Consider the following 115,343-nt stretch of genomic DNA (forward strand, 5'->3'; position numbering starts at 1 on the left):
GCGACTGCGAATCAGAGCTGCTTCGAAGGCCGGTCATTATCGTCATTTTCTTATGAAAATCAATAACTTGTTTCCAACCTTCCCGCTGGTCCCGACTGCCGTTTCCGGCTGTCTCCCCAAGCGAGGAGGCGAATTCTACAGCCATGAGCGGGAGAGTCAACAGCCATTGTAATAAAAACTCAAAAAAACCGTAAAACCGATATTTATGATCAAAAAACAACCAGCTCGATGCTGTTCCGCTCGCCTTGAGCAACTTAGCGGTAAATAAACTACAAAGGCAGGGTACAACGTAAAAGGGCACCACTGCGGGTGCCCTTCGGGGAAGCCATGCGGGAACGACTACCCGCCCTGGCCGGTATCCGGTTCACCTGAGTCATCGGCCTCCTCGCCTTCAGGATCCCGACGCACCAGCAGCCGCCCCAGCACTATGCCGAGTTCGAACAGCAACCACATCGGCAGCGCCAGCAGACTCTGCGAAATGACATCCGGCGGTGTCAGCAGCATACCGACAACGAAGCAGCCGACGATCACGTAGGCACGTTTGCTGCTGAGACTTTCGACGGTGGAGATGCCGCTCCAGATCAGCAGAAGCGTCGCGATCGGAATCTCGAACACGATGCCGAATGCAAAGAACAGCTTCAGCACAAAGTTGAGATAGCTGCTGATATCGGTCATCACAGCGACGTTTTCCGGACCGACGCTGGTAAAGAAGCCGAAGATCAGCGGAAACACCACGAAATACGCGAAGGCGATCCCGCTATAGAAGAGAAAGATGCTCGAGACCAGCAATGGCACCGCGATACGCTTCTCATGCCTGTACAGTCCCGGAGAAATGAACCCCCAGATCTGGTGCAGGATGAAAGGCATTGCCGCGAAAATGGAAACCATCATCGTCAGCTTGAACGGCGCGAAAAACGGCGACGTCACATCCGTGGCGATCATGCTGGTCCCTTCCGGGAGCAGCGCGGTCAACGGCGCGGAGATGTACTCGTAGAGATCGTTGGAGAAGTAAAACAGCGCAAGAAACACGGCCAGGATGATCAGCATGGACCACATCAGCCGCTGGCGCAGTTCCACCAGGTGAGAAATAAGGGGCTGCTCCTGATCCTGCTCAGGCGCGTCCCCGCTCGGTATGCTCATCAGGAATCCGCTTTATTACGATGGCTGTCGTTGCCGCCCGCATCAGAGTGCCCGGCGGATGACGCCGGTTCCGCCTGCGTAGCCCCTGCGGAGGCTGCATCGGTTGACTGCTGCTCCGGCTTGAACGGCGTCTGCATCTCCGCCAGCTCGCGATCCAGCCGTTCCTTTTCGATGGCCGCATTGCGGCGCATCTCATCCAGGCGAAGCTCCTCGGAGATCTCGGCCTGGATGCCGCTGACGGTGCGGCGAAACTTGCCGACCCAGAGCCCCAGGGTACGGATCGCCGTCGGCAGTTTGTCCGGCCCCAGAACCAGCAACGCCACCACGCCGATGATCAGCAGTTCGGCAAAACCTATATCGAACATTCAGGCGCCCGCTCGGCTTACTGGCCGGACTTCTTGTCGTCGCTGACGGTGTCTTTCTTCACCGCGTCGGACTGCTCGGAGAACTGGGCATCTTCAGCCTTGTCCTTTTCCAGCTTTTTCGCCTCGCTGTCGGACTTGTCGCTGCCGTCATCCGACATCGCCTTTTTGAACCCTTTGACCGCCCCACCTAGGTCGCCGCCGATATTGCGCAGCTTCTTGGTGCCGAAAAGCAGCAGCAGAATCGCCAGTACGATCAGAAGCTGCCAGATACTGATTCCACCAAAACCCATAATGTGCCTCCAGTGTTACAGGGCCGGCAGGCGCCGGCCTCCGAGAATATGAAAATGCAGGTGATAGACTTCCTGATGCCCGCCCGGACCGGTATTGGTAATGGTTCGGAACCCATTGTCGAGACCGGCCGTGTGCGCGATATCGGACAATGACAGCATCAGGTGGGCAATCAGCCCCTCATCTTCCAAATGTAAATCGGCCAGATTACGAATGTGCTGTTTCGGCACAACCAGCAAGTGCGTCGGCGCCTTGGGGGCTATGTCGTGGAACGCGATGATCCTGTCATCCTCATAGACCACCCGGGCATCTGCTTCATGCCTGGCGATGCGGCAGAAGATGCAGTCCCGCACTCCTCAGCCTTTGCTCCGGCTGGCTTTCTCTTCCAGTCCGGACAGACCGAACCGGCGGGCCAGCTCATCCAGGACGGCTTCATGAGACGACCCCAGATGCGACAGCATCACGAGACTGTGAAACCAGAGGTCCGCAGTTTCACCGATCAACTCGCCAAGCTCGCCGCTGCGCTCTGCATCCTTCGCCGCCAGAATCACTTCTGTCGACTCTTCGCCGACCTTTTCCAGAATCTTGTTCAGCCCCTTGGCGTGCAGGCTGGCAACATAGGAGCTGTCGGGTTGCGCCTGCTTTCGGCTCTCCAGCACGGCGGCGAGCTGCTGCAGAATATCATTGCTCATCGGCGGCCCCGTTCGGCTTGTAGATGGCGTCCGGTGCTTTCAGTACCGGGTCCACCGGCTTCCAGTGGTCACCCTCCAGCACGCTGTAGAAACAGCTCTCCCTGCCTGTATGACAAGCAATACCGCCCAGCTGTTCGACCTGCAGCAAAACGACGTCACCATCGCAGTCGAGACGCAACTCGTGCAGCTTCTGTACGTGACCGGACTCCTCGCCCTTGCGCCAGAGCTTCTGACGGGAACGCGACCAGTAAATTCCCCGGCCTTCCTGCACCGTCAGCGCAAGCGCCTCCCGGTTCATCCAGGCAACCATCAGAACGTGGCCACTTTTATAGTCCTGCGCGATGGCCGGCACCAGACCATCGTTATTCCATTTCACCTGATCGAGCCAGAGTTCCGACATGACTTCTTCTTGAACCTTAAGCTGACTTTAACCCGGAAGAATAACCGAAGCCCCAGGCCAGGCCAAGCAACGTCACTCGTGAATGGATCACAGGCCTAGCGCAGCAGTAGATAGAACCCCACCGCGGCCAGCCCCCAGCCGGTCGCGGACAGTTGCGAGATTGCCTGCTGCAGCTCCCCCCGGCTGCCGGCCAGCGCCAGCAGCAGCAGCGCAAGCCCCGCGGCCCTGGACCAGTGCCGTTGCCGCAGCCTGCGCTCATGCTCCTGTCTCAGCAGTTGCTGATGCTCCTGCTGGGCCGCCTCCAGCCGCTTCAGCTGCTGCAGCGAGTCGAACACCAGCTGCGGCATCAGCGGCAGCTTCTCCAGCCAGTCGGGGGCCTGGCTCTTGATCGAGCGGGTCACGGCCTTGGGCCCCATGCGCTGATGCATCCAGTTTTCCAGGAACGGCTTGGCGGTCTTCCAGAGGTCAAGGTCCGGATAGAGCTGGCGCCCCAGCCCCTCGATATTCAGCAGGGTCTTCTGCAGCAGCACCAGCTGCGGCTGCACTTCCATATTGAAGCGCCGGGCGGTCTGAAACAGCCCCAGCAGCAGCTGGCCGAACGAGATGTCTTTCAGCGGCTTCTCGAATATCGGTTCGCAAACACTGCGAATCGAGGTTTCGAAGGCATACAGGTTGGTATCGGCCGGCACCCAGCCGGAATCGATATGCAACTGGGCCACCTGGCGATAATCACGCTTGAAGAACGCCAGGATATTGCGCGCCAGATAACTCTGATCCTCGGGCGTCAGCGAGCCGACGATGCCGAAGTCGACTGCGATATAGCGCGGATTGGTGGGGTCGTCCGGCGACACGAAGATATTGCCGGGGTGCATGTCGGCATGGAAGAAGCTGTCCCTGAACACCTGGGTGAAGAAGATTTCCACGCCACGCTCGGCCAGCAGCTTGAGGTCGGTATTGTTGGCCCTGAGGCGATCCACATCCGCCACCGGAATACCGTGGATCCGCTCCATCACCAGCACGTTGCGCCGGGTCAGATCCCAGTTGATTTCCGGAATATAAAGGATCTCGGAATGCTCGAAGTTGCGTCGCAGCTGCGAGCCGTTGGCGGCCTCCTTGCGCAGATCGAGCTCGTCGAAGATGGTTTGCTCGTACTCGGACACTACCTCCACCGGACGCAGACGACGCCCTTCCGGCCAGGCCCACTGCAGCAGGCGGGCAAAGGTATAGAGCAGATCGACGTCCTTGCGGATGGTGCGCTCGATCCCCGGGCGAACCACCTTGACCACCACTTCGCGGCCATCACGCAATGTCGCCAGGTGCACCTGGGCGACAGACGCCGACGCCAGCGGCTCGACATCGAAGCGCTGGAACAGTTCGGTAATGCTCTGCCCCAGTGACCGCTCGATCAGCATCCGCGCCTCGACGCCCGGGAACGGGGGAACCCGGTCCTGCAGCTTCTGCAGTTCGAGGGCGATATCGTCCGGCAGCAGGTCGCGCCGTGTCGACAGCATCTGGCCGAACTTGATGTACACCGGGCCCAGCGCCTCGAGCGCAAGACGCAGCCGCTCGCCGCCGGGCTTGTCGGCCGGCACCAGGTAACGCCAGGGCAGCAACCGCAACCAGAACATGACATACCAGGGGAGCGGCACCTGCTCGAAGAAGGTATCCAGCCGGTAACGCGCCATTACCCTGGCGATCTTGAGTATGCGGAGGAGTCGACGCACCTGAACGAAATCCTGTCTGACAGCAAAAGAAGCGTAAGTGTGCCCTTTGACCCGGGGCAGGTAAAGCGCACCTCAGAGCGAGGGAGGCCGGCACGGCCCCCTGAAACGACAAAGCCGCCGGAGTGCGGCGGCTTGGATGCGGAGAACCGCGGGCTTACATTGCCGCGCGTTCCTTCTCGACCAGGAAGTCCACGACTTCCAGCATCTGCCGATGGCCGCCGGCCGACGACGCAGTTATCCGGTACTTGCCGTTGACGACCATGGTCGGCACGCCGGTGATCTCGTAGCCACGGGCCTTGGACTCCCCCTGGTTGAGCTTGGTATTGACGGCAAAGGAGTCGTACAGCTTGGCGAACTTGTCGCTGTCCACCCCCAGACTGCCGTAAAAATCGACCAGATCGTCCTTGTCGGTGAAGCGTTTCTTCTGCAGATGAATGGCATCGAAGACGGCCTGGTGGGTCTGGTCGACGACATCCATCAGGTCGGCGACGTAGTAGGCGCGCGCCAGCGGCTCCCAGCTGCGGCCGAACACGACCGGAATACGCACGAACTCGACGTCGTCCGCCTGCTTCTCGCTCCAGCTGTGCACCAGCGGCTCGAATGCGTTGCAGTGCGGGCAGAGGTAGCCGAACATTTCCACGACTTCGATCTTGCTTTCATCAACGGTTTTCACCGGGAACGGCAACGTCACGTATTCCTTGCCATCCTGGAAGCGGTCGCCTTGCGCAGCAACAGCCGTCAGCGACATGAACAGGGCCATCAGGCCAACGCACAGTTTTTTCAGCATTATCTTGCTCTCCGACAAATCCTTGAAGTTGGGCTTCCTAGCGGACCCCGCACAGAGGCCAAAGTTCATCCCGAACCCGGTCCCTGCGGTCACTAAAAAGGCAGCCTAAGCTGCCTTTTCCAAACCATGACTGAACACCGGCCGGTCAGTGCAGACCCTGCACGTAGTTGGCGACCGCTTCGATGTCCTTGTCGCTCAGTTTGGCGGCAATATCGCGCATCATGCGGTTGGGATCGTTGTCGCGGGCTTCGGTGCGGAATGCCATCAGCTGCTTCTTGACGTAGTCCGCGTGCTGGCCGCTCAGGGCCGGGTAGCCCGCCGAAGCGATACCGGTGCCGTTCGGCGAATGGCAGGCGGTGCAGGCAGCGACGCCCTTGTCGGCGATGCCGGCGCGGAAGATTTTCTGACCCGCTTCCAGGTGATCCGGGGATACCTGGCCGAGCTGTACCTTCTTGCTGGCGAAATAGGCGGCGATGTCCTCGAGGTCCTGATCGCTGAGGCTGTCGAGCAGGCCGGTCATTTCGACCACCGGGCGGGAGCCGTCCTTGATATCCTTCAGCTGCTTGAGCAGGTATGCCTCGTTCTGGCCCGCCAGTTTCGGGAAGTTGGCGATGGCACTGTTGCCGTCGGCGCCGTGACACGCCGCGCATACCGCGGTTTTTGCCTGCCCTGCGGCTGCATCGCCGGCCGCCTGCGCCAATCCCGAGATTCCCAGGGTCAACAGTAAGCTGATCAGTAATTTGTTCATCGACTAACCCAGACTCTTTCGTGATTTGAAGTTGTGAGTCCACTCCGGCGCACCGGCGCAAACTTTAGGTTCTTGCGACGCCACGACTGGAGCTCAGGCGCGGCCGCGGTTAAAATTTTGCGGCATTATAGCCAATACCCACATAAACTGGAACGGATAATAGCTCCTGCAGCCAACCGCGCCAGCACACGGACCTTCCATGCCGATCACCGAAAACCCCATCAAATTCAACAGCGCCGCCTTCAACACCAGCGCCGCGCGCCTGAGCCAGTGCCCTGATGACATAGGCGCGGAGGTCGCTTTTGCCGGCCGCTCCAACGCCGGCAAATCCAGCGCCATCAACACCCTGACCAACAACTCGCGGCTGGCGCGCACCTCCAAGACCCCCGGGCGCACCCAGCTGATCAACTTCTTCGACCTCAACCTGCCGGGCCTCCGTATCGTCGACCTGCCGGGTTACGGCTACGCCAAAGTACCCATCGCCATGAAGGAGCACTGGCAAAAGCACCTGGACGCCTATCTGCAGAAACGCCAGTGCCTGCGCGGCGTGGTGCTGGTGATGGACATCCGCCACCCGATGAAGGAGTTCGACGAAATGATGGTGGGCTGGTGCGAATCCACCGGCATGCCGCTGCATGTCCTGCTGACCAAGGCGGACAAGCTCAAGAAGGGGCCCATGCAGAGCACAGTGCTGCAGGTCCGCAGGCAGCTGCGCGAGCGCCTGGGCGATCTGGTGTCGGTACAGGCGTTCTCGGCCCTGAAGAAAAGCGGTGTCGAGCAGCTGCAGGAACGTATCAGCGAGTGGCTGCTCGCCGAAGACAACAGCGAAGCGGAAGACGCGAGCGAAGCGGACGAAGCGTAGGATGGGCTGAGCGATGCATCGGACCGATGCTTTACGGTTTCTATGATGATCGGGCATCGCGAACCCCATCATATCGATCGCAGTACAGATCGATTGGTGTCCGGCTGCACGAAGCGCCAAAAAGAAGCCCTACAAGAGCCTGGAAGGGGAATACAGGCAGGTGTAGGGCTTCAACGCATGCTTCTTATGTACAGCAGCCACCACCATGGCACAGATGAATGTGAAATGTGACTCTGCAATAATTCGGAACCTTCGCTGAGGCGAAAGTTCCGGCTGGCAACACAAATTCGTACAAAAATTTTCCGCCCTAGTGCGCCTCGTCCCAGTGGGCGCCGACGCCGGCATCGACGATCAGCGGCACATCCAGCTGCGCGGCGCCGGCCATCCGCTCTGTGACCTCCTTCACAAACGCCTCGACCTGATCCTCCCGCACCTCGAATACCAGTTCATCGTGCACCTGCAGGATGATGCGGGCATCGAAGCCGCAAGCGCTCAGCCAGTCATCCACCTGCACCATCGCCCGCTTGATGATATCCGCCGCAGTGCCCTGCATCGGCGCATTGATCGCGGTGCGCTCGGCCGCCTGGCGGCGCATGGCATTGCGCGAGTTGATCTCGGGCAGATACAGACGACGGCCGAACAGGGTTTCGACATAGCCTCTCTCCCGCGCCTGCTCGCGGATATCATCCATGTACCGCTGCACGCCCGGATAGGTCTCGAAGTAGTGATCGATATATTTCTGCGCTTCGTTGCGGCCGATGCCAAGCTGCCTGCCGAGACCGAACGCCGACATGCCGTAGATCAGGCCGAAGTTGATCGCCTTGGCGCTGCGCCGCTGCTCAGCGGAGACCTCATCCAGGTCAACCTTGAAGACCTCCGCCGCAGTGGCACGATGGATATCCTCGCCCTTGGAGAAGGCGTTAAGCAAGCCCTGGTCCTGGGACAGGTGCGCCATGATGCGCAGCTCGATCTGGGAGTAGTCCGCCGCCACCAGCTTGCAGCCCTCGGGCGCCACGAATGCCTGGCGAATGCGCCGGCCCTCGGCATTGCGCACCGGAATATTCTGCAGGTTCGGGTCGGTCGACGACAGCCGACCGGTGGCGGTCACCGCCTGGTGGTAGGAGGTGTGGATACGGCCGGTTTGCGGGTTGATCATCTGTGGCAGCTTGTCGGTGTAGGTCGACTTGAGCTTGCTCAACCCCCGGTGCTCGAGGATCAGCTTCGGCAGCGGGTAGTCGAGTGCCAGTTCCTGCAGCACTTCCTCGGCGGTCGAGGGCGCGCCCTTCGGTGTCTTCTTCAGCACCGGCAGCTGCTGTTCCTCGTAGAAAATCTGCTGCAGCTGTTTGGGCGAGCCGAGGTTGAACTCCTTGCCGGCCAGCTCGAAGGCTTCGCGTTCGAGTTCGGTCAGTCGCTTTGCCAGTTCCTGACTGTGCCTGCCCAGCAGGTTGGCATCGACCAGCGCTCCGTTGCGCTCGATGCGCGAGAGCACCGGAATCAGCGGACGTTCGATCTCCTCGAACACTTTCAGCAGCTTGCCCTCGCGGCTGAGCTTTTCATGCAGCACCCGGTGCAGGCGCAGGGTGATATCGGCATCCTCGGCGGCGTAGGGGGCGGCCTGCTCGAGGTCGATCTGGTTGAAGGTCAGCTGCTTCTTGCCTTTGCCGGCGATATCTTCGAAATGGACGGTTTTTACGCCCAGGTAATAATCTGCCAGGCTGTCCATGTCATGGCGGCTGGCGGTGGAGTTGAGCACGTAGGACTCCAGCATGGTGTCGAACGCCACGCCCTGGAGCTCGATACCGTAGCGCGCCAGCACATTCATGTCGTACTTGATATGCTGCCCGACCTTGGGCCGCGCAGGGTCCTGCAGCAGCGGCTTGAGCTGCGCCAGCACCTCGGCGCGGTCGAGCTGCTGCGGTGCGCCGACATAGTCGTGCGCCAGCGGTACATAGGCAGCCTTGCCCGGCTCGACGGCGAAGGAAACGCCGACGATCTCGGCCTGCATGTAGTCGAGACTGGTGGTTTCGGTGTCGAAGGCGATCAGCTCGGCGCCCTGCAGCACCCCGAGCCAGCGCTCCAGGTCCGCCTGCTCCAGCACCGTTTCGTATTCCACATTCTCCGGCACCAGCACCTCGTCCGGGCTGTCTTCGTCACTGGCCCCGGCACTGCCGCCGCCTTCCTCCAGCTCACGTACCCAGGTGCGGAACTCGAAGCGCTTGAACAGCTCAAGCAGCTTGTCGTTATCCGGGGCCGGCAGACCGAACTCGCCGACGCCGATATCCAGCTCGACATCGGTCTTGATGGTCGCAAGCTGGTAGGAAAGCTCCGCCATCTCGCGATTTTCCTCGAGCTTTTTCGGCATCGACTTGGCGCCGCGAAAGCCCAGCTCCGGAATCCGGTCGAGATTCCGGTAGAGGTCGGCGATGCTGCCGATACCCTGCAGCAGCGCCAGCGCGGTCTTCTCGCCGATCCCCGGTACCCCGGGAATGTTATCGACCTTGTCGCCCATCAGTGCCAGGAAATCGATCACCAGGTGCGGCGGAATACCGTACTTCTCCTGCACACCGGCCACATCGAGGCGGCTGTCGTTCATGGTATTGATCAGGGTGACATGCTCGTCCACCAGCTGCGCCATGTCCTTGTCGCCGGTGGAGATCAGCGTCGCCATGCCGGCGGCGCTGGCCTGGCGCGCCAGGGTGCCGATAACGTCATCGGCCTCGACGCCGTCCACCACCAGCAGCGGCAATCCCATCGCCCGGATAATTTCATGGATCGGCTCCACCTGCTGGCGCAGGTCGTCCGGCATCGGCGGACGGTGCGACTTGTACTCCTCGAACAGCTCGTCGCGGAAGGTCTTGCCCTTGGCGTCGAACACCACCACCACGGGGCTTTGCGGGTGCTGCTTGATCAGGCTGCGCAGCATCGAGGTGACGACCCGCACCGCGCCGGTCGGAAAACCTTCCGAGGTGCGCAGATCCGCCTGCTGGGAGGCGAAAAAGGCACGGTATAAATAGGAAGAACCGTCGACTAGAATGAGGGATGGGTGCTGATCGGGCATAGTCTGTCCATTGTGCTGGTGACCTGGCCTGCCATAAATCCTGACCAGGGATAGTGTTCAAGCGCCCAATCATATTAAATTACCGCCAGCCAAACCAACGACCAAGGGACTACGATGAAGAAACTGCTGTTGCTCGCCAGCCTGCTGGTGCTGCCACCGGCACAGGCCGAAACCCTGCCGGAGCCGGGCGCGGAGGCGCCGCAGATCACCATCCGGCACGCCGAGGAAAAAACCATCTACGAATACCGGGTCGGCGGCAAGCTCAGGGAAATCAAGGTCGTCCCTCCGGTCGGCAAGCCCTACTATCTGGTGCCCGTCGAGGGCAGCCATGACGAGTTCACCCGTTTCGAAAACTCTTCCCTCCTGATCCCGAAATGGGTCATTTTCAGCTGGTAATATCGTGGCGGTATATACAGAAGTAACCGAACAGGACCTCAACCGTCTGCTGGCCGACTTCGAACTCGGCTCGCTGGTCACCCACAAGGGCATCGAAGGCGGCATCGAAAACACCAATTATTTCGTTACTCTGCAGGGCGACGACGGCGGGCAGCAGGAGTACGTGCTGACGCTGTTCGAAGAGTTCGGGATGGACGAAATGCCCTATTTCGTCGAGCTCACCGGCTGGCTGGCAGAGCGTGGCTGCCCGGTACCGGCACCGTTCAAGGACCGCGACGGCATCGCGCTGAAGCAACTCAATGGCCGCCCGGCGCTGCTGCTGCCGCGCTTTCGCGGCCACCATGTGGCGCAGCAGGAGCTGACCGCGGATCACTGCGCCGCCGCCGGCAAGGCGCTGGCCCAGCTGCACAAAGCGGGGCTCGACTTCTACATGCGCCGCCAGGCCCACCGCGGCGTCTTCTGGTGGCGGCGGGAAAGCCAGCGCGTGGCACAGCTGCTGGAAGCCGACGAGGCCGAGCTGCTGCTGCGCGAGGTGCGCCTGTTCGACGAGCTGCGCGAAGCCGAACCCGATCTGCCGATGGGCGCCATCCACGGTGATCTGTTCCATGACAACGCCCTGTTCGACGGCACCGAACTGACCGCGATCCTCGACGTCTACAACGCCGCGACCGCCTATCTGATGTACGACCTGGCCATCGTCGCCAACGACTGGTGCGTCAACCCGGACGGCACCATAGACGCAGGCCGGGAGCAGGCTCTGCTGGCCGCCTACGCCGCCGAACGCCCGTTCACCGACGGCGAGCGCCAGGCCTGGCCGCAGCTGACACGCGCCGCAGCGATGCGTTTCTGGCTGTCGCGCCTGATTCCCTGGCTCGGGCTCGAGCAGGCCGGGCGTCAGAGCGGCGAGATGAAACTCAAGGATCCGGTCGAGCTAAAACGTATCCTGCAATTCCGCATCGACCACACAGCCCCGCTGCCCTAGCGGAGTGCTGAAAAGCGTTTTCGAGACCGTCTTCGCTATCGGGATGCACCTGGTTTGATGCCGCGTAACCGCCACGGACGGCGGAAATCCTGATATTGCAGGAGCAAATATCAGAAACCCATCAACAGCGTCCGATGCTCTGGTGATGTTCTGAGAGCACAGGATGAATCTGCCGGTGCATCAGGTTAAAATACTGGACACCCATACAGCCATCGATACCCGGTCGCGGACCTGCGCCGCCCCGGCCCAACCCGAGCACAATGCCGCCGCTATGGATGTTACCCCGATTCTCGACTCCCTAAACGACGCCCAGCGCGAAGCCGTTTCGGCGCCGATGCAGAACCTGCTGGTACTGGCCGGCGCCGGCTCCGGCAAGACCCGGGTGCTGGTGCACCGCATCGCCTGGCTGATCCAGGCCGAGGGCCTGTCGCCCTACTCCATCATGGCGGTGACCTTCACCAACAAGGCCGCCCGCGAGATGCGCGGCCGTATCGAGGAACTGCTCGGGCTCAATCCCCATGGCATGTGGGTCGGCACCTTCCACGGCCTGGCGCACCGGCTGCTGCGCGCCCACTGGCGCGACGCCGGTCTGCCGGACAACTTCCAGATCATGGACAGCGACGACCAGCTGCGGCTGATCAAGCGCCTGGCCAAGGAGATGGGCCTGGACGACCAGCGCTGGCCGGCGCGCCAGTTCCAGTGGTACATCAACGCACAGAAGGACGAGGGCCTGCGCAGCGCCCATATCGAGCCGTCCCACGACCTGTTCCAGCGCACCATGCTGAATCTGTACATCGCCTACGAGCAGGCCTGCGAGCGCGGCGGCATGATCGACTTCGGCGAGCTGCTGCTGCGCAGCCTCGAGCTGCTGCGCGACCGTTCGCCGGCGCTGCTGCGACACTACCAGGAGCGCTTTCGCTACGTCCTGGTCGACGAGTTCCAGGACACCAACGCCATCCAGTACGCCTGGCTGCGGCTGCTGTGCGGCGACGAACGCAAGCTGATGGCGGTCGGCGACGACGACCAGTCGATCTACGGCTGGCGCGGCGCCCGTATCGAGAATATCCAGAACCTGCCGGATCACTTCCCCGGCACCGAGACCATCCGGCTGGAACAGAACTACCGTTCCACCAACAGCATTCTCAAGGCCGCCAACGCGGTGATCGGCAACAACCTCGGACGCCTCGGCAAACAGCTCTGGACCGAGGGCGCCGACGGCGAGCCGCTGTCGCTCTATGCCGCCTTCAACGAGCAGGACGAGGCGCGCTTTATCGTCGACCGCATCCAGCAGTGGGTGCACGAAGGCAACCTGCGCGCAGACTGCGCGGTGCTGTACCGCTCCAATGCCCAGTCGCGCATCATCGAGGAAATGCTGATCCGCGCCGGCGTGCCCTATCGCATCTACGGCGGCCAGCGCTTCTACGACCGCCTCGAGATCAAGAATGCCCTCGCCTATCTGCGCCTGATCGCTAGCCGTCACGACGACACCGCGATGGAGCGCGTGATCAACGTGCCGACCCGCGGTATCGGCACCCGCACCATCGAAATCGTGCGCGAGCGCGCCCGGGCCGAAGGCCACAGCATGTGGCGCGCCGCCAGCGAGATCGTCGAGCAGAAACTGCTGCCGGCGCGGGCGGCCAACGCACTGCGCGCCTTCCTCGACCTGATCGAGGCGCTGGATGCCGGCACCGTCGGCACCGCGCTGCACGAGCAGACCGAACACGTGATCCAGAAATCCGGGCTGATCGAGCACCACGAGAAGGAAAAGGGCGAAAAGGCGCAGTCGCGCATCGAGAACCTCGAGGAGCTGGTCACCGCCGCACGCCAGTTCGCCGGTAGCTGGCAGGAGGATGCCGATACCGAGGACGCTGTGGCGCGCACGCCGCTGACCGCTTTCCTCGACCAGGCCGCGCTCGACGCCGGCGAGGCCCAGGCCGACGACTACCAGGACAGCGTACAGATGATGACGCTGCACTCGGCCAAGGGCCTGGAGTTTCCGCTGGTGTTCCTGGCCGGCATGGAAGAAGGCCTGTTCCCGCACAAGATGTCGATCGAGGAAGGCGGACGTCTCGAGGAGGAACGCCGCCTGTGCTACGTCGGTATCACCCGTGCGATGCAGAAGCTCTACCTGACCTTCGCCGAATCACGCCGGCTGCATGGCCAGGAAAACTTCAATCGCCCGTCGCGCTTCATCCACGAAGTGCCCGCCGAGCTGATCGAGGAGGTCCGCCTCAACGCCCAGGTGCGCCGCCCTCTGACGGCCCGCCCCGACAGCGGTCAGGGCCTGTTTCACAGCGGTTCGGACTCGCTTTCCAGCGCCGAGGTGCCCGCCAGCGAAATACGTCTCGGCCAGCGCGTGCGCCACGCCAAGTTCGGTGAGGGTATCGTCGTCAACTACGAGGGTTCCGGCGCCAAGGCCCGGCTGCAGGTCAACTTCGACGACGAAGGCGCCAAGTGGCTGGTACTCGGCTACGCCAAGCTCGAGCCGCTGTGACGGGTGACGGGTGACGGGTGACGGGTGACGGGTGACGGGTGACGGGTGACGGGTGACGGGGAAATTGTAGGAGCCCGGTCCCCGGGGCGAACACCCACATGGACAAGATTCGCCCACGGAGTGGGCTCCTACAAAAACCCCGTTGCGGCACCCGTCCACCGCGAACCATTCCGGGTACAGCGTAAACCCCATTCGCTGCGGGGGCGCAGCTCCTGCGCCACCCCAATATGGCACTCGACCGAAGGAGCGGCGCCCCGCCGCGACCAAGATCACCAGGGTACCAGCCCCCATTCGCCGCGGGGAAGTGCCCGCGGGCTCCCACCGAGACCAAGCAACGGCAGGCGTACCGGGCCCCGTCACACTGCCGGTGTGGTCTTTCGCAGCCAGAGGCTGGTTTCGATCGCTTCGTCCGGCATCGGCAATGCCGCCAGCGGGCTGCGGGACAGCGCGTCCCCCATACGGGTCACGACATAGTGACTCGCCCACAGAGGCTCCGCCGCACCGCCGAGCAGCGGCGCCACGCCCTGCTGCTCGTTGTAGCCGCGCCAGCGCCAGGTGGCGGGATAGTCGTCCGGCAGCAGAATATCGTGAAAATGCACCAACACGCCTTCGGCCAGCGCCGGCCAGACGCGATTGAGCAGCCAGTCGACGTCGGAACCCGGCAGCAGAAGGTGGCTGGAGTCGACAAAGAGTATGTCGCCAGACTCGAGTGTGTCGAACAGCGACAGGTCGCAGCGCTGCAGCGGACGGCGCAGCAGCTCGATCGGCAGCTGCTCGAGGTCGGCGCGGGGGGCGGGGTCGATGGCGGTCAGGCGGCAGTCCAACCCGCCGTCGCGCAGGGCCCGGTAAAAGAATCGGCTGGAGTGACCGGAGCCGACCTCGATGATGCGGGCAGGCTTCAGCAGTCGCGTAAGGCCGTAGGCGACGGCGCCGTCGAGGCGCGGAAACCAGCTCTGCTGCCAGCGCGGGTCCGGAGGACTGGCCCCCGACAGCGCCTGCAGCTGAGGCGCAAACACCGCCAGCGATTCCAGCAGGCGCTCGAACTCCGGCCGGTGCCGCCCGAGCAACCGCTCGATCGCCGGGTAGCCAGCGCCACCCGCTTCGACCTGGTCGGCGTAGCGATAGGGAATGAAATAGCCCTGGCGCCGCCATCCCAACAGCGTCGACAGGCCCATTTTCAGCACCCGAGCCTTCATATCCGACCTCCTCGCTGCCTCGTTTCCCCGGTACGCATACCTTAGGGTGCCCTGAGCGCAGCGGACGGCACCGCCCATACGGCCGGTTTCGCTACACTCAAGGTGCCCTACGCACTGTCAGGGCGTCGTGTAACCCATCACGCAAATTCCGCAGACCCCGACAACAAGTAAAGCAGAAGGCAGCGGGGGTATCAGTCGTCCTGCTGCGGCAGGCGACGAATGCGCCCCTGCTCGTCGATGGCGACCTGCACGCACTCGACTTCGGACACCTTGCGCGGATCACGGCCGTCCGGGCAGCGCCCCCAGACCTCCACGGCGATGCGCATCGAGCTACGTCCCTGCTCGACGATGCGGGTAAAGAAGCTGAGGATGGTGCCGACCAGCACCGGCGCCATGAAATCCATACTGCCGACCGAGACAGTGGCGATGCGCCCCTCGGCGATGGTGGCGGCGCGGATCTCGGCGGCTTCGACCGCGCGCGCGGCGACCCAGCCGCCGTAGACATCGCCGAACATGTTGGTGGCTTCACTGCTGGCCGGCAACTTGAGACTGAGCTCGCCTTCCGGCACCAGGAGTTGATCTTCGGCTTTTGGCATTGTTGAACATCCGATCTGAAATTCGAGAATGGGCGAATTTTACCTCTTCGCGCCTGCACAAATCACTACTGCAAAGAGGCAATTGCGCCGCAGAAGTCGCAGAAAAACGACGCCGGCCTACACTGTCACAATCCTGTCACAGTCCAACCCTATAGTGGGCGCCACTTCGAACTTGAACGCTACCGGTTCAACCAATCAGGAGCTAACGATGAAACCGATGAAGAAGCTGTTCGCCGCTGTCGCCATGACTGCGACCTGCATGACCGCAAGCGCATCCGACCTGCTCGATCCGAATCTGCCGACCTACGAAAAGGCTTCCGGTGTCTCCGGTAACCTGTCCAGCGTCGGTTCCGACACCCTGGCCAACCTGATGACCCTGTGGGCCGAAGAGTTCAAGCGCGCCTACCCGAACGTCAACATCCAGATCCAGGCCGCCGGTTCTTCTACCGCTCCGCCCGCACTGACCGAAGGCACCTCCAACCTGGGCCCGATGTCGCGCATGATGAAGGACAAGGAAATCGAAGCCTTCGAACAGAAGTTCGGTTACAAGCCGACCCCGGTCGCTGTTGCCATCGACGCCCTGGCCGTATTCGCACACAAGGACAACCCGATCGCAGGCATGAGCATCGATCAGGTCGACGCCGTCTTCTCCTCGACCCGCAAGTGCGGCGCCGCTGACGACGTCACCACCTGGGGTCAGCTGGGCGTGACCGGAGCCCTGGCCGACAAGAGCATCCAGCTGTTCGGCCGCAACTCGGTATCCGGCACCTACGGATACTTCAAGGAAAAAGCGCTGTGCAAGGGTGACTTCCGCAACAACGTCAACGAGCAGCCGGGTTCCGCATCCGTCGTTCAGTCCGTTTCCACCTCGCTGAACAGCCTGGGCTACTCCGGTATCGGTTACAAGACCGCTTCCGTCCGCGCCCTGCCGCTATCCAAGAAAGAAGGTGGCGAGTTCGTCGAAGCAACTCCGGAAAACGCCGTTACCGGCAAGTACCCGCTGGCCCGCTCCCTGTACGTCTACGTCAACAAGAAGCCTGGCGAAGACATGCAGCCGATCGAGCGTGAATTCCTGAAGCTGGTAATGTCCAAAGTCGGTCAGGAAGTTGTCGTCAAGGACGGCTACATCCCGCTGCCGGCTGCCGTTGTCGAAAAGCAGATGGCTGACCTGGGCCTGTAACAGCCCCGGCAAAGCAAGAAAGCGCAGGGGGAGTTGGCAACGACTTCCCCTGCTTCTTTTTGTCCGCCGACTGTAACAATTTCGTCATATACCTGCACTATCGTAGCGCCATCATTTACAGAAGCCTTTCCGGGACCCTGCGCCATGAGCCAAGAAGCCACAGCCACCGTACCCGATCTTGATTTCGATACGCCGTCCGCCCGGCGCAAGCGCAAGGTGCGCGCGCTGAAGGATCGTATCGCCAGTCTCGGTATCGGTATCGGCGGTATCAGCGTGATCATCGCGATACTGCTGATCTTTTTCTATCTCCTGTACGAAGTACTGCCCCTGTTCCAGTCGGCCGAGGTCGAGCCCTGGCAGCAGAACGGCGCCGTAGTCGAACCGTACGCGCTGCCCGGTGGCGGTCAAACGCTGTACCTCGCGATGGAGGAGCAGGCCGAGATTGGATTGCGTCTGACCGACACCCCCGCACTGGTGTTCTTCGATACCCGCAGCGGCGACATCGTCAGCGAGCAGCCGGTGGCACTGGCCGAAGGCGTCAGTATCCGCAGCGTGGTCGACATTTCCCCTGCCCGCCGCCTGTTCGCGCTGGGCCTGAGCGACGGCACCGCCCTGGTGCTGCGCCACGACTACAAGTCGTCCTACCCGGACGGCAAGCGCGTCATCACCCCGGAAATCGCCTACCCGCTCGGCGAGGCGCCGATTGCCGTTGGTGAACGTCCACTAGACCTGCTGGCGGTCAACGGTGACGGTGACGACTGGCGCCTGGTCGGCGGCAGCGACGGCGTGCTGACCCGGACCGACGTCAGCCTGACCGAAAACTTTCTCACCGGCGAAGTTCAGGCCGATGTCGACAGCCAGCTGCTGCCGAGCCAGGACGTCAAACCCAACAAGTTGCTGCTGATGCCGGACCGGCGCTGGCTGCTGGTCGCCGCACCGGGCGGCAAGCTGGTGGTCAAGGACCTGCAGTCCAGCGATGCCGTGCCCCAGGTGCTGCCCGCGACCACCGGCGAGATCCGCCAGTTCGAGCTGCTGCTCGGCGGCACCTCGCTGATGCTGGCCGACGACAAGGGTCTGGTATCGCAGTGGTTCCTGGTGCGCAACGACCAGGGCGGCTGGGATATGACCCGCATTCGCGATTTCGACAACGGCGGCAAGCCGCTCAGCGGTTTCGTCACCGAACACCGCCGCAAGGGTTTTGCCACCGTCGACAGCGACGGCACCCTGCGCCTGTTCAGCACCACCGCCGAGCGCAATGTATTGAACGAAGAAGTCGTCGACGGCGACATCGACGGTATCGCCTATGCCCCCCGCTCCAACGCGCTGCTGTTCGAAAAGGACGGCAAGCTGCAGTTCTGGGCGGTGCACAACGAGCACCCGGAAATCTCCTGGTCCGCACTCTGGAGCCAGGTCTGGTACGAGGGCTACGAAGAGCCGAGCTACGTCTGGCAGTCCTCCGCCGCCAACAACGACTTCGAGCCCAAGTACAGCCTGATGCCGCTGGCGTTCGGCACCCTCAAGGCCGCCTTCTACGCCATGCTGCTGGCCACGCCGCTGGCGATCTGCGGCGCCATCTATACCGCCTACTTCATGGCACCCGGGCTGCGCCGCAAGGTCAAGCCGATGATCGAGCTGATGGAGGCGCTGCCAACCGTCATCCTCGGTTTCCTGGCCGGTCTCTGGCTGGCGCCGTTCATGGAACTGAACCTGGCCGCGGTGTTTATCACCCTGCTGGTGGTACCGCTGTCGGTCATCGCCTTCGCCTTCGTCTGGGCACAGATGCCGAACCGTATCCGCTTCCTGCTGCCGGAGGGCTGGGACGTAACCCTGCTGGTGCCGGTGGTGATACTGGCGACGATGTTCAGCTTCGCCATCGCCGGCCCGATCGAGAACGCCCTTTTCAGCGGTGACATGCGCTTCTGGGTCAGCCAGGAACTGGGGATCAGCTACGACCAGCGCAACGCCCTGGTGGTCGGTATCGCCATGGGCTTCGCGGTGATTCCGACCATCTTCTCGATCACCGAGGACGCCATTTTTGCCGTGCCGAAAAACCTCAGCTACGGCTCGCTGGCCCTCGGCGCGACCCCCTGGCAGACGCTGGTACGGGTGGTCCTGCCGACCGCCAGCCCCGGCATCTTCTCGGCGGTGATGATCGGCATGGGCCGCGCCGTCGGCGAGACCATGATCGTGCTGATGGCCACCGGCAACACGCCGATCATGGACATCAACATTTTCGAGGGCATGCGAACCCTGGCCGCCAACATTGCCGTTGAGATGCCGGAGTCCGAGGTTGGCAGCACCCACTTCCGGATCCTGTTCCTGGCCGCATTTGTGCTGTTCATGTTCACCTTTATCGTGAACACCCTGGCGGAAAGCATTCGCCAGCACCTGCGCCAGAAATACGGCTCCCTGTAACCGGGACTCACAAGGAACCAGAACATGCGAATTTCCTTTTCCGAATGGACCCGCTCCGGCTCCCCCTGGGTCTGGCTCAACGCCGGTGCGGTCGCCATCAGCGTCATCATGGTGATCGGCCTGCTGGGTCTGATCGCGGTCCGCGGCCTGGGCCACTTCTGGCCCGCCGACGTGCTGCAGGCAACCTACAGCCACGCCGGCCAGGAGTCCGTGCTGGTCGGCGAGCTGGTCGAATCCGAAATGGTGCCGGCCGCGCAGCTGCGCGACTCCGGCATCGAGGTGCCGGAAGGCGTCGATCACATGCAGCGCGACCTGTTCAAGGTCGGTAACCGCGACGTCACCGGTGCCGACTTCGTCTGGGCCATCGACGATCACGTCACCGCGCGCAGCTACCCGGAAACCCTGTTCGTCGCCGAACGCGAGGAGTGGGGCAACCTCTACGGCTACCTGCGCTCGATCAAACAGAACGGCGAGCTGGTCGGCCAGTACGACGGCTACGACGCCGGCCCCGAAGCCGCAGCACTCTGGGATGAGCTGCAGCGCCGCATCGAGCGCGCCCGCGACCTGCACGCGCAGATCGAGAGCATCCAGAAAGGCGAGATCGGCGCGATCAACTACGAGATCGAACGCCTGCGCCTGAAGGAGCGCTCGCTGGAACTCAAGAACGTTTCCGATCCGGCGCCTTACGCCGATATCGAAGCACGTCGAGCCGAGCTCAACACCGAGTACGAAGCACTGCAGGGCGAACTGCTGGAGCTGAACCAGGCGATGAACCGTGACAGCTTCACCGCCGAAGTCGCCAACGGCAGTACCGTCGAAGTCCAGCTGTCCAAGGTGGTGCGTGCCTTCCAGCCCAATGCCATGGGCCTGTTCGACAAGATCGGCCACTACATGGCCAAGATCTGGGAGTTCGTCGCCGACGATCCGCGCGAAGCCAACACCGAGGGCGGTATCTTCCCGGCCATCTACGGCACGGTGCTGATGGTGATCCTGATGTCGGTGATGGTCACGCCGTTCGGCGTCGTCGCCGCGGTCTATCTGCGCGAATACGCCAAGCAGGGCTTCCTGACCCGCGTCATCCGCATCGCCGTGAACAACCTCGCCGGCGTACCGTCGATCGTCTACGGCGTGTTCGGCCTCGGCTTCTTCGTCTACTTCCTCGGCGGTCACATCGACGACCTCTTCTTCCCGGAAGCCAAGCCGTCGCCGACCTTCGGTACCGGCGGCCTGATGTGGGCCTCGCTGACACTGGCGCTGCTGACCGTACCGGTGGTCATCGTCGCCACCGAAGAGGGCCTGTCCCGGATTCCGCGGGCGGTGCGCGAGGGTTCGCTGGCACTGGGCGCGACCAAGGCCGAAACGCTGTGGAAGGTGGTGCTGCCGATGGCGAGCCCGGCTATCATGACCGGTGTCATCCTGGCGATCGCCCGCGCCGCCGGCGAAGTGGCGCCGCTGATGCTGGTCGGCGTGGTCAAGCTGGCACCGAGCCTGCCGCTGGACATGAACTACCCCTACCTGCACCTGGATCAGAAATTCATGCATCTGGGCTTCCACATCTACGATGTGGGCTTCCAGAGTCCGAACGTCGAAGCGGCTCGTCCGCTGGTGTACGCCACGGCACTGCTGCTGGTCGTGGTCATCGCGCTGCTGAACTTCTCGGCCATCGCGATCCGCAACCACCTGCGCGAAAAGTACAAAGCGCTGGAAATGTAATGCCGCTAAGCGGGCTGACTTAACAAAGGTTTCGAGACATGACCACCGATATCAAGACCCACGCCATCGACATCTCCGCCATGCAGCGCGATCAGCGCGAGCTGCGCCTGGAGGACGAGGAAATCACGCTGCAGGTGAAGGACCTGCGCCTCTCCTACGGCGAAAAGGAAGCGCTGCACGGCATCGACATGCTGATCCCGAAAAACCGCGTGACCGCCTTCATCGGCCCGTCCGGCTGTGGCAAGTCGACGCTGCTGCGCTGCTTCAACCGCATGAACGACCTGGTCGACAGCTGCCATATCACCGGCGAGATCCTGCTCGACGGCGACAACATCTACGGCCGCGCGGTCGACGTCGCCGAGCTGCGCCGTCGCGTCGGCATGGTGTTCCAGAAGCCCAACCCCTTCCCCAAGTCGATCTACGAAAACGTCGCCTACGGGCTGCGCATCCAGGGTGTGAAGAAGAAGCGCCTGATCGACGAGACCGTGGAGTGGGCGTTGCGCTCGGCGGCACTGTGGGACGAGGTCAAGGACCGTCTGCACGAAAGCGCGCTGGGCATGTCCGGCGGTCAGCAGCAGCGTCTGGTCATCGCCCGCACCATCGCGGTGAAGCCCGAAGTGCTGCTGCTCGACGAGCCGGCGTCGGCACTCGACCCGATCTCGACGCTGAAGATCGAAGAGCTGATCCACGAGCTGAAAAAGGACTTCACCATCGCCATCGTCACCCACAACATGCAGCAGGCGGCGCGCGTCTCCGACTACACCGCCTTCATGTACATGGGTGACCTGATCGAGTTCGGGGTGACCGATACGCTGTTCACCAACCCCGTGAAGAAGCAGACCGAAGACTACATCACCGGCCGCTACGGCTAAGCATCAGCCGCACCACGCCCAGACCGGCCCCCGCGGCCGGTTTGACAGCAACAGATAAATGGAGACGACACCGTGGTCGAATTCGAAAAGGACGGTTACAACGCCCATATTTCCCAGCAGTTCAACGATGAGCTGGAGCAGATCCGCACCGAGTTGCTGACCATGGGTGGCCTGGTCGAGCGCCAGGTACACGACAGCATCGAGTCGCTGCTCAACGGCGATGCCGAGCTGGCGGAGCAGTCGCTCAGGGTCGACAAGCAGACCAATGACATGGAGCTGCAGATCGACGAACACTGCACCCGCACCATCGCCCGGCGCCAGCCGGCGGCCAGCGACCTGCGCATGATCATGGCGATCACCCGCGCCGCCTCGGACCTGGAGCGGATCGGCGACGAGGCGACCCGTATCAGCCGCCAGGCCATCGAGCTGGTCAACGCCGGCGAATCGCCGCGCGGCTACCAGGAAGTGCGCCATATCGGCACCCTGGTACGTGCGATGGTCCGCGACGTGCTGACCGCCTTCGCCCGCAGCGACATCCAGCTCGCTTACCAGGTCGCCAAGCAGGACAAGGCGGTGGACCGCGAATATCGCACCGCAATGCGCTCGCTGGCGACCTACATGATGGAAGATCCGCGCTCGATCAGCAGCGTGCTCAACGTCATCTGGGTGCTGCGCGCGCTGGAGCGCATCGGCGATCACTCCTGCAACCTGGCCGAGCACCTGGTGTACCTGGTCAGCGGCACCGACGTGCGTCACGCCAGTCTGCAGGAAATGAAGCAGACCGTCCGTGACGAGACCGAAGAGCCGATCGACGACGAAAACTGACCGCAGGAGCCCCGTGGGAGCGGCGCCTCGCCGCGAATGTGACGGCACACTGCCGAGTGTGTTCGCCCGGGGACCGGGCGCCTACAGGCAGATCGCCCATCGCACGCCTAATACGGGCGTAGGAGCCCACTCCGTGGGCGAATCGGGTATGGCACACTGCCGAGAGGGTTCGCCCGGGGACCGGGCTCCTACGGGCAGATCGCCCATCGCGCGCCTAATACGGGCGTAGGAGCCCACTCCGTGGGCGAATCGGGTATGGCACACTGCCGAGTGTGTTCGCCCGGGGACCGGGCTCCTACAGGCAGATCGCCCATCGCGCGCCTGATACGGGCGTAGGAGCCCACTCCGTGGGCGAATCGGGTATGGCACACTGCCGAGAGGGTTCGCCCGGGGACCGGGCTCCTATAGGCAAATAGGCCGCAGCAGCACCATCAGTCGCAGTAATCGGCGAACGGCGGGAACAGCTCGATCAGGCGCTCCCGCCCCAGTTCCCGCAGGTGGGCGATGTTGCGTTCGGGGATGGCATCCGGATCCGGGTGGTGCATCAGCACCCGGCTCATCTGCCCTTCGCGTATCAGATGCAGCGTCGGGAAAGGCGCCCGGTTGCTCCAGTGACTGAGGTCATCCTCCGGCACACCCTCGAACAGGTAACCGGGATGAAAGCTGGCGAGCTGGAAGACACCGTCGAGGCCGGCTTCCGCCAGCAGATCCTCGCAAAACGCCAGCATATCCAGATAATCGTCGAAATGGTCCAGCAGGTGCGGCACCACCAGCAGCGTGGTGGCGATCTCGGATTCCGGCGTACGCTGGATCAGGTCCAGCTCCGCAAGGAACTCGCGTACCAGAGAACCGGGCAGGCGCGCATCGCTGATGGCGTAACGCACCCGGTCGTGGCGCACGTCCGGCGCGGCGAACGGACACAGGTTCTCCCCCACCACCATCACCTCGACCCAGCGCTTCATCAGCGCCAGGATTTCATCGTTGCTGTACTCGTGCTGTCTTTTCTTCATGGACGCTTCGTTTCGAATGTTTGCCGTGAAGTGTACACCGAGCAAGCCGCTCTTCGCCCGGCGACCGGGCTCCTACGCATTACGACCTTACTCTATACACTTTACGCCTCATTCCTCACCGAATTTCGGTTGCAACGGCTCGCTCTGCTAAGATAGCCCACCTTTAGGTTTTGGACTTCGATCGTGACACCCGCCCAGGCCCTGATCCGCAATCACTTCTCGACCCGCTGGCGTGCGCTCAGGCGACCGTCCCGCCTGGCTGCGCCCGCGCCCTGGCGCAACTGGCTGCTGGATCGCGGCTCACTGACCCAGCGCCTGATCAGCGCCAGCCGCGGTCGCTTTCACGTCGAGGTGCTGCGCCAGGGCGTCTATCGCCCGTCCCGCTCGGAGGCGCGAGCCCTTGGCCTGCCGCCACGCCGCCTGGCCCTGATCCGCGAAGTGCAGCTGTGCGGCGCCGGCGAACCCTGGGTCTATGCCCGTTCGGTCTTTCCGGTATCGACTCTGTCCGGCGCGGAACGACGACTGACCCGGGTCGGCAACCGCTCGCTCGGCACCTTGCTGTTCAGCGACCCGACAATGCGGCGCGAACCGCTCCAAATCGGCGAACTGCAACTGCGCGACGGCACCCGTCTCTGGGCCCGGCGCTCGGTTTTCCGTCTCGGCGGCAAGCCACTGCTGGTGTGCGAGGTTTTTCTGCCCGCGCTCGAGCCGGTAGAATACCCGCTTCGCCGCAACAGCCTCGGATAATCCCATGCAGATGCAGCCCACCTCCGGATTTCTTCGCGACCGCTTTGACGCCTACGTGCAGCTGTCCCGCGTCAACCGCCCGATCGGCATCTACCTGCTGCTCTGGCCGACCCTCTGGGCGCTCTGGATCGCCGCCGAGGGGTTGCCGCCACTCGACATCCTGTTCATTTTCTGTGCCGGTGTGGCGCTCACCCGGGCCGGCGGCTGCGTCATCAACGACTTCGCCGACCGCAATGTCGACGGACACGTCAAGCGCACCGCAGCCCGACCGCTGCCGTCGGGCCGCGTCAGCGCGCGCGAGGCGCTGTACCTGTTCGCGGTGCTGATGCTGCTGGCATTCATTCTGGTGCTGTACACCAACACCACCACGGTGCTGATGTCGTTCGGCGGTCTGGCGCTGGCGTCGACCTATCCGTTCATGAAGCGCTACACCCACCTGCCCCAGGTCGTGCTGGGCGCGGCCTTCTCCTGGGCCATTCCGATGGCCTTCACCGCGCTCGACGCCAAGCTCGTGCCCATCGCCTGGCTGCTGTTCACCGCCAACCTGTTGTGGACCGTGGCCTACGATACCTACTATGCCATGGTCGATCGCGACGACGACCTGGTGGTCGGCATCAAGTCGACGGCGATCCTGTTCGGTGATGCCGACCGGTTCATGATCGGCCTGCTGCAGGCACTGGCGCTGCTGTGCCTGGTCCTGGTCGCGCGCCAGCTCGGCCTCTCGATCTGGTTCTATGCCGGTCTGCTGGTTGCCTCGGGCTTTTTCGTATACCAGTCGTGGATCACCCGCTTTCGCGAGCGCGATCCCTGCTTCCGAGCCTTTCTCAACAACCACTACGCGGGGCTGGCAATTTTCCTGGGCCTGGTGGCGCACTATGCGCTGGACGCCTGATCGCGGCCTTTTTACTGCCGATCAGCGCTCTATCGGGCAACTCGTCATATCTCTGTCATAATTTACGTTTGTAATAATGCGGACTTAATTGCATCTACACCCGGGGCCAGCTGCAAGCCACCGGGGTAGCGTGAAGTGCCGCCGGCCAGGGAAGAGAGCCGGTCACTGATCCCGACCTATTCGTACAGAGGCAAGCCATGTCTGCAACAAAACGTGTATTGATCGTCGACGATGAAGCTCCGATTCGGGAGATGATCGCGGTGGCCCTGGAAATGGCCGGTTACGAGTGCCTGGAAGCTGACAACGCCCGCGACGCCCATGAGCTCGTCGTCGACAGCACGCCTGACCTGGTGCTGCTGGACTGGATGATGCCGGGCATGAGCGGTATCGATTTCGCACGGCGCCTGCGCAAGGATGAGATGACCGCCGAAATCCCGATTATCATGCTCACCGCCAAGGGCGAAGAAGACAGCAAGGTCAAGGGTCTGGAGTCCGGCGTAGACGACTACATCACCAAGCCGTTTTCGCCGCGCGAGCTGGTGGCACGGCTTAAGACCGTTCTGCGCCGCACCACGCCCAAGGGCGTCGAGGAGCCGGTCAGCGTGGACGGCCTGACGCTGGACCCGATCTCGCACCGCGTCACCTCGGACGACAAGCCGGTGGAACTGGGGCCGACCGAGTTCCGCCTGCTGCAGTTTTTCATGACCCATCAGGACCGCGCCTACTCCCGCGGACAGCTGCTGGACATGGTCTGGGGCGGCAACGTTTATGTCGAGGAACGCACCGTCGACGTGCATATTCGTCGCCTGCGCAAGGCGCTGGGCGAGCGTCATGACTACCTGGTGCAGACGGTACGCGGCACCGGCTATCGCTTCTCGGCGAAGGTCGCCTGAGAGAGCCGTAAAGTGAGAGGACGGGGCAAGGATGCATAGAACCCAGCACGCAATGCTCGCAAACCTGATCCTGTGCACCGGCGCCGGCGCACTGATCGGGTTGATGTTCGGGTTTGCCGGCTGGGGCGCCGTCGTTGCCCTGCTGGGCTGGGGAATGGTCCAGATTCGCCACTTCAACCGGCTCAGCGAATGGATCTACCGCGAGGATGGCAGCCAACCGCCGGAAGCCCCCGGCCACTGGGGCGAACTGTTCGACCAGCTGGCAAGGCTGCAGCGCCGTTCCAGCAAACGGGAACAGGACCTGATGGCCGCAATCCAGCGCTTCCAGCAGTCCTCCGGGGCGCTGCAGGACGGACTGGTCATCATCGACCAGGACAACAACCTCGAATGGTGGAACCGCGCCGCAGACCGGCTGCTCGGTTTCAAGGCGTCGTCGGACCGTGGCAAGCCGGTCATGAACCTGCTGCGCGATCCACGCTTTGTCCGCTACTTCCGCCGCGGCAAGTACGGCGAGCCGCTGGAGCTGGCCAGCCCGATCGATGCCGACATGCGTCTGCAGTACCAGATCACCAAGTTCGGCGAGGGCGACCGCTTGCTGGTGGTCCGCGATATCACCCGCCTGGTGCGCCTGGAACAGACCCGTCAGGACTTCGTCGCCAACGCCTCGCACGAGCTGCGTACGCCGCTGACGGTAATCTGCGGTTACCTCGAAACCTTTCTCGATCAGGACCTGCCACGACCGCTGGCGCGCGCACTGAGCCAGATGCAGGCCCAGGCCAAGCGCATGGAGAGCCTGGTCAGCGACCTGCTGATGCTGTCTCGCCTCGACGCCAGCAAACATATCGCCGACGAGCACCCGGTCGCCGTGCAAAGAATGCTGGAGCAAATCCTGCGTGACGCCCAGGCGCTGGCGCGGGACAAGCGCCACCGGATCAGCCTCGAGCTCAACAGCGGACTGGATCTGCTGGGACAGGAGCTGGAACTGCACAGTGCCTTCTCGAACCTGGTGTTCAACGCCGTGCGCTACACCCCTGACGAGGGCCACATAAGCCTGCGCTGGTGGGTCGACGACGCCGGCGGACATTTCTCGGTTCGGGACGATGGCATCGGTATCGACCCTGTCCATCTCCCGCGCCTGACCGAGCGCTTCTATCGTGTGGACGAGAGCCGCTCGTCGGCCAGCGGCGGCACCGGCCTCGGACTTGCGATCGTCAAGCATGTGCTGGTGCGCCACGGCGCCCGCCTCACGATCGACAGCACACCGGGCGAAGGCAGCACCTTCAGCTGCCACTTCCCGCCGGAAATGCTGATCAGGACAGTCCGTCAGGACCCGGCCTGACGGGTCACCGCCAGGGACGGCGGGTGTGCTGGCAACGCAGGAGCAGTTGTCGGTAGACGGGTTACGGGTTACGGGTTACGGGTTACGGGTTACGAAGATTGTAGGAGCCCGGTCCCCAAGCGGCGGATTAACGGGCGATCACCGCGCCGGACGTATCTGCGTACCGCCCCCCACAACAGGCGCATGCTCCTCGACCCAGTACAGGGTGGCGCCAACCACCGCAGCGGGCATCAGCACCAGGTTCAGCAAGGGAATCATCATGCCAACCTGCACCAATCCGCCAAATCCCACCGCGGTCAGGCGCTCGGACTTGAGCAGCTGCTTCATCTGGCCGAAGCTGACCTTGTTGTTGTCCATCGGGTAGTCGCAGTACTGAATGGACATCATCCAGGCACCGAACAGAAACCACAGCAGCGGCGAAACCAGCCCCACCACCGGCACGAACGTCAGCACCAGCAGCAACAGCACCCGCGGCAGATAGTACGCGAGCTTCGCCAGTTCGCGCTGCAGCGTGCGCGGAATCATCGCCAGCAGCTCGCCCCAGCCTTCGTCGGCGCTCACCTCGCCGCGCAGCTGACGCTCGACCTTCTCCGACAGAAAGCCGTTGAACGGCGCGGCGATGAAGTTGGCCACGAGGGTAAAGCTGTAATAGACGATCACCAGCACCACCAGCGCCAGCAGCGGCCACAGCAGATAGCGCAGAAATTCGAGCCAGTCCCAGTCGGGCAGCATCTGGTTGATCAGGTAGTCGACCCAGACCTCGAACTCGGAGATCAGCAGCCAGATCGCCCCGCCGAACAGCAGAATATTGACCAGCAGCGGGATGATGACGAAGTGTCGGATCGAAGGGTCGGGCAGCATCTGCAGACCCCGAAGCAGATAGCTTGCGCCGCGCAGCGGATTTCCTTTCATAGCGTATAGCCTGGCCTTAACTGATTAACTGATATAGAAGAGGTAGAACCTGAGGGCCACGCCGAGAATCATCATCAGCAGCCCCGCCCGGTTGAGCGTGTTCTCGAAGGGATTGAAACGGATGGTTGGCTGCCAGAACACCAGCAGCGACCTGTAGTCGCCGGTGCGAAAGGCGTAGAGGCCCAGCGACACCAGGAACAGGATCAGGCCCCCCCAGAACAACAGCAGTTCCAATATCGCCAAATAGATCATACTCTTTCCATCCATAAGAAAAGTGGACCGCGCCGCCGGTACGACGGTGCGACTGCGACCATCAAGCCTATCAAATTCAGGCGACAGCGGCTGCATGTCGCACGCCTTCGGAGATGACGATGAAAGCGAGCCGTATACATGCCTTTGGCGGACCCGATGCGCTGACCTGCGAGGAAGTGCCGACACCGGTGATCGGCGACCACGAAGTGCTGGTGCGCAACCGTGCGGCGGGGATCAATCCCATCGACTGGAAAACCTGCAGCGGCGGTGGCGCTGCCGCCTTCATCGGCAAACTGCCATTCATTCCGGGCTGGGAATTCGCCGGCATTATCGAAATGGTCGGAACCAAGGTCGAAAGCTTTGCTCCCGGTGACGAGGTGTTCGGCTTTATCCGCTTCCCGGAAGCCGCCGGCTGCTACGCCGAGTACGTGGCAGCGCCGGTGGCCCAGATCGCCCGCAAACCGTCTTCCCTGAGCTTCAGCGAGGCGGCCGGACTGGGTCTGGCCGGACTGACCGCCTGGCAGGCGCTGCACGACAAGGGGCAGCTACAGGCCGGCGAGACGGTGCTGGTGCTGGCGGCTGCCGGGGGGGTGGGCCACCTGGCGGTGCAGCTGGCCCGAGCCGCCGGCGCCGAGGTGATCGGTTCGGCATCGGCCACGAACCACGACTACCTGCGCAGCCTTGGCTGCTCGCGCCTGATCGACTACCACACCCAGGACCTCGCCACCGAGGTTCAGGGTGCCGACCTGGTGATCGACGGTATCGGCGGTGAAGTGGGCATCAGCGCCCTGAGCTGCCTGAAAGAAGGCGGCCGTCTGGTCACCCTGCCCTCGGTCACCGCCGACGCCGTCATCCGCGCCGCCGAAGGCGAAGGCAAGCAGGCACTGGGCATCAGGGTGGAACCCAACGGTCAGCAGCTGGCGGAACTGGCCCGTCTTTGCAGCGATGGCCAGCTGAAGCTCACCCTGGCCGGCGAAGTACCGCTGGAGAATGCCCGCGAGGCCCACCAGCAGAGCGCCGGCGGCCATGTGCGCGGCAAGCTGGTGCTGACGATCTGAGGAGGTGACGGGTGACGGGTGACGGGTGAGCGAAAATTGTAGGAGCCCGGTCTCCGGGCGAACACCTGCGGATCCAATAAGTTCGCCCGGGGAGCGGACTCCTACGGCGCTATCTGCGTAGCCGCGCCTCGCGGCGAAGCTTTTATCCTTTGGTGACTCATTCGCGGCGGGGCGCCGCTCCTACGGGTGTGCGGCGCTCGGTCGCTTTCGTGGGCCACGTACCCAAACGTACGGGCACTCCCCGCGGCGAACCGAAGTCGGCGTCGTGGCGAATCAGTTCGCAGCGAGGAAATACCCTCGGGGTGCGCCGCTCCCAGGCGCTATGGAGGCTCCCGCAGCTATGCTTTTAGCCATCGCTTGGAGCCTCACGCGCCTGTAGATGCCGGCTTAAAGCATGGATTCGATAAATTCGCAGGTCGCCTGAAGATTGCCCCGCTCGAGCACATTGGCCAGGCCGGCACGCGGCTCGTCCGCGGTACCGGGTCCATGGCCATCACCGCTCGGATCAGAGGAGTGGCCGCCCTGATCGAAGTCCAAGTCCAGAATGGACTCCATCGTGAGTGTACCCCAGTTGCACTCGATCGTAACCGAGCTTACCGGTGGTCCCGCATGCTCCGGCGGCCCCGCCAGCACGCCGCCAGAGATAAGCATGGCGGCAGCAACAATCGTTGTTCCGATTTTCATATCCGGTCCCCTTTTTCTGCGTATCGGTATGTATACGAATCGAACCCGTCCCACGGCCGGCGCCGAACAGCCGGACAGGCCCTGTTGGTCACGCAGTATTCAGGTATAGGCAAAATGGCGGGTTTTAGCGACTCTGATTGCCGCTGACCGGGGCCCGGAAGAGCCCCGGTGCCGGCTGTAAACCTGCCGTCCCGGCCGTGCGAGCGACCGGCGGCCATGTGCGGCAAGCTGGTGCTGACGATCTGAGGAGGTGACGGGTGACGGGTGACGGGTGACGGGTGACGGGTGACGGGTGAGCGAATATTGTAGGAGCCCGGTCTCCGGGCGAACACCTGCGGATCCAAAAAGTTCGCCCGGGGAGCGGACTCCTACGGCGCTATCTGCGTAGCCGCGCCTCGCGGCGAAGCTTTTATCCTTTGGTGGCTCATTCGCGGCGGGGCGCCGCTCCTACGGGTGTGCGGCGCTCGGTCGCTTTCGTGGGCCAGGTACCCAAACGTACGGGCACCTGCCCGCAGCGAACCACGGCTGGCTAGTCGCCGGCCGCGGCATCCGGCGCTACCGCGCCACTGCACCAGTATTGCTGCTGGCGCAGCAGCAGCCGGCAGCCTTCATGGCGAATATCCATATCCCAGCAACTGTGCCGGGCCCAGGTTTTGTCATCCTCGGTGGGCGCTTCCCGGAAAGCGGGTACGCCATCGCAGAACCCCTCGGTCGGCGCAGCGATCTCCAGACAGGCTTTCAGGAAGTAGTCGTGCCTGAGGGTACAGTCGTAGCCGCCACATTGATCGAACTCACTGAGCGTGCGGTCAAGACAGGCCTGCACATCCGAGCGCTGCCCGAACTCGCGCCCCTGCTGCGTGAACTGCCGTTTCATTGCCTGCTGGTCGGCATTGAAGCCGGCAAGCCAGGCGGGACCGAACAGCCAGGCCCAGAGCAGCGCGGCCAGCATCAGCAACAGCAGCGCGATCATGATTTTCCAGCGTAAGCGCATCTTCACCTCAGGTGCGCCGGCGATAGAGACCGGCCAGGCAGAAAAGCAGACCGACGACGGACAGCAGCATGCCGCCGTTCACCAGCAGCGGGTGGCGGGCGCTGAACGGCACGAAGGGATGATTGCCGGTACTGTCGCAGGCACCGGCGTCGTAATTCCAGGAGCCGCCGCCATCGAGGCAGGCGTCGACCGCCGACTGCTCGAACATGTACGCCCCCATCATCACCAGTCCCGGCAGGACCAGCAGTAAAAGACCGATTCTCAGCATCAGTCGTCGTCGCTGATACCGATATTGCTGACACCCTCGTTCTGTGCCAGGGTACGCAGTTCACGCAGTCTGGCGGCATTGAGCGTCTTGCCGGCTTCGAGCAGGTCCAGTACATCCTGCTGGAAAGCCTCCTCCTGCTGCATCATCTCGTGGGTATTGATAAAGCGCACCAGCTCCTCGTCGGACATCTGGTCGTCACCCTCGGTGACCTCGATGAAGTGAGCCACGCACTCGCGGGACAGGTTGGATACCGACACGGCCTCCTCGGCCTCACCCTCGAGGATGCTGGTGACGGTGGAAAACAGCGCCAGAACCGCATCCAGTGCCGGCGAGGCGCCGTACATATCGAACTCGTCCAGATCCGGCAGATTGGCCTCGACCTTGTCGAGCTGGACCTCGAAGTTCATCTTCGCGCCGGTGTTGCCGAGGTGATCCCAGACCCCGTTGAGGATCTGACGCATTTGCGGCGCATCGCCGAACTCGACCAGTCGCGAGAACAACGCAAAGTTCGGGAACAGGCGCTCGGTCAGGGCGGCGCAGAAAGCCGCCAACCGCGGCGGGTCCAGTCGCTGCAGGCGTGCTTCGATATCCAGTGGGTCCGTCATTGATCTCTCCGCAGTCGGCGATTCAGGCTGATCCGGCCGGTCGGCTCCGGCGGGGTGGGCCTATTGTAAGGGAACAGGCGGGCAAGTCCCAGCGCTGCGCGGCTTTGGCTGCGAGCGGCTTTTGACCAGATTTGCCGCATGGCGCCTGACGCTGGCGGACGTTAGCGTTATATTTAAAGCCTTGTTTCCGAAACGGATCGCGGTAATAACAACAATGCTCGCAATGTCTCCCCTCAACCGCCTTGTCAGAGTGCTGGACGGTTTCAGCGAATGGAGCGGACGGCTCATATCCTGGCTGACGCTGTTCATGGTGCTGGTCACCTTCGTGATCGTGGTCATGCGCTACCTGTTCAATGTCGGCAATATCGCGCTGCAGGAGTCGATCATCTACATGCACAGCTTCGTGTTCCTGCTTGGCGCGGCCTATACCCTCAAGCACGACGGGCACGTCCGGGTCGATATCTTTTATCGCCCGCTGTCGGAACGCGGCAAGGCCTGGATCAACCTGTTTGGCACCCTGCTGCTGCTGCTGCCAGTGTCAATCTTCATACTGGTCGTTTCCTGGGAGTACGTCGCGACCTCCTGGAGCCTGCTGGAAGGCTCGCAGGAAGCGGGCGGCATTCCCTACCGCTATGTTCTCAAGTCCACGCTGATCGCAATGCCGGTGATGATGATCCTGCAGGGCATTGCCGACCTCGCGCGCTGCCTGCTGGTGATCGCCGGCAAAGCCCACTTCAATCCGGAAGAAGAGGAGCACGGGCTATGAGCGAACTGCTGCCGCTACTGCTGTTCGTCGGTGCCGTCATGGTACTGTTGCTGGGCTATTCCGTCGCCTTCTCGCTGGCCGGTACCGGCCTGATCTTCGCCGCCATCGGCACCATGACCGGCCACTTCGACCCGGTGTTCCTCGAAGCCGTGCCGAACCGGCTGTTCGGCATCATGAACAATGAAACGCTGATCGCGGTGCCGTTGTTCGTGTTCATGGGCGTGATGCTGGAAAAATCACGCATCGCCGAGGAACTGCTGGACGCGATGGCGCTGCTGTTCGGCCCGCTGCGCGGCGGACTCGGCATCTCGGTGACACTGGTCGGCATGCTGCTGGCCGCCAGCACCGGCATTGTCGGCGCCACCGTGGTCACCATGGGCCTGCTGTCGCTGCCAACCATGCTGCGCCGCGGCTACGACCCCCGGGTAGCGGCCGGCACCATCTGCGCCTCCGGCACCCTGGGTCAGATCATCCCGCCGTCGATCGTGCTGGTCCTGCTGGGTGATGTCATTTCGTCCGCCTACCAGCAGGCGCAGATCGATCAGGGTATCTTCTCGCCGGAAACGGTTACTGTCGGCGACCTCTTCCTCGGCGCGCTGCTGCCGGGACTGATGCTGGTCGGCGCCTACATCCTCTATCTGATCTTCAAGTCGATCACCAGCCCCGAATCGGTCCCGGCTATCCCGAAGGAGGAGCGCGACGCGGTGGAAAACCTCGGCGCCCGGGTGCTTAAGGCTCTGGTACCGCCGATTCTGCTGATCGGACTGGTGCTGGGCTCGATTCTGGGCGGTCTGGCGACGCCAACCGAAGCCGCCTCCGTGGGCGCGGTCGGCGCCATCCTGCTGGCCATCGTGCGCCGCAGCTTCAGCCTGACCATTCTCAAGCAGGTGATGAAATCCACGACCGAGGTCAGTTCGATGGTGTTCATCATCCTGGTCGGCGCGTCGATCTTCTCGCTGGTGTTCCGCGGTTACGGCGGCGACGACCTGGTGCGCGACTTCCTGACCGACCTGCCCGGCGGTGTGGTCGGCGCGATGATCATGGTGATGCTGGTCATCTTCCTGCTCGGCTTCTTCCTCGACTTCATCGAGATCACTTTCGTGGTGGTGCCGATCGTCGCGCCGATACTGCTGACCATGGGCCTGGATCCGGTCTGGCTCGGCATCATGTTCGCACTGAACCTGCAGACCTCCTTCCTGACACCGCCGTTCGGCTTCGCCCTGTTCTACCTGCGCGGCGTGGCGCCGGCCAGTGTCTCGACGATGCAGATCTACCGCGGCGTGATCCCGTTCATTCTGATTCAGCTGGCGATGCTGGCGCTGCTGGCGGGATGGCCGTCGCTGGCCACCTGGCTGCCGGAAGTGGTTTATGGCTGATGCCGATGCATCCTTTCACCCATCCTACGAAAAAGGCCGGCACTGAGTGCCGGCCTTTTTGCTTACCGTTGGCTTATCGTTACAGCGTACGGGCGTTGAGGTAGGCCTGCTCGGAAACGGCGTGCCACTTCTTCGCCTGGTCGCGGAACTTGACGAAGGAGTCGAACACCTTCTTGGTGATCTCGTCCTGCGCCGCCTCTTCGGCAACGACTTCGTCGGACAGCTCGCGCAGCTTGATCAGCACATCGTCCGGGAAGCGGCGCAGCTCGACGTTCTGCTCGTTGACCAGCTGTTCCAGCGCATGATTGTTCTTGGCGGTGAAGTCCGCCAGCATGTCCTGGTTGGCGATACGGATTGCATTGCGAACGATCAGCTGCAGTTCCTCCGGCAGACCCTCGAGCGCTTCCTTGTTGATGAAGCACTCCAGAGTGGTGCCCGGCTCGTGCCAGCCCGGGTAGTAGTAGAACTTGGCCGCCTTGTGCAGGCCGAATGCCAGGTCGTTGTAGGGACCGACCCATTCGGTGGCGTCAATGGCGCCGGACTGCAGCGACGGGAAAATCTCGCCGCCCGGCAGCAGCACCGGGGTACCGCCCGCGCGCTTGAGCACTTCACCGCCGAGGCCCGGAATACGCATTTTCAGGCCTTCGAGGTCGGAGACGCTGTTGATCTCCTTGTTGAACCAGCCGCCCATCTGGACGCCGGTGTTGCCGGCCGCGCCCGGCACCAGACCGAAGGGGGCATAGACCTCCTCCCATAGCTCCATGCCGCCGCCGTGGTACAGCCAGGAGTTCATCTCCTGGGCCGTCAGCCCGAAGGGCACCGCGGCGAAGAACTGGGCAGCGCGGCTCTTGCCCTTCCAGTAGTAGCCTGCGCCGTGGCCCAGCTCGGCGGTGCCGCGGGAAACGGCATCGAAGCACTCCAGCGCACCGACCAGCTCACCGGCACCGTATACCTTGACCTCGATGCGGCCGTTGCTGAGCTTGCCGATCATCTCGGCGAGATAGTTGGCACCGGTTCCGAGCCCGGGGAAGTTCTTCGGCCAGGTGGTAACCATCTTCCATTTGTGTTCCGGTGCCGCCTTGGCGGTCGCCGATACCAGGGTTCCCGCTGCCAGAGTGGCCGCGCCCGCTCCTTGTAAAAATTGACGACGTTTCACTGTCCGTTCCCCGCTCTTTTAGGTGTTTTTATTGCGACTAAAAAAGGTAGCATGCGCCTTGCATGGCTGCAATCGGGCCGGGATAGGCTCGCCACGGCTTTCATTGCTATAATCGGACACCGGCCAAGTCGTTGTTAGAACAGGGAAATGCTTTGAACTCCTTTAATCTGCTCAAATCTATCGCAGATGCACGCCCCAAGCTGCGCAAGTCCGAGCAGAAGGTGGCGGATTTCGTCCTGGCCAAGCCCAACGAGGTGATCCACATGCGCATCGTCGACCTGGCATCGGAAGCCAGCGTCAGCGAGCCCACGGTGGTACGCTTTTGCCGCGCCCTCAACTACGACGGCTTCCAGGACTTCAAGCTGACCCTGGCTCAGGGGCTGGCCAGCAGTCCGAGTTTCGAGCAGTTCTCGCTCGATTCCACCGACACCGTCGGCGAGTTCAAGCAAAAGATCTTCGACTCGATGATCGGCAACCTTATCAGCATTCGCGAAGAACTCGACTCCGAAACCCTCGAGGCCGCCATCGACGCTCTGGCCAAGGCACCGCGGGTCGAAATCTACGGTTTTGGCGCCTCGGCACCGGTGTGCATGGATGCCCAGCACAAGTTCTATCGCCTCAAGATTCTCGCGGCCGCCTATTCCGACCCCCACATGCAGACCATTTCCGCGGTCACCCTGACCGAAGGCGACGTGGTCATCGCTGTCTCGCAGACCGGTCGCACCAAGGACCTTCTGCACAGCGTCCGCCTGGTACGCGAAACCGGCGCCACCGTCATCACACTGTGCCCCAGCAACACGCCGCTGGCGGAGCTGGCGACCATTGCCATCCATACCGACCTGGAGGAAGACAAGGACCTGAGCGCCCTGATGTCGTCCCGGGTCGTGCATCTGGTGGTGATCGACGTACTGGCGGTCGGCGTCGCGATGAAACTCGGCCCCGCCCTGCTCGACCACCTCAAGACCATCAAGCGCAGTCTGCGCAACCTGCGACTGAACGACAAACGCCCCACCCTGCGGCGCCCCGGAAACTGAATAACCCGATTTTGTCAGGCTCGGGCATGCCTTCGAGGTGGCCCCTCGATACGGCATGCGCTGCAGCGTCTCAGCGGGATCTAACACCCTTCGCCGCCCCTGCTAAAACGTCTTGAAACTGCAATATTGCCGGCATAAAGCTGCAATACGCCGGATTTATTCTCTTCGCACTGTTTGAAATATGGGCAGAATTGCGATAAAACGGAATTCCGCGATTCTTTTATTGCATTGCAACAAAGCGCTGAGAACGGCGCTTAAGTAGAGTGGAGCCTCCGCCACGGCAACAGGCTCACCCCGTTGCCGAACCGCGTGGAGCTCCCTAGGTCGAGGAGCTGGTTATTATGCTGATACGGAAAAATCAGGATCTAAACCCCATTCAGACCGAAGTTTTCAATGTCCTGGTCGGGTTCGAGGAAGAAACTAAACAGGAACAGAAAAAGCGTGCCTCCCGCCGGGCACTGGAAGCCCGACGGGCGATCGAGCGTCACAGGGAAGAGCTTGAACTGTCCCGGGATATCGACGACGAGGCTTGGTTCGACGATAACGACTGAAGCGGCTCACCCATGCCGCCGGGCACTGGAAGCCCGACGGGCGATCGAGCGCCACAGGGAGGAACTCGAACTGTCACGCGATATCGATGAGGAAGCCTGGTTCGACGACTGAGCCGCTTCCCCCAGCTTGAAACGGGACCCGTGGAAAACGGGTCCCGTTTGGTCGCTTCGGGGCTTCCAGGCCTCAGGGGGCCTTTTGCCGCTTAGCTGCTTCAGGCGCCGGGCTGATGCGGAGCCTGCCTGAGGTCGGGGTACAGCACGCTCAGCGGTACCGAGCGGCCGCCTTCCACCACCATCGCCGCATGTTCCCGCCGCAGCAGCCTCGGCTCCGCGACTCCGCATGAGTGCGCGATCAGCTCCACCTCATGCACCAGGTTGTCGTGATAGTGGCGCACCCTTTCCGCCTTGTCTTCCGGTACCAGCCCCTGCTGCAGCGCGGGATTGTGCGTGGTCACGCCGGTCGGGCAGGTATTGCGGTTGCACTGCATCGCCTGGACACAGCCGAGCGAAAACATGAAGCCCCGGGCGTTGTTGATGAAGTCGGCCCCGATGCAGATGGCAGCGGCAACATCGGTCGGATTGATCAGCTTGCCCGAGGCGATCACCCGGACCCTTTCGCGCAGGCCGTGTTCGATCAGCTTGTTGACCAGAATCGGCAGGCTCTCCCGCAACGGCAGTCCGACGCTATCCATCAGCGGCATCGGTGCCGCACCGGTACCGCCGTCGGAGCTGTCCAGTGTGATGAAGTCCGGCGCCGACTCGATTCCCCGCGACAGAATCGCCTGGCAGAAATCCTCGAGCCAGGCGCTCGCCCCCATCACCAGCTTGATACCGCAGGGTTTGCCGGTCACCTCGCGCACATGCGCAATCATGTCCAGCAGATCCTCGGCGGAATCGATTTCCGGATGCCGGTTGGGGCTGATCGATGCCTTGCCTTCGGCGATACCGCGGATAGCGCTGACTTCGGCGGTCACCTTTTCCGCTGGCAGAATGCCGCCCTTACCGGGCTTCGCCCCCTGACTGAGCTTGATTTCGAACATACGCAGCTGACGAATCGCCGCCTTCTCCTGCAGTTTGGCGTCGGACAGCCGGCCGTGGTCGTCACGCACGCCGTATTTGGCGGTACCGATCTGGTACACCAGGTCGCAGCCGCCTTCCAGGTGGTAGGGCGTCAGACCGCCTTCGCCGGTATTCATCCAGCAGCCCGCCAGCTGCGCGCCCCGGGACAGCGCGCGTACCGCCGGTCGAGACAGCGCGCCGTAGCTCATGCCCGAAATATTGAAGAACGACGGCGCATCATAGGGCTCGCGGCAATAGGGTCCGATGCGCATCGGCTGGCTCTTGCTGCGTTCCTCGGACAGCCGCGGAAAGGCACAGTTGAGAAAATAGTAGGTTCCGGGCAGACGCAGGTCCCGGGTGGATCCGAAGGCGGTGGTGTTATCGATGTTCTTGGCGGCGCGGTAGACCCAGGAACGCTGCGCCCGGTTGAACGGCATCTCCTCGCGGTCCATGGCGAAAAAGTACTGGCGAAAGAACTCGCCCAGATGCTCGAACAGGTAGCGAAAGCGCCCCACCAGCGGGTAGTTCCGCCGGATGCTATGGTGCGTCTGGCGCTTGTCGATCTGATACAGCACCAGAGCCACTATCGCCAGCCCGGCCAACGCCAGCAAAAACAGCACGCCGACGATGGCCGTGAAGTGAATCGCGAAAGAGGTAACCGCGTCTGTCATGGCAATAAGTCCCTGGAAGCCTTGAGGGCCCCTATGCTATCGCAAAGAGTTGAAGACGCGTAGGAGCCCGGTCTCCGGGCGAATCTTTTCGGCCAGGTGCCGATTCGCTCGGGTGGCTGGTCTATCTCCAGACTGTCGCAGAAAGTACCTATAACATTTTGCTCATCACGTACCCATTAACCACCCGGAAAATTATACCCTGGTTAGATATTACAGGGTCAGTGACGCCAATTCGCCCGGGGACCGGGCGCCTACGACCAACCACTTACCAGCAAAACGACAACGCCCACCATTGGGTGGGCGTCGCGATCACGAATTACCCGCTCAGACCAGCTGCTTCAGCGCGATCTCGAACGCCGTGCTGGCAATCCCGGTCTTGTCACGGGATTCGCCGTGGGTCCTGGCGAGCGCATCGCGTACCACCGCCGAGACGTCATCGAATACCGCCTCGTCGGAGATCTCCACCTTGTCCTGCATCAGGAAGGCGAATGCCCGGGCCATGCCGCAGTTGGCGATGAAATCGGGCAGTACGCTGACCCTGGAGTCGGCATACTCGTAGATAGGACCGTAAAAGATCTCCGGATCGTTGAACGGCACGTTGGCACCGCAGGAAACGACCTCGAGGCCGGCATCGATCATGCGGTCGACCTGCTCGCGGGTCACCAGACGCGATGCCGCGCAGGGCAGGAAAATATCGGCGCCCATATCCCAGACACGGGCGTTGACCTCTTCGAACGACAGCAGATTGGCGGCCTCGATCTGGTTGCCGTTCTTGTTCAGGAACAGCTCTCGCACCTGCTCGAACGACAGACCTTCCGGCTCGATCAGGCCACCGGCGCGGTCGATGATACCGACCACGCGCGCACCCTGCTGCGCCAGATAGTAGGCCGCCGCCGAGCCGACGTTACCCCAGCCCTGGACGATGACGCGTTTGTTGCGTACGTCGCCGCCGTAGATGTTGTAGTAGTGGTGCACCGCTTCGGCCACGCCCCAGCCGGTGATCAGGTCGGCCACCACATACTTGCGGCTGTAATCCGGCGTGAAGCGGCTGTCCTCGACCACCTTGGCGACGCCCAGGCGCAGCTGACCGACCTTCTGGATACGCTCGCTGGTGGTGGGGTCGAAGTGGCCGTTGACAACACCTTCCTGCGGGTGCCAGAGGCCGTAGCTTTCGGTAATCGGGATCACCTCGTGCACCTCGTCGACGTTGAGGTCACCGCCGGTACCGTAGTAGGTCTTGAGCAACGGCGCGACCGCCTTGTACCAGCGCTGCAGCACTTCGTGCTTGCGCGGGTCGGCCGGGTCGAAGTCGATGCCGGACTTGGCGCCGCCGATGGCCGGGCCCGATACCGAGAACTTCACTTCCATGGTCTTGGCCAGGGACTCGACTTCATGACGGTCGAGACCTTTGCGCATGCGTGTACCGCCGCCAGCCGCACCGCCTCGCAGCGAGTTGATCACCACCCAGCCCCTGGCTTCGGTTTCGGCATCGTGCCACTCAAAGACGATCTCAGGGGCCTTGTTTTCGAATTTCTGTAAAAGTTCTTTCATGGTCGTAAACCTGTATTCGCGGGGCCCCGCGGGGCCCGGATCAATTCAATCAGAGGTTGTAGAGGAACAGCACCAGCACGCCGACCGGCGTCAGGTAGCGCAGCACGAACAGCCACAGCCGGTGACCGGTACCCGCACCCAGTTCCTCCTGACTGGAAGCCTTTTTCATGACCCAACCGACAAAGACGGCGGTCAGCAGCGCCACAATCGGCATCATCACGTTGGCGGTGAGGAAGTCGTAGAGATCGAACAGCGTCTTGCCCTCGAAGCGCTCGAAGGCATCGAGCGGCGTGAATCCGGACCAGACGTTGAGTGACAGCACGGTGGTCAGACCGACCATCCAGGCCGCAATGCCACCGAAAACCGCCGACTTGGCGCGCTTGATGCCATGCTCCTCAAGCCACTTGACCACCGACTCCAGCATCGACAGCGACGAAGTCCAGGCCGCGAACAGCAGCAGGACGAAAAACAGCGTGGCGAAAAAGCTGCCACCCGGCATCTGGCCGAAGGCCACCGGCAGGGTGTTGAAGATGAGCCCCGGACCGGCGCCGGGTTCCAGGCCGTTGGCGAACACGATCGGGAAGATCGCCAGGCCCGCCATCAGCGCCACGCCGGTATCCATCACGGCCACGGTCAGGGAGGTACGGGCGATCGACACACCTTTCGGCAGATAGGCGCCGTAGGCCATCATCGAGCCGCTGGCCAGACTCAGTGTGAAGAAGGCATGACCCAGCGCCACCAGCACCGCTTCGGCGGTGAGGCTGGAGAAGTCCGGCTTGAACAGGAAGTCGACGGCAGCGCCGAAGTGAGTGGTGGTCATGCCATATCCCACCAGCATGATCAGCAGCACCAGCAGTGCCGGCATCAGCCAGGTCACGGCACGCTCGAGCCCGTGACGCACACCGCCGACCGACACCAGCACCGCCAGCGCCATGAACAGGGTATGCCATAGGGTAAGCTCGACCGGTGACGCCAGCAGATTGCCGAACATCTGACCGGCCTGATCGGCATCGACACCCGCCAGATCCCCCTGAACGGCATGGAAAATGTACGGGATGGTCCAGCCGGCAATGACACTGTAGAACGACAGAATCAGGAAGGCGGCCAGGGTCGCCAGCCAGCCGATCACCTTCCAGTTGGACGATACACCCTCCTGGCGTGCCACCTCGCGCATGCTGTTGATCGGACTGTGGCGACCACGGCGGCCGAGCATGACTTCGGCCATCATGATCGGGATGCCGATCACGGCGATGCAGACCAGATACACCAGCACGAAGGCGCCGCCGCCGTTCTCACCGGTGATATAGGGAAATTTCCAGATATTGCCAAGGCCGACCGCCGAGCCGGCGGCCGCGAGAATAAAAGCCAGACGCGACGACCAGAGCGCGGGAGCCGGCGCCGTACCCGCGCTGGCGCGGGCACTCAGGGTAGTAGTGGAAGACACGGTTGGAGTCCTGTTTTTAGCATTATTATTGATATCCGTCAGACCCGATCAGGACCTGGCGGAGCGGCGATCCCTGGTTGGGGACCGCCGACAGCACAGAAAAAGCCGTTCAATCGCGGATTATTGACGAACATACCGCAGGGTGCTGCTGAGCGAAGCGCAACGATACAGGCGCTGCGGTTCGTTTCACTCACCGGCACCCTACAAGTCCTGAGTCAGCACGCCGCGGCGGATCTGGTCCTCTTCTATCGACTCGAACAGCGCCTGGAAATTGCCTTCGCCGAAGCCTTCGTTGCCCTTGCGCTGGATGATCTCGAAGAAGATCGGGCCGATGACGGTATCGGTGAAGATCTGCAGCAGCAGGCCCTGTCCCTGGGTCGGGGCACCGTCGATCAGAATGTTTTCGCGCTGCAGACGTGCCACGTCCTCGCCATGGCCCGGCAGGCGCGTATCGACCTTCTCGTAGTAGGTATCCGGGGTCGACAGGAAAGCCACGCCCCGGGCACGCAGCGCCTCGACGGTGCCGTAGATGTCGCCGGTGCCCAGAGCGATATGCTGGATACCCTCACCGTTGTACTCCCGCAGGAATTCCTCGATCTGGCTCTTGTCGTCGGACGACTCGTTGATCGGGATACGGATCTTGCCGCACGGGCTGGTCATGGCGCGGGACTTGAGGCCGGTCAGCTTGCCCTCGATGTCGAAATAGCGCACTTCCTTGAAGTTGAAGTGCTTCTCGTAGAAGCCGGCCCACAGGTCCATGTTGCCCTGGGCAACGTTGTGGGTGAGGTGATCGATGTAGGTCAGACCGGCACCCTGCGGATGCTGTTCGACGCCAGGGATCGCGACGAAGTCGACATCGTAGATGTTCTTTTCACCGTAGCGGTCCACCAGGTAGACCAGCGAGCCACCGATCCCCTCGACTGCCGGGATGTGCAATTCCATGGGACCTGCGCCGGACTCGACCGGCGTCGCGCCGGCAGCCACCAGCGCTTTGAACGCCGCCGCGGCATCGGCGACACGGAATGCCATCGCATTGACGCAGGGGCCATGTTCCCCGGCGAAAGCTTCGGCGTGACTGTTGGGTTCGGCGTTGAGAATGAAGTTGATATCGCCCTGACGGTACAGGGTCACGTTCTTGCTGCGGTGACGGGCGATGGCGGCGAAGCCCATCTTCTCGAAAAGTTCGGCCAGCTTCTCCGGCTCCCGGGAGGCATACTCGACGAACTCGAAGCCGTCGGTACCCAGCGGGTTGTCCCAGAGGTCGGTGGTGCTCTCGGCGATCTGTGGCAGAGCCATTATTGTTATCTCCATCAAGTCCGGTGAATACGGCAGCGTCATTGACGCCGGTCAACTTGCTGGGAAATAGCTTACGGCAAGCGGTATGCGTTTTTTTTGCAATCAGCGCTCGCTGCGCTTAACTTTCACAGGATTCCCGCATAAAAGAGAGTAAAAACGTGAGATCAACGCATTCAGTGGCACTGGACCGTCTCGACATGCGAATTCTCGAGGCACTGCAGCAGAACGGACGGCTCAGCAACGTCGAGTTGTCGGAGCTGGTGCACCTGTCGCCATCGCAATGCCAGCGGCGGCGTCAGAAGCTGGAGGAAAGCGGCGTCGTGAAGCGCTACGTCGCCCAGCTCGACCCGGAGCGGGTCGGGCTCGGCGTCATGGCGCTGGTCAGCGTGTCACTGGACAAGCACAGCGAAAAGATCGCCGAGGAGTTCCGCAGCGCCATCATCGAGTATCCGGAAGTGCTCGAGTGCTGGGGGGTGGCCGGGGATGCCGACTACATGCTCAAAGTGATCGCGCCGGACCTGAAAGCCTTTGCCGATATAACGCTGCACCGGCTGCTGAACCTGCCGATGGTATCGAACGTGAAATCGAACCTGTTGCTGCAGACACTCAAATCCACCACCGAGCTGCCGGTACGGTGGTAAGTGGTAAGTGGTAAGTGGTAAGTAGGGTGCCCCTGAGCGAAGCGAACGGCACCACAAGCCACGGCACGCTTCGCTCCGCTCAGGGATGCCCTACGGTCGACCGCGGATCGCCAGCGAGCCCCTGAGCGCAGCAACCGTCATGGATGGCGGGAAGATCGGTATTGCAGGAGCAAAATAGCGACGAACGGCACCGCGCTCCCGACACGCAATCCCCCCTTCCTCCACATCATACCCGCAACAGCAGATACTCCCGCTCCCAGGAACTGATCACCTTGTTGAAGGCCTCGTACTCGGCGAGCTTGACGGCGATATAGGCACGCACGAAGCGCTCGCCGAGCAGCGCCTGCAGCGGCTCGCACCCCGCCAGCAGCCGCAACCCCTCCTCCAGCGTCCGGGCAATCTCGATACGGCTGTTGGCAGCGTAGGCGCTGCCGGTGGCAGGCGAGGATGGCTGCAGCTGCTCCTTCATTCCGAGGTAGCCGCAGGCCAGGGACAGGGCGATGGCGAGATAAGGGTTGGCGTCGGCACCGGCAAAGCGGTTTTCGATGCGGGTTGCCGCAGGCTCCGCATCCGGCACCCGAAGCCCGGTGGTGCGGTTGTCCAGCCCCCACTGCAGATTGATGGGCGCGGCGATATCCGGCACGAAGCGGCGGTAGGAGTTGACGTTGGGCGCGAAAAAGGCGATCGCCGCCGGCACGTATTTCTGCAACCCGCCGAGATAGTGGTAGAAGGCTTCGCTGAAGCGCTCGCGTTTACCGACGAAGACATTGCAGCCGCTTTTGCGATCGAGCAGGCTCTGATGAACATGCATGGAACTGCCGGGTTCCCGCTCCATCGGCTTGGCCATGAAGGTGGCGTAGATATCGTGCACCAGCGCGGTTTCCCGCAACGTCCGCTTGAAGGCGAAAACCTGATCGGCCAGCGCCAGCGGGTCGCCGTGCTTGAAGTTGATCTCCATCTGCCCGGCGCCGGATTCGTGAATCAGCGTATCGACATCGAGCTGCTGCGCCTCGCAATAGCGATAGAGGGTGTCGATCAGCGGATCGAACTCGTTGACGGCATCGATGCTGTACGACTGACGCGCCACCTCGGCGCGGCCCGACCGCCCCACCGGCGCCTTGAGCTCGTAATCCGGGTCGAGGTTCTTCTGCACCAGATAAAACTCCACCTCCGGCGCGATGACCGGCTGCAGCCCCTCGTCCTCGTAGAGCTGCAACACCCGCCGCAGCACGTTGCGCGTCGACAGCGGGTGCGGATTGCCATCGCTGCCGTGACAGTCGAATATCAGCTGTGCCGTCGGCTCCTTGGCCCAGGGCGCCAGCCGCAGCGTGGTGGGATCCGGTGCCAGCACCATGTCGCGATCGGCAGGATCCACCAGTTCGTAGTAGTCGTCCGACCAGTCGCCGGTCACGGTCTGGACCAGGATGCCCTCGGGCAGGCGCACATGCTGCTCGGCCATGAACTTGCGCGTGGGCAGAAACTTGCCCCGGGCGTTGCCGGTCATGTCCGGAACCAGGCACTCGATTTCGATGATGCTGTGCTGCTGCAGGAATTTCTCGACAATATTCATAGGCATTATCCGCTGCCGGTCAAAATCGAAGAGTAGGATGGGTTGAGGCGCCTGACCACAACATCGTCAGCCCCCGCAAACGACAACGGCGCCAAAACCCATCCTATCGATCGCAATTAGCCAGAGCCGGCACACCGTACGGCAAGCGGCAAATCACCCGACCGGACAACAGAAATTCAGTCCAGCAACGCCACCGCCTTGATCAGCGCATAGACCTGCTGCCCTTCGTGCAGCTTCAGCTGCGCTGCCGAGTAGGCCGAGATCTCGGCCGACAGCTGCTGTCCGTCCGCCAGCAGGCCACAGACCAGCACCCGGCCGTCAACCGGCGGATCGATGCGCGAGATACGCAGCTCGAGCTGGTTGACGATGGAAATATCCCCAAGCGGTCGCAGCGCCAGGCTGACATCGGAGGCCAGGATGCGCAGCCGTGCCCGCGTCACCGCCCGGCGCAATGGTCGTACCAGCCACAGCCGCAGCCCCCTGCACAGGAAGGGCGTGCGGCCGTCGGCCAGAGTTGCGCCGACCTTGCCTTCGAGAATGCTGGCGGCGCCTTCGTCGACGAACAGCGGCGAATCCGCACGCCCCAGCGCCTGCTGCAGGCTCTCTGTACGCTCGATGCGCCCGTGAGCCATGAAAATAACCCGGTCGGCGAGCCGTTCAACCTCATCGGCAGCATGGGTGACATAGAACATCGGCACGCCGGACTCGGCGGACAGCTGTTCCAGATAGGGCAATATCTGCTGTCTGGCCTGACGATCCAGCGCCGACAGCGGTTCGTCCAGCAGCAGCACTTCGGGGCTGGTCAGAAGCGCCCGACCGATAGCGACGCGCTGGCGCTGGCCGCCGGACAGCTCCGTCGCCGGGCGCCGAAGCAGATCCGCAAGGCCCATCCACTCGACAACTTCGCCCGGGACGATGCGGCGGCGCTCAGCCGGCAGGCGTTTCCAGCCGTACAGCAGATTGTCCTCGACCGAGAGATGCGGGAACAGGCTGGCCTCCTGAAAAACATACCCCAGGGTGCGCCGGTGCGTCGGCAGCCGCTGTCGTCCCTGCTGCCAGACCCGCTCCCCGAGACGGCAGTGTCCGTCCACCGACTCCAGTCCCGCGAGCGCCCGCAGCAGTGTGGTCTTGCCGCAACCGGAAGGCCCGAAAATCGCGGTTACGCCCTGCAACGGCAGGCTGAAGACAACATCGAGCTCGAAACCTCCGCGCCTGAGCCGGAATGTCGCGTCGATATTCATGGATGCACCACCGCGACGCGCCGGTTGAACAGATACACCGTCAGCAGCGTGATGAACGACAGTAAAAGCAGCAGTATCGACAGCTGATGGGCAGAGGCGTACTCGAGGGTCTCGACATGCTCGTAGATGGCGATCGACACCACCTGGGTTCTGCCCGGTATATTCCCGCCTATCATCAGCACGACCCCGAACTCGCCCAGGGTATGGGCGAAGCCCAGCACCGTCGCTGTCAGAAATCCCGGTCGCGCCAGCGGCACCGCGACCGACCGGAAGGCATCCCAGGGCGACGCCCCCAGCGTTGCCGCCACCTCCAGTGGGCGCCGGCCAACCGCGGCGAAGGCACTCTGCAGGGGTTGCACCACAAAGGGCAGCGAATAAACCGCAGACCCCATGACCAGCCCCGTGAAACTGAATGCCAGTCCGCGGTCGAACCAGCGTCCGACAGGCCCTTCCGGTCCGATCGCCAGCAGCAGATAAAACCCGAGTACCGTTGGCGGCAACACCAGAGGTAATGCCACCAGCGCCTCGATCAGCACCTTCCCGCGCCAGCGACTGCGGCTAAGCCACCAGGCCAGCGGTGTTCCCAGCACCAGCAGCACCAGCGTAGTCACCGCCGCAAGCTTGAGCGTGATCCAGAGCGCCGCCAGATCCGCTGCGCCGAACATCCTTCAGTCACCCTCCACAAAGGCGCTATAGCCGTGACGTTCGATCAGCAAGCGGGCTTCGGCGGACGCGATGTACTCGAGCAGCGCCTCTGCCGCCTCGCCCGGCTGCAGCTGCACCACCTGCTGCACAATCGGCGCGTACAGCTCTGCCGGAACCGCCCAGTGAGAGCCGGCGGCGTAATGCCCGTCGCGATAGACCTGGGACTTGGCGACGAAGCCCAGCGCCGCATTGCCGCTGTGCACGTACTGGTGCGCCTGGCCGATATTCTCACCGCGCACCAGCCGGTCCTGCAGCTGCTCCCAGAGTCCGAGCCGCGCCAGGGTTTGCTCGGCGGCACGCCCGTAGGGTGCCGTTTTCGGATTGGCGATCGCCAGGTACCCAAAGGACGCCTGGCGCAGTACCCCGGGCCCGTCTGCGATCAAATCCTGCTGCGGACTCCAGAGCACCAGTTCCCCCCGGGCATAGGTGAAGCGACTGCCCGGCAGCGCCACCCCCTCCTGCTCGAGCAGCGCAGGGCGCCTCTCGTCGGCGGCGAAAAACAGATCGAAAGGCGCACCGTTCCTGATCTGGGCATAGAGCTTGCCCGTCGCTCCGGACGACAGAATCACCTCATGGCCGCTGGCGCGCTCGAAATTCAGGACCAGCGCTTCCATCACCTCGATGAAGTTGGTCGCCACCGCCACCCTGACTTCGTCAGCCCGCCCGTTCAGCGGCAGGCACGACACTATGGCCAACAGCCCTGTTGCAACGGCTCGAATCACGCCTGGAACCCCGCAAAGCCTGGTTATATAAAATTTTATATAGCGTTTACCGGACTGTAGCGTTATATAAAAATGAATACAACCCTGGAGCAAACGGAGCCAAGACGCCACAATAGGCTTTTGCCGCAACGGAATGAACGATGGAACTGGATATCCTGCTGACCCTGCAAACAGCCGGACGGGACTTCATCAATCCGAAACGCATCCGACTGCTCGAGCAGATTCGCGAACAGGGCTCGATCAGCCGGGGTGCCAAGGCCGCCGGGGTGAGCTACAAGTTCGCCTGGGACGCCGTGGCCGACATGAACGCTCTCGCCGGCCGGCCACTGGTCAGCCGCGAAACCGGCGGCAAGGGCGGCGGCGGCGCCCGGCTCACCGGATACGGCGAGCGACTGCTGAACATCTACCGGCTGCTCAACCAGATCGAGGCGATGGCGGTCGCGGCGGTGCAGGACGAGCGCGTTTCGCTGGATAGCCTGCTGTCGGTGGTCAGTCGGATGGGGCTTCAGACCAGCGCCCGCAACCAGCTGATCGGCCGGGTCGAGCAGCTGAATCCGAATGACATCAGCCACAAGGTCAGCGTACGCCTCGAAAATGGCGACCTGATCCACGCCGATATCACCGAACGCAGCGCCCGGCGCCTGAAGCTGGAGACCGGCAAGGAGGTGCTGGCACTGGTAAAGGCCCCCTGGGTGCAACTCGCGTGCGCCAGCGAAGCGCCGTCCGAAGCACGGGACAACCGCCTGTACGGCACCCTTGTCGGTATCGACCAGGGCGCTGAGTTCGACGAATACAGAATCGCACTTGCCGGCGACGAGCCACTCTGCGCCCTGGTGAGCAGAATCGGGCCGCCGGCGACTTCGTTCCGGATTGGCGAGCCCCTTGTTGCCCGCTTCGCGCCCGATCAGGTAATCCTGGCCACTCTGGAATAAGCATGCGACGCCCGCAACCAAAAGCTCGAGACGCCAAGCCATAGTCTGGGACTATCAAAGCTATATAGACAATTTCCCGCCGCCCTTCCCTGCAGCTGCTACATTGTTTTTGCCGCCCGATGCCAGGCCGGGCCTGATTCACCGGACGCCGGCGCAACTGGCACGCAGCGCGCAAACCGTCAACGGTTTAAGGCGGGAGCTCTGAGCGGACCAACCCGGCTGCGGTGCTTCCATTCCCCCACCGAGCAAAGGACGTCGAAACATGAGCAATAACAACAGTGGCTCCTCCGGCAAGTGCCCCGTCATGCACGGCGGCAACACCTCATCCGGATCCTCCAACATGGAGTGGTGGCCGAAATCGCTAAATCTGGACATCCTCCACCAGCACGACAGCAAGACCAACCCGCTGGGCGACGCCTTCGATTATGCCGAAGAATTCAAGAAGCTGGACCTTGAGGCCGTCAAGAACGACCTCAAGGCGCTGATGACCGACAGCCAGGACTGGTGGCCCGCAGACTGGGGGCACTACGGCGGCCTGATGATCCGCATGGCCTGGCACGCCGCCGGCAGCTACCGTATCGCGGATGGTCGCGGCGGCGGCGGTACCGGCAACCAGCGCTTCGCACCGCTCAACAGCTGGCCCGACAACACCAATCTCGACAAGGCCCGCCGCCTGCTGTGGCCGATCAAGAAGAAGTACGGCAACAAGCTGTCCTGGGCCGACCTGATCATCCTGGCCGGCAACATGGCCTATGAGTCCATGGGACTGAAAGTTTTCGGTTTCGGCGGCGGCCGCGCCGACATCTGGCACCCGGAAAAGGACACCTACTGGGGCTCCGAAAAGGAGTGGCTGGCACCGACCGATAACCCAAACAGCCGCTACTCCGGCGAACGCGACCTCGACAACCCGCTCGCGGCGGTGATGATGGGCCTGATTTATGTAAACCCGGAAGGCGTCGACGGCAATCCGGACCCGCTGAAAACCGCGGCCGACGTGCGCGTCACCTTCGCCCGCATGGCCATGAACGACGAAGAAACCGTCGCCCTGACCGCAGGTGGCCATACCGTCGGCAAAACCCACGGCAACGGCAATGCCGAGAACCTCGGACCCGAACCCGAAGCGGCTGAGCTGGAAGAACAGGGTCTTGGCTGGAACAACCACAAAACCCGCGGCATCGGGCGCGACACCGTCACCAGCGGGATCGAGGGCGCCTGGACCAGCCAGCCGACCCGCTGGGACAACGGCTACTTCGAGATGCTGCTGAACCACGAATGGGAACTGAAAAAAAGCCCGGCCGGCGCCTGGCAGTGGCAGCCGGTCGACATCAAGGAAGAAGACAAGCCGGTCGATGTCGAGGACCCGTCCATCCGCTGCAACCCGATCATGACCGACGCCGACATGGCGATGAAGATGGACCCGGAATATCGCAAGATTTCCGAACGCTTCTACAAGGACCCTGCCTACTTCGACGAGGTCTTTGCCCGCGCCTGGTTCAAGCTGACTCACCGCGATCTGGGCCCGAAAAGCCGTTACCTGGGCCCGGATGTACCGGCCGAAGACCTGATCTGGCAGGATCCCGTGCCCAGTGTCGACTACAGCCTGAGCGATGCCGAAATCGCCGACCTCAAACGCAAGATCCTCACCTGCGGCCTGAGCGTCAGCGAGCTGGTCAGCACCGCCTGGGACAGCGCCCGCACCTTCCGCGGCTCGGATTACCGCGGTGGCGCCAACGGCGCCCGTATCCGCCTGGCGCCGCAGAAGGACTGGGAAGGCAACGAACCTGCACGGCTGCAGAAAGTCCTGTCCGCGCTGGAGAATATCCGCTCCGGACTGAGCAAGCCGGTGAGTCTTGCCGATCTGATCGTGCTGGGTGGCAGCGCCGCGGTGGAAAAGGCCGCGAAGGATGCCGGCTTCGATATCACCGTCCCGTTCGCACCGGGCCGCGGCGACACCACCCAGGAGATGACCGATGTCGACTCCTTCGAGCCGCTCGAGCCGCTGCATGACGGCTATCGCAACTGGCAGAAGTCGGATTACGTAGTCACGCCGGAGGAAATGCTGCTGGACCGTACCCAGCTGATGGGCCTGACCGCACCGGAAATGACGGTGCTGATTGGCGGCATGCGTGTGCTGGGCACCAACCACGGAGGCAGCAGGCATGGCGTCTTCACCGATCGGGAAGGCGTGCTGACGAACGATTTCTTCGTCAACCTGACCGACATGAAGTACAGCTGGAAACCGGCCGGTAAGAACCTTTACGAAATCGTCGATCGCAAGAGCGGTGCGACGAAGTGGACCGCCACCCGGGTCGACCTGGTGTTCGGCTCCAACTCCATCCTGCGCGCCTACGCCGAGGTCTACGCCCAGGACGACAACAAGGAGAAGTTCGTCAACGACTTCGTGGCGGCCTGGACCAAGGTGATGAACGCCGACCGCTTCGATCTTTAAAGGTGGTACAAAGCTACAGTTGGCGGTACAGCCGACTGTAGCTCCGGTGATTCGGCAAGATCGGGTCAAGGTGACGCGACACCCGTCACCCGTCACCCGTCACCCGTCACCCGTCACCCGTCACCCGTCACGAACAGTATGCGCGGACCGGATCGCGCAGCGACTCCCTATTCCACCGTTACCGACTTGGCGAGATTGCGCGGCTGGTCGACGTCGGTGCCCTTGAGCACCGCAACATGGTAGGACAACAGCTGCAGCGGCACCGTGTAGACGATCGGTTCCAGAATGCCCGGTACCGGCGGCAATTCCAGAACCTGCACGCCTTCCTCCGGCTCCACTGCCTGGGAGCTGCCCGCGAACACGAACAGTTCGCCGCCGCGGGCGCGTACTTCCTGCAGGTTCGCCTTGAGCTTGTCGAGCATCTCGTTGCGCGGCGCCACCGTGACCACCGGCATATCCTTGTCGACCAGCGCCAGCGGGCCGTGCTTGAGCTCACCGGCGGCATAGGCTTCGGCATGGATATAGGAGATTTCCTTGAGCTTCAGCGCCCCCTCCATCGCCACCGGATTCAGGGTGCCGCGACCGAGGAAAAGCGCGTGATGCTTTTCAGCAAAGGCCTCGGACATCTTCTCGATCGCCGGATCGAGGCCCAGTACCCGCTCCAGCAGACCCGGCAACTGCTTCAGCTCCTCGACGATCCTGGCTTCGGTTTCGGGCTTAAGGCCGTGACGCCGTCCCAGCACCAGGGTGGTCTGCAACAGAGCCACCAGTTGGGTGGTGAACGCCTTGGTCGAGGCGACCCCGATCTCGGGACCTGCGTTGGTCATCAGGCACAGATCCGATTCCCGAACCAGCGAGCTGCCCGGGACGTTGCAGATGGTCAGGCTCGCCAGCACCCGGTCACGAATTTCCCGCAGCGCCGCCAGCGTATCGGCGGTTTCACCGGACTGGGAAATGCTGATGAACAGGGTACCCGGTGGCAGCACCACCCTGCGATAGCGGAACTCGCTGGCGACTTCAACCATACAGGGAATCCCAGCCAGATCCTCGATCCAGTACTTCGCCACCAGTCCGGCATGATAGCTGGTGCCGCAGGCCACGATCTGTACCTGCTTCACCTGATCGAAGATCTCGCCGGCGCCGGCGCCGAAGGCCTGCTCGAGCACGCTGTCTTTGCCCAGGCGCCCTTCCATCGCGGCATGCACCACCTTCGGCTGCTCGTAGATCTCCTTGAGCATGTAGTGCTTGTACTCGCCCTTGTCGACGCTGCCGGAGCCGTGCTGGAACTGCAACACAGGACGCTCGACGGACTCGCCTGTGGCGTTCCAGATTTCGATGCCCAGACGCTTGAGGCGGGCGACGTCGCCTTCCTCCAGATAGATGAAACGGTCGGTGACCTGCAGCAGCGCCAGCGGATCGGAGCCGATGAAGTTCTCGCCGATCCCGACGCCGATGACCAGCGGGCTGCCCTTGCGCGCGGTGATCAGCTCGCCGGGATAATCCTGATGCATGACCCCCAGCGCGAAGGCGCCATCGAGCCGGGCCACCGTTTTGCGTACCGCCTCCAGGATGTTGTCACCGGCCTCAACAGCGCTGTCCAGCAGGTGTGCGATCACCTCGGTATCGGTGTCCGAGCTGAACTCGTAGCCCTGCGCCTGAAGGTCGCGCTTGAGGCTTTCGAAGTTCTCGATGATGCCGTTGTGCACCACCGCCAGCCGCTCGCCCGACATATGCGGGTGGGCGTTGTTCTCGGTGGGTTTGCCATGGGTGGCCCAGCGGGTATGGGCGATGCCGAGCTGGCCGTCGAGGGGGTGCTGTGCCAGCGCGTCCGCCAGCGCCTGCACCTTGCCGGCGCGACGCAGGCGGTTGATCTGCTCACCGTCCCAGACCGCCATGCCGGCCGAATCATAACCGCGATATTCGAGCCGGCGCAGGCCTTCGAGCAGGATTTCCGCTACCGGACGCGCCGCTATGGCACCGACGATTCCACACATGGTTTCAGTCCTTCCGCTTCACCGGCCGCTGCCAGTTGTCGAGATTTCGTTGCTTGCCACGCGCGACCGCAAGCTGCTGCGCGTCCACATCCTTGGTGATGGTCGAGCCCGCCCCGACCGTCCCGCCCGCGCCGATCCGCACCGGCGCCACCAGCGCGCTGTTGGAGCCGATAAAGGCACCATCGCCAATCCGGGTAACGGATTTGTTGACGCCATCGTAGTTGCAGGTGATGGTGCCGGCACCGACATTGACGTCGCGACCGATTTCGGCATCACCGATATAGCTCAGGTGATTAACCTTGGAGCCTTCGCCGATCCGGGCTTTCTTGGTTTCGACGAAGTTGCCGACCTTCGCGCCCCTCGCCAGCTCGGTACCCGGACGCAGTCGTGCGAAGGGGCCGATATCGCAACCGGCGTCCACCACCGCATCCTCGATCACCGAATTCGCCTTGATGACGGTTCCATTGCCGATGGAGGCATTGCGAATACTGCAGTTGGGGCCGATCTGGACACCGTCGCCAAGGCGGACTTTCCCCTCGAACACACAGTTGATATCGATTACCACGTCGCGGCCGGTATCGAGACTCCCCCGCACGTCGAGGCGGGCCGGATCCAGCAGAGTCACGCCTTCGGTCATCAGCCGCTCGGCTTCGCGGCGCTGGTACCAGCGCTCCAGTTCCGCCTGCTGCTGGCGGTTGTTGACACCCTGCACTTCCTGTTCATGCTCGGGCTGGATCGCATCGACGCGCACGCCCTCACCGGCAGCCATGGCGATGACGTCGGTCAGATAATACTCGCCCTGGGCGTTGTTGCTGGACAGTAGCGGCAGCCACTCGGACAGCAAACGGGTCGGCAAAGCCATGATGCCGGTATTGACCTCCCGTACCGCACGCTGGGCATCGGTCGCATCCTTGTGCTCGACGATCGCCGTCACCGACCCCAGGTCATCGCGAATGATGCGGCCGTAGCCGGTGGGATCCGCCAGTTCGACGGTCAGCAGACCCAGGTGCCCCTGACCTGCAATACGCACCAGATGACGCAGGGTAGCGGCCGCTGTCAGCGGCACATCGCCGTACAGCACCAGGCTGATACCGTCCCGAGCAACCCCATCCATTGCCTGGGCGACCGCATGACCGGTACCCAGCTGCTCGGCCTGCACGGCAAAGTTCAGCTCCTGCCCGGCCAGCGCCTCGCGCACCTGGTCGGCGCCATGGCCGATAACGACATGCAGCCGCGCCCCCTCCAGATCGGCCGCCGCATCGATCACATGCTGTACCATCGGCTTGCCTCCGACCGGGTGCAATACCTTGGGTTTGTCCGACTTCATACGGCTGCCCTGTCCGGCCGCCAGTATTATCACGTCCACTGACATTGTCTTGCGGGTCCCCGGCCCGGCCGAAACGCCGGACCTTTGCAGTTTTGTTTAGGCTCGATGACTCTAGATGATACAAGATCAGATTCAATACGGCTTGTCTGTAAAGCCCTGACAATCGGTATTTTGGGGGAAGTCTATGGCGCTATAGCTGTACCGTTGCTTGACGGCCACCACCAACGCGCACAGGCAGAGACTGCAATCGTAGTGTCCGCAGGTAATTGGGGCGGTTTCTGCCCCCCAGCATACGCGATACGCCGGTTGAGTGAAGCGACGTAATCCAGAACCAGAAGCTTCGGAGCCGTTCATGATATCCGTCTGACCGGTCCGACCTCCTCCACCCCATAACGAAAAAAGGCAGCCCTGGGGCTGCCTTTTCAGTCGAGTGCAGAGGGCTGAGTGATCAGCCCTTGCCGCTTTTCTTGCGGATCTGCTGCAGGGTGCGAAGCTGGGCTGCAGCTTCCGCCAGTTCTGTCGCCGCGCGCGAGTATTCGAACTCGGCGTTTTTGTCAGACATTGCCTGCTGTGCGTGCTTCTGCGCTTCGAGTGCGGAGGCTTCGCTCAGGTCGTGGGCTCGCAGCGCGGTGTCTGCCAGTACCGTGACCTTGTGCGGTTGCACCTCGATGTAGCCGCCGGAAACGTAGAAAACGTCTTCCTGGCCGCCCTGCTTGCGCAGCTCGACAGGGCCTGGTTTGAGTTCCGTCAGAAGCGGAGCGTGACCCGGGTAGACACCCAGGTCACCCAGGCTACCTGTTACCGATACGAACTCGATGAGGCCAGAGAAGACTTCGCCTTCGGCACTCACGATATCGCAATGAACAGTCATAGCCATGCTAGTTACCTCTTATAGAGTTAGCAGGGTGCGGCAAGGCTACCTCGATAGCGCTTTTCGGCACCCTGTTAGGCCAGGAAGCTTAGAATTTCTTGGCTTTCTCTACCGCTTCTTCGATACCGCCGACCATGTAGAAGGCCTGCTCCGGCAGGGAGTCGAACTCGCCTTCCAGGATGCCCTTGAAGCCACGGATGGTTTCTTTCAGCGGGACGTACTTGCCCGGTGCGCCGGTGAAGACTTCTGCCACGAAGAACGGCTGCGACAGGAAGCGCTGGATCTTACGGGCACGCGCTACGATCTGCTTGTCTTCCTCGGACAGCTCGTCCATACCCAGGATGGCGATGATGTCCTTCAGCTCCTTGTAGCGCTGCAGAACGCCCTGCACCTGACGAGCGATGTCGTAGTGCTCCTGGCCGATAACCAGCGGGTCCAGCTGACGGGAGGTGGAGTCCAGCGGATCCACGGCCGGGTAGATACCCAGCTCGGCGATCTGACGGGACAGTACCACGGTCGCGTCCAGGTGGGAGAAGGTAGTCGCCGGAGACGGGTCAGTCAGGTCGTCCGCCGGTACGTATACCGCCTGGATGGAGGTGATGGAGCCGGTCTTGGTGGAGGTGATACGCTCCTGCAGAACGCCCATCTCTTCCGCCAGGGTCGGCTGGTAACCTACTGCGGACGGCATACGGCCCAGCAGTGCGGATACCTCGGTGCCCGCCAGGGTGTAACGGTAGATGTTGTCGACGAACAACAGTACGTCACGACCTTCGTCACGGAACTTCTCGGCCATGGTCAGACCGGTCAGGGCGACGCGCAGACGGTTACCCGGCGGCTCGTTCATCTGACCGTAGACCATCGCTACCTTGGACTTGTCGAACTGCTCGACGTTGACGACGCCCGCTTCCTGCATCTCGTGGTAGAAGTCGTTACCCTCACGGGTACGCTCGCCGACACCGGCGAATACCGACAGACCGGAGTGCTGGGTCGCGATGTTGTTGATCAGCTCCATCATGTTGACGGTCTTACCAACACCCGCACCACCGAACAGACCGATCTTGCCGCCCTTGGCGAACGGGCAGACCAGGTCGATGACCTTGATGCCGGTTTCCAGCAGCTCGTTGGTCGCCGCCTGCTCGGCATAGGTCGGTGCCTTGCGGTGAATCGGCATGCGCTCGTCTTCACCGACCGGACCACATTCGTCGATCGGGTTGCCCAGCACGTCCATGATACGGCCCAGAGTGGCCTTGCCCACGGGCACCGATACCGGCGCGCCGGTGTTTTCTACATCCCAGCCACGGCTCACACCTTCGGTCTGACCCATGGCGATCGCACGGACCACACCATCGCCCAGCTGCTGCTGGACTTCCAGCGTCAGGCCGGTCTTGGTGACGGTCAGGGCGTCATATACCTTCGGCACGCTATCGCGCGGGAATTCCACGTCGACAACGGCGCCGATAATCTGAACGATTTGTCCGCTACTCATGTTCGGATCCTCTTAACTTTTTAACCCGTTCACTGCGTTAAACAGCCGCCGCACCGCCGACGATCTCGGAAATTTCCTGAGTGATCGCGGCCTGACGAGCCTTGTTGTAGACCATCTGAAGCTCGTCGATGAGGTTGCCGGCGTTGTCTGTTGCGTTCTTCATCGCCAGCATACGGGCTGCCTGTTCACAGGCGTTGTTCTCGACCACCGCCTGGTAGACCACCGACTCCACGTAACGCACGAGCAGCCCGTTGAGCAGCTCTTTCGCGTCCGGTTCGTAGAGGTAGTCCCAGTGATGGTTCAGCAGTTTGTCGTCGTCTTCCGCGCGCAGCGGCAATACCTGCTCGACCGCGGGCTTCTGCGTCATGGTGTTGACGAATTCGTTCGACACCACGAACAGGCGATCCAGCTTGCCCTCGGCGAAGGCATCGAGCATCACCTTGACCGAGCCGATCAGATCGGCCAGTGCGGGTGCGTCGCCCATATGGGATTTCGCCGCCACGACGTTGCCGCCGTAGTTCTTGAAGAAGGATACTGCCTTGGCGCCCAGCGCACAGATCTCGACCGCGACGCCTTTGTCGTGGTACTCCTTCATGCTGGCCACGGCCGACTTGAACGCGTTGACGTTCAGGCCACCGCAGAGACCGCGGTCGGATGCGACTACGATATAGCCGACACGCTTGGCCTCGCGTTCCTGCATGTAAAGGTGGCTGTATTCAGGGTTGGCCTTCGCCAGGTGCTGAATCACGCCACGGATACTGCGCGCGTACGGACGGGACGACTGCATGCGATCCTGGGCCTTGCGCATCTTGCTCGCCGCAACCATTTCCATGGCGCTGGTGATTTTGCGCGTGCTCCCGATACTCGCAATCTGCGTCTTAATCTCTTTTCCGACTGCCATAGTTCCGCCTTTTTACCTTGACCTGGTATCCGGTCTGCGGGCTACGCCTGCAGACCGGTGCCCGAGGGCTGTTACCAAGTCTGGGTTGACTTGAACTTCTCGATGCCGGCCTTGAACTGCGCAGCGATCTCGTCGTCGTAAGCGCCCTTTTCGTTGACCTTGCCCATCAGGTCCGCGTACTCGGACTTGAAGTAGGAGATCAGAGCCGCTTCGAAGTCGCCGATCTTGTTCAGCTCAACGTCGTTCAGGAAGCCTTCGTTCGCCGCGAACAGGCTCAGGCCCATTTCGGCTACGGACATCGGCGAGTACTGCTTCTGCTTCATCAGCTCGGTAACGCGCTGACCGTGCTCCAGCTGGGCGCGGGTGGCGTCGTCGAGGTCGGAAGCGAACTGGGCGAAAGCCGCCAGTTCACGATACTGCGCCAGGGCGAGACGAACACCGCCGCCCAGCTTCTTGATGATCTTGGTCTGGGCCGCGCCACCGACTCGGGATACGGACAGACCGGCGTTGATCGCCGGACGGATACCCGAGTTGAACAGGCTGGATTCCAGGAAGATCTGGCCGTCGGTGATGGAAATCACGTTGGTCGGAACGAACGCGGAAACGTCACCGCCCTGGGTTTCGATGACCGGCAGAGCAGTCAGGGAACCGGTTTTGCCTTTCACTTCACCGTTGGTGAACTTCTCGACGTATTCGGCGTTCACGCGAGCGGCACGCTCGAGCAGACGGGAATGCAGGTAGAAGACGTCACCCGGGTAAGCTTCACGGCCCGGCGGACGACGCAGCAGCAGGGAGATCTGGCGGTAAGCCCAGGCCTGCTTGGTCAGGTCGTCGTAAATGATCAGGGCGTCTTCACCGCGGTCGCGGAAGTATTCGCCCATGGCACAGCCGGCGTACGGCGCCAGGTACTGCATGGCGGCCGGGTCAGCGGCGCCGGCGGCTACGACGATGGTGTGATCCATAGCGCCGTGCTCTTCCAGCTTGCGTACCACGTTGGCAATGGTCGACTGCTTCTGACCGATGGCAACATAGATACACTTGATGCCGGTGCCTTTCTGGTTGATGATCGCGTCGACCGCAATAGCGGTCTTACCGATCTGACGGTCACCGATGATCAGCTCACGCTGACCGCGGCCGATCGGCACCATGGCGTCGATCGCTTTCAGACCGGTCTGAACCGGCTGGTCAACGGACTGACGGGCGATAACGCCCGGCGCGACCTTCTCGATAGCGTCGGTCAGCTTGGCTTCGATCGGCCCTTTGCCGTCGATGGCGTTACCCAGCGCGTCGACGACGCGGCCGAGCAGTTCCGGACCGACCGGCACTTCCAGGATGCGACCGGTGCAACGGGCAGTCATGCCCTCGACCAGACCCTGATAGTCACCCAGTACTACGGCACCTACGGAGTCACGCTCCAGGTTCAGTGCCAGGCCGTATACGCCGCCGGGGAACTCGATCATTTCCCCGTACATGACATCAGCCAGACCGTGGATCAGGATGATACCATCGGACACGCTGACGATAGTGCCCTCATTGCGGGCTTCAGAAGACACGTCGAGTTTTTCGATGCGCTTCTTGAGAATCTCGCTGATCTCAGATGGATTCAGTTGCTGCATGATAATTCCTCACCCTCAGGACGTCATCGCTTCGGCCAGCTTCGCCAGTCGGGCGCGGACCGAACCATCGATCACCAGGTCTTCGCTGCGAACGACGACGCCACCCAGAATGCTCTTGTCGACCTGGGTGGTCATCTTCACGCTGCGGCCCAGCTTGGTGCCGATTGCCTGAGATAGTTTCTGTTGCTGCTGCTCGTCCAGTTCGAAAGCCGTGGTCACGTCGATCTCGACGGACGCTTCCTGACGGGCTTTCAGCTGCTCGAACTGCGCCTGTATGGCCGGAAGCAGAAAGACACGACCGTTTTCGGCCAGCAGGCTGATAAAGTTCCTGCCGGCGTCGTCAAGGTCGTCTTCGCAGACGCTGATCAGCGCCTTCGCTTTCGCTTCGCTGGTCAGCGCGGGGCTGCCCATCGCCTGGACCATGCGCTCGTCCTGAACCACCGCTGCGGCGGTTGCGAGCATCTTGGACCAGGACCCGAGCGCGCCCTGCGACAGCGCGAATTCGAATGCTGCTTTAGTGTAAGGCCGAGCGACTGTATTGAGTTCAGCCATCTTAAACCTCGCTTAAAGCTCAGCGGACAGCTTCTCAAGCAGCTGCGCGTGGGCTTTTTCGTCAATAGAGGCTTCCAGAACCTTTTCGGCGCCGGCCATGACCAGAGCAGCGACCTGCGCACGCAGGGCTTCCTTGGCACGGTTGGCGTCCTGTTCGATTTCAGCCTGAGCGGCAGCCTTGACACGGTCGGCTTCGGCACGCGCCTGCTCTTTGGCTTCATCGATGATCTGGTTCGCCCGCTTATTGGCCTGTTCAATGATGGCGGCTGCCTGGACCTTGCTATCGTGAAGGTTTGCAGTGGCCTTTTCCTGGGCCAGATGCAGATCACGGGTCGCGCGGTCGGCAGCTTCAAGACCTTCGGCAATCTTCTTCTTGCGCTCTGCGAGGGCCCCTGTAATCGGGGGCCACACGTACTTCATGCAGAATACGACGAAGATGAAGAATGCAATGGCCTGACCAATGATGGTGAGATTGATATTCACGCCATTACCTCTCGCGGTTGTCTAAAAAGTAGATTTCGAAATGCCTACTACTTATTAGCCAGCAACAGCGAACAGGACGTACAGACCCAGACCCACGCCGATCATCGGGATAGCGTCGACCAGGCCCATGACGATGAAGAACTGGGTACGCAGCAGCGGAACCAGTTCCGGCTGACGGGCAGCGCCTTCGAGGAATTTGCCACCCAGGATACCGATGCCGATAGCAGCACCAATTGCACCCAGACCCAGCATCAGCGCAGCAGCGATATACAGCAGTTCAGCCATTTGATTTCTCCAGATTTTTCAAGGTTAAGTTCAAGGTTTAAAGCAAACTGTTTCAATGATCCCTGAGCAATATTGCAATCAGTGATCGTCGTGGGCCATCGCCAGGTACACGATTGTGAGTACCATGAAGATGAATGCCTGCAGGGTGATGACCAGAATGTGGAAAATCGCCCAGGGTACCGACAGCAGCCACTGAATCCAGAAGGGCAGCAGTGCGATCAGAATAAAGATCATTTCGCCCGCGTACATGTTGCCGAAGAGTCGCAGAGCCAGGGATACCGGCTTGGCCAGCAGGCCAACGATCTCGAGGAACAGGTTGAACGGCAGGAAAATCTTCGGCAGCGGCTGGAACGACAGTTCCTTCATGAAGCCGCCCACGCCTTTCTGTTTGATGCTGTAGTAAATGATCAGGGCGAGAACGCTGATCGCCATACCACCGGTGGCGTTGACGTCGGTGGTCGGTACCACTTTCATGAAGTGAATGCCCATCTGGCCGGCAACGTACGGCAGCCAGTCAACCGGCACCAGGTCCATCAGGTTCATCAGGAAAATCCAGACGAAGATGGTCAGTGCCAGCGGCGCGATCACCGGATTTTTGTAATGGAAGATACCCTTGACGTTGTCGTCGACGAACTCGATCACCGTCTCGACAAAGTTCTGGGTGTTGCCAGGCACCCCGGAGGTCACGCTTTTCGCAACCTTGCCGAAGAACCACAGGAAGAAGATACCGAGGCCCACGGACCACAGCATGGTGTCGACGTTGATCGCCCAGAATCCCATCTCAGCCGCTTCCTGAGCACTGTGCGCAAAGCCCCATCCGCTTTCCGGATGGTTGCCGAACGTCAGGTTCGTCAGGTGGTGCGATATGTATTCTGAGGATGTGACAGTTCCACTAGCCATTCTCAGTCTCTCTGTTCAAAGTTTCAGGAACCTGTTGTCGGCATCATCCGCGCATAGGCAATCCAGCCCAGGATCTGCTGCAGGATGAAAGCGCCAAATAGGGAAAATGGACTGATAGGCTCGACCAGCACGAACACCAGACTGAAGCCCAGTATCGCCAATGCCATTTTCCATATTTGGCCGATATACATGGCCGCCAACACTTTCGGCCCGGAAAGGCCGTGCCGCCGGGACAGCGTGCGCAACGCGAAATAGAGATTGGGCACCAGATATATCAGGCTACCGAGCAGCGCCGACCAGGCTTCCACCCGACCGGTCAGCAGCAACAGAACCGCACAAAGAATCAGTGCGACGCCCGCCTGCGCCAAAAGGATTGCCAATACCCGACCCAGCGGTGTACTCAATCGGTGCGAATCGCCCCGGTTTTGCATTCCAGCCACCGCGATATCGGTTTTATCGATGCCCTTTGTGCTCTATTTTCGAACACATGCCCCAAATTCAGCGCGTCGATTATAGGGGTATTGCTGTATTGCATCAACCGGAACCGGAGCCTTTTGCACCAAGGTACTAGAGCCGTCGATTTGACTTTGCAGACAGCTATTAAATGAGCTCACGCAGAAGTCGATAAAGGTTACCGGCGTTAAAGAGGAGGGATACAGAAGGTTATTTTTTATACAGGTGATAACCCATAATACAGGCGCGTGCCCCCAAACTTACGGGCACTTCCCCGCCGCCAATAACCCAGGTAGCGAATTAATTCGCGACGGGGCGCCGCTCCTACAATTTATTTCAGGTTCTGCAGAATGGAGTTGAGTTCATCCTCGCCATCGTAGGCGATGGTGATCTTGCCTTTGCCCTTGGCGTTGGCGCTGATCGATACCGGTGTCGAGAAGCGCCGGGTCAGTTCATCGGCCAGCTGCGTCAGTACCGGGTTCGGAGCCCGGGCGGGTTCGGGCTCCTGCGGCGGCGCCTGCAGCTTGCGAACCAGGTCCTCGGTCTGGCGAACGCTCAACCCTCGGGCGACGACCTCCCGTGCCGCCGCGACCTGGCCCTCGCCGGACAATGCCAGCAGGGTGCGGGCATGCCCCATCTCGAGATCGCCGTAATCGAGCATTTTTTTGACGTCTTCCTCGAGCTTCATCAGGCGCAGCAGATTGGCGATGGTGGAACGGGATTTCCCGACCGCCTGCGCTACCTCCTGCTGCGTCAGCTCGAATTCCTGCTGCAGGCGCTGCAGGGCGATCGCTTCCTCGATGGGATTGAGATTCTCGCGCTGGATGTTCTCGATCAGCGCCATGGCGATGGCGGCTTCATCCGAGACCTCCCGCACCATTGCCGGTATTTCATCGAGACCGGCGAGCTGGCAGGCACGCCAGCGGCGCTCCCCGGCGATTATCTCGAAGCGACCGGCGTCGACCGCACGCACCACTATGGGTTGCATAACGCCCTGGGCGCGGATGGAGTCGGCGAGTTCTTCCAGCGCCTGGGGTTCGATATCGCGACGGGGTTGATAGCGGCCGCGCTGAATCTGCTGCAGCGGCAGCAGACGATAGCCGTCGAGCTGTTCCGCCTCGTGCGTGGCGGCGACCGGCTCCTTCACTTCATTGACGGTCGACAGCAGCGCGTCCAGTCCGCGCCCCAGGCCTCGTTTCATCGCGGGCATCAGTTCATTTCCTTAGCTACTTCAGCATCAGCGCCGGCCATTGCCGGCTGCTGTACTTCTTTATCGCCAGTGCTGTTTCCGGATTCCGCGCTCTTGCGGATTAGCTCGCCGGCCAGCGCCAGATAGGCCAGGGCACCGCGGGAACTCTTGTCGTAGAGCAGTGCCGGCAGGCCATGGCTGGGAGCTTCGGCCAGACGCACATTACGCGGGATCACGGTGCGGTACACCTTGTCGCCGAAATAATCCACCAGGTGGCTGGAGACATCCCGGGTCAGACTCATGCGCGGGTCGAACATGGTGCGCAGGATGCCTTCGATCCGCAGCTCGGGATTGAGGCGCTGGTTGATCTTGTTGATGGTGCCGACCAGCGCGCTGATACCTTCCAGGGCATAGTATTCGCACTGCATCGGAATGATCACACCGGATGAGCAGGCCAGCGCATTCACCGTCAGCAGGTTCAGCGACGGCGGATTGTCGAGCAGAATGAAGTCGTACTCGTCGGCGACTTCATCCAGCGCCATCTTGAGGCGGAACTCACGCCGGGCCAGGCTCAGCAGCTCCACCTCGGCCGCCGTCAGGTCGCCATTGGCGCCGATCAGATGGTATCCGGCCGGCGTTTCGGTCAGTCGGGACTCGCTGGCACTCGCCTGGCCGGTCAGAAGATCGTAGGACGAGAGCTCGAGACCGTGCTTGTCTATGCCGCTGCCCATGGTGGCGGCATCACGCGTTTTTTGGTCGCCGCCAGCGAGGCGGCAAGGTTGACGCAGGTCGTGGTCTTGCCCACGCCACCTTTCTGGTTCGTGACCGTAAGGATTTTGGCCAAGGTCAGACTCTCCCAAGAATCAGCAAATGGCGGGCGCCTTCCGTTCCCGGTACCCGCAGCGGGTGACTGGACTTGAGATCGTATCCGGCTGGCAGCGCCCGCAGTTCGTCTTCAGGATACAGCCCTTTCATTGCAAGAAAAACACCATCCCGGCGGCACAGCGGTGCCGTCCAGTTGATCATTTCCTCGATAGACGCAAAAGCGCGGGAAATGACCTGCTCGAAGGGCTCGAGACCGCAACTTTCGGCGCGTGCGTTGACCACACTCAGGTTGTCGAGACCCAGCTCGGATTTGACCTGCAGCTGAAACCGGGTCTTCTTGCCGTTACTGTCGAGGGTTGTCACGGCCACGTCCGGACGGCAGATCGCCAGCGGGATGCCCGGCAATCCCGGACCCGAGCCGACGTCCAGCAGGCGCGGACCGGAGATATACGGCAGTACGCTGAGGCTGTCGACGAGATGGCGGTCCACCATCTCGGCAGGATCCCGAACCGCGGTGAGGTTATAGGCGCGATTCCATTTCACCAGCAACGCCAGATAGGCCATCAGCCGGTCCGCCTGTTCCTGGGTCAGCTCGATGCCCATTGCACCGCTTTGGCGCAACAGCTGTTCTCTGAGTCGGGTATCCATCAGCCGGTCGCCTGCTCCCTGCCCTTGCCCTTGCCGATCTGGTGTTTCTTCAGGAACACCAGCAGCAGCGAGATTGCCGCCGGCGTCATACCCTGGATTCGTGATGCCTGGGCGATAGTCGCGGGTCTGACCGATTCCAGCTTCGTGCGCAGCTCGTTGGACAGACCGCCAACGCGGCCGTAATCCATGTCCGCAGGCAACGGCGTGTTTTCCTGCCGGCGCATCTGCTCGATCTCGTCGCGCTGGCGCTCGATATACCCGGCGTACTTGAACTGAATCTCGACCTGCTCGGCCACCCGGATGTCGCTTACCGGTTCACCCTTGAACCCGGCGATATCGGCGTATTCCAGCTCCGGCCGTTTGACCAGATCCGCCAGGTTGTATTCGCGCGTCAGCGGTGTCTTGAGTTTGGCGTCCAGCGATCGGGCCTCATCGCTGCCCGGCTGGATCCAGGTGTCACGCAGGCGCTGCTGCTCGCGTTCGATCGCTTCGCGCTTTTGGCAGAAGGATTGCCAGCGTTCGTCGCTCACCAGACCCAGCTCCCGGCCTTTTTCGGTCAGGCGCAGGTCGGCATTGTCCTCACGCAGGATCAGACGATACTCGGCCCGGCTGGTGAACATCCGGTACGGCTCAGAGGTTCCCAGCGTGATGAGGTCGTCGACCAGTACCCCGATGTAGGCCTCGTCTCGGCGCGGGTACCAGGCATCGCGCTCGAAGGCGCGGTTGGCGGCGTTGATACCGGCCAGCAGGCCCTGGGCGCCCGCTTCCTCATAGCCGGTGGTGCCATTGATCTGACCGGCAAAGAACAGCCCCTGGATATGTTTGGTCTCCAGGGAGTGCTTCAGATCCTGCGGGTTGAAGAAATCGTATTCGATGGCGTAGCCGGGCCGGGTGATATGGGCATTCTCGAAGCCCCGGATCGAGCGCACAGCCTCGAGCTGGATATCGAACGGCAGGCTGGTCGATATGCCGTTGGGATAAAGCTCGTGCGTGGTCAGGCCTTCCGGCTCGACGAAAACCTGGTGAGAGGTCTTGTCGGCGAAACGCATGATCTTGTCTTCCACCGAAGGGCAGTAGCGCGGACCGGCTCCGGCAATAACGCCGGTATACAACGGCGAGCGGTCCAGTCCCTTGCGCAGTATTTCGTGCGTGCGCTCGTTGGTATGGGTAATGAAGCAGCTGATCTGCTGCGGATGTTCCGACAGATCGCCCAGGTAGGACATGACCGGGGTCGGAGTGTCCCCCGGCTGCTCCTGCATCACCGAAAAGTCGACACTGCGGGCGTCGATACGTGGCGGAGTGCCGGTCTTGAGCCGGTCAACACGAAGCGGCAGTTCGCGCAGACGATCGGCCAGGGCGATGGAAGGCGGATCGCCGGCACGACCGGCCGAATGCCTTTCGAGACCGATATGGATCAGACCGCCGAGAAAGGTGCCAGCCGTCAGAATAACGGAGGTGCCCTGAAAGCGGATTCCGGTCTGGGTCACGACCCCCCTGACGGTATCGCCTTCGACAATCAGGTCGTCGGCGGCCTGCTGGAAGATCTGCAGATTTGGCTGATTTTCCAGGATATCCCGAATCGCGGCCTTGTAGAGCACTCGGTCCGCCTGGGCCCGGGTAGCGCGTACGGCGGGTCCCTTGCGCGAGTTCAGCGTGCGAAACTGGATGCCACCACGGTCTGTGGCCCGTGCCATGGCCCCGTCGAGAGCATCGATCTCCTTGACCAGATGGCTTTTGCCTATGCCACCGATGGCAGGGTTGCAGGACATCTGACCCAGCGTCTCGATGTTGTGGGTCAACAACAGTGTTTTGGCGCCCATGCGCGCAGCCGCCAGCGCGGCTTCAGTGCCCGCATGCCCACCGCCGATCACGATCACGTCAAAACGACCTGGATAGTCCACCTAAAGTACCTCTAGCACGGTTGGGCCACTGACGTACCGACAGCACCCGAAATCGAAAGGGGCCTGATTATACTCGCATGCGTGGACCATTAAAATGTTCAAAAAACGATCAGCCCGCTTCTGTCCAACTTTCTTTTATATCTCTTAAATAAAGAGATCTTTATATATGTGTTTTATTGTGCTTTGTGATTATTGTCTCTCTGCCTAACTGTTCACAAGGCAAGAAAAGCTATTTAAATCATGAAGATACATTTGGCGGTAGGTTGTTTGGAAACTGCGTGCCCGTGCGGTGTAAGCGGGGGATGAGCTGTTGATGAAAGTGGCGGTTCTGCACAGGCAAAGTTACCCACATCGTTAACCCCAGAGCAGTCCATCCCCTATTCACAGCTTTTGTTATTCACAGAATAGAAAAGTGGTTGAGTCACCAAGGCATGGCCCTTGCTGTAGGATTCCTGTGTGTAAGTGGGTTGTGAACAGTCTCGGGATGTCCCGAGGGACCTGCACTGGTGTTGTGTATAACAACAACGATCAAAAAAAGGATGCGCCTTATTGTGTTGATAGTTTCTGTTGAAAAGTGAAATAAGTCATTATATTACATTGAGTTGTATCTTTAATAACCCGGTAGTTTAGCTGTAGGTCAACGGGGGTATAAGCGGTTGAGAAGCTTGGGATATGGCAATATGCACAGGCTGCTTTTACGAAGAACGGACAGCTGCAATACAGAATTATCCCCGCGGTGTGGGTAAGTTGACTGTTACCTCATCTTGTGAGTAAAAATTATTTTATACACAGAGATTCCCCGCGTGGCCAGACAGCGGGTATGGAGCGCTTGAAAGTGGATGGCGGGGATATCCTGGCGGCGGGCTGCCGCTCCCTGCACACTGAGACTCAGACATAGAGACGGGGTGAGCTCCGGGAGAGCGGTGCCCTCCCGGGACCGGGAGGGCGTGCAGGAGAAGCGATCTAAGCGACCTTACTTGCCGATGCAAAAGCTCGAGAAAATGCGGCCCAGCAGGTCGTCCGGGCTGAATTCGCCGGTAATCTCATTGAGCGCCTGCTGTGCCTGACGGAGATCTTCGGCCAGCAGTTCGCCGGCGCCGTTGCACTCGAGCTGGTCGCGGCCTGTCTCCAGCAGCTGATGAGCTCTTTCCAGCGCATCCAGGTGCCGCCTACGCGCCATGAAGCCTCCTTCGGTGGTGCTCTCATAGCCCATGCATTCCTTGAGATGCTCGCGTAGCAATTCGACGCCTTCCCCGCTTTTGGCCGACAGCGAGATCAATGTGTACTCTCCCTGCCGCCTTGCCTCGATCTTTTCGCCGCTTCGGTCGGCCTTGTTGCGAATGACTGTCACTCGGGACAGGTCGGGCAGCTGCTCGACGAAATCGTGCCAGAGCTGGTCCGGGTCAGTTGCGCTGGTTTCGGTGCTGTCGGCCATCATCAGGATGCGGTCGGCCTTGCGGATCTCCTGCCAGGCGCGGTCGATGCCGATGCGTTCCACTTCGTCAGGAGCGTCACGCAGCCCGGCGGTGTCGATGATGTGCAGGGGCATGCCATCGATATGGATATGCTCGCGCAGCACATCGCGGGTGGTACCGGCGATATCGGTGACGATGGCGGTCTCGCGTCCGGCAAGCGCATTGAGCAGGCTCGATTTGCCGGCATTCGGCCGCCCGGCGATGACCACGTTCATGCCCTCGCGCAACAGGCTGCCCTGCCGCGCCTCGGACTGAACCGACTCGAGCTGGTGCAGTATGTCCACAAGATCCCCAAGTACCTTGCCGTCGGCGAGGAAGTCGATCTCTTCCTCGGGGAAGTCGATGGCGGCCTCGACATAGATGCGCAGCTGAATCAGCGCTTCGACGAGGCTGTGAATCCGGCGCGAGAACTCGCCCTGAAGCGAGCGCAGCGCGCACTGGGCCGCCTGTGCCGAGCTGGCGTCGATCAGGTCGGCGATCGCCTCGGCCTGGGCCAGGTCGAGCTTGTCATTGAGAAAGGCGCGTTCCGAAAACTCGCCAGGTTTGGCAAGGCGTGCGCCTAAAGTAAGCGCTCGCTTCAGCAGGCTGTCCATGACCACGGGTCCGCCATGGCCCTGAAGTTCCAGCACGTCCTCGCCGGTGAAGGAGTTCGGGCCCGGAAAGTAGAGTGCGATGCCCTGATCGATCTGCTCTCCCGCGGCGTCGAGGAAGGGGCCATAGTGGGCGTAGCGGGCTTGGGGCTCGATGCCGAGGATGCTGCGGGCGATATCCGCGGCCCTGCGGCCCGATACGCGGATGATACCGACACCGCCGCGTCCGGGTGGTGTCGCCTGGGCGGCGATGGTGTCCTGATTGATCAGACTCATAATGGCAATTGAACAGTAAAGAGTTTACAGAAAGCACGGATGTAGGGTGCTGCTGAGCGTAGCGAAGCGCACCATTGAGTTGAAGGTGCGGTGCGCTTCGCTTACCGGCACCCTACACATAAAAAAGGCTCCCGAAGGAGCCTTTTTCATCTTAGCCGGCTTTGGCTTCCGCCGTGCCGCCTTCGATCTGCTTGTTGATGATGTACTGTTGCGCGATCGACAGTACGTTGTTCACCACCCAGTACAGCGTCAGGCCGGCCGGGAACCAGAGGAAGAAGAAGGTGAACACGATCGGCAGCATCTTCATGATCTTCGCCTGCATGGGATCCGGCGGAGCCGGGTTCAGCAGCTGCTGGATAAACATGCTCACGCCCATCAGGATCGGCAGGATGAAGAACGGATCCTTGAGCGAGAGGTCATCCAGGTACAGGAAGCTTGCCTGGCGCAGCTCGACGGATTCCATCAGTACCCAGTAGAGCGCGATGAAGATCGGCATCTGCGCCAGAATCGGCAGACAGCCACCCAGCGGGTTGATCTTCTCCTTCTGGTACAGCTTCATCATTTCCTGCGACATCTTCTGGCGATCGTCGCCGTATAGCTCCTTCATGCGCTGCATTTCGGGGCCGAACTTGCGCATTTTCGCCATCGACTTGAATGCCTTGGCGTTGAGCTGGAACAGTGCGGCCTTGACCAGGATGGTAATGCAGATGATTGCCAGACCCCAGTTACCCACAAGGCTGTGGATCCAGGTCAGCAGGGTGTGAAGCGGCGAGGCGATCCACCACAGCCAGCCGTAGTCCACGGTCAGCTTGAGATCTTCCTGTGCGGCAGCCAGCTGCTCCTGGTCCTTGGGACCGGCATAGAAGGTTGCCGAAACGGTCTGCTGCTGGCCCGGCTGAACGGTCAGCGACGGCGAAATGAAGCCGGCGATGTAGTGACCGTTCTGCTTGCGGGTGCTGTAGGTGTACTCGGCACCGGGCGCCGGAATCCAGGCGCTGACGAAGTAGTGCTGTACCATCGCCACCCAGCCGTCCGGCGAGCGCTGCTTGAAATTGCCGTCGTCGATATCGCCGAAGTCGACCTTCTGGTAGTTGTTCTCCTCGGTCGAGAAGATCGCCCCCAGGTACGACTGCATGCCCATGTTGTTGGTCGCAGAGGGGTCGCCGCTGCCGTCACGCTTGATCTGTCCGAACAGATTCGCGCTCCAGGCCTGCTGGCCGGCGTTGTCGATGATGAAATCCAGTCCGACCTGGTAGGAGCCGCGGGTGAAGCTGTAGCGCTTGATCACCTTGACGCCGCTGGCGTCGGTGAACGTCAGGTCGACGTTGAGTGTGTCCTGATCGCCGAGATCGAAGTCGGTGGCCGTGACGCTGTAGCTGGGACGGCCGCTCGCGGAGGCGTCGGGGCCGTTGCTGCCGACCAGGCCGCTCTGCGCCACGTAGGTGCGGTTGGCGGTTTGCTCCAGCAGCATGAATGGCTGGTCGGAACCGGCGGTCACCTTGTACTGGGGCAGGGCCACCTGGATGATATCGCCACCCTTGGTGTCGATGACCACATTCAGTACATCGGTAGAGACGTGAACCAGCTGAGCCTTGGTCTGCCCGCTTTCGCTGGAGACACCCGGTACGTCAGCGCTTACTTCGCCGCTGGCTGTTTCAGCGCTCGGCAGTTCGCTGCCGTTCTGGTCGCTGTACGCCGAGACGGAAGTCTGGGCCTGCGTCGTTGGCGGTTTGGTGCCGTAATCTTCGTTCCACTGCAGTACCAGCACGTAGGAAATCAGTGCCAGCGCAGCAAACAGTATGACTCGCTTTACATCCATGGCGTAAGGATCACTATTTCTGCGGGTTAGCTTTCTTGGCCTTGTGCTTCAGCCGGGACCAGCACTTTTTCATAAGCTGATGCAGTTCTTCGGGTTCGAGTTCATCCAGCCCTCGACGCGCGAGGATGACGATATCGACCGGGGGAAGCCTGTGCTGATTGAGGCGAAAGGATTCGCGAATGATACGTCGAATGCGATTGCGTTTCACGGCTCGACGTACATTTTTTTTGGAGATGACAAACCCGATCCGGGGATGGTCGAGTTCGTTGAAGCGGGCAAGGATCAGAATGGGCTGATCCGGTACTTTCAGGGAAACCTGATCGAAGACGCGTTTAAAACCCTCGCCAGTCAGTATTCTGAGCTGGCGAGGGTATTCGAATCCGGCCATCCACTGCTACCAGACCAAAAGCGCGAGTGCCTCAGGCACTCAGACGCTTGCGGCCTTTGGCACGACGACGGTTCAGTACCTGGCGACCGTTCTTGGTGGCCATGCGAGCACGGAAACCGTGGGTACGCTTACGCTTCAGTACGCTGGGTTGGAAAGTTCTTTTCATCGCTTCAGTCCTACTTAAGTCAGCCCTCGCTAACACTAGAGGGTTGTTAGGCGGCTGGAGTCCAAGGGGTAAAAATCAGACGCGGCACTATACCGGAATGCTGGTTACGCCGCAATCATTTTTGCTCTATTCGCCACAGGCATGACGATGCTTTCGCCTGTCCGGAAGGCCCATAGCGCAACTTTCAGTTCCCGGAGGTTTTCCTTCCTGTTTTGTTGATAACTCTATAAATATCAATTTAAACAATGATAAGTGGTGTTGATAGCCTGTTATATAAGTTGTCATTAAGCTGAGATTAACCGCTTTTCCCCTGTCTGCGGGCGGGGATTCCGAGTTTTCCGTCCCGGAATCCACATTGATTCAGGCGATTTCGCGCTTGCGGAAAATAAGTTATCAAACATTGTGGATAACTGCGTTTTAACCCGCTAGAATCAGCCGCTATAAGTTGCCAGAGCGGCGTGCAGCTGCCCCAGAGGGAGAACCGATGTCCACCGAGTTGTGGGAACAATGCTTGAGAAGCCTGCAGGAGGAGTTCCCGGCTCAGCAGTACAATACCTGGATCCGGCCGCTGCGTGCGGAAACCGGAAGCGAGGGCCGGTTGGTGCTGCTGGCGCCCAACCGCTTCGTGCGCGACTGGGTCAATGACCGTTTCATCAGCCGTATCCGCCAGGTTGTGTGCGAGGTCACCGGTGACATCAGTGCCGACGTACGACTCGAAGTGGCGCAGCACGGCAGCGGTGCACTGCGTTCCCCTGCCCGGCCCGCGATGGCGCCGCTGCGCAGCCGTCCTGTCGCGCCCCCGCGTGATCCGCGGCCCGCTTCTCCTCCGCCGGTAGCGCAGGCTCCGGCTTACGATCCGGCGGCGCAACCGGTCTATCAGGAGGGGTACGCCGCATCGGAGCCGGCCCAGCCCGCAGTGCCGGAGCCGCAGCTAGAGCTGGATATGGCACCGCCGGAGCCCGCCTTCGCACCGCTGAGTCCGCGTCATGAGCGTCAGAAAGTGGTGGATGTCGAAGGTGGCGTCAAGCATCAGTCGAACCTCAACCCGTCCTTCACCTTCGAGTCGTTCGTACAGGGCAAGTCGAACCAGCTGGCACTGGCGGCAGCCCAGCAGGTGGCGGACAACCCGGGCGGCTCCTACAACCCTCTATTTATATATGGCGGCGTCGGCCTCGGTAAGACCCACCTGATGCATGCGGTGGGCATGGAGATGCTCAAGCGCAATCCCAATGCCCGCATCGTCTACCTGCACTCCGAGCGCTTCGTGGCCGACATGGTCAAGGCGCTGCAGCTCAACGCCATTAACGACTTCAAGCGCTACTACCGTTCGGTGGATGCGCTGCTGATCGACGATATTCAGTTTTTCGCCGGCAAGGAGCGGTCGCAGGAAGAGTTTTTCCACACCTTCAATGCCCTGCTCGAAGGCGGCCAGCAGATGATCCTGACCAGCGATCGCTATCCCAAGGAGATCAACGGCGTCGAGGAGCGCCTCAAGTCGCGCTTCGGCTGGGGACTGACGGTGGCGATCGAGCCGCCGGAGCTGGAAACCCGCGTCGCCATCGTCATGAAGAAGGCGGAGGAAGCCAAGATCGTGCTGCCGGACGATGCGGCTTTCTTCCTGGCGCAGAAGATCCGTTCCAACGTGCGTGAACTCGAGGGGGCGCTCAAGCGTGTGATCGCAAACGCCCATTTCACCGGCAACGCCATCACCACGCCGTTTATCAAGGAGTCGCTGAAAGACCTGCTGGCGTTACAGGACAAACAGGTTAGTATTGATAACATTCAGCGGGTTGTCGCCGACTACTACAAGATCAAAGTGTCCGACTTGCTCTCCAAGCGCCGCAGCCGGTCGATTGCGCGGCCGCGCCAGGTCGCGATGAGCCTGTCGAAGGAGCTGACCAATCACAGCCTGCCGGAGATCGGCAATGCCTTTGGGGGTCGCGATCATACTACCGTGTTGCATGCCTGTCGTAAGATCAAGGAGCTGCGGGAGAGTGATACGGACATCAGAGAAGATTATCAGAATCTGCTGCGTCATCTGACGGCGTAGTATTCGGATCGTAACAAGGTAAGATCGCCATGAGATTCGTCATTTCGCGCGAAGCGCTAATCAAGCCCCTGCAACTGGTGGCGGGCGTCGTCGAGCGTCGTCAGACCCTGCCGGTGCTGTCCAATATCCTGCTGGTCGCCGAGGGTGACCAGCTGTCGATGACCGGTACCGACCTCGAGGTCGAACTGGTCGGTCGCGTCACCCTCGAGGAGCCGGCCGAAGCGGGTTCTGTCACGGTGCCGGCGCGCAAGCTGATGGACATCTGCAAGTCCCTGTCCGACGACGCCCTGATCGAGCTGACGCTGAACGGCCAGAAGATGGTGATAAAGGCCGGGCGCAGCCGTTTCAGCCTGTCGACGCTGCCGGCAGCGGAGTTCCCCAATGTCGAGGACAGCCCGCAGGCCATGGAGCTGGAGCTGACACAGGGGCGTCTGCGCAACCTGATCGACCAGACCGGCTTCTCGATGGCGCAGCAGGATGTGCGCTACTACCTCAACGGCATGCTGCTGGAAGTGCTCGACGGTCAGCTGCGCGCGGTCTCGACCGACGGGCACCGGCTGGCGACCTGCGTTACCGAGGTGAAGTCCGATGCCGGTGCGCAGCACCAGATCATCGTGCCGCGCAAGGGCATCCTGGAGCTGGCCCGCCTGCTGCAGAACGGTGAGGAGACGGTCCGTCTGGTGGTGGGCGCCAACCATATTCGTGCCCATGTCGGTGACTTCATCTTCACCTCCAAGCTGGTCGACGGCAAGTTCCCGGACTACCAGCGCGTGATTCCGCGCAATGGCAACAAGTACATGATCGGCGACCGTCAGGGACTGCGGCAGGTACTGAGCCGTATCGCGATCCTGTCGAACGAGAAGTACCGTGGCGTGCGGCTGTCGCTGACCAGCGGCAATCTGCAGGTGATGGCCAACAACCCGGAGCAGGAAGAAGCCGAAGAAACCGTGGCGGTGGATTACGACGGCGACTCCCTGGAAATCGGCTTCAACGTCAATTATCTGCTCGACTGCCTGTCGATCCTGAACTCGGAGCAGGTGCGCTTTACCCTCTCCGACGCCAACAGCAGTGCGCTGATCGAAGGCGTTGATGAAGACGGCAGCCTTTATGTCGTCATGCCGATGCGGATGTAATCCGCGCCGGCGCTGCAACGGCCGGGCAAGTCCCCGGCCGCTGTTCCCCCTGCCCGACAGCCTCCAATGCCGATTAGAAAGCTGCATATACAGCATATCCGCAACCTTGCGGACGTTCACTTCGATCCCTCGCCCCGGATCAATATACTGCACGGCGCCAATGGCAGCGGTAAAACCAGCCTGCTGGAAGGCATCCACTTTCTCGGCCTGACCCGTTCCTTCCGCACCAGTCAGCTGCGCCATCTGGTGCGAAGCGGCGACGAGTCCTGTCTCGTCTTTGCGCAGGTCGAGGCCCTGCCGGGAGGCGCGCTGCAGCCGCTCGGCGTCGAACGTCGTCTCGACGGCGAGGTGCGGATGCGCCATGCCGGTCAGAGTATCGAGCTTGCGCAGCTGGCGCAGCTGTTGCCGCTGCAGGTGATCGACTCCGACACCTTTCTGCTGCTCGAGGGCAGCCCCTCGATCCGGCGCCAGTTCATCGACTGGGGCGTGTTCCACTCCGACCGCGCCTTTATTCAGCTCTGGCGCGGCTTTCGCCGGGTGCTGAAACAGCGAAACTCGCTGCTTAAGTGTGGTAAAATCGACCCTCGGCTCAGGCGAATATGGGATCGTGAATTTGTCGCCTTTGCCGAGCAGATAACGCAGCTGCGCGAGCAGTACATCGAGCTGCTGAAACCGGACTTCGAGGCCACGCTCGGGCGCCTGCTGGGCGGTGTCGCCGTGGAACTCAGGTTCAGTCCGGGCTGGGACCGCAAGACCCCGCTGGATCAGCTGCTCGAGGACGGGCTGGCACGGGATCTGAAACAGGGTTTCACCGGCGTCGGTCCGCAGCGCGCGGACCTGAAGCTGAGGGCGGACGGTCACAACGCTGCCGAACGCCTGTCCCGCGGGCAGAAAAAACTGGTGGTCAGCGCTCTCAAGCTGGCCCAGGGCGCCCTGTTCTATCGTCTGAACAACCGGCCCTGCATCTACCTGATCGACGACTTGCCGTCGGAACTGGACGAGCGGCACAGCCGGCTGCTCTGTCAGTTTCTGGAGGAAACCTCCAACCAGTGCTTTATCACCTGCGTCGATCCCGCCGCACTGGACGGGATCTGGCGTCCGGATACCGCAGTCAGCCGGTTCCGGGTCGAGGCGGGAGCCATAAGCCCTGCCGACTGATTCACCGGGCCCCTGAGCGGGCCTGATCACCGGTGCTTCGCGGGCACCGGCCATTGACCTTAGTGGTTGATGGAACCCCTTGAAATCGAGGGTCTTCGCGATAACGCGCCCGATTTCAGGGGTGACAGTCGAGCCGGTCGGGACGACCGGTTCGGTTGCCAGGTTAACAGGAGATGATGATGAGCGACGAAAACCAGAGCTATAACTCCTCGAGCATCAAGGTACTCAAGGGACTCGATGCCGTACGCAAGCGTCCCGGCATGTATATCGGTGACACCGACGACGGTACCGGCCTGCATCACATGGTGTTCGAGCTGGTCGATAACTCGATCGACGAAGCCCTGGCCGGCCACTGTTCCGAGATCAAGGTCGTCATCCATCCGGACGAGAGCGTGAGCGTCGGCGACAATGGCCGCGGCATCCCCACCGAGATGCATGAGGAAGAAGGCGTGTCGGCGGCGGAAGTCATCATGACGGTGCTGCACGCCGGGGGCAAATTCGACGACAACAGCTACAAGGTGTCCGGCGGCCTTCACGGCGTCGGTGTCTCGGTGGTCAATGCCCTTTCCAGCGAACTCAAGCTCACCATTCGCCGGGCCGGCCAAGTACACGAGCAGATCTACCATCACGGCGTACCGGACGAGCCGCTCAAGGTGGTCGGCGAGACCGATCTCAGTGGCACCAGCGTGCGTTTCAAACCGTCGCCCGAAACCTTCAGCCACATCGCTTTCCAGTACGATATTCTTGCCAAGCGTCTGCGCGAGCTGTCGTTCCTCAACTCTGGCGTGCGCATCGTGCTGCGTGACGAGCGCAGCGGTCGCGAGGATGTCTACGAATACGAAGGCGGTCTCTCTGCCTTCGTCGAGTTCCTGAACCACAACAAGAGCACCGTCAACAAGGTGTTCCACTTCAACGCCATGCACGAAAACGGCGTGGGGGTGGAAGTGGCGCTTCAGTGGAACGACAGCTTCCAGGAAAGCATCCATTGCTTCACCAACAACATTCCCCAGCGTGACGGCGGTACCCACCTGTCCGGTTTTCGCACCGCCCTGACGCGCTGCCTGAACAACTACATCGAAGCCGAGAGCCTCAATAAGGGCAGCAAGATCGCCACCACCGGTGACGACTGCCGCGAGGGCCTGACCGCAATCATCTCGGTCAAGGTGCCGGATCCGAAGTTCTCGTCCCAGACGAAGGACAAGCTGGTGTCGTCCGAGGTCAAGACCGCGGTCGAGCAGATGATGGGTCAGCAGTTCGCCGATTTCCTGCAGGAAAGCCCGCAGGAAGCCAAGGCGGTGGTGTCGAAGATGATCGACGCGGCGCGTGCCCGCGAGGCGGCGCGCAAGGCGCGTGAAATGACCCGCCGCAAGGGGGTGCTCGACGTCGCCGGCCTGCCCGGCAAGCTTGCCGACTGCCAGCAGAAGGACCCCGCGCTGTCCGAACTCTACCTGGTGGAGGGTGACTCCGCGGGCGGTTCCGCCAAGCAGGGCCGTGATCGCCGCAACCAGGCGATCCTTCCGCTCAAGGGCAAGATCCTCAACGTCGAGAAGGCGCGCTTCGACAAAATGCTGTCGTCGGTCGAGGTCGGCACCCTGATCACCGCGCTGGGTTGCGGTATCGGGCGCGAGGAGTTCAACCCCGACAAGCTGCGCTACCACCACATCATCATCATGACCGATGCCGACGTCGACGGCTCGCATATCCGCACCCTGCTGCTGACCTTCTTCTTCCGGCAGATGCCGGAGCTGATCGAGCGCGGCCATATCTATATCGCACAGCCGCCGCTGTACAAGATCAAGAAGGGCAAGCAGGAGCAGTACCTCAAGGATGACGATGCCCTCGAGAATTACCTGCTGCAAGGGGCGCTCGACGGTACCAGCTTCCATGTCAACGAAGATGCCCCACCGTTGAGCGGCCCGTCGCTCGAGGCGCTGATCAACGAGTACCGCATCGTCGACAAGCTGATCAACCGCCTCGGCATGCTGTATCCGACGCAGATCCTTCGGCAGACGCTGTATATGCCCACGCTGACGGTCGAGCAGCTCAAGGACCGCGCCGCTGTCGAGCGATGGAGCGAGCAGTTGTGTCAGCGCCTGGCCGGTATCAGCGTCGGTAACGAGCAGTACAGCTGCGAGATCCTAGAGGACCGTGAGCACAGCCAGTATCTGCCGAGAGTGACGCACCTGCTGCACGGCGTGGAAAGTTACTACAGCTTCAACGAGGACTTCTTCGCCTCGCGCGATTACAAGGCCATCACCACGCTCGGCGACAAGCTGGTATCGTTGCTGGAAGAAGGCGCCTACATGAAGCGTGGTGAGCGCGTGCGCCCGGTTTCGAACTTCGAGGAAGCCATGAACTGGCTGCTCGACCAGTCGCGCCGCGGATACTACATTCAGCGCTACAAGGGTCTTGGTGAGATGAACCCGGAGCAGCTTTGGGAAACGACCATGGATCCGGAGTCCCGTCGCATGCTTCAGGTCACCGTCGATGACGCCATTGCCGCCGACCAGCTGTTCACCACGCTGATGGGCGACGAGGTGGAACCGCGCCGCAACTTCATCGAGTCAAACGCCCTGAGGGTGTCCAACCTCGACGTTTGATGGCGACGAAACGCGCAGTATGAAAAAGGCAGCCCTCGCGGCTGCTTTTTTGTTGAAGCGGTGGTTTGGGGGAGCCGCAGAGGCATGCGTTGTGGGCGTCGCAGAAGGATTCAGACGGCGGTTGCTTTTCAGTGCGCGGGTATCCGCAGCAGCGAGCGTACGCTGGTTATCCAGGCTTCGGGCAGCGGACTCGCGGTGCAGAACGCATCGAGCTTTCGTTCCAGTTCCTCGGCCGTCGACTGCTGCAGACCGGCATCGCCGGACAGTTTGTCCAGCAACGGCGAATTCAGGTGAATCCAGTCGATGGCCGCCAACCCCGGTTCGGTTTCGACGCTTCTGACCGTGAAAGACGGCCCCAGGCGGGAAGTGCGGGACTGGCGCAGCCACAGGATGGGGCCCGGTGGCGCGGTGCGGTCGATGATCAGCGGGCGGATCAGCGCCGTACCCGTCACCGGGCTGGCATTGATCAGCCCCATATGCAGCGAGTAGGTATGATCCTCGACCAGGCTTGCACGCATTTCCGGTGGTTCCGCGTCCTGCTGGTCGACAAGCTGCCCTTCGCTGATGGCGCCGCGTATCCAGCGCCCCTGTGCCGCCATGTGGCGGATCAGCGCCACCGCAATGCAGGCGCAGCGCTCGAGCGACTGCTCGTGGAGTTCGCTGGCTATCAGAAAGCCGTCACCGCACTGCAACACGAACAGCTGCCTCGGATGTTCCGGGCAGCCGTACCGTCCCATGCGGAATATGGCCTGCATCAGCAGATCGACCGAAAGCAGGACTTCGCTTTCGGGACCGCAGCAGGCGCTGTGGCCGTCAACGGCCATGAAAAGCGACCAGCGATCGGACACGATACCTGCTCCCATAGCCAACAATCCAACAGCCTGCCGGCAGCCTGGTGCGTGCCGGCTTCTTCTACTAAAGACAACGACAGGCGTCGATCGTGCCCCCGCGATGATGTCGGGCCGGCCTTACCGCAAGGAGCGCGCGCCAGCGGGAGTTGCATCCTGGCGCGGATCGCGGCAACCTTGCGCGCTCGCTCGAAGCGCTGTGGCGGCATGCCCAAGGTTTCAGGAAGTCATCAGAGGATCGAAAGTTGAAGCAGGAATCTCCGTCCCCCGTCATTTCCGAACAGGGGGTGTCAAGACTCGTGATCGCACTGTTCGCGGCCATCGCGGGCTACATGCTGTATCGCCTCTACGACCCGGTCGGGTTCGGTATGAACGCGGTACTGGTCAGCGTGTGCGCGATGCTGCTGTTGAGCCTCGTCCGAGTCAATGTCGTTATCGCGCTGATCACGGCGTCGATGCTCGGCGGGGCGATCGGTGGCCTGTCCGTCGAAAAGACCCTGGAGTCGTTCAACGCGGGTTTGAGCGGCGGTGCCCAGATTGCCCTGAGCTACGCGCTTCTCGGCGCCTTTGCGGTGGCCATATCCAAGTCGGGTATTCCCCATATGCTGGCGGATCGTATCGCTGCGCTGCTCGGCCAGGCGGGTGATGAGCGGCGGGCCGGACAGATCCGCTACGCGCTGATCGCGCTGATACTGGTCTTCGCCTGTGCCTCGCAGAACATCGTGCCGATTCATATCGCCTTTATTCCGCTGCTGGTGCCGCCGCTGCTTTACGTCATGGCGAGGCTGCAGATGGACCGACGGCTTGTCGCCTGCGTGCTGACCTTCGGTCTGGTGACGCCCTACATGCTGCTGCCGGTCGGGTTCGGTTCGATCTTCCTCAATGACATCCTGCTGGCCAACGTTGCCAAGAGCGGACTGGACGTCAGCAACATAGATCCATTTTCGGCGATGCTGCTGCCAGCGATGGGCATGATTGCCGGCCTGCTGTTCGCCGTGTTCGTCAGCTACCGCGGCAGGCGCGAGTACGACATCGCCCGTATCGCGCGCAGCGAAAGCACCGGCGCGCCCTATTCCGGCCGGACTCTGGCGGTCGCCGTCGGCGCTATTCTGGCCGCCTTTGTGGTGCAGCTGCAAACCGGCTCGATGGTGCTGGGTGGCCTGAGCGGCTTCCTGATCTTTTCGCTCTCCGGCGTGCTGAAGTGGCGCGAGGGTGACGACGCCTTCACCGAAGGCATGAAGATGCTGGCGATGGTTGGCTTCATCATGATCGCTGCCAGCGGCTTTGCCCAGGTGCTGCGTGACACCGGGCACATCGACTCGCTGGTCAGCGCGTCGGCGGAATTCGTGGCCGGCAGCAAGGTGCTGGCCGCGCTGGCAATGCTGGTGGTCGGGTTGCTGATCACTCTGGGGATCGGTTCCTCCTTCTCAACCATTCCGATCATCGCCGCGATTTATGTACCGCTGGCCATGCAGCTGGGTTTTTCACCGCTGGCGATCGTGGCGCTGGTGGGCACAGCGGCTGCGCTGGGCGATGCCGGTTCGCCGGCCTCGGACTCGACGCTGGGGCCCACCGCGGGACTCAATATCGACGGTCAGCATAACCATATCTGGGATACCGTGGTGCCGACTTTCCTGCACTACAACCTGCCGCTGTTGCTGTTTGGCTGGTTCGCGGCCTGTACCCTCTGATTCAGGGTCCGTAGCCCGGGGGGTTGGCACAGCCATTGCTTCGTAAGTTGTCGACGTTTCACCGAAGTCTGGAGTAGAAGCGGTCAGGGCATCATGGCCCGGGACATTGCTCTGGTCGGTGAGGATTGGCAGGTCGGTTGTTGACTACCTGCCTTCTTTCACAGGCAACTGAAGGAAGCAATTTCATGTCCGCAATACTGATCAAGAACGGCTGGCTGGGACTGGAAGGCCAGCGCGATATCCGCATCCGTGGGACGCGTATAGACGCCATTGGCAGCCTCGGCCCGGAGCCGGGCGATGAGGTGATAGACGCCAGTGACAGGGTGATCTATCCCGGCCTGGTCAACACCCATCATCATCTGTTTCAGTCCATTCTCAAGGGCATCGCCGAAGGTCTCGATCAGGGGCTGGGCGACTGGCTGCAGTCGGTTCCTTACCGTCACTGGCCCAAGTTCACTCCGGAAATGCTCTATACCGCGGCCAAGGTCGGGTTTAGCGAGCTGTTGCGCAGCGGCTGCACCACCTGCGCGGACCACCACTATCTGTATCACGCCGACAGCTCGCCGGAAATGGAAGCTGTGCTGTTCCAGGCGGCACGCGAGGTCGGCATCCGTTATGTGCTTTGCCGGGGCGGCACCACCGGCAAGATGACCCACAAGGGCATGCAGAAGGCCGGTGTCGAGGCTGAAACGCTGGAGCAGTATCTGACGCGTACCGAAGCGGCTGCGAACCTCTATCACCAGGAAGGTGATGATGCCCTTTCCCGAGTCGTGGTGGCGCCGACCACCCTGGTGCACTCGATGCCGCCGGCGCATATGAAGGAAGTGGCTGCGTTCGCGCGCGGTCGCGGACTGCGACTGCATTCGCATCTGCTCGAAGTGCCCTTCGACGACCAGGTCGCGCGCGAGCGTTACGGCTGCAGCGCGGTGGAGCTGGCGTCGCGGTGCGACTGGCTTGGAGAGGATGTCTGGTTCGCCCACCTGGTCAACGCCTCTCCCGAGGACCGCAGGTTGCTGGGCGAGACGGCAACCGGGGTGTCGCACTGCCCGATTTCGAATGCCCGTCTTGGCAGCGGCATCGCCCCGGTTCCCGAAATGGCGGCGGCGGGCATGCAGGTTTCGATCGGTGTCGATGGCTCCGGTTCCGCCGAAGGCGGAAGTCTGATTGGCGAGCTTTATTCAGCCTGGCTGCTGCACCGTACCCGCCTTGGGGCCGAGGCGACCTCTGTTGCACAGGTTCTGAAATGGGGCAGCGAAGACGGTGCCCGTTTGCTTGGGTATCCGACGCTCGGCCGGCTCGAGGTCGGCGCGCCGGCGGATCTGGTGATATTCGATCTGGACCAGCCGCGCTATGCGGGTGTGTGGGAGCAGGCGCAGGCGCCGATACTCTGTGGCGAGCCGGCTTCGGTCGAGCGGGTGATGGTCGCTGGTCGCTGGTCGATGGTCGATGGCCGGATGCCGGGTACGGACGAACGTCAGCTGGCAGCGCAGGCGCGCGCCACAGTCTCTCAGCTGCGCGCCCTCGATTAGGGCACCGAATAAAAAACGAACCAATAGAGTGCGCCCCGGGTGCCCTTCCGGGGCCAGAAACCGCGCTGCAGCGGGTTTCACGGCACTGGCACAGCCATTGCTAATCGCTAATCAGTAAGTACGAACGGGCCTGACAGCATTGGGCTGAACAGGCCCGGAGTTGAGTAGAAGCGGTTAGAGCACTCCGGTGCTCGGGACATTGCTCATCTCGGTGTCGCTATGCTTCGGTGGGAGCCAGGGCTCCGATGGTGCATTGCACGGAGATGTCGCGTTGATCGTTACCACGCCGTGTAGTCCCGGATCCTCCTCCACCGTTAGCAGTGTCGACCGACCATCTGCAAACAGTGGAGATCAACGATGATAAGCCGTTCTGTCTTTACCGCCCTGTCTCTTACCCTGACCCTCGGTGCCGGCCCGGCGTTCGCGGCCGACAAGGTCACCTACCAGCTGGACTGGCTGCCCGGTGGCGACAAGGCGCCGGTCTACGTCGGTATTCAGCAGGGCTTCTTCGCCGAAGAGGATCTCGAGGTGAGCATCTCCGGTGGCCGGGGTTCCACCGATGCCATAACCAAGCTGGCGACCGGCAACGCCGATATTGGTTCGGCGGACATCGGTGCACTGCTTGCCGCCAAGGCGCAGTCAGAGGTTCCGGTGACTGCGGTTTACTCGGTCTTCACCCAGGCGCCGCATGCGTTCATGGTGCTGGCGGACAGTGATGTCAAAAGTGTCAGGGACGTCGCCGGCAAGAAAGTTGCGACCTCGCCGTTCACGTCGTCGAACGTATACCTGCCGCAGGTGCTCAAGGACAACGGTCTCGACCTGTCAGAGATTAAGCTGACCAAGTCCGACCCGGGCGCGCTGGGGCCGATGATGGTGACCGGCCAGACCGACGTCGTAATCTCCTGGGTCACGGACACTCAGCGCTACCGTTCCCAGGCGGAATCTGTCGGCAAATCTCTCAGGGTACTGCCCTGGTCCGAAGCCGGTCTCGAGCTCTACAGCGCAACCCTGGTCGCCAGCGATCGCTTCCTCAAGGAGCGGCCGGACGTCGCCAAACGATTTGTCCGCGCCTTTGCCCGGTCGGTGGCCTTCACCAACGAGAATCCGGAAACCGCGGGTGCGAACATCAATGCCATGGTGCCCGAGGTCGATGCTGCCGTGGCGGCGGACACCATCGTCGACACCATGAAACTGGTCTACAACGAGGTCAGCGAACGGGATGGCATGGGGCAGCTCGAGCCGACGCGTCTGGCCAGCACCTGGCAACTGGTGGCCGCGGCGCAGCAGCTCGATCCGTCCGCTCTCGATGTCGAGACCGCTGTGGATCGCAGCTTCATGCCGGAGTGATCAGATGAAACCTTACGTTAGCTTCGAGCAGATCAGTCAGGTGTTCAGCCGCCCTGACGGTAGCAGCCTGATGGCGTTGAAGGATGTGAGTTTCGATATCGGCCGGCACGAGTTCGTTGCGGTGGTCGGCCCTTCCGGCTGTGGCAAGTCGACGCTGCTGCGACTGTTGTCGGGGCTGTTGAGGCCGACCCGTGGGCAGGTGACGCTGTTCGGGCAGCCGGTCACCGAGCCCAGGGACGAGGTGGGCATCGTGTTCCAGAAGCCGACACTGCTGCCCTGGCTCAACGCGCTCGAGAATGTCGTGTTTCCCGTTCGTCACAAGACAGGTCGGGTGTCCCGTGCCGACTACGAGCGTGCCCGGGAGCTGATCGAAATGGTCGGCCTCGGCGATTTCTGCGATCGCATGCCCGGCGAGTTGTCGGGGGGCATGCAGCAACGTCTCGGGATCGCCCGGGCGTTGCTGCTCGATCCCGAGGTGCTGCTGATGGACGAACCCTTCTCTGCCCTCGATGCATTGAGCCGCGAAGAGATGGGCTTCGAGTTGCTGCGCATCTGGAACGAAAGGCCCAAGACGGTGCTCTTCATCACTCACTCCATTACCGAAGCCGTGCTGCTGTCGGACCGCGTGCTGGTGATGAGTGAGCGTCCGGGAACCCTGGTCGAGAACATCGAGATCGACCTGCCCCGTCCCCGCACTGCTGCTTCGATACAGGAAGAACGTTTCCATGAATACTCAAGTCAAATCCGAGACCTTATCTACCGACCGCACTATGCCGCCTGAGCACAGCCTGCGGTCTTCGGTGGCGCTGTTGCTGTCGAGGCAGGCGCCGTTGCTTACGCTGCTGAGCTTTCTGCTGGCGTGGGAGTTTGGCTGCCGGCTCGGCGCAGTGCCCGAGTACCTTTTGCCTGCGCCCAGCGTCATACTGGCCGCATTCACCGATGTCGAGGCGGTGCGCTGGCTGGGTCACCTGTGGTCTACCCTGCGCGTGGCCCTGCTTGGCTTTCTGATCTCGATCGCGGTGAGCCTTCCGCTGGCGGTTGGCATGGTGCGTTCGCGTTATCTGTCCCGCACCCTCTACCCGGCGCTGGTGGTCATTCAGTCGACACCCATCGTCGCGGTGGCGCCGCTGATCATCGTGATTCTGGGCACCGGTGATGCACCGCGTATTCTGATCACCTGTCTGATCAGCTTCTTCCCGATCGTCGTTGCGGCCACCACCGGGATGATGTCGACGCCGCCCGAGTTGATCGAGCTTTCGCGCTCGCTCAAGGCGAGGCCGTCCCGTGAGATCTGGCAGATTCGTCTGCCCTACGCTGTGCCGCATTTGTTTAGCGGATTCAAGGTGGCGATCACGCTGTCGATCATCGGTGCGGTCGTGGCCGAGTTCGTTGCCGCGGAACAGGGGCTCGGATACTTCGTGCAGTTCTCCACCTCCTACTTCAAGATCCCGCAGGCCTTTGCCGGCCTCTTCTTCCTGTCGGCGGTGAGCCTGGTGCTGTTCAAGCTGGTGCAGTTCGTTCAAAAGCGTCTGTTTCCCTGGAGCCTGTCAGAACCCAAGCAGCACTGAGCGGACGTCTTCATTTCAGTCATCCGGCCTGGCCGGAAGTCATCGCAGAGTAGAAGCAGACAGGCTTATCCGGGTCATTGCTCTGATTACCCGTTGGCGCCCAGCTTTCAGGTTGAGGGGGCGCCCAGATAATCAGGAGAGTTAGAATGCAGACACAGAACAGTTCCTATGCCCTGGATGAACTCAATCTCGAGACGACCCTTGGGCAGCGTGGTCAGGAACGGCATCGGGAAGTGCCGCTGATAGACCTGTCGGGCTTTGATGCGCGGCGCGATGAAGTTACCGCGCAGTTATGGGAAGCCGCCACCGATATCGGCTTCTTCCAGCTCGCCAATCACGGTATAGAGGTCGATCGTATTCGGGATGCCTTCTCGATGGCGGAGCGCTTCTTCGATCTGCCGGATGAAACCAAGGCGCGGTATCCGCTGCGCGACGGTCAGAACGCTGGCTGGGAAACCCGGGCCCAGGTCCGGCCTTCGACAGGGACGGCCGATCAGAAGGAGTCCTATCAGGTTACGCTGCCGCGTATGGAAGGGCTTTGGCCCGGACCGGATGTGCTGGACGGCTTCCGGCAGGAGATGCTCAGATTCGAGGCCAGCTGTCACCAGCTCGGCATGAAGGTGCTCTCGTGCTTTGCCGATCGCCTTGGCTTCGATCGGGACTTCTTCAGCCGGGCGCACGATCCGGCGAGCGAGACCTACCAGAGCACACTACGCTTGCTGCACTACTATGCCCTACCGCCTGAGTACCGTCCCGAGGAAGGCTATTGGCGTGCCGGCGCGCATACCGACTTCGACTGTCTGACCATGGTATTTCAGCAAACGGGTCAGGGGGGGCTGCAGCTGTGCCCGGGCAAGGAAGCCGGCTCCAACGAGTGGACCAGTGTGGAGCCGAATACCGAGATCATCACCTGCAACATCGGCGATATGCTGATGCGCTGGAGCGACGATGCGCTCAAGTCCACCCTGCACCGGGTGCGGATGCCGGAGCTCGATGAATACACCGGAGCCCGTTTCAGCCTCGCCTATTTCTGCCAGGCGAACAAGGACGTGGTGATCGAGGGACCTCAGGGAAAGTATCCGCCGATCACCGCGGCAGACTACCTGCACCATCGCATCCAGGCCAATTTTGGTGATCGCGGCTAACCCTGCCGCTGCGCTGTAAAAAGGGGCTGCCATCCTGCAGCCCTTTGTTCCACGTGGAACCTTCAGGCCGATCCGCTGCCGGATGAGCCTTTCGCATCTGTGAAGAGCCGGCTGCCGAGCTGCACGCTACCCACCAGAATCGCGCCTGCGACCAGCCCGATAAAACCGCCGCTAAGCGGTCCGAACAACCAGGAGGCCAGCGTGCCGGCACTTGCTTCGAGCTGCTCGGCGAGGCTGTGCTGCAGGTGTTCGGCACCCGGCAGGCCGTGAAGCAGAATCCCGCCACCGACCAGGAACATCGCTGCAGTGCCGACGACCGAAAGGAGTTTCATAAGCATCGGAGCGCCTTTAAGCAGTGCGCGCCCGAGTGCTCTGCCGGCGCTGTGAAGAGTGCTGCCTTCCTCTCTGCTGATCAGAAAGAGCCCCGCATCGTCGAGTTTGACGATACCGCCGACGAGGCTGTAAACCGCGATCGTCATGAACAGCGCGACAGCACTGACTACGGCGACCTGGGTGATGAAGCCGGATTCGCTGACAATCCCCAGGGCGATCACGATGATTTCGGCCGACAGTATAAAGTCGGTCCGGATCGCGCCGCGGATCTTGTCCCTTTCGTACGCCACCAGATCGACTTCGGGATCGCTGAGCGCCTTGAGCTTTTCACGATGCTGCTCTGCTTCGTCGGCGTTTCGGTGAAGCCAGTGGTGGGCGATTTTTTCGAAGCCCTCATAGCAGAGATAGGCGCCGCCGAGCATCAGCATCGGCAGGATCAGCCAGGGCGCGATGGCGCTGATCAGCAGCGCGGCCGGTACCAGAATCAGCTTGTTGAGGAAGGATCCCTTGGCCACTGCCCAGACCACGGGTATCTCGCGCTCGGCCCGAACTCCGGTGACCTGCTCGGCATTGAGCGCCAGATCATCGCCAAGGACGCCGGCGGTTTTCTTGGCCGCCACCTTGGTCATTACCGAGATGTCGTCGAGAACGGTAGCTATATCATCGAGCAGTGCCAGCAGGCTGGTAGCGGCCATGGGAACTCCTTTTCTGGATGAGGATGCAGCCGGTATCGGCGGAATACAGCCCGGCCGGTTTTGACTAGTCTTTCACTATGCATGGGCTGGCGCAGACCGGCGCCGGGTCGCTTGACCCCTGTCTGAGTATGACTGAAAGCGATGACAGTTGCCCACTGTCGCGAAGCGCGGAGAATCCTTATGAGCACAGCCTATCAGCAACTGCTGGAACGCTTTCGTGAACTTCACCGGTTCGCTCACCTTGAGGCGATCTGTCACTGGGACCAGTCGACCATGATGCCGAGCGGCAGTAATGAGGCGCGCAGCGAAGCCCTTGCCGAACTGGCACTGATGCAACATCGCAGACTCACGGCACCGGAGGTGGGTGACTGGATCGCCCAGGCTGACGGCGAGGTGCTGGCGCCGCTGGAGCAGGCCAACCTGCGCGAGATGAAACGGCACTGGCAGCAGGCCATCGCCCTGCCCGATGATCTCGTCGAAGCACAGTCGCTGGCCGGCGCACGTTGCGAGCATGCCTGGCGTGAACAGCGCCGGTCGAACGACTGGCGTGGCTTTTCGGGGAACCTTCGCGAGGTCGTCAGGCTCTGTCGCGAAGAGGCTGACGTCAGGTCCGCTGCCCGTGGGGGTGGGCGCTATGACAGCCTGCTGGATCTCTATGAACCCGGCATGACCAGGGCCCGACTCGACGCATTGTTTGCCGAGATCGGCGGCTGGCTCCCGGACCTGTGCCAGCGTGTGATCGAACGTCAGTCGAGCGATACCTGTCTGAGTCCCGTCGGCCCCTTCCCGACCGATGCGCAGCGCAAACTGGGTCTGGAGGTGATGTCGGCGCTCGGCTTCGACTTCGACCGGGGACGGCTGGATGTCAGTGTGCATCCGTTCTGCGGGGGCGCTCCGGAAGACGTTCGTATCACCACCCGCTACAGCGAAGATGACTTCAGTGGCAGTCTGATGGGCGTTATCCACGAGACCGGTCATGGCTGCTATGAGCAGAACCTTCCACCGGGCTGGCTCGGGCAGCCCGCCGGCGAGGCGCGCTCGATGGGCGTACATGAAAGCCAGAGCCTGCTGTTCGAAATGCAGCTCGCCAGGCATCCGGCGTTTCTGCACTGGATTGCGCCCCGGCTTCTCGACGCCTTCGGCCACGAGGGGCAGTCGCAGGCACTGGCGCCGGACAATCTTCAGAAGCTGTTCACACGGGTGCAGCCGGGCCTGATTCGCGTCGATGCCGACGAGGTGACCTACCCTTTCCATATCATCCTCAGGTACGAGATCGAATGTGGTCTGATCGAAGGTGAGCTCGAGGTCGAGGATATTCCCGAGCTATGGAACGAGAAAATGGAAGCCTGGCTCGGGCTGTCCACCAGGGGTAATTACCGTGATGGCTGCATGCAGGACATCCACTGGACCGATGGCAGTTTTGGCTATTTCCCCACCTATACGCTGGGCGCGATCTATGCGGCTCAGCTGTTCGCGGCGCTGGAGCGGGAAATCGAGGGGCTGGAGCAGCATATCCGCGACGGAAACTTTGTTGCGCTGACCTGCTGGTTGCGAGAGAAAATCTGGTTGCAGGGCAGCCTGCTCGAGACCGACGAACTGCTGAGGCAGGCGACGGGTGATAGCCCCGATCCCGACTGGTTGCGGCGTCATCTCGAGCGCCGCTATCTGGCGGTAGATTAGTCTGATTGCCCCCTGGTTTTTAGCGGCCCGGTGCCAAACCCGGTTCGCCGCGGGGCACGGCATCCTACGCAGAGGGTGGCATTGAGCCTGACCGTAGGAGCCGGCGCCCCGCCGCGAACAAAGCCAGGACGGAGCCAGACCCGGTTCGCCGCGGGGCGCGGCATCCTACGCACAGAGTGGCATCGCGCATGATCGTAGGAGCCGGCGCCCCGCCGTGAATAAATCCGCTACAGTGCCAGACCGGGTTCGCCGCGGGGCGCGGCATCCTACGCATAGAGTGGCATCGCGCATGACCGTAGGAGCCGGCGCCCCGCCGTGAATAAATCCGCCACAGTGCCAGACCCGGTTCGCCGCGGGGCGCGGGATCCTACGCAGAGGGTGGCATTGAGCCTGACCCAAGAAGCCGGCGCCCCGCCGCGAATAAATCCGCCACAGTGCCAGACCCGGTTCGCCGCGGGGCGCGGCATCCTACGCACAGAGTGGCATCGCGCATGACCGTAAGCCGGCGCCCCGCCGCGAACAAAGCCAGCACGGAGCCAAACCCGGTTCGCCGCGGGGCGCGGCATCCTGCGCATAGAGTGGCATTGAGCCTGACCCAAGGAGTCGGCGCCCCGCCGCGAATAAATCCGCCACAGTGCCAAACCCGGTTCGCCGCGGGGCGCGGCATCCTACGCAGAGGGCGGCATCGAGCATGACCGTAGGAGCCGGCGCCCCGCCGCGAATAAATCCGCCACATTGCCAGGCCCGGTTCGCCGCGGGGCGCGGCATCCTACGCAGAGGGTGGCATTGGGCCTGACCGTAGGAGCCGGCGCCCCGCCGCGAATAAAGCCAGGACGGAGCCAGACCCGGTTCGCCGCGGGGCGCGGCATCCTACGCACAGAGTGGCATCGCGCATGACCGTAGGAGCCGGCGCCCCGCCGCGAATAAATCCGCCACAGTGCCAGACCCGGTTCGCCGTGGGGCGCGGCATCCTACGCAGAGGGTGGCATTGAGCCTGACCCGAGGAGCCGGCGCCCCGCCGCGATCAAAGCCAGCACGGAGCCAAACCCGGTTCGCCGCGGGGCGCGGCATCCTACGCACAGAGTGGCATTGAGCCTGACCCGAGGAGCCGGGCCCCGCCATGAACAAAGCCGGCAATGCGCGCAGCCCGGTTCTACCACCCTGCAAGCCAGCACGCAGGCCAGCACGGCGGGCAGTGGTGATGCGGCTGCGCTTTCCATCGAGCCAAGTCGCAACTGGCCCGAGGGTTCCGGGTTGGTCAGGTAGGTCGTCCAGCGCCTGATGCCAGTCATGATTGCGGTGTTTGCCCCCTCTTCGCCAGTGAACGCAAGAGTCCCCGTGTCTGGCTGGGCATCAGCGCCAGCAGTGCCGCCGTGCGGTGCCTGAGATGTGAATGTTCCACGTGGAACCTGATAAAAAAGAACCCGCCGATTGGCGGGTTCCTTTGTCCTGGCTGGGCTTCGGTGCCGGGCCGGTCAGCTGCCGCCGAGTAGCGAGATATCCGCCACGCCGAGGAAGAGCGCGCGCAGCTGCGACAGCAGCGTGATGCGGTTGTTGCGCACCGCTTCGTCGTCTGCCATGACCATGACCTCATCGAAGAAACGGTCGACGACCTGGCGCAGGCTGGCGAGTTTCTCGAGTGCGAACTGATAGTCGCCGCGACCGAAGGCCGGCTCCAGTTCGACCTGCAGTGCCTTGACTCGCTCGGCCAGGGCTTTCTCGGCGTCTTCGTGCAACAGCGACTCGTCGAGGCTGCTACCGGCGGCTGCGGCCTGCTTGCCGAGGATGTTGCTGACGCGTTTGTTGCCGGCGGCCAGGGCATCGGCTTCCGGCAGAGTGCGGAAATGAGCGACGGCCCGTACGCGACGATCGAAGTCGAGCGGCCGGGTCGGTCGCAGCGCCTGCACCGAGAGGAAAGTCTCGACCGGTATCCCGGCACCCTCGTACCAGGCGCGGAAGCGCTCAAGCATGAAGTCCAGTACCCGCCCTTCCACACCTTCGCGGGCAGAGAGCTGAGAATGATTGTCCGCGGCGATCCGGAGCAGTTCCTCGAGATCGAGGTTGAGCTCCTTCTCGACGATGATGCGCAGTACGCCGAGGGTAGCGCGGCGCAGAGCGAACGGGTCCTTGGAACCGGTCGGGGGCTGGTCGATGCCGAAAAGGCCTACCAGGGTGTCGAGACGGTCGGCGATGGCGACGGCTGCACCGGTCTGGGTTTCCGGCAGACGATCGCCGGCAAAGCGCGGCATGTACTGCTCGTCCTGGGCACGGGCCACTTCTTCCGGCTCGCCGTCATTCAACGCGTAGTGGTAACCCATCAGGCCCTGGAGCTCGGGGAACTCCAGTACCATCTCGGTGACCAGGTCGGACTTCGACAGCAGCGCGGCGCGACCGGCCCAGGCCGGAGAGCCGCCGATTCGTTCAGCGATGGCAGTGGCGAGCTTCGCCACGCGTTCGGTCTTGTCGTGCACGCTGCCCAGATCCTTCTGGAAAACGATCGCCTTGAGCTTTTCGGTGCGGGCCTCGAGCGTGGTCTTCTTGTCGGTTTCGAAAAAGAAGGCGGCGTCGGCCAGGCGCGGACGAATGACCTTTTCGTTGCCGTCGATGATTTGCTGCGGCTCCTTCGAGGCAATGTTGGCGACCGTTATGAAGTACGGCATCAGCCTGCCCTGTCCGTCGAGCAGGTGGAAATACTTCTGGTTGTCCGCCATGGTCGAAATCAGTGCCTGCGCGGGGACCTCCAGGAAGCGCTCCTCGAAGCGTCCGGTCAGGGCCACCGGCCACTCGTTCAGCGCGGTCACTTCATCGAGCAGCGCCGGGTCGATGACCACTTCGCCACCGACCTTTTCCGCCTCGGCCAGCAGCTGACTGCGGATCAGCTCGCGGCGCTCGGCGAAGTCGGCGATGACATGGCCGTTGTCGCGTAGCACGCGTTCGTAGTCGGTCGGTGCGATCAGCTCGATATCGTGGTTGTAGTGGAAGCGGTGACCGCGGGTCTTGCGCCCGGTCCCGACACCGGCAATGGTGCCTGCGATGACCTCGTCACCGAGCAGCATGCAGGCCCATTTGACCGGACGCACGAACTCGGTCCGGGAGGCGCCCCAGCGCATGCGCTTCGGAATCGGAAGCTTGTCCAGCGCGTTCTGGATGATGGCGGGCAGCTCGTCCGCCAGCGGCTTGGCCGCGCTTTCCTGGCGGAAGCACATCTTGCCGTCGATTTCTTCGAGCGCATCGGTACTGGTGCCGCATTTGCGGGCGAAGCCTTCCAGCGCCTTGCTCGGTTTGCCATCGGCGTCGAAGGCGATGCGTGCCGGCGGGCCCTGAACGAAAAACAGGCTTGCCGGTATTTCGGTGGCGAGGTTTTCGATCAGCACGGCGAGGCGGCGCGGCGCGGCGAAGGCGCGGAAACGCGCGGGTGCCAGCAGTGTCTCCGCCTGCTGCCCCAGCACGGCTTCGATGCCCGAGCGGATTTCGCTTTCAAGCGCGTTGGACAGGCTCAGCAGCGCCTTGGGCGGCAGTTCCTCGGTGCCGAGCTCGAACAGGAAATCTTTTGCCATCAGTTTTTCTCCTCAGCGCAGGCGGCCAGTACTTCGTCGCGGATGGCTGGCTCGGCCAGCGGGAACCCGAGCGCCTTGCGGGCATTGAAATAGGCGTGGGCCACATCGCGGGCCAGCGTGCGCACGCGCAGTATGTAGCGCTGGCGCTCGGTAACGGAGATGGCGTGGCGCGCGTCCAGCAGGTTGAAAGTGTGCGACGCCTTGAGCACCTGCTCGTAGGCCGGCAGCGGCAGTGGTGTTTCGAGGGCCAGCAGCTTGTTGCACTCGCGCTCGTGGAACTCGAAGTTGCCGAACAGCGTCTCGACATCGGCGTGTTCGAAGTTGTAGGTCGACTGCTCCACCTCGTTCTGGTGGTAGACGTCGCCATAGGTGACGACGCTGCCGTCCGGGTGCCGCGCCCATATCAGGTCGTAAACGCTGTCGACTTCCTGCAGGTACATGGCGATACGCTCGAGGCCGTAGGTAATCTCGCCGGTCACCGGATAGCATTCGAGACCGCCGGCCTGCTGGAAGTAGGTGAACTGGGTCACCTCCATGCCGTTGAGCCAGACCTCCCAGCCCAGACCCCAGGCGCCGAGTGTCGGCGATTCCCAGTTGTCCTCGACGAAGCGCACATCGTGAACGCCAAGGTCCAGACCCATGCGCTCGAGGGAGCCGAGGTAAAGCTCCTGCAGGTTATCCGGCGATGGCTTGATCACGACCTGGAACTGGTAGTAATGCTGCAGGCGGTTGGGGTTTTCGCCGTAGCGGCCGTCGGTCGGGCGGCGGCTGGGCTGGACGTAGGCTGAGCGCCAGGTCTCGGGCCCGATGGAACGGAGGAAGGTCGCCGGATGGAAGGTGCCCGCACCAACTTCCATATCCAGCGGCTGAACGATGACGCAGCCCTGCTCTGCCCAGTATTGCTGCAAAGCCAGGATCAAGCCCTGGAAGGTGCTGACGTCTGGGGTCACCTTTTCAGTCACGGAGATCACCATCTATTAGTCGATTGGCCAAAATAAGAGCGGAATTATACAGGAAATCGACTGAAAACTGAGGATAGCGCAGCAATTCGGCGCGGGCCGGGAAGCTTCGGGCTGCAGGCGCAGAATCGGATATACTAACGCCCCATAACGTTATGCCTCGACCCGCAACGGAATAGGAAGGGAGCCCCTGTGCTGGACAATCTGAAAGCGGCATTGGTGATCGCGATTCTGGGCCTGCTGGCCCTGCTGCCCCTGAAGTGGGCACATGCCCTGGGGGGCTGGCTCGGGCGCCGGCAGGCGCGCGACCGCAGCGGCAAACTCGCCGCCAACACCTGGCGGAATCTGGAAATGTGTTTTCCCGAACTGGACGATGCCGCCCGTGACAGGCTGGCAACCGAGAGCCTGGAACATACCGGCCGCACCAGCGCCGAGATGGGCATGTCCTGGTTCTGGTCGCCGCGGCGGAGCCTGAAGAAAGTCCGCTCGGTGCACGGTGAGGAAGTGGTGCGCCAGGCGCTGGCAGAGGGTCGCGGTGTGATACTGATGGCGCCCCACCTCGGCAACTGGGAGCTGCTCAATCTTTACGTTTCCAACCGCTATCGGCCGTTCACCGCCATGTACAAGCCTCCGCAGCTGAAGCTGATTGACGATCTGATCCGGCGCCGGCGTGCGCGCCTGGGTACCGACATGGCGCCGGCGAACGCCTCTGGCGTGCGGATGGTGATGAAGGCGCTAAAGCGCGGCGAGATGGTGGGGATCCTGCCGGATCAGCAGCCGGATCGTTCCGGCGGGATCTTTGCGCCCTTTTTCGGCATCGAGGCGCTGACCATGAAACTGGTGCCGCAGCTGGCGCGCCAGACCGGCGCCCGGGTGATCTGCGGCTATGCCAGGCGACTGCCGAAAGGCGAAGGCTACGATATCCATTTCCGCACGGCCGAAGACGGTGTCGGTGACCGGGACCTGCAGCAGGCCGCGGCGGCGATGAACCGCTCGGTCGAGGCCTGCGTTCGCGCGCTGCCCGAGCAGTACCAGTGGGAATACCGGCGTTTCAGCGAAAGGCCCGAGGGTCAGCCGAAGCGGTATGGGAAAAAGTGACGGGTGACGGGTGACAGGTGACGCAAGGGCGTCTTATGCGGCTAGCCTTTCACTCGTAACTCGTCACCTTTTCCTCAACGCCGCCAGAAGATCGGCGTGAAGAGTACCAGCAGGGTAAAGACCTCGAGCCGGCCCAGCAGCATCGCGAAGCAGAGAATCCACTTGGCGGTGTCGTTGAGGTTGGCGAAATGTGTCGAGACGCCGCCAAGGCCAGGCCCCAGATTGTTGAGCGTGGCGCCGACCGCGGACCAGGCGGTGACCTGGTCGAGCCCGGTGCCCAGCAGCGCCACCAGCATCAGTACGAAAACGATCATGTAGACCGAGAAGAACCCCCAGACCGCTTCCAGCACCCGGTCCGAAATCGGCTTGTTGCCGAGTTTCACCGGGAAGATGGCATTGGGGTGAACCAGCCGTTTGATCTCGCGATAGCCCTGCTTGAGGATCAGCAGGATGCGGATGACTTTCATGCCGCCGCCGGTCGATGCCGCGCAGCCGCCGACGAAGGCCATCACGAACAGCATGAACGGCAGCATCACCGGCCAGTGCGCGAAATCGGCGGTGGCGAATCCGGTGGTGGTGGCAATGGAAACGACCATGAAGGCGGACCGGCGCAATGCCTCGTCCGGCTGGTAGGTGTTGGTCAGTACCAGCACGAACAATGAAATCAGCGTAACCACCACCAGCATACCGAGGTAGAAACGAAACTCCGGATCCTGGAAGTAGTGCAGCAGCGAGTGCGCCCGCCAGGAAAAGTAGTGCAGGCCGAAATTGATCCCGGATACCACCATGAAAAAGATGCAGATGGCCTCGATCGTCGGGCTGTCGAAATAACCGATGCTTTCATCGTGGGTCGAGAAGCCGCCGATGGCAACGGTCGAGAAGCTGTGGGCGATGGCGTCGAACGGCGTCATGCCGGCGAGCCAGTACCCGAGCGCGCAGGCGATTGTCAGCGACAGGTAGATGTACCAGAGCGCCTTGGCGGTTTCGGTAATGCGCGGCGTCAGCTTGGAGTCCTTGACCGGGCCGGGGGTTTCGGCGCGGTACAGCTGCATGCCACCGATGCCGAGCATCGGCAGTATCGCCACCGCCAGAACGATGATTCCCATGCCTCCGAGCCACTGCAGCTGCTGGCGGTAGAACAGTATCGAGGGCGGCAGGGCGTCGATGCCGGTCATCACCGTGGCGCCGGTCGTGGTCAGTCCGGAAATCGACTCGAACACGGCGTCGACCACCCGCAGGTGCGGATCGTCCGACAGCATCAGCGGTACCGCACCGAAAATGCCGAGCACCGTCCAGAACAGAACCGTGATCAGAAAGCCATCACGGGTGCGCAGATCCTGATGCACCCGGTAGACCGGCAGCCACATTGCGATGCCGGTGAGCAGGGTGATGGTGAAGCCGGTCAGGAAGGCGTAATGCGCACCGTCCTCGTAGAGGTGGGAGATCAGCAGCGACGGCAGCATCGTCAGGCTGAACAGCATCAGCAGGATGCCGAGAATTTTCAGTATTACCCGATAGCGCATTGCAGGTCCGTCTGATCAGAAGAAAGCGAGGCCTACCTGGAACAGCCGCTCGACCTCTCGGATTCGGCGTTTGTCCACCAGGAACAGGATGACGTGGTCGCCGTTTTCGATCACCACGTCGTCGTGGGCGATCAGTACCTCGTCGTTGCGTATGATGGCACCGATGGTGGTTCCCGGCGGCAGGTCGATTTCCTCGATCGCGCGCCCCACCACCTTGGAGCTGCGCTTGTCGCCGTGGGCCACCGCTTCCAGCGCTTCGGCGGCACCGCGCCGCAGCGAGTGCACCGCAGCTACGTCGCCGCGCCGGACGTGGGTCAGCAGCGAGCTGATGGTGGTCTGCTGCGGCGAGATCGCGATATCGATCACCCCGCCCTGCACCAGATCGACGTAGGCGGGGTTGTTGATCAGTGTCATCACGGTACGGGCACCGAGCCGCTTGGCCAGCATCGAGGCCATGATGTTGGCCTCGTCGTCGTTGGTCAGGGCGAGGAAGACATCGGTGTCCTCGATGTTTTCCTCGACCAGCAGGTCGCGATCGGACACGCTGCCGTGCAGCACGATGGTCTTGTCCAGCGTCTTGGCCAGCAGGTTGCAGCGCTGGATATTGCGCTCGATGATCTTGACCTGGAACTGGCTCTCGATGCTGGCGGCCAGGCGGGCGCCGATATTGCCGCCGCCGGCGATGATGATGCGCTTGTAGGGGTTGTCGAGCCGGCGCAGCTCGCTCATCACCGCGCGGATATCGCGCCGGGCGGCGATGAAAAACACTTCGTCGTCCGCCTCGATCACGGTATTGCCCTGCGGGATGATGGGCCTGTCCTGGCGGAAGATCGCCGCGACCCGGGTATCGACCGCGGGCATGTGCGCGCGCAGGTAGGAAATCTCCCGGCCGACCAGCGGTCCGCCGTAGTAGGCCTTGACCGCGACCAGCTGCGCCTGGCCTTCGGCGAAATCCAGTACCTGCAGCGCGCCGGGGTGCTGCAGCAGGCGCTGGATATGCCGTGTCACCAGCAGCTCGGGGCTGATCAGCACGTCGACCGGTATTGCCTGATTCTTGAAGATCTCGCCGCCCTTGCGCAGGTAGTCGTGCTCGCGCACGCGGGCGATCTTGGTCGGCACGTTGAACAGCGTGTGCGCCAGCTGGCAGCCGATCATGTTGACTTCGTCGCTGTTGGTGACGGCGATCAGCAGGTCGGCGTCCTGGGCGCCGGCGCGCTCTAGCACGCTGGGGTAGGATGCCTTGCCCTCGATGGTGCGGATATCCAGCCGGTCCTGCAGTTCGCGCAGGCGTCCGGGGTCGGAGTCGACGATGGTGATGTCGTTGGCTTCGATAGCCAGATGTTCGGCGACGGTGCCGCCTACCTGGCCGGCGCCCAGCAGGATGATTTTCATGGCTGTTCCCTGTCCTTTTCCAGCACAGCGTAGTAGAAACCGTCCTGTGCGCCCGGTTGCGGAAACAGCTGGCGTCCCACGGGCCGGGCCTGGCCCCAGGCGACGTCCAGCGGTCGTTCGGACGCCGCCGGGTTCGCTTTGAGAAAGCGGGCCAGCACGCGTTCGTTCTCCTGCGGAAAGATCGAGCAGGTGGCGTACAGCAGCCTGCCGCCCGGGCGCAGCATCGCCCAGCAGTTTTCCAGTATGGCCAGCTGCAGTTGCGCCAGCGTTTTCAGGTCTTCGCTGCGGCGCAGGTATTTGATGTCGGGATGGCGGCGAATGACCCCGGAAGCGCTGCAGGGGGCGTCCAGCAGAATGCGGTCGTAGGGCTGTCCGTCCCACCAGTCGCGGCTTGCGGCGTCGGCGATGTGAAGCTGGCAGTCGAGGCCGAGGCGTGCCAGGTTCTCGCGGATGCGTTCGGCGCGGCCGGCGTCGATTTCAACTGCATCCACCGCCGCCAGTCCGGGCTCGAGTTCGAGCAGGTGGCACAGCTTGCCGCCCGGTGCGGCGCAGGCATCCAGCACCCGCTCGCCGGGCGCCGGCTGCAGCAGCTCGGCCGCCAGCTGAGCGGCTTCGTCCTGCACGCTGGCGAGCCCCTCCGCAAAGCCCGGCAGCCGGCCGACATCGCAGGGCTCGGCGAGATAGACCGCCGCCGCTGAGTGGGCCCCCGGGTGGGCTTCGATTCCGCCTTGCGCCAGCTGCTCCAGGTAGTCCTGACGGGACAGCCTGGCGAGATTGACGCGCAGCGTCATCGGCGCCGGCTCGTCATTGGCCGCCAGGATCTGCTGCCAGTCCTGCGGCCAGTTGTGACGCAGCTTCTCGATCAGCCACTGCGGGTGGTTGTAGCTAAAGGTTTCGTCGTCGGCCAGCGCTGTCAGCAGCTCGTCGCGCCGGCGCTGAAAATTGCGCAGCACCGCATTGACCAGGCCCCGGGCCCAGGACTTGTCCAGCGCTTCGGTGGCGGCGACGGTTTCACTGATCGCCGCGTGCGGTGCGACCCGGGTCTGGTCGAGCTGATAAAGACCGATCAGCACCAGGGCGCGGACGTCGCTGTCGCGCTCCCGGAAGGGCTTCTTCAGCAGTTGCTCGGCTATGCACGAGAGCTTCGGTTCATAGCGCAGCGTGCCGTAGCACAGCTGCTGCAGCAGCGCGCGGTCGCGCGGTTCGCACTGCGCCAGTGTCGCCGGCAGGGAGGCATTGAGGGAGCCGCGGTGCTGCAGCAGCGGTGCCAGGGTCTTAGCGGCAAGGGCGCGCAGGTTCATGCGCCGCCCAGCCGTGTGCCGATGGCGAAGGTGTCGCGGCGGGCGTTGAGCATCGCCGCGGCGTCGAGCGCCTTGCCGCCCGGTAGCTGCACCCGGGTCAGACTCAGCACGCCCTCGCCGCAGGCGACCTGGATGCCGTCCCGGTCGGCGGCAACGATGGTGCCCGGAGGGTCATCGCAGGTCCCGTCCAGCGCTGTGGCGCCCCAGACCCGCAGGTTGTCGCCGCCGAGACGGGTGAACGCCACCGGCCAGGGGCTCAGTCCCCTCACCTGCTGCGCCAGCGCCTTCGCCGGCTGCCGCCAGTCCAGTTCGCCTTCCTGCTTTTCCAGCTTGTGGGCATAGGTCGCCAGGCTGTCGTCCTGCGGTTCACGCCGGATGGTGCCGGCGGCGATACCTTCGAGGCTGTCGCTCAGCGCTGCGGCGCCGATGACCGCCAGGCGGTCGTGCAGTTCGCCGCTGGACTCCTGGGCGCCGATGTCGCAGCGGGCCTTGAGCAGCATGTCGCCGGTGTCGAGCCCTTCGTCCATCTGCATGATGGTGACGCCGGTTTCGGCGTCACCGGCCAGTACCGCACGGTGAATCGGCGCCGCGCCGCGCCAGCGCGGCAGCAGCGAGGCATGCACGTTGATGCATCCCAGGCGCGGGATTTCCAGCACCGCCTTTGGCAGCAACAGACCGTAGGCCACCACCACCATCAGGTCGGGTTCGAGCGCCGCCAGCTCGGCCTGGGCCTCCGGATCCTTCAGCGACTGCGGCTGGCGCACCTCGATGCCGTGCTCCAGCGCCAGCGTCTTGACCGGGCTTGGGGTCAGCTTGCGGCCACGGCCGGCCGGACGGTCCGGCTGGGTGTAAACGGCGATGACGCGGTGCGGGCTGTCGAGCAGTGCCTGCAGGCTGGCGGCGGCGAAATCGGGGGTGCCGGCGAAGACGATGTTCAGCGGCTCGGGCATTGGTGGAGCTCCCATCGAAAAACAGGCCTGCGCGGAGCAGACCTGTTGATGTTACGGTACGGATGGCCGTTCAGACCGCCTGCTGTTCGAGGCGGTGCTTCTTCTCCAGCTTGCCGCGAATACGGTTGCGCTTGAGCGTGGAGAGATAGTCGACGAACAGCTTGCCGTCGAGATGATCGATCTCGTGCTGGATGCAGACCGCCAGCAGATCCTGGGCCTCGAATTCGAGCGCCTTGCCGTCGCGGTCCAGAGTCTTGACCCGGATATGGTTGGGTCTTGTGACGTTCTCGTAGAATCCGGGCACCGAGAGGCAGCCTTCCTGCATCTGCTCGAGCTCCTGATCCAGCACCTCGTATTCGGGGTTGATCAGTACCAGCGGCTCGCTGCGATCCTCGGAGAGGTCGATGGTGATCACACGAAGATGAACGTTGACCTGAGTCGCCGCCAGGCCGATGCCGGGGGCGTCGTACATGGTTTCGAACATATCGTCGATCAGCTGGCGGATTTCGTCAGTGACCTGCTCGACCGGCTCGGCGACGGTGCGCAGACGCGGGTCGGGGAATTCGAGAATGGTAAGTTTTGCCATGGGGTCCGTTTACAGGGTTGCAAAGTGCGCCATGAATGGCGAAATTCAACTATCAGCCTATTATACTGATATCATCGCTCAATGCATTGCGCCGTAGGCCTTGGAACGCTCGGTTGTAGGCGCTGAGGCAGACAAATCAAGGGAACTGGGTATGAAGAAACTGCTGTGCGGACTGCTGACCTGTCTGCTTCTCACTGTCTCGGTCGCCAAGGCGGAGGTGCGTGGTGACGTCATTCAGCTGCGGGAGAACCATCCATCTCAATACGTGGTCGTCAAGGGCGATACTCTCTGGGACATTTCCGGGCGCTTTCTGGCCCATCCCTGGCAATGGCCGAGTGTCTGGGAAGTAAACCCGCAGATATTCAACCCCCACCTGATCTACCCCGGTGACATCATCTATCTGACCTGGGTCGATGGTCAGCCGAGGCTGTCGCTCAAGCCCGGCACGGTTCGGCTCAGTCCACGGGCGCGCGTTTATCCGCTCGAAGACGCCATCCCGGCGATTCCGCTCAAGGACATCATCGCGTTTCTGAGCGATCACCTGGTCGCCGACGAGGATCTGCTGAAGGCCGCTCCTTACGTCGTCGGTGGTCGCAACGACAGCATCATCGCCGGTGCCGGCGACCGTGTTTACGCCCGCGGTCAGCTGCAGTCGGAAGAGCCGCTGCAGGCGATCTACCGCGCTTCCCGCGAATATCGAGACCCGCACAGCGGCGAGTTCCTCGGCTACGAAATGCTGAAGATCGCCGACACCGAAATCCCGGCCCGCAAGGATGACATCCTGACGCTGGATCTGAAGAAGACCCGCGAGGAAGTGCGGGTTCTGGACAGGGTCCTGCCGATCGAGGAAAGCCGTATCCAGTCGCTGTTCCAGCCGGCACCGGTGCCGGCCGGTACCGAAGGCCAGATTCTTTCGGTGCTCGGCGGTGTCGCCAAGATCGGGCAGTTCAACGCCGTGGCGGTCAACGTCGGCGCGCGCAACAACGTCGAACCCGGCAATGTGATGTCGATTTACCGTGCCGGCGAGCAGGTGCGTGACCCTGTCACCGGAGAGCTGGTCTCGCTGCCGGAAGAGCATGCAGGCCTGATGATGCTGTTCAAGGTCTTCGACAAGGTCAGCTACGGCCTGGTACTGAACGCCACCAACGTCATGTCGGTCGGCGACAAGGTTTACGAACCCGGACTCTGATTTCTTACCATGAGCAGCGATCCAAGGGACTGGATCGCTGCAAGCCTCCTGCCGGGAATCGGCGCTGTAGGACTGAAACGGCTTGCAGCGGCGCAGGTCCCGCCCTCCCGACTACTCGATGCCGACAGCGAAGCGCTGTCGCTTAGCGGTGCCCGCGTCGATACGGTGCGAGCACTGGATGCTCTGGCTGCCGGCCGTGGCGAACCTGCCGAGCGCCTCGAGCGCTGCCTGGAATGGCTGGATTCCGGTGCGGCGCGTTGTCTGTGCCCCGATGCCGAGGACTACCCCGCCCTGCTGTGGCAGATTCCCGATCCGCCCCCGCTGCTGTTCGTGCGCGGTGATGCCGGTTGCCTGGCGATGCCGCAGCTGGCGCTGGTCGGCAGTCGCCATGCCAGCCGTGCCGGCGCCGCCAATGCCTACGCCTTTGCCCGTGCGCTGAGCGAAGCGGGGCTGGTGATCACCAGCGGTCTGGCGCTGGGTATCGACGGCGCGGCGCACCAGGCGGCGGTGGATCGCGGTGCGGCCACGGTGGCGGTGTTCGGCACCGGGCTGGATAGGGTCTACCCGCGCCGTCACCGCAAACTGGCCCAGACGATCCTCGATACCGGCGGTGCCTGGGTCTCGGAGTGCCTGCCGGGTACCGCCCCCCTGCCGGGCAACTTTCCCCGTCGCAACCGCATCATCAGCGGCCTGAGTGCCGGCGTGCTGGTGGTCGAGGCGGCGCCCCGCAGCGGCTCGCTGATCACGGCCCGGATGGCGCTCGAGCAGGGGCGCGAGGTCTTCGCGATCCCCGGATCGATTCAGAACCCCGCGGCTCATGGCTGTCACCGGCTGATCCGCGAAGGCGCGGTGCTGGTGGAAACGGTGGCGCACGTGATCGAGCAGCTGGGGCCGTTGCTCGGCAGCTATCTGCCAGCGGAAACGCCGGCGCCGCTGCCCCAGGGCCTGTCAGAGCCGGAGGCCAACTTGCTCGATAAAATGGGGTATGATGTCGCCGGTATTGACCAGCTGGTGGTACTCACCGGGCTATCGGCGCCGGAGCTGATGCCGCTGCTGGTTTCTCTGGAACTCAAGGGCGCGATCGAGCCCGTGGCCGGCGGCTATCTGCGCCGGTAAGGGCGGGCGCCTGTGGCTCGTGACACTATATGAATTTCTGGCATCTGAATCAGGCGGTACGGGCGCTTCAGAACGGTGGCGTCATCGCGTACCCTACGGAAGCGGTCTGGGGACTGGGGTGCGACCCCTTCGATGAAACGGCGGTGCGGCGCCTGTTGCGCCTCAAGCGCAGGCCCGAGCACAAGGGGCTGATCCTGGTGGCGGCGGAGATGGCGCAGATTCAGCCGTTGCTGGACGGGCTCAGCGGCGAACAGCGGCGACAGCTGGCCGAGAGCTGGCCCGGTCCCGTAACCTGGTTGCTGCCGGATACGGCGGACTGGGTCCCCGGCTGGGTCAAGGGGCGTCACGACAGCGTTGCGGTCCGTATCAGCGACCACCCGGGAGTGCGGGCGCTGTGCGAGGCTTACGGCGGCCCCATTGTCTCGACATCGGCCAACCCGAGCACGGCTTCACCGGCACGCTCCAAGCTGAGAGTGAGCACCTACTTCGGCTCCGGGCTCGACTATATTCTGCCGGGCCGGCTCGGCGGGCTTGCGCGCCCGACACAGATACGGGATCTAGGCAGTAATCGATTTATACGAAAGTGAGCGTTGAGCAAACAGTAGAGAGTTGACAGTGTTGAGTTAACAGTGGCTGCCAGATGTTTTTACTGTTAACTGTCCACTGTTTACCGCTCGCTTACTGTTCACTCAATACTTGGCGAACATTCAATCTGTTGGTGACCGGATGACTCAACCCGATATTCAGGCGGTGAAGGCCTACCTGCTGGAATTGCAGGACCGGATCTGCAACACGCTCGAGCTGCTCGACGGCGCCGAGCGTTTCAGAACCGACCAGTGGACCCGTGAAGGCGGCGGCGGTGGCCGTACCAGGGTGATCGCGGATGGCGCCCTGTTCGAAAAAGGCGGCGTCAATTTTTCCCATGTCCACGGCGAGCAGCTTCCGGGCTCCGCCACGGCGCACCGCCCGGAGCTGGCCGGGCGCAGCTTTCAGGCCATGGGCGTATCGCTGGTGCTGCATCCCCACAACCCCTATGTGCCGACCTCCCACGCCAACGTCCGTTTCTTCATCGCCGAAAAGGACGGCGAGGACCCGGTCTGGTGGTTCGGCGGAGGCTTCGATCTGACGCCCTACTACGGCAACGAAGAGGACTGCAGGCACTGGCACCAGATCGCAAAGGCGGCCTGCGACCCCTTCGGCGCCGACATCTATCCCCGCTTCAAGAGCTGGTGCGACGACTATTTCCACCTCAAGCACCGCAACGAACCCCGCGGAGTCGGTGGCCTGTTCTTCGACGACTTCAACGAAGCGGGCTTCGACCAGAGCTTTGCGCTGATGCGCTCGGTCGGCGACGCCTTCCTCAAGGCTTACGTGCCGATCGTCGAACGCCGTCGCGACGACGAATACGGTGAGCGCGAACGCGATTTTCAGCTCCACCGGCGCGGCCGCTACGTCGAATTCAATCTGGTCTATGACCGCGGGACCCTGTTCGGACTGCAGTCCGGCGGTCGAACCGAATCGATCCTGATGTCGCTGCCGCCGGAAGTCCGCTGGAGCTACGACTGGCAGCCGGAACCCGGCAGCCGGGAAGCCGAGCTCTACGATATCTACCTGAAGCCCCGCGACTGGCTGGAGGGTGCCTGAATGGATCGCTATGCGGTATTCGGAAATCCCATCGGGCACAGCAAGTCGCCCCTGATTCACCGCGCCTTCGCGCAGCAGACCGGCCAGCCACTGACCTACGATGCGGTGCTGGTGCCGCAGGAAGGTTTCGAGATCGCGGTTGCCGATTTCTTCGATCATGGCGGCAAGGGACTGAATATCACGGTTCCGTTCAAGCAGCAGGCCTGGGCGGCGGCACAGTGGCGTACGCCCGCGGCCGAGCTGGCCGGAGCGGTCAATACCCTTTATCGCGATGCCCAGGGCCGCCTGTGCGGTGACAATACCGACGGCGTCGGCATGGTGAGGGACATCGTCGAGAACCACGGCGGCATGATTCGCGGCAAGCGGGTGCTGGTGCTTGGCGCCGGCGGCGCGGTGCGGGGCGTGCTGCAGCCGCTGCTCGAGCAGCGGCCCGAGACGCTGGTAATCGCCAATCGCACGGTCGCCCGTGCCGAGGAGCTGGCGTGCCTGTTCGAACACCTGGGTCCGGTACGCGGCTGCGGCTTCGACGATCTCGACGGTCAGGTTTTCGATCTGGTGATCAACGGTACCGCAGCCAGTCTCGCCGGCGAGCTGCCTCCCCTGCCGTCGGGGCTGCTGGAAAACGGCGCCTGGTGCTATGACATGATGTATGCGGCCGAGAGCACGCCGTTTTGCGACTGGGCGCGGGCGCAGGGGGCGTCGGTGGTGCTCGACGGTCTGGGCATGCTGGTCGAGCAGGCGGCCGAGTCATTTGCCATCTGGCGCGGGACAAGGCCCGAAACCGGGACCGTTGCGAGGCAGGTGCGTGAGGCATTAACTGCTTGATTGATCGAAGATAAAGGCGCGGACAAGCGCCTTTTTTCGCCTTGCATGGGGCCCCTGTGGGCAGGTATAAAAGGGAAAACTGCCCAGTGGAGTAGCAGCTCTGTCAGCTGTTGGTGTCAGGGCTCCCGCCGGCTGAGCGCGTCAATAGCATCTGACGGAGCTGTCATGCATGGATAAGCTGAAGCCGTTACCCCCGGAAGCCCTGTACCGCACCTGCGAAGCCGACTTGCTGCCGTTCAGGACCACCGAGACGCTGGAGCCCTTTTCCGGTTTCTTCGGTCAGGAAAGGGCCATCGAAGCCATGGAGTTCGGCATCGGCATGCGCCGGCCGGGTTACAACCTCTTCGTGATGGGCAACCCTCACACCGGCCGTTTTTCCTTCGCGATGGAAAGCCTGCGCAATATCGCCAAGAAGGAGCGCAACAAGCCCAAGGACTGGTGCTACCTCAATAACCTGTCCGACTCCCGCTATCCGCTGGCGCTGGAATTTCCGGCCGGCAAGGCCGGCCAGTTCCGCAAGGATATCGGTCGCATGATCGAGGCGGTACTCACGGAACTGCCGGCGGCCTTCGAAAACCCCGGCTACCAGCGTCAGAAGAGCCGCATCGAGCGCGACTTCAACCGCCGCTACGAACAGGCGATCGACGATGTCGAGCGCCGCGCCCGCGATCACAGCATCGCCCTTTACCGCGACGCCGGCTCCATCGGATTTACCCCGGTGGCCGACGGCCAGGCCATGGATGAAGCCGCCTTCTCGCAGCTGCCGGAGGAAGTACGGGACAATTTCGGCCACGCTATCAGCGAGCTCGAGGACTACCTCAATGACAGTCTCACCGAGCTGCCCAAGTGGCGTCGCGAAGCCGCCGAACAGCTACGTCGGCTCGACCGTGAAACCGCCCACCACGCGGTATCGCCGCTGATCCAGACGCTGAAGGAAAAGTACGCCAATATCAGCGGCGTGCCCGAGTATCTGACCCGGCTCGAGGTCACGCTGGTGCGCAACTCCGGTGATATCGTCGGCGAGGACAGCCCGCTGGAAACCAAGACCGATGCCGCCCGCCGCAGTTACATGGAGGAGAGCTACGGCGTCAATCTGCTGGTCGACAACGGCAAAACCAAGGGCTCGCCGGTGGTGCACGAAAGCCACCCGAACTACGAGAACCTGTTCGGGCGCATCGAATACAACTCCGAAATGGGGGCGATGGTCACCAACTTCACCCTGATCCGTCCCGGTGCGCTGCACCGCGCCAACGGCGGCTATCTGGTGCTGGAGGCGGAAAAACTGCTGGAGCAGCCCTATGTTTACGGCGCGCTGAAGCGGGCGCTCAAGGCGCATGAGATCCGTATCGAGAACCCGGTCAGCGAGTACACCGGGATCAGTACCATCACGCTGAGCCCGCAGCCGATTCCGCTCAACGTCAAGGTGGTGCTGATCGGTGGCCGCGACATGTACTACCTGCTGCAGGAGCTGGATCAGGATTTCGAAAAGATGTTCCGTGTGGTGGTCGACTTCGACGAGGACGTCGAGCGCCGCCCCGCGTCGATCCGCAACTACGCGCGGCTGATGAAGACCCTCGCCGACGAGGAGGGGCTGGCGCCCCTGACCCGGCGGGCGGTGGCCCGGCTGGTCGAGCACAGCTCGCGGCTGGCGGAGGACCAGGAACTGCTGTCGGCGCATATCGGCGAGCTGGTGGATCTGCTCTGCGAGGCCGATTATAAACGCGTCAAATCCGGCGATGAGCTGATCAACGACCACCATGTGGAAATGGCGCTGGACGCCAAGGAAAAGCGCACCGGACGGCTGGCGCAGAAGATACTCGACAGCATCCTCAACGAAACGGTCCTGATCGACAGCGACGGCGACGCGGTCGGCAAGTGCAATGGCCTGACCGTGCTGCAGGTGGGCGATGTTGCCTTCGGCACGCCGGCCCGTATCACCGCCACGGTGCATCCGGGCACCAAGGGCATCATCGATATCGAGCGCGAGGTCACGCTGGGGCAGCCTATCCACTCCAAGGGCGTGCTGATCCTGTCCGGCTATCTCGGCCACAAGTACACCCAGGACTTTCCACTGACGCTCTCGGCCAGCATCGCGCTGGAGCAGTCCTACGGCTATGTCGATGGCGACAGCGCCTCGCTGGCCGAAATCTGTACGCTGATCTCGGCCCTGACCCATATTCCGATCCGTCAGCAATATGCGATTACGGGCTCCATCAACCAGTACGGCGAAGTGCAGGCGATCGGCGGCGTCAACGAGAAGATCGAGGGCTTCTTCAAGCTGTGCACCACCCGGGGCCTCAACGGTCACCAGGGCGCGGTCATCCCGAAGGCCAACGTGCGCAACCTGATGCTGAAGAAAGAGGTCATGGACGCGGTGCGCGACGGGCAGTTCCATATCTATGCCGTCGAGACCGTCGATCAGTGCCTGGAGATCCTGACCGGGCGCAACGCCGGCCATCTCAAAGACGACGGCACCTTCACCCAGCGCAGCGTCAATCATGCGGTGACCAAGCGCCTGCGCGAAATCGCCAAGGCCAAGGCCTGACGGCCAGGGACGGACAATCAATATGATATTACGACGCAGGAGCCTCGGGCTCGGCTTTGCGGTACTGCTGTCTTCTGCGGCCGGACAGGCCGCCACCGGGGCTGTCCAGCTCGAACAGGGCTGGCAGCAGGAGACCCGGGACGAGGTTCATCATCTCGGTTTCGGCTCCCGGGTCCTGCCCTACGCCTGGCTGTTGGCGCTGGAGCTGGCCGACAGTTCCGAACTGCTGCGCAGCGATGCGTCCCTGGCGCGACTGGGTTTCATCCCGTCGGACTCAGGTCCCGGCAATCCTGACGCCCTGCCCATCGGCTTCAGCCGCACGACCGACGATCAGGGCGAGGTTTGGGCCGGCCTCACCTGCGCCGCCTGCCATACCGGCGAACTGCGCTATGGCGACCAGTCGTTGTTGATCGAAGGGGGTCAGGCCCTGATCGATTACAGCGGTCTGGAACTGGCCCTGACCGAATCCCTGAGCGCGACGCTGGCGGACGAACGCAAGTTCGCCCGTTTCCTGACGCGCATTCAGCCGGCCGACAGCGGCCGGCTGCGGGAGCAGATGGAAAAGCGCCTGGACTACCTCAGGCAACGGCAGGCGATGAACCGGTCGGATACCCCCTATGGCCCCGGGCGTCTCGACGCTTTCGGCCAGATCTTCAATACCGTCGCCGTCGAACTGCTCGGCATCCCCGAAAATGCCCGCCCGGCAGACGCCCCGGTCAGTTTTCCGTTCCTCTGGGGCGCGCCACACCTGGATCTGGTGCAGTGGAACGGCTCGGCCCCCAATAAGGCGCCGGGTCCGCTGGTGCAGAATGTCACCACCGCGCTGGCGGTCTACGGCAGTGCCGATCTTCGGTCGCATTCCGGCGCTGCCGGCTATCCGAGTTCGGTGGAACTGGAGAATCTCGGTGCGCTGCAGGCGCATTTCTACGGGCTCGAGGCGCCACGCTGGCCGCAGGAGGTGCTGGGGGCACTGGATCCGGCGAAGCGTGATCGCGGCGAGGCGCTTTACCGTGACAACTGCGCTCGCTGCCACGCGCTGAGCGAGCGCGGACAGCCACACCGGGAGCTGCGTGCCACCCTGGTGCCGCTGGCGGAGATCGGTACCGATGACCGCATGGCGCGTCACTTCGTCGATGCCACCGCCGCCACCGGAGAGCTGGAGGGTCGTCACAAGATGGTGCTGGCCGGGGAGCGTTTCGGCCAGCAGGCCCGTACCGTCGATCTGGTGATTCACGCCGCCATCGGCGCGACCCTGCGCCATCCGCTGGATGCGGTGCGTGTAACACTGGAGGACTATCACGCCGTGTACAGTGCCACGGTCAGTGACAGTCCCGAGTTCTACAAGGCACGGCCGCTCAGCGGCGTCTGGGCCACCGCTCCGTTTCTGCACAACGGCTCGGTACCGACCCTGTACGATCTGTTGCTGCCGCCGGAGCAGCGACCGGACCGCTTCCGGCTCGGTAGCCGGGAGCTGGATCCGCATAAGGTGGGCGTCAGCGGTGGCGACAGTCTTTTCGATACCCGGCTTGCGGGTAACGGCAACGGCGGTCACCGCTACGGCACCGGGCTTGGCGATGAGGATCGCTACGCGCTGATCGAATACCTCAAGAGCCTCTGAGCCGGCCTTCCCGGCTCAACCGATTGAATGGAAAGGACATGAGAAGAACAAGAAACATGGCGTCGCTGGGCCTGGGCGCGCGCCTCTGGCTGGCGTTTGGCTGGCTGCTCAAGCGCGTGCTGGGCCTGATGGTGCTGCTGGCTGTCCTGGCGTTTGGCGCCTTCGCCTGGTTCGTGCTCTGGCCGGTGGCGACGGTGCCGCCGCCGGAGCCGGTCGACGAACTGGTCTACCTCGATCAGGGCTGGAGTCAGGCCGATCGCGAGCTCTACTACTACACCCCGCAGGGCACCTCCATGCCCCAGGGCGCCAGCCGCGGCGCCCTGCGCTATGACTGGTTCGTCCACCTGCGTCTGCCGTTCTCCGATCAGCGCTTCGCCGATCCGGAACATCTGCGTCGCTACCGCTTCCTGGTCGATCCGGCACCGACGCCGCAAAACCCGGATCTGCTGCCGGTCGGCTTCAGCCGGCATTTCGACACTGCGATCGGTGAGGAAGTGCTGGATATCAGCTGTGCCGCCTGTCACAACGGCGAGTTGCACTTCAGCCGTGGCGGCAGGACCTTCGGGCTGCGTGTCGACGGCGGTCAGGCGATGCACGCGCTGACCGACAGCAGTCGCGGCCAGTTCGCTCCCATGCTGCTGGCGTCGCTGGCCTGGACGGCGGTGAATCCGTTCAAGTTCGATCAGTTCGCCCGCGATGTGCTCGGTACCCGCTATCCCGCCGCCAAGGGTACCCTGCGGCGCAATCTCTGGACCTCGCTGCGCCACTTCGTCAGTGACCCGCAGAACAACCCGATCGCGCACTTCTACCCTGTCGAGGAAGGCTACGGTCGTACCGATGCTCTGGGTCGTATCGGCAACACCGTGTTCGGCGATCATCTGGTCAGCGACAATCTTCAGGTCGGCTCGGCGCCGGTGAGCTATCCCTATCTGTGGAATATCTGGAAATTCGACTGGGTGCAGTACAACGGTTCGGTTGCGCAGCCGCTGGCCCGCAATATCGGCGAAGCGCTGGGGGTGGGTGCCCGTATCCCGCTGCTCAGCGATACCGGCGCACCGCTGCCGGAGCCGGAGCGTTTTCGCAGTTCGGTGCGGGTGCCGGAGCTGGTCAAAATCGAAGGGACGCTGCAGCGTCTGCAGCCGCCGGCCTGGCCCGAGGACATTCTCGGCCCTGTCGACCGCGGGCTGGCGACCACCGGCCGCGAGTTGTTCGTCGAGCATTGCCAGGGCTGCCATGGTCCTCATGTCGCCGGCGCTGCGCGACAGCAGGCCTATGCGCCGCTGAAGCCGTTCCCGGGCATGGAGTGGCGCATCGAGGTGATCCCGACGTCGCATATCGGTACCGACCCTGCGGCGGCGCAGGGTTTCCTCGAGCGCCGCTACGATCTGCGCGCCACCGGGCTCGACAACGAGGATATCGATCAGGCGCTGCGCCCACTGCTGCATCGCCAGCTGACGCGAGAAGTGCGTTACCGTCTCGCTGAAGTGGTGCGCTGGCGTGCCGTCGCGCAGCTGCCGCTGGGTGATCTGCCGTCGCTGCTGGCGAGCTATCCGGCCGAGTCCGCGGATGGCCGGCTGCCGCAGGCGCAGTTCGACAGTATTCGGGCGGCCCTGGAGGCCCAGGCCGAGCCGCTGCCGCCGGTTCCCGACGCCGCCACGCCCCCGCCGGACCCGCTGGACTGTGATCTGTCCTGCCAGACGCAGGCGCTGTTGTGGAATCTGCAGCATGGCGCCGAGCATGCCGCGGCAACGCTGGCGGCGCTCGACGTCAGCCGGCTGAGCGAGGGCGAGGCGCTCAATGTGACCGGTATCCTGATCAAGAACCGTTATTTCAGGGATCACAATATCGGCTTCGAGCAGCAGCAGTGTATCGAGGGCTTCGGTACCCTGGATCTGCCGCAGCAGATCGAAGGTTACAAGCCGCGGCCGCTCGCGGGTGTCTGGGCAACCCCCCCGTTCCTGCACAACGGTTCGGTGCCGACCATCTATCAGCTGCTGTCGCCGCCCGACAGTCGCGACCGCCGCTTTCTGGTGGGATCGCGGCAGTACGACCCCGAGCGCCTGGGCTACCTGGTGATCAGCGACCGCGACGCCACCGGCGAAGAGCGCGGCTTCTGGTTCGATACCCGGGACGCGGGCAATGGCAACGGCGGTCACGCCTTTGTGGCCGATCCGGTGCTCTGGGAGCGGCATCAGGCGGATCCCGGTGCCAATCCGATGCCGCGCGGGGTCATAGGCCCGCTGCTGAGCCACCATCAGCGACTGGCGCTGATCGAATATCTCAAGATCCACCGTGACGGACCGGCGACACCTGCAGACTACCGCGCGTCGGACTGCGGACTCTCGGACGGCACGCAATGAACGACTTGACGGGCGTCGGGGCGGCGCAACCGCAACGCTATACGCGCGACTTCGACGAGGTGTTGCGGCATGAGCGGGACTGGATCGGGCGTCGCCGCCGGGCGAACGGCAGCCGGGCGGAGGACGCACCTTTGGTCGGCCTGGCGCTATCGGGCGGCGGTATCCGCTCGGCAACCTTCAACCTCGGCATTCTGCAGGCGCTGTCACGCTCGGGCCTGCTGCCCCAGGTCGACTATCTGTCCTCCGTGTCCGGGGGCGGCTACATCGCCTCCTGCCTGAGCTGGCTCAGGCATCAGTTGCCGATGAGCGAGCGCCGTGATCTCGGCGGCGTGGAGCTGGCCAGCGGCGAGGGAACGGTGCTGGACTGGCTGCGGGCCCGCGGCAATTACCTTATCAATGGCCGCGGCTTTTCCGGCTGGACCCTGGGGGGCGCCATGCTGGCGGGTACCCTGCTCAACCTGGTGGTACTGCTGCCATTGCTGCTCGGGCTGGTGGCGCTGATGAGCGCCAACTGGCTGGGCAGCGCCTGGCCGGCCTGGCTGCACCTGCCCGGCGCAGAGACGATCAGGGGACACGACGGCTTCCGTCTGCTGCTGCTGTCGGCACCGTTGCTGCTCGGACTCTATCTGGCGGCCATGCTTGCCTTCGCGCTCAGCTCGTCGCCGGCACTGGAGCGCCGGCTGCCCATCAACCGGCTGCGGACCCTGATGGGCTCGCTGCTGGCTGCGGCGACGGCTGCGCTGGGCGTCGGTCTGCTGCCGGTGCTCACGGGGCTGGAAGAGTCGGTGCTGCACTATTTCGATCACAGGGGGGCGGCGGGCCTGAGTCGCCACCTGACCTATCTGCTGCCGATGCTGACCGGCATCATGTCGATTCGGGCCTCCCGTGCCCGCTCCGGCACCTTCGCCGTGCTCGGAGTCTCGCTGCTGTGTTACAGCCTGCTGACGCTGCTTTATCATCTCAGCGCCCACACCGCCCTGGTCGGCTCCGGGGCCTACTACATCTGGCTCGGTATCTCGCTGCTGCTGGCGCTGGTCTGCAATATCAATGCGCTTTCGCTGCACAGCTATTACCGCGGCCGGCTGGCCAATGCCTATCTGCCGGTGGTCGCGGCCGGCGGCGATATGGCCGATCCGCTGCACTTCCGCCTGGCGGATCTCGACCCCGATACCGGAGCGCCGCTGCACCTGATCAACACCACCCTGAATACCAGCAGCTCGAAGCAGGAAAGACTGCGCAGCCGCCGCGGCGAGTCGCTGTTTCTCAGTCCGCTCTACTGCGGCTCTTCGGCCACCGGCTTTCGCCTGTGTCGCGACTGGCTCGACGGCAATCTCAGCCTGTCGACGGCCTTCGCGGTGTCCGGCGCCGCCGTGGACCCCAATACCTATGCCACCAGTTCGAGGGCGCTGAGCCTGCTGATGACGCTGCTCAACCTGCGGCTCGGCTACTGGACCCGCAATCCGGCGAGCGAGCGCCGGAGCAACTGGTTGCCCGGCTGGTACCGCTACATGTTCAGGGAAATGTCCGGTCGCGGGCTGGCCGAGACCGAACCCGACGTTCACCTCTCGGACGGTGGCCACTTCGAGAACCTGGGGCTGTATGAGCTGGTACGGCGTCGCTGTCGCTACATCATTGTCTGCGATGCCGGCGCCGACCCGAACACGACGCTGTTCGACCTCGGGCGTGCCGTGCAGCGTGCGCGCGCCGACTTCGGCGCCCAGATCGAACTCGAGGTGGAGTCGCTGCATGCCCCGGACAGCCCGCTGCGCCGGGCCATCCGCTTCGGCCGGGTGCGCTATGCCGACGGCAGCATGGGCGAAGTCCTGTACGTCAAGGCGTCGCTGAGCGAGGACCTCAGCGCCGATATCTATGCGTACTGGCGCGCCAACCCCGACTTCCCCAACCAGACCACGACCGACCAGTTCTTCGACGAGATGCAGTTCGACTGTTACCGCCAGCTGGGTCTCGAGGTGATGGCGGGCGTGATCGCGGATGCCGCCGGCATCGAGCAGCTGTTCCAGCGCCGGCACAGCGACGAGCGCGTCGGCAGGCCGCCGGTAACGGCGCCGTTGCAGGGCTGATCGAGACTGAACCTGCAGATACCACGGATGGTGTCTGTCACACGATACAAAACGCCGTACAGGGACAGTTTTGGCGTCAAAGCATGGAGAGCCGCCCTGCGGCTAGGGAACAGGTGTCGACAAACCCCGCGAAAAGCACAATAAAACCGTATCGCGCCTTGCTCAGCGTTCTGTTGCTGCTGTCGGCCCTGGTGCCGGGGCTGAGCCTGGCTGCCGGGCAGGCTGAAAGCGCAACCGGCGCGCTGGACATGCGCGGTATCGAGCGCGTCAAGCTGGACCCCTGGCTGGAACTGCTCGAGGATACCGGTGGTCGCCTGCGTTTCGAGGATGTCTCGAAGCCCGGGCAGGCGCAGGCGTTTCATGCGCTCGGCGAGCGCGCTCCCAACTTCGGCTTCAGCGACTCGGCCTGGTGGGTGCGTTTCCGGCTGGCAAACCCCTCGCAAAGGCCGCTGAGCGTGGTGATTCGGCAGGACTACCCGCTGATCGACCACGTTGACTTCTGGAGCCGGGACGAATCGGGCCTGTGGCAGCGGGTGACAACCGGCGACCGGCTGCCGTTCGACTCCCGGCCGATCAACAACCGTACCTTCCTGTTTCCGGTTGAGCTGCCGGCCGGCAGCGAAAGCACCTTCTACCTGCGTTTCGAGAGCGCGGGGCCGGTCAATATCGGACTTTTCGCCCACGACACCACCAACCTGTTCGATCTGATCACCCACGAATACCTGGCCATGGGGATCTATTACGGCGGCTTCATCGTGCTGCTGGTGTACAACCTCATCATGTTCCTGACCGTACGCGAGCGGGCTTTCCTGGAATACCTGCTGTACGTGCTCAGCTACGGTCTCTATATGTCCGTGCACAACGGGCTGAGCTTCCAGTATCTCTGGCCCGGAAACGCCTGGCTGGCCAATCAGAGCCTGCTGTTGCTGCTGGCGCTTTCGCTGCTCGGCTGCATTCGCTTCACCCGCACGATTCTGACGACGGAATCGCTGGCGCCGCTCGCCGACCGCATCGCCCGGCTGCTGGAGGTGAGCATGGTGCTGGCGTTTGCCCTGACGCCTTTCGTTGAATACCGCACTTTGATCGTGCCGATGTCGTTTGCGACCGCGCTGATCTGTCTGCACATGCT

At 62.5% G+C, this 115,343-nt stretch carries 100 protein-coding genes and 1 pseudogene (1 of these 101 running past the window's edge); 44 read left to right on the forward strand and 57 right to left on the reverse strand.

Annotated features, from left to right (window positions below; genetic code table 11):
- From IEX85_RS23930 to IEX85_RS03085, 10 genes are all read right to left on the reverse strand, one after another.
- On the reverse strand, nt 1-304 hold a 304-nt coding region (locus IEX85_RS23930), incomplete at its 3' end, for a hypothetical protein (protein WP_229721771.1).
- A gap of 35 nt (nt 305-339) precedes the next feature.
- Complete coding sequence (gene tatC / locus IEX85_RS03045) at nt 340-1,140, reverse strand: twin-arginine translocase subunit TatC (protein WP_188858203.1); 801 nt, start codon at nt 1,138-1,140, stop codon at nt 340-342.
- Nucleotides 1,140-1,505 (reverse strand): Sec-independent protein translocase protein TatB, encoded by a 366-nt coding sequence (tatB, locus tag IEX85_RS03050; RefSeq protein ID WP_188858205.1) that lies wholly within the window; start codon nt 1,503-1,505, stop codon nt 1,140-1,142. The genes tatC and tatB overlap by 1 nt, the downstream gene beginning before the upstream one ends.
- 17 nt (nt 1,506-1,522) lie before the next feature.
- The gene (gene tatA / locus IEX85_RS03055; RefSeq protein WP_188858206.1) at nt 1,523-1,795 is read right to left on the reverse strand and encodes a Sec-independent protein translocase subunit TatA; all 273 of its coding nucleotides are present in this window, start codon (nt 1,793-1,795) and stop codon (nt 1,523-1,525) included.
- A 15-nt stretch (nt 1,796-1,810) separates the two neighbouring features.
- Nucleotides 1,811-2,146, reverse strand: coding sequence for a histidine triad nucleotide-binding protein (locus IEX85_RS03060; RefSeq protein WP_188858208.1), 336 nt, complete (start codon nt 2,144-2,146; stop codon nt 1,811-1,813).
- Between the two features lie 3 nt (nt 2,147-2,149).
- A complete protein-coding gene (locus tag IEX85_RS03065; RefSeq protein ID WP_188858210.1) occupies nt 2,150-2,485 on the reverse strand; it encodes a phosphoribosyl-ATP diphosphatase in 336 nt (111 codons plus the stop codon).
- Complete coding sequence (gene hisI / locus IEX85_RS03070; protein WP_188858211.1) at nt 2,475-2,885, reverse strand: phosphoribosyl-AMP cyclohydrolase; 411 nt, start codon at nt 2,883-2,885, stop codon at nt 2,475-2,477. The genes IEX85_RS03065 and hisI overlap by 11 nt, the downstream gene beginning before the upstream one ends.
- A gap of 95 nt (nt 2,886-2,980) precedes the next feature.
- A complete protein-coding gene (gene ubiB, locus IEX85_RS03075; protein ID WP_188858213.1) occupies nt 2,981-4,609 on the reverse strand; it encodes a ubiquinone biosynthesis regulatory protein kinase UbiB in 1,629 nt (542 codons plus the stop codon).
- Between the two features lie 154 nt (nt 4,610-4,763).
- Complete coding sequence (locus IEX85_RS03080) at nt 4,764-5,396, reverse strand: thiol:disulfide interchange protein DsbA/DsbL (protein WP_188858215.1); 633 nt, start codon at nt 5,394-5,396, stop codon at nt 4,764-4,766.
- Between the two features lie 145 nt (nt 5,397-5,541).
- Nucleotides 5,542-6,144, reverse strand: a complete 603-nt coding sequence (locus tag IEX85_RS03085) for a c-type cytochrome (protein WP_188858217.1) — start codon at nt 6,142-6,144, stop codon at nt 5,542-5,544.
- Nucleotides 6,145-6,343: 199 nt separating this feature from the next.
- Between IEX85_RS03085 and yihA the strand changes: the two genes are divergently transcribed.
- Entirely contained in the window at nt 6,344-7,006 is a 663-nt protein-coding gene (gene yihA, locus IEX85_RS03090) for a ribosome biogenesis GTP-binding protein YihA/YsxC (protein WP_188858219.1), read from the forward strand.
- Nucleotides 7,007-7,313: 307 nt separating this feature from the next.
- Here yihA and polA read toward each other — a convergent pair whose 3' ends face one another.
- On the reverse strand, nt 7,314-10,064 hold the full coding sequence (polA, locus tag IEX85_RS03095) for a DNA polymerase I (RefSeq protein ID WP_188858220.1): 2,751 nt from the start codon (nt 10,062-10,064) through the stop codon (nt 7,314-7,316).
- 114 nt (nt 10,065-10,178) lie between these two features.
- On the opposite strand from polA, the gene IEX85_RS03100 reads away from it, so the two are divergent.
- The 3 genes from IEX85_RS03100 to uvrD all read left to right on the forward strand — a co-directional run bounded on the left by IEX85_RS03100 (nt 10,179) and on the right by uvrD (nt 13,936).
- Nucleotides 10,179-10,460: a DUF2782 domain-containing protein gene (locus IEX85_RS03100; RefSeq protein WP_188858222.1), complete on the forward strand. Its 282-nt coding sequence runs from the start codon at nt 10,179-10,181 to the stop codon at nt 10,458-10,460.
- 4 nt (nt 10,461-10,464) lie between these two features.
- A complete protein-coding gene (locus IEX85_RS03105) occupies nt 10,465-11,442 on the forward strand; it encodes a homoserine kinase (RefSeq protein ID WP_188858224.1) in 978 nt (325 codons plus the stop codon).
- Nucleotides 11,443-11,713: 271 nt separating this feature from the next.
- Nucleotides 11,714-13,936 carry a DNA helicase II gene (gene uvrD / locus IEX85_RS03110; RefSeq protein WP_188859383.1) on the forward strand — a complete coding sequence of 741 codons (2,223 nt, stop codon included), beginning with the start codon at nt 11,714-11,716 and terminating at the stop codon, nt 13,934-13,936.
- Between the two features lie 356 nt (nt 13,937-14,292).
- Here the strand turns inward: uvrD and IEX85_RS03115 are convergent, their stop codons facing one another.
- A complete protein-coding gene (locus IEX85_RS03115) occupies nt 14,293-15,132 on the reverse strand; it encodes a class I SAM-dependent methyltransferase (protein ID WP_229721772.1) in 840 nt (279 codons plus the stop codon).
- A gap of 191 nt (nt 15,133-15,323) precedes the next feature.
- A complete protein-coding gene (locus IEX85_RS03120) occupies nt 15,324-15,728 on the reverse strand; it encodes an acyl-CoA thioesterase (RefSeq protein ID WP_188858226.1) in 405 nt (134 codons plus the stop codon).
- A gap of 208 nt (nt 15,729-15,936) precedes the next feature.
- Between IEX85_RS03120 and IEX85_RS03125 the strand changes: the two genes are divergently transcribed.
- The 5 genes from IEX85_RS03125 (at nt 15,937) to phoU (ending at nt 22,733) form a co-directional block, all read left to right on the forward strand.
- The gene (locus IEX85_RS03125) at nt 15,937-16,908 is read left to right on the forward strand and encodes a PstS family phosphate ABC transporter substrate-binding protein (protein WP_188858227.1); all 972 of its coding nucleotides are present in this window, start codon (nt 15,937-15,939) and stop codon (nt 16,906-16,908) included.
- Nucleotides 16,909-17,052: 144 nt separating this feature from the next.
- Complete coding sequence (locus IEX85_RS03130; RefSeq protein WP_188858230.1) at nt 17,053-19,323, forward strand: ABC transporter permease subunit; 2,271 nt, start codon at nt 17,053-17,055, stop codon at nt 19,321-19,323.
- Nucleotides 19,324-19,347: 24 nt separating this feature from the next.
- A complete protein-coding gene (gene pstA, locus IEX85_RS03135) occupies nt 19,348-21,036 on the forward strand; it encodes a phosphate ABC transporter permease PstA (protein WP_188858232.1) in 1,689 nt (562 codons plus the stop codon).
- Between the two features lie 38 nt (nt 21,037-21,074).
- Entirely contained in the window at nt 21,075-21,908 is an 834-nt protein-coding gene (gene pstB / locus IEX85_RS03140; RefSeq protein WP_188858234.1) for a phosphate ABC transporter ATP-binding protein PstB, read from the forward strand.
- Between the two features lie 72 nt (nt 21,909-21,980).
- The gene (gene phoU / locus IEX85_RS03145) at nt 21,981-22,733 is read left to right on the forward strand and encodes a phosphate signaling complex protein PhoU (protein WP_188858236.1); all 753 of its coding nucleotides are present in this window, start codon (nt 21,981-21,983) and stop codon (nt 22,731-22,733) included.
- Nucleotides 22,734-23,164: 431 nt separating this feature from the next.
- Here the strand turns inward: phoU and IEX85_RS03150 are convergent, their stop codons facing one another.
- On the reverse strand, nt 23,165-23,743 hold the full coding sequence (locus tag IEX85_RS03150; protein ID WP_188858238.1) for a DUF1415 domain-containing protein: 579 nt from the start codon (nt 23,741-23,743) through the stop codon (nt 23,165-23,167).
- A gap of 183 nt (nt 23,744-23,926) precedes the next feature.
- On the opposite strand from IEX85_RS03150, the gene IEX85_RS03155 reads away from it, so the two are divergent.
- The 4 genes from IEX85_RS03155 (at nt 23,927) to phoR (ending at nt 27,614) form a co-directional block, all read left to right on the forward strand.
- A complete protein-coding gene (locus tag IEX85_RS03155) occupies nt 23,927-24,490 on the forward strand; it encodes a chorismate--pyruvate lyase family protein (protein ID WP_188858239.1) in 564 nt (187 codons plus the stop codon).
- A 4-nt stretch (nt 24,491-24,494) separates the two neighbouring features.
- A complete protein-coding gene (ubiA, locus tag IEX85_RS03160; protein WP_188858241.1) occupies nt 24,495-25,382 on the forward strand; it encodes a 4-hydroxybenzoate octaprenyltransferase in 888 nt (295 codons plus the stop codon).
- Between the two features lie 197 nt (nt 25,383-25,579).
- Nucleotides 25,580-26,275: a phosphate regulon transcriptional regulator PhoB gene (gene phoB, locus IEX85_RS03165; RefSeq protein WP_188858243.1), complete on the forward strand. Its 696-nt coding sequence runs from the start codon at nt 25,580-25,582 to the stop codon at nt 26,273-26,275.
- Nucleotides 26,276-26,306: 31 nt separating this feature from the next.
- The gene (phoR, locus tag IEX85_RS03170; protein ID WP_188858245.1) at nt 26,307-27,614 is read left to right on the forward strand and encodes a phosphate regulon sensor histidine kinase PhoR; all 1,308 of its coding nucleotides are present in this window, start codon (nt 26,307-26,309) and stop codon (nt 27,612-27,614) included.
- Between the two features lie 138 nt (nt 27,615-27,752).
- Here phoR and cysZ read toward each other — a convergent pair whose 3' ends face one another.
- Both cysZ and IEX85_RS03180 read right to left on the reverse strand, forming a co-directional pair.
- A complete protein-coding gene (gene cysZ / locus IEX85_RS03175) occupies nt 27,753-28,526 on the reverse strand; it encodes a sulfate transporter CysZ (protein WP_188858247.1) in 774 nt (257 codons plus the stop codon).
- 24 nt (nt 28,527-28,550) lie between these two features.
- Nucleotides 28,551-28,778, reverse strand: coding sequence for a hypothetical protein (locus IEX85_RS03180; RefSeq protein ID WP_188858249.1), 228 nt, complete (start codon nt 28,776-28,778; stop codon nt 28,551-28,553).
- A 119-nt stretch (nt 28,779-28,897) separates the two neighbouring features.
- On the opposite strand from IEX85_RS03180, the gene IEX85_RS03185 reads away from it, so the two are divergent.
- Nucleotides 28,898-29,836, forward strand: coding sequence for an NADP-dependent oxidoreductase (locus IEX85_RS03185; RefSeq protein ID WP_188858251.1), 939 nt, complete (start codon nt 28,898-28,900; stop codon nt 29,834-29,836).
- A gap of 387 nt (nt 29,837-30,223) precedes the next feature.
- On the opposite strand, the gene IEX85_RS03190 is transcribed toward IEX85_RS03185, so the two are convergent.
- The 4 genes from IEX85_RS03190 to IEX85_RS03205 all read right to left on the reverse strand — a co-directional run bounded on the left by IEX85_RS03190 (nt 30,224) and on the right by IEX85_RS03205 (nt 32,384).
- Nucleotides 30,224-30,520, reverse strand: coding sequence for a hypothetical protein (locus IEX85_RS03190; RefSeq protein ID WP_188858253.1), 297 nt, complete (start codon nt 30,518-30,520; stop codon nt 30,224-30,226).
- A 529-nt stretch (nt 30,521-31,049) separates the two neighbouring features.
- Nucleotides 31,050-31,511, reverse strand: coding sequence for a hypothetical protein (locus tag IEX85_RS03195; protein ID WP_188858256.1), 462 nt, complete (start codon nt 31,509-31,511; stop codon nt 31,050-31,052).
- A 7-nt stretch (nt 31,512-31,518) separates the two neighbouring features.
- Complete coding sequence (locus IEX85_RS03200; protein ID WP_188858258.1) at nt 31,519-31,779, reverse strand: hypothetical protein; 261 nt, start codon at nt 31,777-31,779, stop codon at nt 31,519-31,521.
- Nucleotides 31,779-32,384, reverse strand: coding sequence for a YjaG family protein (locus tag IEX85_RS03205; RefSeq protein WP_188858260.1), 606 nt, complete (start codon nt 32,382-32,384; stop codon nt 31,779-31,781). Before IEX85_RS03205 ends, IEX85_RS03200 begins: the two co-directional genes overlap by 1 nt.
- 223 nt (nt 32,385-32,607) lie before the next feature.
- On the opposite strand from IEX85_RS03205, the gene IEX85_RS03210 reads away from it, so the two are divergent.
- Together IEX85_RS03210 and IEX85_RS03215 are read left to right on the forward strand one after the other, a co-directional pair.
- Nucleotides 32,608-33,150 (forward strand): TRAP transporter small permease subunit, encoded by a 543-nt coding sequence (locus IEX85_RS03210; protein ID WP_373290887.1) that lies wholly within the window; start codon nt 32,608-32,610, stop codon nt 33,148-33,150.
- Nucleotides 33,147-34,526 (forward strand): TRAP transporter large permease, encoded by a 1,380-nt coding sequence (locus IEX85_RS03215; RefSeq protein ID WP_188858264.1) that lies wholly within the window; start codon nt 33,147-33,149, stop codon nt 34,524-34,526. The genes IEX85_RS03210 and IEX85_RS03215 overlap by 4 nt, the downstream gene beginning before the upstream one ends.
- 79 nt (nt 34,527-34,605) lie before the next feature.
- Here the strand turns inward: IEX85_RS03215 and IEX85_RS03220 are convergent, their stop codons facing one another.
- Entirely contained in the window at nt 34,606-35,682 is a 1,077-nt protein-coding gene (locus tag IEX85_RS03220; protein WP_188858266.1) for a TRAP transporter substrate-binding protein, read from the reverse strand.
- Nucleotides 35,683-35,834: 152 nt separating this feature from the next.
- Between IEX85_RS03220 and IEX85_RS03225 the strand changes: the two genes are divergently transcribed.
- The 3 genes from IEX85_RS03225 (at nt 35,835) to IEX85_RS24210 (ending at nt 37,379) form a co-directional block, all read left to right on the forward strand.
- Nucleotides 35,835-36,716, forward strand: coding sequence for an SIS domain-containing protein (locus IEX85_RS03225; protein ID WP_188858268.1), 882 nt, complete (start codon nt 35,835-35,837; stop codon nt 36,714-36,716).
- Nucleotides 36,717-37,057: 341 nt separating this feature from the next.
- Nucleotides 37,058-37,267: a PA3496 family putative envelope integrity protein gene (locus tag IEX85_RS03230; RefSeq protein ID WP_188858270.1), complete on the forward strand. Its 210-nt coding sequence runs from the start codon at nt 37,058-37,060 to the stop codon at nt 37,265-37,267.
- The gene (locus IEX85_RS24210; protein ID WP_373290888.1) at nt 37,215-37,379 is read left to right on the forward strand and encodes a PA3496 family putative envelope integrity protein; all 165 of its coding nucleotides are present in this window, start codon (nt 37,215-37,217) and stop codon (nt 37,377-37,379) included. Before IEX85_RS03230 ends, IEX85_RS24210 begins: the two co-directional genes overlap by 53 nt.
- A gap of 100 nt (nt 37,380-37,479) precedes the next feature.
- Here the strand turns inward: IEX85_RS24210 and IEX85_RS03235 are convergent, their stop codons facing one another.
- The 4 genes from IEX85_RS03235 to hppD form a co-directional block, all read right to left on the reverse strand.
- Nucleotides 37,480-38,997 (reverse strand): FMN-binding glutamate synthase family protein, encoded by a 1,518-nt coding sequence (locus IEX85_RS03235; protein ID WP_188858272.1) that lies wholly within the window; start codon nt 38,995-38,997, stop codon nt 37,480-37,482.
- 324 nt (nt 38,998-39,321) lie between these two features.
- Nucleotides 39,322-40,548 (reverse strand): Glu/Leu/Phe/Val dehydrogenase dimerization domain-containing protein, encoded by a 1,227-nt coding sequence (locus IEX85_RS03240; RefSeq protein WP_188858274.1) that lies wholly within the window; start codon nt 40,546-40,548, stop codon nt 39,322-39,324.
- A 49-nt stretch (nt 40,549-40,597) separates the two neighbouring features.
- Entirely contained in the window at nt 40,598-41,992 is a 1,395-nt protein-coding gene (locus IEX85_RS03245) for a sodium-dependent transporter (protein ID WP_188858276.1), read from the reverse strand.
- 201 nt (nt 41,993-42,193) lie between these two features.
- Complete coding sequence (gene hppD, locus IEX85_RS03250; protein WP_188858278.1) at nt 42,194-43,288, reverse strand: 4-hydroxyphenylpyruvate dioxygenase; 1,095 nt, start codon at nt 43,286-43,288, stop codon at nt 42,194-42,196.
- A gap of 158 nt (nt 43,289-43,446) precedes the next feature.
- Here hppD and IEX85_RS03255 point away from each other — a divergent pair, with 158 nt between their 5' ends.
- Complete coding sequence (locus IEX85_RS03255; protein WP_229721773.1) at nt 43,447-43,929, forward strand: Lrp/AsnC family transcriptional regulator; 483 nt, start codon at nt 43,447-43,449, stop codon at nt 43,927-43,929.
- Between the two features lie 226 nt (nt 43,930-44,155).
- Here the strand turns inward: IEX85_RS03255 and IEX85_RS03260 are convergent, their stop codons facing one another.
- The 4 genes from IEX85_RS03260 to modA all read right to left on the reverse strand — a co-directional run bounded on the left by IEX85_RS03260 (nt 44,156) and on the right by modA (nt 48,131).
- Nucleotides 44,156-45,499: a glutamine synthetase family protein gene (locus tag IEX85_RS03260; protein ID WP_188858280.1), complete on the reverse strand. Its 1,344-nt coding sequence runs from the start codon at nt 45,497-45,499 to the stop codon at nt 44,156-44,158.
- A gap of 176 nt (nt 45,500-45,675) precedes the next feature.
- Nucleotides 45,676-46,740 (reverse strand): molybdenum ABC transporter ATP-binding protein, encoded by a 1,065-nt coding sequence (gene modC, locus IEX85_RS03265; RefSeq protein WP_188858282.1) that lies wholly within the window; start codon nt 46,738-46,740, stop codon nt 45,676-45,678.
- Nucleotides 46,737-47,405, reverse strand: a complete 669-nt coding sequence (gene modB / locus IEX85_RS03270; protein WP_188858290.1) for a molybdate ABC transporter permease subunit — start codon at nt 47,403-47,405, stop codon at nt 46,737-46,739. The genes modC and modB overlap by 4 nt, the downstream gene beginning before the upstream one ends.
- Nucleotides 47,406-47,408: 3 nt before the next feature.
- Complete coding sequence (modA, locus tag IEX85_RS03275; RefSeq protein WP_229721805.1) at nt 47,409-48,131, reverse strand: molybdate ABC transporter substrate-binding protein; 723 nt, start codon at nt 48,129-48,131, stop codon at nt 47,409-47,411.
- Nucleotides 48,132-48,307: 176 nt separating this feature from the next.
- Between modA and IEX85_RS03280 the strand changes: the two genes are divergently transcribed.
- On the forward strand, nt 48,308-49,099 hold the full coding sequence (locus tag IEX85_RS03280; protein ID WP_188858292.1) for a TOBE domain-containing protein: 792 nt from the start codon (nt 48,308-48,310) through the stop codon (nt 49,097-49,099).
- A 262-nt stretch (nt 49,100-49,361) separates the two neighbouring features.
- The gene (katG, locus tag IEX85_RS03285) at nt 49,362-51,548 is read left to right on the forward strand and encodes a catalase/peroxidase HPI (protein ID WP_188858294.1); all 2,187 of its coding nucleotides are present in this window, start codon (nt 49,362-49,364) and stop codon (nt 51,546-51,548) included.
- A 167-nt stretch (nt 51,549-51,715) separates the two neighbouring features.
- On the opposite strand, the gene glmS is transcribed toward katG, so the two are convergent.
- The 19 genes and pseudogenes from glmS to rpmH all read right to left on the reverse strand — a co-directional run bounded on the left by glmS (nt 51,716) and on the right by rpmH (nt 71,693).
- Entirely contained in the window at nt 51,716-53,542 is a 1,827-nt protein-coding gene (gene glmS / locus IEX85_RS03290; protein WP_188858296.1) for a glutamine--fructose-6-phosphate transaminase (isomerizing), read from the reverse strand.
- Between the two features lie 4 nt (nt 53,543-53,546).
- Entirely contained in the window at nt 53,547-54,914 is a 1,368-nt protein-coding gene (glmU, locus tag IEX85_RS03295) for a bifunctional UDP-N-acetylglucosamine diphosphorylase/glucosamine-1-phosphate N-acetyltransferase GlmU (protein ID WP_188858298.1), read from the reverse strand.
- A gap of 403 nt (nt 54,915-55,317) precedes the next feature.
- On the reverse strand, nt 55,318-55,746 hold the full coding sequence (locus IEX85_RS03300; RefSeq protein ID WP_188858301.1) for a F0F1 ATP synthase subunit epsilon: 429 nt from the start codon (nt 55,744-55,746) through the stop codon (nt 55,318-55,320).
- Between the two features lie 82 nt (nt 55,747-55,828).
- A complete protein-coding gene (gene atpD, locus IEX85_RS03305; protein ID WP_188858303.1) occupies nt 55,829-57,226 on the reverse strand; it encodes a F0F1 ATP synthase subunit beta in 1,398 nt (465 codons plus the stop codon).
- Nucleotides 57,227-57,263: 37 nt separating this feature from the next.
- The gene (gene atpG, locus IEX85_RS03310; RefSeq protein ID WP_188858305.1) at nt 57,264-58,127 is read right to left on the reverse strand and encodes a F0F1 ATP synthase subunit gamma; all 864 of its coding nucleotides are present in this window, start codon (nt 58,125-58,127) and stop codon (nt 57,264-57,266) included.
- Between the two features lie 71 nt (nt 58,128-58,198).
- Nucleotides 58,199-59,743, reverse strand: coding sequence for a F0F1 ATP synthase subunit alpha (gene atpA, locus IEX85_RS03315; protein ID WP_188858307.1), 1,545 nt, complete (start codon nt 59,741-59,743; stop codon nt 58,199-58,201).
- Between the two features lie 15 nt (nt 59,744-59,758).
- The gene (locus IEX85_RS03320; RefSeq protein WP_188858309.1) at nt 59,759-60,295 is read right to left on the reverse strand and encodes a F0F1 ATP synthase subunit delta; all 537 of its coding nucleotides are present in this window, start codon (nt 60,293-60,295) and stop codon (nt 59,759-59,761) included.
- A 12-nt stretch (nt 60,296-60,307) separates the two neighbouring features.
- Nucleotides 60,308-60,778: a F0F1 ATP synthase subunit B gene (locus IEX85_RS03325; protein ID WP_188858311.1), complete on the reverse strand. Its 471-nt coding sequence runs from the start codon at nt 60,776-60,778 to the stop codon at nt 60,308-60,310.
- 54 nt (nt 60,779-60,832) lie between these two features.
- The gene (atpE, locus tag IEX85_RS03330) at nt 60,833-61,063 is read right to left on the reverse strand and encodes a F0F1 ATP synthase subunit C (RefSeq protein ID WP_020679585.1); all 231 of its coding nucleotides are present in this window, start codon (nt 61,061-61,063) and stop codon (nt 60,833-60,835) included.
- Between the two features lie 78 nt (nt 61,064-61,141).
- Nucleotides 61,142-61,963, reverse strand: coding sequence for a F0F1 ATP synthase subunit A (atpB, locus tag IEX85_RS03335; protein ID WP_188858313.1), 822 nt, complete (start codon nt 61,961-61,963; stop codon nt 61,142-61,144).
- Between the two features lie 23 nt (nt 61,964-61,986).
- Nucleotides 61,987-62,394 carry an ATP synthase subunit I gene (locus tag IEX85_RS03340; RefSeq protein ID WP_229721774.1) on the reverse strand — a complete coding sequence of 136 codons (408 nt, stop codon included), beginning with the start codon at nt 62,392-62,394 and terminating at the stop codon, nt 61,987-61,989.
- Between the two features lie 353 nt (nt 62,395-62,747).
- On the reverse strand, nt 62,748-63,626 hold the full coding sequence (locus tag IEX85_RS03345) for a ParB/RepB/Spo0J family partition protein (RefSeq protein ID WP_188858317.1): 879 nt from the start codon (nt 63,624-63,626) through the stop codon (nt 62,748-62,750).
- Nucleotides 63,626-64,449, reverse strand: a pseudogene (locus IEX85_RS03350) (ParA family protein). The gene IEX85_RS03345 and the pseudogene IEX85_RS03350 overlap by 1 nt, the downstream one beginning before the upstream one ends.
- A gap of 2 nt (nt 64,450-64,451) precedes the next feature.
- A complete protein-coding gene (gene rsmG, locus IEX85_RS03355) occupies nt 64,452-65,078 on the reverse strand; it encodes a 16S rRNA (guanine(527)-N(7))-methyltransferase RsmG (protein WP_188858319.1) in 627 nt (208 codons plus the stop codon).
- Nucleotides 65,078-66,979 carry a tRNA uridine-5-carboxymethylaminomethyl(34) synthesis enzyme MnmG gene (gene mnmG, locus IEX85_RS03360; protein ID WP_188858321.1) on the reverse strand — a complete coding sequence of 634 codons (1,902 nt, stop codon included), beginning with the start codon at nt 66,977-66,979 and terminating at the stop codon, nt 65,078-65,080. Before mnmG ends, rsmG begins: the two co-directional genes overlap by 1 nt.
- 973 nt (nt 66,980-67,952) lie before the next feature.
- Nucleotides 67,953-69,320 (reverse strand): tRNA uridine-5-carboxymethylaminomethyl(34) synthesis GTPase MnmE, encoded by a 1,368-nt coding sequence (mnmE, locus tag IEX85_RS03365; RefSeq protein ID WP_188858323.1) that lies wholly within the window; start codon nt 69,318-69,320, stop codon nt 67,953-67,955.
- 151 nt (nt 69,321-69,471) lie between these two features.
- Nucleotides 69,472-71,139, reverse strand: a complete 1,668-nt coding sequence (gene yidC, locus IEX85_RS03370) for a membrane protein insertase YidC (protein ID WP_188858325.1) — start codon at nt 71,137-71,139, stop codon at nt 69,472-69,474.
- A 13-nt stretch (nt 71,140-71,152) separates the two neighbouring features.
- Nucleotides 71,153-71,527, reverse strand: coding sequence for a ribonuclease P protein component (gene rnpA, locus IEX85_RS03375; protein WP_188858327.1), 375 nt, complete (start codon nt 71,525-71,527; stop codon nt 71,153-71,155).
- Between the two features lie 31 nt (nt 71,528-71,558).
- Nucleotides 71,559-71,693, reverse strand: a complete 135-nt coding sequence (gene rpmH / locus IEX85_RS03380; RefSeq protein WP_010324470.1) for a 50S ribosomal protein L34 — start codon at nt 71,691-71,693, stop codon at nt 71,559-71,561.
- Between the two features lie 484 nt (nt 71,694-72,177).
- On the opposite strand from rpmH, the gene dnaA reads away from it, so the two are divergent.
- The 4 genes from dnaA to gyrB all read left to right on the forward strand — a co-directional run bounded on the left by dnaA (nt 72,178) and on the right by gyrB (nt 78,634).
- Entirely contained in the window at nt 72,178-73,743 is a 1,566-nt protein-coding gene (dnaA, locus tag IEX85_RS03385) for a chromosomal replication initiator protein DnaA (RefSeq protein ID WP_188858329.1), read from the forward strand.
- A gap of 29 nt (nt 73,744-73,772) precedes the next feature.
- Complete coding sequence (gene dnaN / locus IEX85_RS03390) at nt 73,773-74,876, forward strand: DNA polymerase III subunit beta (protein ID WP_188858331.1); 1,104 nt, start codon at nt 73,773-73,775, stop codon at nt 74,874-74,876.
- Nucleotides 74,877-74,942: 66 nt separating this feature from the next.
- Nucleotides 74,943-76,034: a DNA replication/repair protein RecF gene (recF, locus tag IEX85_RS03395; RefSeq protein WP_188858333.1), complete on the forward strand. Its 1,092-nt coding sequence runs from the start codon at nt 74,943-74,945 to the stop codon at nt 76,032-76,034.
- Between the two features lie 179 nt (nt 76,035-76,213).
- Nucleotides 76,214-78,634 (forward strand): DNA topoisomerase (ATP-hydrolyzing) subunit B, encoded by a 2,421-nt coding sequence (gene gyrB / locus IEX85_RS03400; RefSeq protein WP_188858336.1) that lies wholly within the window; start codon nt 76,214-76,216, stop codon nt 78,632-78,634.
- A 128-nt stretch (nt 78,635-78,762) separates the two neighbouring features.
- Here the strand turns inward: gyrB and IEX85_RS03405 are convergent, their stop codons facing one another.
- The gene (locus tag IEX85_RS03405) at nt 78,763-79,497 is read right to left on the reverse strand and encodes a hypothetical protein (protein ID WP_188858338.1); all 735 of its coding nucleotides are present in this window, start codon (nt 79,495-79,497) and stop codon (nt 78,763-78,765) included.
- Between the two features lie 353 nt (nt 79,498-79,850).
- Between IEX85_RS03405 and IEX85_RS03410 the strand changes: the two genes are divergently transcribed.
- The 6 genes from IEX85_RS03410 (at nt 79,851) to IEX85_RS03435 (ending at nt 86,762) form a co-directional block, all read left to right on the forward strand.
- Complete coding sequence (locus IEX85_RS03410; RefSeq protein WP_188859390.1) at nt 79,851-81,173, forward strand: Na+/H+ antiporter family protein; 1,323 nt, start codon at nt 79,851-79,853, stop codon at nt 81,171-81,173.
- 185 nt (nt 81,174-81,358) lie between these two features.
- Nucleotides 81,359-82,702 carry an amidohydrolase family protein gene (locus IEX85_RS03415; RefSeq protein WP_188858339.1) on the forward strand — a complete coding sequence of 448 codons (1,344 nt, stop codon included), beginning with the start codon at nt 81,359-81,361 and terminating at the stop codon, nt 82,700-82,702.
- Between the two features lie 357 nt (nt 82,703-83,059).
- Nucleotides 83,060-84,049 carry an ABC transporter substrate-binding protein gene (locus tag IEX85_RS03420; protein ID WP_188858341.1) on the forward strand — a complete coding sequence of 330 codons (990 nt, stop codon included), beginning with the start codon at nt 83,060-83,062 and terminating at the stop codon, nt 84,047-84,049.
- 4 nt (nt 84,050-84,053) lie between these two features.
- Nucleotides 84,054-84,830, forward strand: a complete 777-nt coding sequence (locus IEX85_RS03425; protein ID WP_188858343.1) for an ABC transporter ATP-binding protein — start codon at nt 84,054-84,056, stop codon at nt 84,828-84,830.
- Entirely contained in the window at nt 84,775-85,617 is an 843-nt protein-coding gene (locus IEX85_RS03430) for an ABC transporter permease (RefSeq protein ID WP_229721775.1), read from the forward strand. Before IEX85_RS03425 ends, IEX85_RS03430 begins: the two co-directional genes overlap by 56 nt.
- A 146-nt stretch (nt 85,618-85,763) precedes the next feature.
- Complete coding sequence (locus tag IEX85_RS03435) at nt 85,764-86,762, forward strand: isopenicillin N synthase family dioxygenase (RefSeq protein WP_188858345.1); 999 nt, start codon at nt 85,764-85,766, stop codon at nt 86,760-86,762.
- Nucleotides 86,763-86,824: 62 nt separating this feature from the next.
- Here the strand turns inward: IEX85_RS03435 and IEX85_RS03440 are convergent, their stop codons facing one another.
- Nucleotides 86,825-87,790, reverse strand: a complete 966-nt coding sequence (locus IEX85_RS03440) for a DUF808 domain-containing protein (RefSeq protein WP_188858346.1) — start codon at nt 87,788-87,790, stop codon at nt 86,825-86,827.
- Between the two features lie 180 nt (nt 87,791-87,970).
- Here IEX85_RS03440 and IEX85_RS03445 point away from each other — a divergent pair, with 180 nt between their 5' ends.
- Complete coding sequence (locus tag IEX85_RS03445) at nt 87,971-89,470, forward strand: carboxypeptidase M32 (RefSeq protein WP_188858348.1); 1,500 nt, start codon at nt 87,971-87,973, stop codon at nt 89,468-89,470.
- Nucleotides 89,471-90,945: 1,475 nt separating this feature from the next.
- Here the strand turns inward: IEX85_RS03445 and glyS are convergent.
- Together glyS and glyQ are read right to left on the reverse strand one after the other, a co-directional pair.
- Nucleotides 90,946-93,027, reverse strand: coding sequence for a glycine--tRNA ligase subunit beta (gene glyS / locus IEX85_RS03450; RefSeq protein WP_229721776.1), 2,082 nt, complete (start codon nt 93,025-93,027; stop codon nt 90,946-90,948).
- Nucleotides 93,027-94,001, reverse strand: coding sequence for a glycine--tRNA ligase subunit alpha (glyQ, locus tag IEX85_RS03455; protein WP_188858350.1), 975 nt, complete (start codon nt 93,999-94,001; stop codon nt 93,027-93,029). Before glyQ ends, glyS begins: the two co-directional genes overlap by 1 nt.
- 177 nt (nt 94,002-94,178) lie before the next feature.
- Here glyQ and IEX85_RS03460 point away from each other — a divergent pair, with 177 nt between their 5' ends.
- The gene (locus IEX85_RS03460) at nt 94,179-95,084 is read left to right on the forward strand and encodes a lysophospholipid acyltransferase family protein (RefSeq protein WP_229721777.1); all 906 of its coding nucleotides are present in this window, start codon (nt 94,179-94,181) and stop codon (nt 95,082-95,084) included.
- A gap of 74 nt (nt 95,085-95,158) precedes the next feature.
- Here IEX85_RS03460 and IEX85_RS03465 read toward each other — a convergent pair whose 3' ends face one another.
- The 5 genes from IEX85_RS03465 to def all read right to left on the reverse strand — a co-directional run bounded on the left by IEX85_RS03465 (nt 95,159) and on the right by def (nt 100,836).
- Nucleotides 95,159-96,607, reverse strand: a complete 1,449-nt coding sequence (locus IEX85_RS03465; RefSeq protein WP_188858352.1) for a TrkH family potassium uptake protein — start codon at nt 96,605-96,607, stop codon at nt 95,159-95,161.
- A 15-nt stretch (nt 96,608-96,622) separates the two neighbouring features.
- Nucleotides 96,623-97,999: a Trk system potassium transporter TrkA gene (trkA, locus tag IEX85_RS03470; RefSeq protein ID WP_188858353.1), complete on the reverse strand. Its 1,377-nt coding sequence runs from the start codon at nt 97,997-97,999 to the stop codon at nt 96,623-96,625.
- Nucleotides 97,996-99,300, reverse strand: coding sequence for a 16S rRNA (cytosine(967)-C(5))-methyltransferase RsmB (rsmB, locus tag IEX85_RS03475; RefSeq protein WP_188858355.1), 1,305 nt, complete (start codon nt 99,298-99,300; stop codon nt 97,996-97,998). Before rsmB ends, trkA begins: the two co-directional genes overlap by 4 nt.
- Complete coding sequence (gene fmt / locus IEX85_RS03480; protein WP_188858356.1) at nt 99,297-100,250, reverse strand: methionyl-tRNA formyltransferase; 954 nt, start codon at nt 100,248-100,250, stop codon at nt 99,297-99,299. The genes rsmB and fmt overlap by 4 nt, the downstream gene beginning before the upstream one ends.
- Before the next feature lie 70 nt (nt 100,251-100,320).
- Nucleotides 100,321-100,836 carry a peptide deformylase gene (gene def / locus IEX85_RS03485; RefSeq protein WP_188858358.1) on the reverse strand — a complete coding sequence of 172 codons (516 nt, stop codon included), beginning with the start codon at nt 100,834-100,836 and terminating at the stop codon, nt 100,321-100,323.
- Nucleotides 100,837-100,987: 151 nt separating this feature from the next.
- Between def and IEX85_RS03490 the strand changes: the two genes are divergently transcribed.
- From IEX85_RS03490 to IEX85_RS03535, 10 genes are all read left to right on the forward strand, one after another.
- Complete coding sequence (locus IEX85_RS03490; protein ID WP_188858360.1) at nt 100,988-102,025, forward strand: LysM peptidoglycan-binding domain-containing protein; 1,038 nt, start codon at nt 100,988-100,990, stop codon at nt 102,023-102,025.
- A 9-nt stretch (nt 102,026-102,034) separates the two neighbouring features.
- Nucleotides 102,035-103,141, forward strand: coding sequence for a DNA-processing protein DprA (gene dprA, locus IEX85_RS03495; RefSeq protein WP_188858362.1), 1,107 nt, complete (start codon nt 102,035-102,037; stop codon nt 103,139-103,141).
- A gap of 29 nt (nt 103,142-103,170) precedes the next feature.
- Nucleotides 103,171-103,728 carry an L-threonylcarbamoyladenylate synthase type 1 TsaC gene (gene tsaC / locus IEX85_RS03500; RefSeq protein WP_188858364.1) on the forward strand — a complete coding sequence of 186 codons (558 nt, stop codon included), beginning with the start codon at nt 103,171-103,173 and terminating at the stop codon, nt 103,726-103,728.
- A 139-nt stretch (nt 103,729-103,867) separates the two neighbouring features.
- A complete protein-coding gene (gene hemF / locus IEX85_RS03505; protein ID WP_188858366.1) occupies nt 103,868-104,785 on the forward strand; it encodes an oxygen-dependent coproporphyrinogen oxidase in 918 nt (305 codons plus the stop codon).
- Nucleotides 104,786-105,610 (forward strand): shikimate dehydrogenase, encoded by an 825-nt coding sequence (gene aroE / locus IEX85_RS03510; protein WP_188858368.1) that lies wholly within the window; start codon nt 104,786-104,788, stop codon nt 105,608-105,610.
- A 169-nt stretch (nt 105,611-105,779) separates the two neighbouring features.
- Complete coding sequence (locus tag IEX85_RS03515; protein ID WP_188858369.1) at nt 105,780-108,155, forward strand: Lon protease family protein; 2,376 nt, start codon at nt 105,780-105,782, stop codon at nt 108,153-108,155.
- 22 nt (nt 108,156-108,177) lie between these two features.
- Nucleotides 108,178-109,773, forward strand: coding sequence for a di-heme-cytochrome C peroxidase (locus IEX85_RS03520; RefSeq protein ID WP_229721778.1), 1,596 nt, complete (start codon nt 108,178-108,180; stop codon nt 109,771-109,773).
- Between the two features lie 38 nt (nt 109,774-109,811).
- Nucleotides 109,812-112,133, forward strand: coding sequence for a c-type cytochrome (locus IEX85_RS03525; protein ID WP_188858371.1), 2,322 nt, complete (start codon nt 109,812-109,814; stop codon nt 112,131-112,133).
- Nucleotides 112,130-114,214, forward strand: coding sequence for a patatin-like phospholipase family protein (locus IEX85_RS03530; protein ID WP_229721779.1), 2,085 nt, complete (start codon nt 112,130-112,132; stop codon nt 114,212-114,214). The genes IEX85_RS03525 and IEX85_RS03530 overlap by 4 nt, the downstream gene beginning before the upstream one ends.
- Nucleotides 114,215-114,372: 158 nt before the next feature.
- On the forward strand, nt 114,373-115,343 hold the 5' portion of the coding sequence (locus IEX85_RS03535; RefSeq protein ID WP_229721780.1) for a diguanylate cyclase. 784 nt of this gene lie beyond the right edge of the window; only the first 971 of its 1,755 coding nucleotides appear in the window; its start codon is at nt 114,373-114,375; its stop codon lies off the right edge, out of view.

The sequence above is a fragment of the Marinobacterium nitratireducens genome (genome assembly GCF_014645375.1).
GTDB classification, from domain to species: domain Bacteria; phylum Pseudomonadota; class Gammaproteobacteria; order Pseudomonadales; family Balneatricaceae; genus Marinobacterium_A; species Marinobacterium_A nitratireducens.

Coding starts and splice junctions, on each gene's coding strand:
- IEX85_RS03515 (WP_188858369.1), top strand. CDS start 105,780: ATGGATAAGCTGAAGCCGTTACCCCCGGAAGCCCTGTACCGCACCTGC.
- IEX85_RS03200 (WP_188858258.1), bottom strand. CDS start 31,779: ATGCTGAGAATCGGTCTTTTACTGCTGGTCCTGCCGGGACTGGTGATG.
- rpmH (WP_010324470.1), bottom strand. CDS start 71,693: ATGAAAAGAACTTTCCAACCCAGCGTACTGAAGCGTAAGCGTACCCAC.
- IEX85_RS03150 (WP_188858238.1), bottom strand. CDS start 23,743: ATGAAGAAAAGACAGCACGAGTACAGCAACGATGAAATCCTGGCGCTG.
- glyS (WP_229721776.1), bottom strand. CDS start 93,027: ATGGCAAAAGATTTCCTGTTCGAGCTCGGCACCGAGGAACTGCCGCCC.
- glmU (WP_188858298.1), bottom strand. CDS start 54,914: ATGTCAGTGGACGTGATAATACTGGCGGCCGGACAGGGCAGCCGTATG.
- pstA (WP_188858232.1), top strand. CDS start 19,348: ATGCGAATTTCCTTTTCCGAATGGACCCGCTCCGGCTCCCCCTGGGTC.
- atpD (WP_188858303.1), bottom strand. CDS start 57,226: ATGAGTAGCGGACAAATCGTTCAGATTATCGGCGCCGTTGTCGACGTG.
- glmS (WP_188858296.1), bottom strand. CDS start 53,542: ATGTGTGGAATCGTCGGTGCCATAGCGGCGCGTCCGGTAGCGGAAATC.
- dnaA (WP_188858329.1), top strand. CDS start 72,178: ATGTCCACCGAGTTGTGGGAACAATGCTTGAGAAGCCTGCAGGAGGAG.
- modB (WP_188858290.1), bottom strand. CDS start 47,405: ATGTTCGGCGCAGCGGATCTGGCGGCGCTCTGGATCACGCTCAAGCTT.
- pstB (WP_188858234.1), top strand. CDS start 21,075: ATGACCACCGATATCAAGACCCACGCCATCGACATCTCCGCCATGCAG.
- katG (WP_188858294.1), top strand. CDS start 49,362: ATGAGCAATAACAACAGTGGCTCCTCCGGCAAGTGCCCCGTCATGCAC.
- IEX85_RS03435 (WP_188858345.1), top strand. CDS start 85,764: ATGCAGACACAGAACAGTTCCTATGCCCTGGATGAACTCAATCTCGAG.
- IEX85_RS03100 (WP_188858222.1), top strand. CDS start 10,179: ATGAAGAAACTGCTGTTGCTCGCCAGCCTGCTGGTGCTGCCACCGGCA.
- IEX85_RS03205 (WP_188858260.1), bottom strand. CDS start 32,384: ATGACGGACCCACTGGATATCGAAGCACGCCTGCAGCGACTGGACCCG.
- cysZ (WP_188858247.1), bottom strand. CDS start 28,526: ATGAAAGGAAATCCGCTGCGCGGCGCAAGCTATCTGCTTCGGGGTCTG.
- IEX85_RS03410 (WP_188859390.1), top strand. CDS start 79,851: ATGAACGCGGTACTGGTCAGCGTGTGCGCGATGCTGCTGTTGAGCCTC.
- recF (WP_188858333.1), top strand. CDS start 74,943: ATGCCGATTAGAAAGCTGCATATACAGCATATCCGCAACCTTGCGGAC.
- IEX85_RS03240 (WP_188858274.1), bottom strand. CDS start 40,548: ATGAAAGAACTTTTACAGAAATTCGAAAACAAGGCCCCTGAGATCGTC.
- yihA (WP_188858219.1), top strand. CDS start 6,344: ATGCCGATCACCGAAAACCCCATCAAATTCAACAGCGCCGCCTTCAAC.
- tatC (WP_188858203.1), bottom strand. CDS start 1,140: ATGAGCATACCGAGCGGGGACGCGCCTGAGCAGGATCAGGAGCAGCCC.
- glyQ (WP_188858350.1), bottom strand. CDS start 94,001: ATGGTGATCTCCGTGACTGAAAAGGTGACCCCAGACGTCAGCACCTTC.
- atpA (WP_188858307.1), bottom strand. CDS start 59,743: ATGCAGCAACTGAATCCATCTGAGATCAGCGAGATTCTCAAGAAGCGC.
- IEX85_RS03520 (WP_229721778.1), top strand. CDS start 108,178: ATGATATTACGACGCAGGAGCCTCGGGCTCGGCTTTGCGGTACTGCTG.
- aroE (WP_188858368.1), top strand. CDS start 104,786: ATGGATCGCTATGCGGTATTCGGAAATCCCATCGGGCACAGCAAGTCG.
- IEX85_RS03415 (WP_188858339.1), top strand. CDS start 81,359: ATGTCCGCAATACTGATCAAGAACGGCTGGCTGGGACTGGAAGGCCAG.
- IEX85_RS03430 (WP_229721775.1), top strand. CDS start 84,775: ATGAATACTCAAGTCAAATCCGAGACCTTATCTACCGACCGCACTATG.
- IEX85_RS03230 (WP_188858270.1), top strand. CDS start 37,058: ATGCTGATACGGAAAAATCAGGATCTAAACCCCATTCAGACCGAAGTT.
- IEX85_RS03085 (WP_188858217.1), bottom strand. CDS start 6,144: ATGAACAAATTACTGATCAGCTTACTGTTGACCCTGGGAATCTCGGGA.
- IEX85_RS03125 (WP_188858227.1), top strand. CDS start 15,937: ATGAAACCGATGAAGAAGCTGTTCGCCGCTGTCGCCATGACTGCGACC.
- ubiA (WP_188858241.1), top strand. CDS start 24,495: ATGCAGATGCAGCCCACCTCCGGATTTCTTCGCGACCGCTTTGACGCC.
- IEX85_RS03405 (WP_188858338.1), bottom strand. CDS start 79,497: ATGGGAGCAGGTATCGTGTCCGATCGCTGGTCGCTTTTCATGGCCGTT.
- dprA (WP_188858362.1), top strand. CDS start 102,035: ATGAGCAGCGATCCAAGGGACTGGATCGCTGCAAGCCTCCTGCCGGGA.
- IEX85_RS03490 (WP_188858360.1), top strand. CDS start 100,988: ATGAAGAAACTGCTGTGCGGACTGCTGACCTGTCTGCTTCTCACTGTC.
- IEX85_RS03215 (WP_188858264.1), top strand. CDS start 33,147: ATGAGCGAACTGCTGCCGCTACTGCTGTTCGTCGGTGCCGTCATGGTA.
- IEX85_RS03190 (WP_188858253.1), bottom strand. CDS start 30,520: ATGAAAATCGGAACAACGATTGTTGCTGCCGCCATGCTTATCTCTGGC.
- mnmE (WP_188858323.1), bottom strand. CDS start 69,320: ATGAGTCTGATCAATCAGGACACCATCGCCGCCCAGGCGACACCACCC.
- tsaC (WP_188858364.1), top strand. CDS start 103,171: ATGAATTTCTGGCATCTGAATCAGGCGGTACGGGCGCTTCAGAACGGT.
- hemF (WP_188858366.1), top strand. CDS start 103,868: ATGACTCAACCCGATATTCAGGCGGTGAAGGCCTACCTGCTGGAATTG.
- phoB (WP_188858243.1), top strand. CDS start 25,580: ATGTCTGCAACAAAACGTGTATTGATCGTCGACGATGAAGCTCCGATT.
- IEX85_RS03195 (WP_188858256.1), bottom strand. CDS start 31,511: ATGCGCTTACGCTGGAAAATCATGATCGCGCTGCTGTTGCTGATGCTG.
- IEX85_RS03065 (WP_188858210.1), bottom strand. CDS start 2,485: ATGAGCAATGATATTCTGCAGCAGCTCGCCGCCGTGCTGGAGAGCCGA.
- IEX85_RS03280 (WP_188858292.1), top strand. CDS start 48,308: ATGGAACTGGATATCCTGCTGACCCTGCAAACAGCCGGACGGGACTTC.
- IEX85_RS03115 (WP_229721772.1), bottom strand. CDS start 15,132: ATGAAGGCTCGGGTGCTGAAAATGGGCCTGTCGACGCTGTTGGGATGG.
- atpG (WP_188858305.1), bottom strand. CDS start 58,127: ATGGCAGTCGGAAAAGAGATTAAGACGCAGATTGCGAGTATCGGGAGC.
- IEX85_RS03420 (WP_188858341.1), top strand. CDS start 83,060: ATGATAAGCCGTTCTGTCTTTACCGCCCTGTCTCTTACCCTGACCCTC.
- IEX85_RS03180 (WP_188858249.1), bottom strand. CDS start 28,778: ATGATCTATTTGGCGATATTGGAACTGCTGTTGTTCTGGGGGGGCCTG.
- IEX85_RS03260 (WP_188858280.1), bottom strand. CDS start 45,499: ATGAATATTGTCGAGAAATTCCTGCAGCAGCACAGCATCATCGAAATC.
- def (WP_188858358.1), bottom strand. CDS start 100,836: ATGGCAAAACTTACCATTCTCGAATTCCCCGACCCGCGTCTGCGCACC.
- modC (WP_188858282.1), bottom strand. CDS start 46,740: ATGAATATCGACGCGACATTCCGGCTCAGGCGCGGAGGTTTCGAGCTC.
- atpB (WP_188858313.1), bottom strand. CDS start 61,963: ATGGCTAGTGGAACTGTCACATCCTCAGAATACATATCGCACCACCTG.
- IEX85_RS03525 (WP_188858371.1), top strand. CDS start 109,812: ATGAGAAGAACAAGAAACATGGCGTCGCTGGGCCTGGGCGCGCGCCTC.
- fmt (WP_188858356.1), bottom strand. CDS start 100,250: ATGCCCGAGCCGCTGAACATCGTCTTCGCCGGCACCCCCGATTTCGCC.
- phoR (WP_188858245.1), top strand. CDS start 26,307: ATGCATAGAACCCAGCACGCAATGCTCGCAAACCTGATCCTGTGCACC.
- IEX85_RS03530 (WP_229721779.1), top strand. CDS start 112,130: ATGAACGACTTGACGGGCGTCGGGGCGGCGCAACCGCAACGCTATACG.
- IEX85_RS03120 (WP_188858226.1), bottom strand. CDS start 15,728: ATGCCAAAAGCCGAAGATCAACTCCTGGTGCCGGAAGGCGAGCTCAGT.
- polA (WP_188858220.1), bottom strand. CDS start 10,064: ATGCCCGATCAGCACCCATCCCTCATTCTAGTCGACGGTTCTTCCTAT.
- IEX85_RS03340 (WP_229721774.1), bottom strand. CDS start 62,394: ATGCAAAACCGGGGCGATTCGCACCGATTGAGTACACCGCTGGGTCGG.
- IEX85_RS03185 (WP_188858251.1), top strand. CDS start 28,898: ATGAAAGCGAGCCGTATACATGCCTTTGGCGGACCCGATGCGCTGACC.
- rsmG (WP_188858319.1), bottom strand. CDS start 65,078: ATGGATACCCGACTCAGAGAACAGCTGTTGCGCCAAAGCGGTGCAATG.
- IEX85_RS03320 (WP_188858309.1), bottom strand. CDS start 60,295: ATGGCTGAACTCAATACAGTCGCTCGGCCTTACACTAAAGCAGCATTC.
- gyrB (WP_188858336.1), top strand. CDS start 76,214: ATGAGCGACGAAAACCAGAGCTATAACTCCTCGAGCATCAAGGTACTC.
- yidC (WP_188858325.1), bottom strand. CDS start 71,139: ATGGATGTAAAGCGAGTCATACTGTTTGCTGCGCTGGCACTGATTTCC.
- atpE (WP_020679585.1), bottom strand. CDS start 61,063: ATGGCTGAACTGCTGTATATCGCTGCTGCGCTGATGCTGGGTCTGGGT.
- IEX85_RS03425 (WP_188858343.1), top strand. CDS start 84,054: ATGAAACCTTACGTTAGCTTCGAGCAGATCAGTCAGGTGTTCAGCCGC.
- dnaN (WP_188858331.1), top strand. CDS start 73,773: ATGAGATTCGTCATTTCGCGCGAAGCGCTAATCAAGCCCCTGCAACTG.
- rnpA (WP_188858327.1), bottom strand. CDS start 71,527: ATGGCCGGATTCGAATACCCTCGCCAGCTCAGAATACTGACTGGCGAG.
- IEX85_RS03080 (WP_188858215.1), bottom strand. CDS start 5,396: ATGCTGAAAAAACTGTGCGTTGGCCTGATGGCCCTGTTCATGTCGCTG.
- hppD (WP_188858278.1), bottom strand. CDS start 43,288: ATGGCTCTGCCACAGATCGCCGAGAGCACCACCGACCTCTGGGACAAC.
- hisI (WP_188858211.1), bottom strand. CDS start 2,885: ATGTCGGAACTCTGGCTCGATCAGGTGAAATGGAATAACGATGGTCTG.
- IEX85_RS03235 (WP_188858272.1), bottom strand. CDS start 38,997: ATGACAGACGCGGTTACCTCTTTCGCGATTCACTTCACGGCCATCGTC.
- IEX85_RS03130 (WP_188858230.1), top strand. CDS start 17,053: ATGAGCCAAGAAGCCACAGCCACCGTACCCGATCTTGATTTCGATACG.
- IEX85_RS03345 (WP_188858317.1), bottom strand. CDS start 63,626: ATGCCCGCGATGAAACGAGGCCTGGGGCGCGGACTGGACGCGCTGCTG.
- IEX85_RS03465 (WP_188858352.1), bottom strand. CDS start 96,607: ATGCGCTATCGGGTAATACTGAAAATTCTCGGCATCCTGCTGATGCTG.
- tatA (WP_188858206.1), bottom strand. CDS start 1,795: ATGGGTTTTGGTGGAATCAGTATCTGGCAGCTTCTGATCGTACTGGCG.
- trkA (WP_188858353.1), bottom strand. CDS start 97,999: ATGAAAATCATCCTGCTGGGCGCCGGCCAGGTAGGCGGCACCGTCGCC.
- uvrD (WP_188859383.1), top strand. CDS start 11,714: ATGGATGTTACCCCGATTCTCGACTCCCTAAACGACGCCCAGCGCGAA.
- IEX85_RS03210 (WP_373290887.1), top strand. CDS start 32,608: ATGTCTCCCCTCAACCGCCTTGTCAGAGTGCTGGACGGTTTCAGCGAA.
- rsmB (WP_188858355.1), bottom strand. CDS start 99,300: ATGAACCTGCGCGCCCTTGCCGCTAAGACCCTGGCACCGCTGCTGCAG.
- IEX85_RS03440 (WP_188858346.1), bottom strand. CDS start 87,790: ATGGCCGCTACCAGCCTGCTGGCACTGCTCGATGATATAGCTACCGTT.
- IEX85_RS03300 (WP_188858301.1), bottom strand. CDS start 55,746: ATGGCTATGACTGTTCATTGCGATATCGTGAGTGCCGAAGGCGAAGTC.
- tatB (WP_188858205.1), bottom strand. CDS start 1,505: ATGTTCGATATAGGTTTTGCCGAACTGCTGATCATCGGCGTGGTGGCG.
- IEX85_RS03445 (WP_188858348.1), top strand. CDS start 87,971: ATGAGCACAGCCTATCAGCAACTGCTGGAACGCTTTCGTGAACTTCAC.